The sequence below is a fragment of the Rhodococcus sp. I2R genome (assembly GCF_020889545.1).
Classification (GTDB): Bacteria; Actinomycetota; Actinomycetes; order Mycobacteriales; family Mycobacteriaceae; genus Rhodococcoides.
The window spans coordinates 115,344-226,074 of the sequence record NZ_JAHUTG010000007.1 but is presented as its reverse complement, the minus strand read 5'-3'; the positions used below and the strand labels follow the sequence as shown (position 1 = coordinate 226,074).

The following is a 110,731-nucleotide window of genomic DNA, read 5'->3' as shown; positions in this document are numbered from 1 at the left end:
ATTCTGCCCAACAGCGGGGCCTTCGCGTCCATCGAAGGCCCTCCTCGCCTGCTCACAGTTGTTCACGAACCGCTCGTCAAGCTCGCCCCCGTGCAGATTACTGTAGAACGTTCAGATTACTGTAGAACTGCTGCCGAACGCGTGTAGCGCCGCTGTTCGGCACCCGCGATATTGCCTGCGCTGTGGGGTGTCGCCGGGCGCGTAAAATCCGACACATGAGTGAAACGGACGACGTGCCAGGGCAGGTACGCGCCATGGTCGGACGCAGTTATCGCATCGACGATGTGTACGAGGTCGGCAAGGCGAAGGTGGAAGAGTTCGCCAAGGCCGTACACAATTTTCACCCGGCTCACTACGACACCGAGGCTGCGCGGGATCTCGGTTACGACTCGATCATCGCTCCGCCCACCTTCATGTCTCTCATCGCGTTCGTCGCCCAGCGTCGCCTGTTCGAGGAGACGTTGAGCTGCTATTCGATGCCGCAGATACTGCAGGTCGATCAGAAGTTCACCTTTCACCGGCCGCTGCATGCGGGCGATCGGCTCAGCTGTGAGGTGTCGGTGGTGTCGGCGCGCCGAGCGGTGGGCGCGGATCTGATCGTGGTGGAGAACGACATATTCGATCAGCGAGATCAGCCGATTCTTACCGCGATGACCACTCTCGCTGCGTCCGCCGAGGTGTCGACGCCCGAGAACTTCATGCACTACGTGGAGCAGATCATGATGGCCGGCACGGTGGGCTCGCCGACGCCCTGACCTCGATCGTCAACTCAGGGTTGACGCTAGTTCTTCGTCAACTTATGGTTGACGAGTGACCGAGCCAGCGAAAGCCGCCCTCCCCGTCCGTCTCGACGATCTGATCGACGCCATCAGGAAGGTGCACGACGACGAACTCGAGCAACTGTCCGACGCCGTCCTCGCGGCCGATTCGCTCGGTGATCTTGCCGATCACCTGATCGGCCACTTCGTGGACCAGGCCCGTCGCTCCGGCGCGTCGTGGACCGAGATCGGCCGAAGTATGGGCGTCAGCAAGCAGGCAGCGCAGAAGCGTTTCGTGCCGAAAGGGGCGGAGTCGGACCTCGATCCGAGCCAGGGATTCCGGCGATTCACCACGCGCGCGAAGAACGTGGTGGTGGCGTCGCAGGTCGAGGCCCAGGCGGCGGGCAACGACGCGATCGCTCCCGAGCACCTCGTCCTCGGATTGCTGAGCGAGAAGGATTCGCTGGGTACGAGATTCCTGCTCTCCGCGGGGCGAACCGAGAGCGTGGTCCGCGAGGCGATCGCGCCGAGATTGCCCGAGAAGGCCGCCGAAGTACCGGGGCTCGTACCCTACGACGCCGATGCCAAGAAGGTCTTGGAGCTCACTTTTCGGGAGGCTCTTCGGTTGGGCCACAACTACATCGGGACCGAACACCTGCTGCTTGCTCTGCTCGAACACGAGAACGGTGCCGGTGTGCTCGCCGAACTCGGGGTCGAGAAGGCAACCGTGGAGCGCGAGCTCATCGAGGCTCTCGCGCCCTTCCTCGAGCCCTGACCCTGAAGCCCTAGGCGCGTGCTCGCTCCTGCACTGCCAGCTTCACGTCCGCATCGATGAGGTCCGCGATGATGCCGCCGGCCACGCGCACACCTGCCGCTGCGGAGCCGATGAGGTTCTCCATGGGGGCGGCAACGTTCCCGGCGGCGTGGACACCGGCAACCGAAGTGGCCCCCTTTTCGTCCGTCGCGACGAATGTCGCGCCCATGGGTACCTCGCCCATCATCGCCTCGGTGACGTCGAGACCCAGGTCGGACAGAATGCTCGCATTGGCCCGAAATGTCGGCTTGGTGACCACGGCCTGCAGCGGAACTGTTGTGCCCGAGACCAATTGCACTCCGGTCAGCGCGTCCTCGTGGACAGCAAGTCCCGCGATCTTGTCTGTCACTACGCCGATATCTCGCGCCGCCAGTTTCTCGTACTCCTCCTCGGTGGGTTCGAAGTCTCCGGCGAAGAGCACGACGCTGTCGGTCCACTGCCGCCACATCAGCGCCTGATGCACGCCGAAGGGACTTCCGATGATGCCGACGGTGTCGTTGCGGACTTCCCATCCGTGACAGAAGGGGCAGTGCAGCACGTCGCGGCCCCACCGCTCGGCCAGGCCGGGGATGTCGGGTAGCTCGTCGGTCAATCCGGTGGTGATCAGAAGTCGACGCGCAGTTATCTCGGCGTCGTCAGCGAGCGTGACGGCGAAGCTGTCGATCGAACCCGATACCTTCGCCGCGAAACCTTCGCGGAGTTCGGCGCCGTACGACGCAGCTTCCTCGCGTCCTTTCTGCAGCAGTTCCAGCGGTGGCACACCCTCGAGTCCGAGGTAGTTGTGTGCGTGCTCGGCGGGTGCGTTGCGCGGCGCGCCTGCATCGACGACGAGGACGCGTCGGCGGGCCCGGGCGAGTGTCACAGCCGAGGCCAGGCCGGCAGCGCCGCCGCCGATGATGATCACGTCGTATTCGGGTGTCGTTGTCATGAGACAACTGTGGTGCCCGCAATGCCATATGGCAATGTTACTTGCCGAAATAGCAAACCCGAGCGAGGTGCGGTGCTATTCGGTGTCGGTAGCGGGACCCTCGGCGGTCGCGCCGCCCTCGTCGGTCCATTCGCTCGTATTTCCACCCGAGGCCGGGTCGGACTGGACATCGGCATCGGCGCCCTCGGGTGCGGTGCCGACATCGGTGGTTTTCGGGTCGGTGTGCTTGTCATCTGTCATGACCTCCCGATACCCCGGACGGGCGAGACTCAACCCGCGACGACCTCGCGCAGCCGCTCGGTGTCCTGCTCGGTCCAACCGTCGGGCTGCAGTATCGCGGCCCACAGCTCGACGGCATCCTCGCCGTAGTTGTGGCCGTAGCCCTGCGGTACATCTGTGGAGAACACCATGTCGAACGTGGTCTGCCAGAACGTGACGAACGGGAACCACCGCACTCCGGGATCGACATCGACGCCGCGCGGCTCACGCAGCCAGTCCGGTCGATGCAGGATCAGACTCGACGACCACCACGTGATCGGATCGGACGCGTGTTGCCAGTAGATCACCCTGGGCTGCTCCCACGGGGTGCCGAGATCGAGATCGCTCGGGCGGCCGGCGAAGCGCACATACACGCCGTCGTCGATGATCGGGAGAATCTCGCGCGAGCCCGCGTCACGATCAGCGGTGATCTCGGCCCACTGCCTCGTGAAGTTCGGATTGCCCACCCACAGAGCGCCGTCCGTTCGCGCGACCATGTCTCGCGCACCACCGAAGGCGTCCTGTCCGCCGTAGGCGCCGAGGCTCTCCCCGAAGGACACCAGCTTGGGGCGCGCCTCTTCCGGGCGGTCCTGCACGGCGTCGTAGACGCGGTCGAACAGTGCCCGACCAGCCCTGCGAGGTGACTCCCGGTCGGCGAGGAACGCTATCGGACTGGGCAGAAACGAGTACTGCATCGAGGCGATCGCGGTGTCACCGCCGTACATGTACTCGAGCGAACCGGCGACGGATTCGTTGACCCACCCGCGTCCGGTGGTGGTGGCGACGGCGAGAACTGCGCGGTCGAAAGCGCCTGTGCGCTCGAGCTCCTCGACCACCCGATCGGCGGTGGCCTCGATCGAGTCCTCACCCTCCGCTCCGGCATAGACGCGAATGGGTGTGGGAGCGGGTTCACCGGTGAACTGCTCGATCTGTTCGGCAGTGGGACCCGAGGAGACGAAGCGCCTGCCCTCCATACCCAGTGTGTCCCAGGCCTCGTTGGACTCCGGCGAACCTGAGTTCTCCGGAGACATGGGTTGTTCGACTCCGGGATGGTTGCCCTTGTCGGCGATTTCGGAGGAACTCGAGACAGCCGCGATGAGAACGTTGTTGACGGCGCCGTTGATCACGAACAGCGTCAACAGAGCAACGAGGCCGACTGCGACTGCCTTCGCAACGGGTAGTGGGACAATCCGGGTGAACTTGGTGGTGAGATACCGGGCGCACCAGCGCAAACCACGTGCCATGGCCAACAGCAATAGGGCGATGAGAATCGCAACGGCAAGAACGCCCATGTAGAGCACACGGCCGGGATCCTCCACGTCCACGAGTTGTCGAACGATGCCCTGCCACCACGAGCCGAGAATCAAGAACAGAGGAACGACGACAGCTGCGGTCGCCGCGACACCCCACCGGCCGTATCGCCTGGTCTGCGTCGAGAAGTTCGGGCGAATGCCGCACCAGTGCGCCACCCACACCAGCAGGCATCCGACGCCGTATCCGGTGGCCATGCTGATGCCGGTCGCGACGCCCTGCAGATACCAGGCGCGGGGCAGCAAGGATGGTGTCATCGAGAACGCGAAGAAGATGATGCCGACGAACAATCCGACTGGCTCGAGCCGTGAAACGAACTGCCGCAGCTTGTGCATCGTCACATAGTAGAGCGCTGATCTGCACCGATGTGATCGAGATACCGCTGTGCCGAGGCGATCACACGAGCGTGGGCGTCCTCGGTGATGACCCGGTCCCACCAACCTCCGTACAGCGCTTCGAAGCGGTAGGGCGCGATCAGTTCGAGGGCCTTGGTGATGGTGTCGGGGTGTTCGGGGATCAGGTTCGGGTAGCTGTACATGAACCCGACCCAGCGTCGGTTGGCGACGACGGTGAAGATGTCGCTCGCGCAGAGGGCGCCGCGACCGTCCAACCCCGAATCCCAGTGCATGACGGTGCCCCCGGCGAAATGAACGCCCGCGTTGATCAGGGTCCGTCCAGGAACGATCTCGTGTCGCGGACCCGACCACAGCACGACGTTCTCGTTCCTGGTGACCCACGATGCGTCACGCTCGTGAACGTAGATGGGTACGTCGCCGAAGGCGCGCGACCATTCGACCATCGAACTGAAGAAGTGGGGATGCGAGAGCGCGATGGCGGAGATACCGCCGAGTTCGGTGACCCGTGCGATTGCGTCGTCGTCGATGTAGGAGATCGAATCCCACATGACCGTGCCGCCCTCTCCGGGGACGAGGAGCGCACGTTGGCCGATACCGAGGGCAGGTGCCGTGGCAAGCCCCCACAGCCCGGGCACTTCCTCCCGAACGTCCACGCGGCGACCCTGCTCCCGGAGCAATGACAGTGATGTCCACTGTTGCCCGTCGTAACCGACGTACTGGCGCTCTTCCTCGCAGATCATGCAGTGGATCGGGCGCTCACCTGCGGCGTCGAGTGCGTACTGAACGCCGCAGGTGACGCAGATGGGTAGATCGTCGCCCATGAATTCAGCCGCCCTGAACTGGTCGATCTAGAGACCGAAGGGAAGTACTCCCGGTGCGAGTTCGAAGCCGCTGCTGCCAGCCGAGATGGATCCGATGCTGCCGAGAATGAGATTGACGAAATTGGTGATCATGAAACGTGCGCCCTTCGTATGTGTACGTGGTGAACCTGTTCGAGGGTACCGGCGAATCGGGTCGCAAGGGCAGCTCCGAAGACTCTTGTGCTCGCGTAGCGTGAGTTTCATGCGTCGATTCATAGGTGTGGGTGTACTGGCACTAGCGGCTTCGATGAGCTGCTCGGCGGCAACCGAGGCGCAGCCTCTGGAGCAACGTCTGGAGCAACCCACACCCATCGACTACGTCGCCCTGGGTGATTCCGCAGCAGCGGGTCCGCTGATCCCCGATTCGGCCGGAACACCCGGATGCCTGCGATCGAACTCGAACTATCCGCACGTGCTGTCCGGGTTGATCGAGACGGCGTCGTTCGTCGACGTTTCGTGCTCGAGTGCACGTTCGGAGCATGTCACCTCCGTCGAGCAGCCGACCGGCAGCGGACCGGTTCCACTACAGATCGACGCCCTCTCCCCCGAGACGGATCTGGTGACCATCACCATCGGCGGTAACGACGTCGAACTGGTTTCGACGGCGCGCAACTGCATCAACTTCTCAGCCGAACCAGTAGGTGTCTCCTGCGCGGACACGCTCACCGCCGGCGGCACCGACATCGTCGCCGAAGCGATCGACGCGGCAGCGCCGCGGTGGGGTGAGGTGTTCGCCGCGATCGGTGAGCGCGCACCGAACGCGGAGGTCCTCGTCGTCGGGTACGGCACCTACGTGCAGCCCGGCGGCTGCTACGGAACCCAGCCCGTCTGGGCCCGCGATGCCGACTACCTGCAGGCGAGCGTAGACAAGATGAACGATGCGCTCGCGCGGGAAGCGGAGGAACACGGCGCGAGGTTCGTCGATGTTCGCGAGATCAGCATCGGCCACGATGGCTGCGCCGAGCCCGCCGAGCGTTACCTCGAAGGGGTCATACCGGCGAACCCCGCAGCGCCTCTGCACCCGACAGCAGCCGGGATGGCCGCGTTCGCCCAGGAGATCGCGGCGTCGCTGAACTGACGCATGACCCGCCCCACGCGCGAACTTCGCACCGTTTTTGCCGACCTGCAAGCCCCGTTCACGTCCGAGCTCGGCACCTAGGTCTGCAAAAGGGGTGCGGGGTTCGGTCGCCTGGCCGCCGTATACGCACGCCACCCACCGAACTCGGTGATGTCCTCGCCGTTCTGCGCGGCGTCGAAAGCGCAGCAGAACCCGGTGACCCAGCGCCCGTCGGCGAGTTCGATCTTGGTCAGGCCCATCGGTACGGGCAGCCCGGCGAGAAACGTTCCCAGTGCGGCGGCAGACATCCGGTACAGCTCACCGGCAATGGGCGCACCGAGTCCATCGCCGTGTCGGACGAGGCCCGGTTTCGGCGGGGTGGTGCCCAGATCGACCATTCGATAGGCATCGGAGGTCTGTACGTACCCGGTGAAACGAGCACCGTCGAGTTGATGGTGTACCGGGAAGCCGGATAGATGCGCGCCGACGACCAGTACTTCGGTGCCCTCGTCCACCAGCACCGGTGCATCCGCATCGACGATACGTGCGCAGATATCGACGGCCACCTGATCGGCGAATGCCGGTACCACCACCATGACCCCGAATGGATCGCCCGCGGCTGTAGGCGCCCCCGGGACGGCGACGGCCGCCATGTCCAGCAGGTTGCAGAAGTTGGTGAACGTACCGAGGCACCGGTTGATGCCCAGCGGATCTGCCTGTACAGCAGCGATGGTCGGGTGTTCGGTGGTGGTAGGCAGAAGTAACCCGTCGAAACCTTCCAGAAGCTGTGCAGCGGACCGCTTTCCGGCCGCGATGGTGGCGAGGTCGTCGACATACCGATGCGCCGACGGCTCGGCCGCCCCGCCGACGATCCGCGCCACCGTCGGGTCGGCGGACGCGGGCTCGGTGGCGAGGAACTCCCCGACAGCCGAATACCGCCCCGCCACGATTGCTCCGTCGTAGAGCAGCGTCGCGGCGTCGAGAAGAACCGAAATGTCCACCTCGGCATGATCGATGCCCTTGGATACGAGTGCAGCGACGGTCCTGTCGAACGCATCGCGGTACTCCGGGCTCAGTGCGGTGAGGTCCTCTGGCCTGGGCACGGCGAGTCGCGGCGCTCGTGCCGGGGCGAGTGTGACATCGGCCGGCCATGTGCGGCTGCGAACGTCGAGTTCGTCGTACCCGATCATCACGCGAGTCGCCGCCGCTGCGGTATCGAGATCGCGGGCGAGCACGGTGACGCAATCGTAGTCGGCGCAGGCGGGCACCACTCCCGTCGTGGGAACCATACCGAGAGTCGTCTTGATCCCGGCGAGATTGTGAAACGCGGCAGGTACCCGTCCGGAGCCCGCTGTGTCGGTGCCGATTCCGATGTCCACTATGCCTAGTGAGACGGCAACAGCGGAACCGGAACTCGAACCACCGGAAACGAGCTCCGGGTCCCAGGCGCAGCGAACCGCGCCGTACGGACTGCGGGTTCCGACCAGACCGGTCGCAAACTGGTCCAGGTTGGTCTTGCCGAGTATCAGGGCGCCTTGCTCGACGAGGCGTGCAACCGCAGTCGCGGATGCGTCAGGCGTGTAGGCGAAGTCGGGGCATGCAGCCGTTGTCGGAAGACCGGCAACATCGACATTGTCCTTGACGGCGACAAGTAACCCCGCTAACGGAAGCGACGGATCCAGTGCCTCGGCCTCGGCGAGTACATCGGCCTCCTCGCGCAGCGTGATCCACACCTCGGGCCGATCGACCTCGACAATCTCTTTGTAAGCCTGCCGAACCCGCTCCATCAAATCATACTGCTCCATCGGTATCGCCCTTCGTGGTGAATTCGCCGGCCGCGGACCATGCTGTGCGTTCGGCGTCGAACGCTATTGCCTGCATCGCGCGGAACTCTTCGATCGAGTCGTGATTGTCGGCGAGGAAGTTGTCGTGCTCGGCGAGGGAGAACTCGCCGTCGGTGATCTCCACACCCCCACCGCGGCCGGCTGCGGTATCGGCGCGCAGGTCCATCAGTTCCTCCGGTTCCACCGGGTACCAGGAGATGCGGTCGAAGAACCGCAACAGCCAGGGACTTTCGGCCTCGAACGAACCGCTTCGCTCGGGGTAACGATGGTTCCACACCTGCGTGGTGCGGCCCACGAACTGATATCCGCCGGGGCCTTCCATGCCGTAGATGCACAGGTATGCGCCGCCGATCCCGACGGCGTTCTCCGGCGTCCAGGTGCGTGCCGGGTTGTATTTGGTGGTCACCAGCCGGTGGCGTGGGTCGAGTGGAGTCGCGACGGGTGCGCCGAGATAGACATCGCCCAACCCCAGAACCATGTAGTCGGCAGCGAACACGGTGTCGAATACGTCTGCGACAGTGTCGAGTCCGTTCATACGGCGGATGAACTCGATGTTCCACGGGCACCACGGGGCGTCCGCGCGCACGCCGTGCATGTATCGCTGGATCGCCTCGCGTGTGGACGGGTCGTCCCAGGACAGCGGCATCCGCACGGTTCGTGACGGCACCACCAGTTCCGAGGCCGCGGGTAGATCGTCCTCGACCTCGGCGAGCAGTCCCATCAGCGTCGAAATCGGCAGCACGTCCGGATCGACCTTGACCTGCAGTGACCTGATGCCCGGGGTCAGATCCAGCAGGCCGGTCGGCGCAATTGCCTCGATTCGTTCGTGCAGCGCGTGCGCTCGTGCGCGCAACGCCAGATCCAGCGTCATATCGCCGTACTCCACCAGGACGTTGTCGTCACCGGATCTGCGGTAGGTCACCGCTGTCTCGGCTTCGCGGCGCGCGATGACACCGTCGTCACCGTCGCCTCCGCTCGAGAACACAACAGGAAACGACGCCCGACGCTCGACGCCGAGTGCGCCCAGTGCAGCGGCGTTCGCCGCCCTGATGGGGACGAAGCGGATGGTGTCACCGGCTTTGAGTTGTCCGAGCTTCCAGCGCTCGGCGGCGACGACGGTGACAGGACAGACGAAGCCGCCGAGACTCGGGCCGTCCGGGCCCAGCAGAATCGGAGTGTCACCGGTGAAATCGAGTGCGCCGACGGAGTACGCGTTGTCGTGAATGTTCGACGGGTGCAGACCGGCTTCGCCGCCGTCCTGGCGCGCCCACTCGGGCTTGGGACCGATCAGTCGTACACCGGTGCGGTCGGAGTTGAAGTGAACCTCGTAGTCGGTGGCGAACAGGGTTTCCATATCGGCGCGGGTGAAGAAGTCCGGTGCGCCGTGCGGACCCTCGGTGACGGCGATCTCCCACTTCGACGTCAGCACGGGCCGGTGCTCCATCGGGATCGAGCGGAGATTCGACGGGTCGGCGGCACCGACGATCTCGATGATGTCTCCCTCTGTGAGGGTTCCGCCGCGGAGTCCGCCGAACTTACCGAGGGTGAATGTCGCTGCGCTACCCAGGTAGTCGTCGATCTCCATCGATCCCTGGATGGTGACGTAGACGCGCAACCCGGCTCCGTTGCTCGTGCCGACGTCGAGGGTGGCTCCGGCGGGGACGAGGAGTGGACGCCACTGCTCGGCGCTGTGCCCGTCGATCGTCACCGGTACGTCGGCCCCGGTGACGCACACGTAGGTGTCGGCGTCGAAGGTCAGGGCCGGACCGGACATCGCCGATTCGAGTCCCGCTGCGCCTTCGGGGTTTCCGAGTGCGACATTGCCCAGCCTGAAGGACAGGTCGTCCATCGGCCCGGATGGCGGCACACCCACTTTCCAGTAGCCGATACGTCCCGGCCAGTCTTGCACGGTGGTCAGTATCCCTGGCCGAACCACGGTCATCTTGGTGGTGCTCATGACCGCGTCACGACCATCCGCACTGCCGTGGGGTCGAAACCGTTGCAGGGGTTGTTGATCTGCGGGCAGCTCGAAACGAGCACGAGGGTGTCCGTTTCGGCTCGCAGCGACAGAGACTTGCCCGGTGCGGACAAACCGTCGACGATGCCGAGGGTGCCGTCGGGGTCCACGGGCACGTTCATGAAGAAGTTGATGTTGGAGACGAGATCGCGTTTGCCGAGCCCCCACTTCGCGCCCTCGATGAGGAAGTTCTCCACACAGGCGTGTTGATGTTTGGTGTGGTGGCCGTAGCGCAACGTGTTCGACTCCTGTGAGCAGGCCCCGCCGACGGTGTCGTGATTGCCCACCTCGTCGGCGACGATCGTCATCAGCGGTGTCGAGTCGTCGCTGCGCAGCACGGTCCCGGTGGTGAGAAACAGATTGCGCTGAGCGGTGACGGTGGCAGAGGCACTGTATCGGATGCTGTGATCGTGGGCGGCGTAGAGCAAGGTGTCGACTGCCTGATTGCCGTGCAGGTCGATCATCGTCAGCACGTCGCCGGCTCGCACGACGGCAGACCACGGGGCCCGGGCGTCGGCGAGTTCGTCTCGGATGATGGTGTGTTCGAGTGTGGTGCTCATCGGATGCCTTTCGGATCAGCAGCGTTCCAGGCGCTTTCGGTGTTCCGCACTGCGCGCTGATATTCGGGTTCGGTGTTGGGCAGCGTCCGTAGTTCCTCGGTTGCGTCCCAGGCGAGAATCTCTACTGCAGTGGTGGTGGCGAACTCCGGTGAGGGATCGAGTGGGTGCGCGGTGTTCGCGAGTAGCACGATGACAGGCAGATGGATCAGTAGATCGATCTCGGCACCTGCGCCGGCGGATCCGGTGCTGACCAGGGCCCCGTCGGATTCGACGTGTACTCCCTGGAATAAGGAGATCGGCGAGGGCAGGTCACGCTGCGACAGGCCGTGTTTCGCCGCGGCCACGGTGAACAGTTCACGTCCGGCCGGGGATCCGGAATGCAGAGCGCCGCTGCCGTACTTGTTCTCGTTGGCGGCCTGCGAGGTGGTTCCGCAGAAGGCGTCGTGGTGGCCGGAGCTGTCGGCGACGATGGTGGCGAGTACGCGGCCCTGGTCGGAGAGCAGGGGGTGGCCGGTAGCGAGGTACGCCTGCCACGGAACCTTCACGGTGTCGGCGGCGTTGAGTCGTTCCCACGGTGCATCGGCGCGGTAGAGCAGGATGTTGGCGCAAGCAGAGCCGTCGACGTCGCGAAGTCGTAGACGAGTTCCGCGGGCGAGCACATTGGAGGTGTAGCGGCCGCCGGGGACCGTTTCGGCCCAGGTGAGTTCATCGATTCCATCAGGGGCGACGGGCGCATCGACTGCTGCGGCCTGTGCGCGTGCGTGTTCCTTCGCGGCGAGAGTGGTTGCGGTACTCATGCTTTACGCTCCTAGGTTGACTGGACGCGGATGGGTCTTGCCGCGAGGAAAGCAGGCGATGCCGGCGATGACCACGGCGAGGACGGTGAGCGGCGCTGCCCACTGAAGCAGCGGGAATTCTCCGGTGGGGTTGAAGATCTCGGCGCGCGGCCAGGACAGGTTGATCACCATCAGCCCGCCGTAGAGGACTGCGACGAGGTTGACGGGAACTCCGACACGTCCGAGGGTGAAGAGTTTGTTTCCTTCGGCGTCGAACGCAATGCCGCCGTTCGGCCAGCCTTTGAGTCGCTGCACCAGCAGCGGCACGGTGACCATGAGGTACGCGAGATAGATCAGCACGATGCACACGCTGGTGAGTGTGGTGAACAGGGCGGCGTTGCCGACGTTGACGGCCAGAACTGCGATGCAGGCGAGTCCGATGAGGACGGCAGGCGCGATGGGCGTTCCGGTTCTGGGGTTGACCGTGCACAGCAGCTTCGACCCCGGCAGCCGTCCGTCGCGGGCCATCGAGAACATCAGTCGGGTTGCTGCCGTCTGAATTGCCAAGGTGCAGATGAAGACTGCGATTGCCACATCGACCAGCAGAACAGTGCCCCACGGTGAGGTCAGGATGGAGTCGATGACGTACGGCAGGCCCAGCGTCGCGAGATTACCGTCGGTCAGTGAGGGTGCCGCCATGAGTGCGCCGACGATCATCACCCCGCCGCCCAGCGCGGAAGCGGACAATGCGAGGCGGATGGTGCGCGGTGCTACGCGTCGCGGGTTGTGAGTTTCCTCGGCGAGCTCACCGGCCGAACCGAATCCGACCATGACGTAGGCAGCCATCAGGCCCGAGACGATCCAGGCCCAGATGTATCCGGATTCCGTACCGGGAGCGCCGGTGTCGAGTACCACCTGCGGACCGCGCTGGGCGTGGGTGAAGAACACGAGCACCAGTGCGATGACGCCGACGATTTCGCAGGTGACGCCGATGCTGTTGATGCGCGCCATCCAGTTGACGCCGATCGAGTTGATGGTGGTCGTCATGACCAGCAGCACCGATCCGAGGATGACGGCGTTGGTGGCTCCACTGGGTGAGGTGAGGGCGGGGTCGTCGCCGACGAGTTGGAAGCCGCTCCAGATGCTGGGCAGGACCACCTGCAATGCGATGGCGGCCGCTGATGCGGTCACGATCTGCGCGATGATCATGAACCACCCTGCGAACCAGCCGACGATCTCCCCGCCCATGCGACGCGACCACTGGTAGATCGCACCCGAAATAGGGTATCGCGCTGCCAGTTCCGCGAAGTTGAGGGCAACCATGAACTGGCCGAGGAACACCAGGGGCCAGGTGAAGAAGAAGGCGGGTCCGCCGAAGCTGAAACCGAGGGCGAAGAGCTGGAAGATGGTGGTCAGGATCGATACGAACGAGAATCCGGCGGCGAACGAGGCGAACTTGCCGAGTTTGCGGTGCAGCTGCTGTTCGTAGCCGAGCTCGGCAAGGTCGGAGTGATCGCGGCTTGAAATTGTTGGGCTGGTGGGGCCCTCGGGTGCGGGCAGGGTAGTCGAGCTCATGTCTGGCTCCTGATAAGAGGAAGAGTGACCGCCCGTCTGCGCTGCCGGTGCGGGGTTTCTGTCACTCGATAGTTTTCCCGTCCGTGATGCCTTTCGGGTGTCGTGCATGTATCGAACGACGGCACTCGTGAAACAACCGTGTTTCCTGTATTTCGATCAAGTGACAGAAATTTCACACGAGTCGATTCGATGCCAGGATGTACAGCATGACCACTGCAGGCCGACCGAGGTTGAGCACGAAGAAGCGGCCGGGTGAAACCGCCCGAGACGAGATACGGGACGCCGCCGCAGAACTGTTCACCACCCGCGGCTACACCAACACCTCCACCCGGATGATCGCCGACGCAGTCGGCATGCGGCAGGCATCGCTCTATCACCATTTCGCCAACAAGGACGAGCTCCTGGACTCGCTGCTGAGTGGAACCGTCGACGAACCCCTGGCGGTGGGCCGCGCCGTACGCGACTCCGATGCCCCGGCCGTAGAGAAGATGTACGCCCTCGCGTGGTGTGACGCCGACCAGCTCTGCCGCTCGAAATGGAACCTCGGTGCGCTGTACCTCCTGCCGGAACTGCGCGAGGACCGTTTCTCGACATTCCGAGCCCACCGGTACGCGTTGATGGACCTGTACAGGTCCATCGCCACAGAAGTCGTCGCCGAACCCGCATCAACCGTGCCGGGAGTCTTGGATCTCCCCTTCCGGCTCGTCGAGAGCGTGGTGAACACGCGAGCAGATACCGAGTACGGCCGTGATGCCGAAGGTGCCGACTACGCGAGTGTCATCGCCGAGGCCGCCGTGCGGGTTCTCGGGTTCACCGGACCGATCGCCGCCGTGCGCGCGGGAGCCGAAATCCTTCTCGAACGCGGAACCGCCATACTGGACCGGTGAGCGAGCTACCCGATGGCTAAGAAGAAGCAGCAGTCATCGGGGCCCGTCGCCGGGGTCTACGACACCGATACCGGCACATGTGAACTGGTTCGCGACACCCTGACCGCCGACGGCTGGACGATCCTCGTCAACGGCGTACCGAGCTCGCACATCGATATCGACGACCCCACCCAACTCGACTTCGAGTACATGCGGTGGATGGCCGGGCTCGTTCGTCATCACCCGTTCGCGAGCGACAAACTCCGCGCGCTGCACCTCGGCGGCGGCGCATGCACTCTCGCCCGCTGCTTCGCAGCCGAGTACCCCGACGCGCGGCAGGTGGTCGTCGAACTCGACGGCAGGCTGGCCGAACTCGTTCGCGAATGGTTCGATCTACCGCGCGCGCCGCTGCTGCGTATCCGCGTCGGTGAGGCCCGCGAGGTGACCGAATCGCTCACCCAGGACAGCCGTGACCTGATCGTTCGGGACGTCTTTGCCGGGGCCGTGACACCGCCGCCGCTGCTGACCGTCGAGTTCACCGAGCACGTCCGACGCGTCCTCGCCCCCGGCGGCATGTACGTCGTCAACTGCGGCGACACCCGCGATCTCGTCACGACCAAACGCGAGGCCGCCACGATCGGCAGCATCTTTCCGCACACGGCGATGATCGCCGACCCGGCGATGCTCAAGGGCCGCCGATACGGCAACGTGGTCATTGCAGGCAGTGATGTGCCCCTCGGCGGTGATCCGGCGCTGACACGCGAACTGCTCGGCGGCGCAGTGCCGGCACAGATGTGGACGGACGAACGGGTGCGTGAGTTCGCCCGCGATGCGAAGGTGCTGCGCGATTAGGGTGGGCCGGGTAACCCTCAACCGATCTGGAGATACACATGGCGATCATCGCAATGCTCGATCTGACCTTCGATCCCGCCAAGCTCGACGACGCCAAGGTCGTCCTCGCTCGGGTCCTCACCGAGACTCGTGCGTTCGACGGCTGCCAAGGTGTCGACGTGCTCGTCGACGCCGACAACGAGGCTCACTGGATCGCCTACGAGCGCTGGGATTCCGCCGAAGCCGACGCGAAGTACCGCGAGTTCCGGGCCGGCGAAGGCAAGATCACCGACCTCGGCCCACTCCTCGCAGGCGCACCCGCGCTGACCAAGTACACGATCTCCAGCGTCTGACGTTCCCTTACGTCAGTCGGTGCCGGACTCGATGGCCGCGTGATCGAGTGCCTCGGAATTGACTCCGGCGCCGTCGCTCGTGGAGGCCGAGATCGCTTCCGCGCCGCCCTGGGTGACGTCACCGATGAGGTCTGCCCACGCGGTGTGCTGCTCCTGAGCCGCGTACTGCTCGAGCTTGCTGCGCGAATCGGCGATGTCGAGGTTGCGCATCGTCAGCTGACCGATTCGGTCGCCGGGGAAGAAGGCCTGGCCCTGGCTGCGTTCCATCGACAGCTTCTCGGGGTGGTAGCTGAAATTGGTGCCCTGGGTGTCGACGATGGTGAAGTCCTGGCCACGGCGCAGACGCACCGTCACGCTGCCGCTCACCACGTTGCCGACCCACCGCTGCAGGCCCTCACGCAGCATCAGCGCCTGCGGATCGAACCAGCGTCCCTCGTACAGCAGGCGTCCGAGTCGACGGCCCTCGTTGTGGTACGAGGCGACGGTGTCCTCGTTGTGGATGGCGTTGACGAGGCGCTCGTACGTGATGTGCAGCAGCGCCATGCCTGGAGCCTCGTAGATGCCGCGACTCTTGGCCTCGATGATGCGGTTCTCGATCTGATCGCTCATGCCCAGGCCGTGGCGACCGCCGATGGCGTTGGCTTCCATCACCAGGTCGACGGGGCTCGCGAAGGTCTTGCCGTTGATTCGGACCGGATGGCCCTTGTCGAATTCGACGGTGACGTCCTCGGTCTCGATTTCGACCTCGGGGTCCCAGAAGCGGACACCCATGATGGGCGAGACGATCTCGAGCGAGGTGTCGAGGTATTCCAGGCTCTTGGCCTCGTGCGTGGCGCCCCAGATGTTGGCGTCGGTGGAGTACGCCTTTTCCGCGGAATCCCGGTAGGGCAGGTCGCGGTGGGTGAGCCACTCGGACATCTCGTGGCGGCCACCGAGCTCGGTGACGAACGCCTTGTCCAGCCAGGGCTTGTAGATCCGTAGATTGGGGTTGGCGAGCAGACCGTAACGGTAGAACCGCTCGATGTCGTTGCCCTTGTAGGTGGATCCGTCGCCCCAGATGGAGACGTCGTCCTCGCGCATGGCCGTCACCAACAGGGTGCCGGTGACCGCGCGGCCGAGTGGGGTGGTGTTGAAATACACCTGGTTGGCCGATCTGATGTGGAAGGCGCCGCACGTCAGCGCGGCGAGACCCTCCTCGACGAGTGCTTCGCGGCAGTCCACGAGGCGGGCCTGCTCGGCTCCGTACGCGAGACCGCGCTCGGGCACGTCGGACAGATCGGGTTCGTCGTACTGGCCGATGTCAGCGGTGTAGGCATAGGGGACAGCGCCGTGTTCGCGCATCCACGCCACCGCGACGGAGGTGTCCAAGCCGCCGGAGAATGCGATGCCGATGCGCTCACCGACGGGAAGTTCGTGCAGTACCTTGGTCACGCCAGCATGGTATCGGTCTACTCGGTCAGCTCGAAAACGGCACCGGCGAGGATCGACCCGTTGACCTGAATTTCGAGCACATGCTCGCCCGGGTAATAGCGACGCGTGGTGATGGGACGGAACGAGTGCGTCCGCGTGATCGTCGTCGTCGATCCGGGCGCGAGCGCGCGGGTGGTCAGCTTGAACACCTTCGGACTTCGCTTGCCGTTGGCACGGACATGATGGATGACGTAGTCGACGGCCACGGACTGCTCGGAGTCCGCAGTGTTGGCGAGATCGAAGCGGATCGTGACGGACCCACCCGTCGGTACCTCGTTCGGCGTCACCTCCAGATCTCGGGCCTCGACACCCTCGGTCGGTGCGAAACCGAGAAGCGACAGGGCGCCCGGATCGCCCTTCTTGATCAACGAGCGCAGTGCGCGTCGGACGAGTTGTGTGGTGTGTGCGTCCGGATCGGCCATCCACGCCGCAGCCCGATCCACGACCAGGGTGGGATCGGTCCGACTCAGATCGTTGAGGTGATTTGCAACCGAGCGGCGTACGAACTCGGAATCGTCGCGGTAGAGCGCGTCGAGAATCGCGGTCGTGGCGTCCGGTCGGGCAGTGAGCGCTTCGACCCGTCTGGCCCATGGCAGAAACGGGCGGGTTCCCTCGGATGCCAGTCGGCGAACGTGCGGATCCGGGTGGTGCGTCCACTCCAGGGCCGTATCGAGGGTTCGATCGAGATCGGCGTCCATGAACGTCCGGATCGCGAATTCACCCGTCAGGCGAGAGGTCAGCCAGGCGAGAAGGGCTAACCCGGAGTCGAATTCGGCTACACCCTCCGAAGTCGCACGTACCGCGAGTGCCTCGCTGATCGGCCAGATCATCCAACCAGTGAACTCGTCGTTCGTCAGTGCGGCTTCGATAGCGGCCTCGAACTGCGGGTAGTCCGCCGGTAGTTCGGCGAGTAAGGCGTCGCGGACGATGCGGGCGCGATCACTCAGGCTCAGGCCGTCGAACTCGCCTGCCGTAGCGGAGGTCGCCGGCAAGTCGCCGCCGAGGCAGTCGACCAGATTGTGGACGACATTCGCGCCGAGCAGCTCGTCTGCAGTCGGCATCAGACCATATCCTTCTTGGTCATCCATCTCAGAATCGGCCAGCCCAAGAACACCGGAAGCCAGCACGTCAGGACACGGTAGAGAAGCACCGACGGTACCGCGACACTCGCGGGAAGACCGAACGCGGCGAGTCCGCCGATCAAGGCCGCCTCGACGGCACCGACGCCTCCCGGGGTCGGGGCTGCCGCGGCGAGGGTGCCACCGATCATGGTCACGACGGTCACGGTGATGAACGTCGTCCCGCCGCCGAACGCTTGGACACTGGCCCACAGTGCTAGCGCGGCTCCGAGAGTTGTTGCCGCACAGCCGAGAATGATGATCGAGAAGCGCTTCGGGTCCATCGCGAGCTGAGCGAGTTCACCGAGCACCTCCTTGAGCTGCGGTCGTATCGCGTCGCGTAGCCACCGACGCAGGATCGGCAGGAACAGCGCCGCCCCGACGGCTCCCAGCGCAACGCCAGCGATCAGATACAGCACCGTCGGATCGGGCACGTAGCGCTCGAGCCCCGAGGATGTGCCCGCGACGATGGAGAACATGATCAGCAGGCTGACGTGGGTGATCACCTGCACCGACTGCTCCAGCGCCACCGCCGCAGTGGCCCGGACGGCTCCGAGGCCACTCTTCTGCAGGAAGCGCACACTCAGCGCCAGGCCACCCACGCCCGCCGGGGTCGTCGTCGCGGCAAAAGTGTTGGCCACCTGCATGATCACCAGATTGAAAAAGCTGACCTTGCCGAACGCGCAGGCCCACAGTGCTGCCGCGGCACCGATGTACGTCAGCGCAGACACTGCAAGGCCCAGCAGTGCCCACCACCAGTTGGCGGTGCGGAGCTCGGTCAAGAATGTCGGTACCGCACTGATGAACGGATACGCGACGTAGACGAGCGCAATCAGCAGGACGAGCTGGATGATCTGATAGCGGGAGAATCGCGTGACCTGTTCCAGCTCGATCTTCAGGGTGTCGGTCTGGTTCAGGACTTCCTCGCGCACGGCCTTCATGGTGGCGGTGCCGTCGGGAACGGATTTGAGGACCCGCGTCGGGATGGCGGCTTTGGTCAACCGTCCGGCGGCGGTGACGACGGTGTCCTCACCGAGGGTCTCGATAGCGATGCGCACGGCGCGTTCGACCCCGAACAGCGTCGAGGTGGAGATGAGTAGCTGCGCAACATCGGACTGCATCTGCGCGTCCGAGGCCCCGAGCTCGGCGAAAGCGAAACCCCCGAACAGTGCGGTGCCGTTGTCGTCCCAGATCTCGGCGCTCCGCAGATCGCCGTGCGAAATCTGTCTCTCGTGCAGCGTCTGCAAGCCGTGCCAGATGGTCACCGCCAGCGAATCCTCGGAGGACTCGTCGACGGCCTTTCCGCGCGGTGCACTGTGTGCGAACAGTGCCCAGCCGCGGTCCAGGACGGAGACCGCGAGGGGTGTACTGCTTGCGATACCCAGCTCACCGATCGCGATGCCCATCAGAGCCCTGTGCTCGACGGCTCGCCGCATCGAGGCGTGAATCGGCACGCTTTCGCTGCCACGAAATGTCAGCCATCGCCAACCCTGCTTGATCACCCCGCCGCTGCGTTGGTTCTGCCCGTACATTTCGACGACGATCTCCGGTTCCGGGCCCTCGGCGGTAGCGGAGAGCACCAGCGGTCCCGGTCCGGCCGGTTTGAGAACGGTGAAGGAGGTGACGGGATGACCACGCTTTGCCAGTAGCCGGACAGCGCCGTCCAATGGGACTTCCAGAGCCGGTGTGCCGACGACGAGCACGATCAACGCGCCGATGAACCAGCCGACCGCCAATCCCAGCAACGACCGTGCCGGAACGACGGTGCTGACGAAAAGGTGCATCGGCACGAATGCGAGAAGCAGGAACCACCAGGCACGACGCCAGCGAGCGGGAAGCCAGGGGCCCGACACCGTGAGAATCGCGGCGAGCATCGCGATCCAGCGCGAATCGTCGAGGAACTGCGCGAGGAAGGTATCCAGTCGCTCCGGCACGTCCAGATTCCACTCGGGGGTGGAGATACCGGTGCCGGTGATCGACAACGCGAGCACAGCGAGCAGGCCCGCCGCCGCGTAACCAGCGAGCAGCTTCCACTTACGGCCGGCGATCAATCCGATCAGAATGGCGAACGGAAGGGCCAGAATCGCCACGCCGTAGAGAAGGTAGACCAGGTCGGATTGATCCGGGCTGAGCACCCCGACGATGCCCGATACGGAGCTTTCCAGCGCAGCCCATTGATTGCGGGTGATGAGGGACCCTGCGATGACTGCCGCCACCAACAGGGCCGACAGGACTACTCGCAGAATGTCGCTCGTGCGGCGGATGGGCGGTTGCAGCAGCCGGCCCGTCACCGGGATTTCCCGCCCGTCGACTCGTATCGTTTGACGGATCTTTCGGTGCGGCCTCGAGATGCGTCGGCCAACGCTGGGAGTCAACCTAGCGCGCCAGACGCCGGCGAAGCTCGTTTCGTACCGCCGGCCACTCCGAGTTGACGATCGAGTACACGACCGTGTCACGCAGGGAGCCGTCGGGCATGCGCTGGTGATTGCGCAATACGCCGTCCTGCTTCGCGCCCAGGTTCGCGATGGCGGTTCGAGATTGCATGTTCATCCAGTGCGTTCGGAATTCCACTGCAATGCAGTTCAATTCCTCGAAGGCGTAGCCGAGAAGAAGCAACTTGCTGGCAGTGTTGGTGCCACTGCGGTGCGCCGACGCCGCATTCCAGGTGGAACCGATCTCCACGCGACGGTTGGCTGCATCGGCGTTCATGAACGTAGTCATGCCGATGATCTGTCCGGTGTCGTTGCGGCGCAGAGTGAACGGAAGCATCGATTGTGCCTCGAGCAACCCGAGGCGTCGGTCGATCTCGGCCGCCATCTCCTCGGGCCTCGGAACAGCGGTGTACCAAAGATTCCACAAGTCACCGTCGCGAGCGGCGTCGCACAGGCCCTCGAGATGCTCGTGGCTCAGCGGCTCGAGCGTCACGACGTCGTCGCTGAGCGTTACCGGGTGCAGAAAGGTCACATCAGGGACGATACGGGAATCATTGTTCAGGTCGAGACCCCTGCGATGCGCGTACGTCGAACGCTTCCCCGCCTCCTGGACCCAGCCGGCCTCGAGTACGACACGCTGCACGTCGTCCCAAAGCGGTGTGCCCGCTGATTCACTTCCGGCCACACGTACGGCCTCTGGAAGACGGGTATTGCGTTGTGCACCGCGCTGTCGAACAGCGCTTTGGGTGCGGGTCGCTGTCGCCGCACACCGCGAACAGATCGTTGTCGCCATCGAACACGGCCTGTCCAACGCACTCGTCGAATCCGTGAACACCAAGATCCGACTCCTCACTCGCATCGCTTTCGGCTTTGCCCGTCCGAAGTGCTCATCTCCTTGGCCATGCTCAATCTCGGAGGACACCGACCGTCACTACCCGGCCGCCGATACCCCCCCCACATCAGTAACAATGGCCGTATTTCTTGACGCAGTGGGGTTTCGTGTCAGTTGTCGATGGTTGCGCCGACGCAACTCGCTTTGATATCTTGTGCCCATCGCCGCTCCATCGAGGTGGGGCTGGAAGTGAGCCACAGGATTACTCGCCGGATGACGAGGCCTGTGGCTTGCGTAGTGTCCGGGGTCAGATGTGGTGGATCTCGACGGCTTCGCTGATCTTGTGCAAATAGCTGCTGTCTCCCACGCGGTCTTGTACCACCGCGCCGCACACGATGTCAGCCACCCAGAGCGCTGGTTCGACTCTCCCGACGCTGTGATGCACACGTAGACCCGAGGTAATCACCTTCTGTGCCCGGAACTTCTGGAGTAGATCGAGGTCGCTTTGGTCCTGATCGCCTCGGGATTCGAGCGTGATGCGGCTGCATGGCATCTTGAACTCGCTTCACTAGCCTTCGAGCGCGCTGACGCTGACGCCGTAGGGCAGGAAACGCAGCCGACGCGTGGGGTCGACGTTGTCCTTGTGGGCGCGCAGGGCATCGAGCTCGGAACTGTATACCTGGTCGATGTGGGCAGATCCGTCCTCGTCGACGGTGTAGATGGCCCACACGCCGTCACCCTTCTCGCCGGTGGTCTCCGGTTCGGGCGCCGGCTTGGCGCGCGGCGTGGCCGCTTCGCCGAAGAACGCGCCCCACGGGCCGACGGCTCCGGACCCACCGATGATCTTGCCTACCTGATCGACTACGTCCCGCAGTCCGTCGCTCGCTTCCTTGGCGAAGCGATCGAAGTCCTCGGGGTCGATATTGAACGGTCCATTGTTGGTCATCTCTCCAGTGTGCGCCTGTTCGCTCCCGGAAGCACTGGGGTCACTCCGCAGGCTCCGCTCCCGGCGTCACTGCTGCAACTGCGACCCGATGGTGTTGTGGAGCGCCCTGAGACTGTTCTGCCCGAGGGTGACGGTTTGCGACTCGATGTGCCGGAGCAGGTGACCGTCGTCGAGCACCTTCTCGCTCGACTGGATCAGGACGGTCCCGGCGCCGGTGAAGTCGAACTGGCGTTCCTCCCCGCTGTTGGCGCCGAGGAACCCGCGGGCCGCGCCGAGGAAATTTTGCATCCAGCCGGCATCGAAGTGGTGTGACGGGGACGGGCAGTCGGCCCAGCCTACGAGGGCCTCCGGGTCGATGCGCAGTGGTGGTTCGGCGAACATCACGGGCCCGTTGGATGAGGCCAAAAACTTGCCCGTGCCCAGCAGCGTCAGAAATCCGGGGACGATGGACTGCTTCAGATCCAGGGTCGGCTGGAATGCGAGCAGGTTCGATGCCCGGATGGTCAGGTTGCCGTCGTCCAGGTCGTACGAGTTGATGTTGAATCCGCGATCACCGAGGATCAGCTTGCCCTGGCCCTGCGCGAGGACCCAGTCGTTCGAGTACAGCGGCGACGAGAAGCGCGCGGCGACGATGGCCGGCATCGATGTCTGACCGAGTGGCTCGAACCGCACATTGCCGTAGTAGGCGATCATCGCGCCCTTGGATGTGAACCATGGCTGACCGTCGAGTTCGACGCAGAATGCGTAGTCGTTGCCGGGGACGTTGTCGTTGACTGGCAGGGTATACGGGGTGTGGATTTCGAGGCCCATGTGATGCTCCTGTCAGAACTTCTGCTCGGAGGCCTGGACCCACACGGTGCCCGTACCCGTCATCTTCAGCTGAATCGCTTCGCCGCTGCCACGCCCTACAGCGTCACGCCAACCGACGTTCGCCGAGATGTCGACGCTGATATTGCCGATATGGCAGACGTACGCCTGCGGATCGACGACGACCTGGGGGTGCTGCGGCCCGACCTGAAGTGGGATTGCGCCGCCGTGCGAGAGGACTGCGACGCTTCCCTGCCCGGTCAACTGCGTCGTGAACAATCCCTGCCCCGTCATAGCGCCGCGGACGGCACCGCGTACTCCGCCCTGGGAGGTGAGTGCGACGATCGAGCTCTGCAAGTAGCCGTCGTGCACCAGGAGTCGGTCGGCTTCGACGGTGAGCATGGACGAGCCGTCGAGATGAATCACCTCGACGTAGAGCCCAGCGTGACCGTAGAACACCTCACCCTGACCCTCGGCCGCCATCATCGCTACGTGTTCGCCGGACATCATCCGACCCGCCATCCCGGCGACGCCGCCCATGCTCGGCATGCCGCTGGCAGCTCCGCCCATCGAGTGTGGGATGAAGTGGACGTCGCCGGTGTAGTACAACATTGCGCCCTTGCGCGCCAACACGTTCTGTCCGGGTGCGAGCGTCGATTTGACGACTTTGCTGTTGACGAGTTCGAGTGGCACGTCAACGCTCCTCGGGTTGGATGTAGACGACGCCTTGGCCGTCGAACCGTAGCGAGAACGCCTCGCCGCTTCCGCCGCCGATAGCCGATCGCCAGGTGACGTCGGTGACGAAGCTCTGATTCAGTGATCCGCGATGCGCGACGAATGCATCGGGATCGACGACGAGGGGATATTGCGGGTCCACCGCCAGGGCGATGAGCGGACCACCCGCAGAGAGCAGTGCCACCGAACCCGTTCCGCTGACGATGGTGGTGAACAATCCCTGACCCGAGGATGCTCCGCGAAGCCCCGAGAACTTGACTTCGGTCTTGATCTGACCGGTGAGGGCGAGCAACTGCGAAGCCTCGACGTGCATCGAGTCGTTCGCCAATTCGACGATGGTGATGTCCTGCGCATCGACGGCAAAGTAAACGATGCCTTTCCCGGAAACCTCCATGAGAGACAGGGATTCGCCGGTGACCTTTTGTTTGAGCGCGGCACGCAGGCCCCCCCCGCCCATGCCGGCGTTCTTGAAGGCGACGTCGCCCTCGTACGCGACCATCGATCCGGAGATCGCGCGCAGCGAATCGCCAGTGAGATTCGCGACGAGCACGCGGTGCCCGTTGGTTGTCAGCTGAGCCACGGGAAGACTATGCCACGCACAGTCCCCCCGTGTCAGTGCAACTGGACCTTGCAGTGCAACTGGCCTTGCAGTGCAACTGGACCTCCGGGCCTACTGGATCAGTGGGCGCAGTGCCTTTCCGGCGAGTTCGACGATGCCGGGCTCGTGGCCGTTGGTGACCAGGTTGATGATGACTCCGTCGATGCCGTGGTCGAGCACACGCGTCTGCACCTGTTCGGCGACGTCGTCCGGCGTTCCGCAGAAAGCCCGGTCGGTAGCGGCGGTCTTCTCGTCCTCGGACAGATTCGACAAGTCGATACCGTTCGAGAGCAGGTAGTCGTTCTGGAGCGTGCGTGCTTTGTCGCCGTCCTCGTCGATGATGACGAACGCGAGGAAGCTGGTTTCGAGATCCTTCGGGTCGCGGTCGACTTCCTCGCAGCGCGCTTGCACGGCCTCGACCTTGCGAGGCAGTTCGCTTGCGTTGCAAATGATGTTGAGGTGATCGGCGAACTGCGCAGCGAGACCGAAGGTCTTCTTTTCACCACCGCCGCCGAGCATGATCGGGAGGTCGTCACGCAGGCGCGGCTCGTTGATGGCCTCCTCGACCTGGTACCACAGGCCGTCGAAGGTGGGACGCTGCCCGCGCAGCATCGGTTCGATGATCTGCAGCGCCTCGTCGAGGCGTTCGAAACGATCGGTGAACGTACCGAATTCGAGGCCGAAACTGGTGTGTTCGAGCTCGAACCATCCTGCGCCGATGCCGAGGATCGCGCGTCCGCCGCTGACGACGTCGAGGGTGGTGACTGTCTTGGCGAGGATCGCCGGGTTTCGGTAGGTGTTCCCGGTGACGAGTGCCGACAGCTGGATGGTGTCGGTGGCGGTGGCCAACGCGGACAGTGCCGAGTACGCCTCGAGCATCGGTTCGTCGGGCTTGCCGATCCCGGGTAGTTGGTAGAAGTGGTCCATGACGAATGCAGTGTCGAATCCGGCTGCTTCGGCCTCGCGCGCTTGCGCGATGACCTTGGGAAACAGCTCTGCGACAGGGCCTGAGTAGCTGAAATTGGGCATCTGGTAACCGAGACGAATAGTCACCGTTCAAACGCTACTCCCGTCCGCGAAGTCTGCCATCTCGAACATCCGGATTCCGTTGCAGCCGCCGATCGGCGGGTGAACAATCACAGTCATGCCGACACTCGAGCTCACTCGACCGCCGTTCTCGGGCTTCGGGGTCGATGACATCGACGCCGCCCGTGCCTTCTACGCGGACACCCTTGGACTCACCGTCGTCGACGGCGAGATGGGACTGCTGCATCTGCAACTCGGCGAAGGGTGTGAGGTGTTGATCTACCCGCGTGAGCACCACAAGCCGGCCCAGCACACTGTTCTCAATTTTCCCGTCGCGGACATCGACGCGGCGGTGGATGCATTGAATTCGAAAGGGGTGCATTGTCAGCAGTATCCGGAGATGGGTACCGACGAGCGGGGCATCTTCCGCAAGGGTGGTCCGCTGATCGCCTGGTTCACCGATCCGGCGGGCAACGTGCTGTCCGTGCTGCAAGCGTGAAGGTGCACCCTCAGGCGGTGGGCGAGCCTTGCTCGAGAGTGACCGTGCGCTGCTGAAGTACGCCCTGCTCACTGACCCATTCGAGATCGATGCGGTCGCCGGGGCGACGTCCGATCATCTCTCCGGTCAGCTCGTCCGAGTTGCGGACAGCGCGACCGTCGAACGAGACGATCACATCGCCCCTCAGGAGACCGGAGCGTTCTGCCGGTGAGTCGGATGCGACGGACGCGATCACTGCGCCCTGGGTCGGCCCGCTTGCGCGGAAGGCCGAAACGTCGCGCACTCCGATACCGAGATAGGGCGTCGGACCGACGTGGACGGTGCCTCCCGAGCGGCCCGTGCGTACCTGCTCGAAAACAGCCATGGCGTCGTCGATGGGGATGGCGTACGCCTAGGGCGCCTGGGTCTGGCGGGCCTCTTCGGACAGACCCGCAGCGTCGACGCCGATGACGCTCCCCCACGCATCGACGAGTGGGCCACCTGAATCACCGGACCGCACATCGGCATCGATCTGGATCATCCCGGTCAGTTCGTTGCGCGAGCCGTTCACCGAGCTCTGCGCCAGCACCGACCGATCGAGAGCAACGATCTTGCCCGGTGCAGGCACCAGGGCGCCCGCGCCATCGGCGTTCCCGACGGCGGTCACCGGATCGCCCACCGCCACGTTCGCCGAGGTGCCGATCGCCGCGACCTGGAGGTTCGAGGCGGTGGCCAACTGCAGCACGGCGAGATCGCGCGTTCTGTCGTAGCCCAGCACCGACGCGTCGTAGATGAGTCCGTTGCCCTGATGTACGGCCGTGATGTCGGTCGCCTCCTCGACAACGTGGAAGTTGGTGAGCACCAACCCGTCGGGGTCGACGACGAAGCCGGTGCCCGCGACGCCGTAGAGCCCGAACTCGGCGGAGAGGGTGACAATAGTCGGATCGATTTGGGCGGAGAGTTGTTCGAGGGTCAGTGGTGCCGGCGGTGGAGGTGGCGGCAGAGCGACGGGTGGGGCAGCTGCCGGCGGGGTTTGTTCGGGCGCGTCCAGGACTCCTGGACCCAGGGGTGCGGCCAGCGCGGACGCAGCGAAAGTCAGCGCAAGAACGAATGCGTACCGACCGACTGCCTGCATGTCAGTCGATTATGCCGTCACCGATTCACACCGGGTGCGTTCTGAATACCGTGATGGTCTCGACCTGCAGGGCGCGTTGGGTGAATTCGACGAACACGATGCCCGGGCCGGAGTCGAATTCGGCGGAAACACTCACTGTTCTGCCTGCTGCGATCCACTTCCGAAAGCGTGCGCGGCGCAGCTCCTCGGCGGAAACATCCGCTCCATCGGCGGGCCGGTGCAACGCGCGCAGCTCATGCTCGGCGACGGTCTTGCCCTTGCTCCCGACGCCACGGAATCCGCCCAGAAATCCCATCGCGCCGCTCAGACCCTGATTCCCGATCAGCTGCGGAGTGAGCTTCGCGGACGCGACGAGCCCAGGAATGCCTGCGCGCAGCAGCTGCCCGATCATCGTCGCGAGTTCCCAATGCGCAGCGAGTCGGGCAATTTTCAGCGTTCCGTTCTCCTCGACGAAGTCGTAGCGAAGATGCATCGGCACCTCGAGCCTCGCGCCGGTGGACATGACGGTTACGAGGCTGAGGTCCCGCACCACGGACATGCCGGAAACGGCCTCGCTCTCGAAGTGGAATTCGATGGTGTTCGGCGCGATGAAGGTGTCGTAGAAACGTTCGATGGCTTCGCGGCCGCGGTGTGGCCGTGATCCGACGGGATCATTGACCTCGCCGGCGTCCGCATACAGGTCTACCCACGCCTGACGATCGTGCACCGCGACAGCGGCGGGTGAGCCTTGGGCGGCTGCAAGCAACTCCTCAGGGGTGTGCACGACCTCGACGCTACCGCTACGCGGACCTCACGTCGGCCGGTCGCTCGCTCGGGAGTCGAAACTCGCGTCGGAGCAGGCGGGGCCGAGGGGCGGAGTGAAGGTGACGTCCTCGCACGTGCGGCACACGTGGGTGCGGTGATGTCCGCGGCCGCAGGAGCATGCCCTCGAACCGACCAGCACGGTTCGCGGGCCGAGGGCATGACCGCGGGCGCACCGCGAGGGCGCGCTCTCGATCCATCGATCGCCCGATCGATGGAGGGTCGACGAGAAGTCACCGGCGGCATCTGGCGTCGACATCCTCGGCACCCGTCATGGTCGCTACCGCCCTGAATCTTGTTTGGACCGTCCGCATCTTGTTTGGACCGTCCGCGAGTGGTCGCTCTCGGACGGCTTTGCGAGACTATCACGGTATCGAATGTATGTTCCCATTCCGGTCGTCCGCTCGTGCAGCGAGGAAGGCTTCCGGATCGATGAGGTCCGACTGTCCGACGATGGAGCCCAGATCGGCGATCCGCTCGATACCCGTCAACACCATCTCCTCCTCGACGGTGCCCTCGGCGTAGCCGTAGTAGCAGGTCGAAGTGGTGTGGTTGTGGTCGTTGTCGATCCTGTTCGCGCGGCCCTCGATCTGGCGGATGTCGATGGGAGTCCACCGCGGATCATGAATGAGCGTCACGCGCGGGGCCGCGGTCGACACGGACTGGAGCGGAGCCTGCGGAGTGACCTGATGATGCTTGTCCGGCAGTAGCAGCTCGTTGGTGTGGAGGTTGATCGCACTCGTCGTGGTGGAGACGATCACCGGGGCCGCACCGGTCTGGAACCGTCGAATTTCCAGTTCCTGATCACTACTGCTCATGCTGCCGTCGACGACAGCGACGACGAGACCCTCCTCGCGCAACGTCTCGGCCAGCGCAGCGACGGACTCGCGGTAGAACATCGAGACGAACACCTGATTGCCCTCGCGGACCCAGGCTCGAACCTGGTCGGCAGTCGCCGGGATCCGAAGATACGAGCACTTCTGCCGGAAACGAAGGGCAGCGGCGCGCGTACTGGGATTCTTCTGCAGTACGCGCCTACCACCGACGGATTTCCACAGCGGCAGGCCCAATTCTCGCCGATAGTCCACCCACGCCGAGTTGTACAGACGCTTCTGAGCCGCGGTCAGCTCCTGGCCGAGAGGCTCCCGGGGCGTCGGCGGTGATGGCCGGGAGATCGACCACGGCACGGACCCGCCCGCCAGCCAACCGTGGATGGCACCGATGTCGCGTTCGCGTCGGGCGGCGTCCTCGGGCTCCCACCTCCAGGTCTTCAGGCCGGCAGCCTTGCCTTCCTTCAGCGCGAACTCCTCCGCTTGCAGAAACGTCGCCCACTTGGTCGTGACGGCGTAACCGAGGGTGTCCTCGTCGCCGATGATCGTGGTGCCGCGGCTCTGTTCGATGGCCCGCGCCATGTAAGCGAAGTGCATCGGCTGGTACCCCGGCGTCGCCGACATCCACACCACCGCCCGCGCAGCCTCCTGATACCGCCATACGATCTGTGACTGCTGCGATTCGATGTTCATCAGCGCGTGCGACTCGTCGGCGATGACGACGTCGATGTCGAAGCGGAGTTCACCGAGCGCGATGGTCCGCTTGTTCTGGGTCTTCTTGCGCTTGCCCAGGTCGATGTCTTCCGGAACCGTCAGCAGCTTCTTCGTCGACTGATACGTCACCAGCAACCAGCGCCTGCGGTCGGCCGGATCGAGATCGGCCTCCGAGTCGGCGATGGTGCGCCTCCAACCAGGAAGTGCGCCCTTGGGAGCGACGACGAGGACTGTGTTCGTCGTATCGTCATCCATCTGGCGGACGGCCTCGCAGACGGCCAGTGTCTTCCCGAGCCCCGTCGAGTCCATCTGCGCGAAATACGGGAAGCCGCCGGACATGGCACCGAGCTGACGGCGCACCGATTCCAGCTGCGTCTCGCGAGGAGTCATCGACCGTTCATGAACTGTCTCGGGCCGCCAGCTTTCGTTGCAGTCGTCCTCGATCCAGCGCTGCAGGCTGTAAGGCATCGACTCGAACGAGACAAGACCGTCGGGCAGCTCGGTTCCGTAGTAGGCGAACACTCGCGGCCCGGGGTACCACCGCGCGCCCGACGCCGAGGCGAGACTGCGGTCCTCGAATGGGACGTCGAGTACCCAGACGCGCTCACCGGGATCCGGTGGCCGCAGATCGGGTGAGGCAGTCTTGCGGACAGGTTTCTTGCGTGCCGGTTTCCTAGTGGTGGGCTTGCGTCGACGAGGTGGCACGGACACACCGTAGTCTGCGGTTACCGTGCGCAGCAGAACCGGAGGGAGCGCCGTGTCCGAGACGAACAGCAGAGCCGTCGTACTGGTCCACGACCGAGATCCGGCCCTGGGCTACCGCAACATCGGCACGTTCATACCCGAACTTCAGCAACGCGGATTTCAGTTGCAGGTGCACTCCTTCGACTACGCATCCGCATCGACGCCACCACCACTCGGCGACGCCGCGATGGTCGTGGTCATGGGCTCCCCCGATGCGGCCTACGACCTCAATCCATGGGTCGGCCCCGAAACCGCCTACCTCGAACGCGCCATCGGCCTCGACGTACCCATTCTCGGCGTCTGCTTCGGCGGCCAACTGCTCGCGCAGATCCTCGGCGGAACCGTGACCAAGTCCGACTGGCCGGAATACGGGATGACAGACATCGAGTCCGACTGCCCCGAGTTGGTCGGCAGCGGTCCGTGGATGCAGTTCCACGGCGACACCTTCGTAGCCCCCGACAGCGCAACGGTGATCGCTCGCAACGATGCCGGCCAGCAGGCCTTCACGGCAGGTCCCCACCTGGGAGTGCAGTTCCACCCCGAGATCGACGTCGATACCTTCGACTCCTGGGCGCACGCGTGGGCACGCGACGGTGTCGAACACGATCGTCAGCTGGTCGCGGCGATTCGGGAAGACCTCGAGGCAGGCGAACGGGACGCGCGTGCCCGCTGCAGCGCCCTGCTCGACGCGTGGATCGGGCGTCAATCGCGCTGATCGGACCGGCTCTGCTATTACGGTGGAGGTCATGAACTTCAGTGACCACCAGATCGGCATCTACGCGCAGGGCATGTTCACCGATCAGCGGCCGCAGATCACGACGAATCTTGCGAAGCTCGAGGAGCAGGCGGCTGCCACGCTGACGCCGGAGGCGCTGGGGTACATCGTGGCGAGCGCGGGCAGCGGGTCCACCGCTCGCGCCAATCGGGATGCTTTCGACCGCTGGCGCATTGCTCCTCGGATGCTTCGCAGCGCCGCCGAACGTGATCACTCCACCACAGTTCTCGGCACCGAGATGCCCGCGCCGTTGCTGATCGCACCGGTGGGAGTTCAGACTTTGGCGCACCCGGAGGGCGAGCTCGCCTCCGCACGCGCAGCGGCGTCACTGGGGGTGCCGTACATTCACTCCACCCAGGCCTCGCACTCGTTCGAGCAGATCGCCGAGGCCGGTGGCGATGCCCCGCGATGGTACCAGTTGTATTGGCCCACCGATGAATCGGTGCTGCTCAGCTTTCTGGACCGCGCGAAGAAATCCGGCTTCACCACGCTGGTCCTGACCCTGGACACCACGATGCTCGGCTGGCGACCCGCCGATCTCGATCGCGGTTACCTGCCCTTCCTGGCGAATCTCGGTATCGAGAATTACCTCACCGACCCGGCGTTCCTGGCCGGGCTCGAGCAGTCGGTCGAGGCCAACCCCGTTGCTGCCGCGATGCATTGGGCGAAGATGTTCCCCAATCCCGGTTTGAACTGGTCGCAGCTCGGCTTTCTGCGCGAGCACTGGGACGGTCCGATCGTGCTGAAGGGAATCTGCACCGAGGTGGACGCACGTGCCGCGGCAGAGCATGGAGTCGACGGTATCGTGGTGTCCAATCATGGTGGCCGCCAGATCGATGGCGCACGAGCATCATTGGATGCCCTGCCCGGTATCGTCGATGCCGTCGGCGATCGGTTGACCGTGCTGTTCGACTCCGGCGTCAGAACAGGTGCGGACATGGCGAAAGCGCTTGCGCTCGGCGCCGATGCGGTGCTGCTGGGCCGACCTTTCCTCTACGGTCTCGCGCTCGGCGGCCAGTCGGGCGTGGAGCACGTCTTGCGCTGCATCCTTGCCGAATTCGATCTCGTCACCAGCCTGTCCGGTCACACCGGCGCTGCAGAACTGGGACGCGAGTCGGTGATCTCCGCATGAGTGCAACTCCATCCTGGGTCGCCCACTCGATCTGGTGGCATGTCTACCCGCTCGGTTTCGCCGGGGCACCTGTCCATGATTGGGACGGAACATCACTGGCGGAGGAGCATCGACTGCTCAAGGTCGTCGAATGGCTGGACTACGCAGTCGAACTCGGAGCCTCGGGGATCGCGCTGGGGCCGATTTTCGCCTCGGAGGGGCATGGATACGAAACCGTCGACTATCTTCATATCGATGCGCGGCTCGGTACCGACGCAGACTTCGACACCCTCGTCGAGGCCGCTCACGGCCGCGGACTGAAGATCATGCTCGACGGTGTCTTCAACCATGTGGCGCAAGGATTCTCGAAGTACCGACAGGCGCTGGAATCAGGCCCCGGTTCGGACGCGGCACAGTGGTTCCATCTGGACTTCTCGGGCGAGCGCCCCACGCATCGAAGCTTCGAGGGACACGAGCACCTCGTGACGCTGAACCACGGCAATGCCGATGTCCAGCAGTACGTCGCCGACGTCATGTCGCATTGGCTGGGCCGCGGTGCCGACGGGTGGCGTCTGGACGCGGCATACGCTGTGCCGACGGAGTTCTGGGCCTCGGTGATCCCCCGTGTGCGGCAGAAGCATCCCGAGGCATATTTTCTCGGTGAAGTCATCCATGGCGACTACGCGCAGTTCGTTCAGCACAGCACGGTGGACTCGGTGACGCAGTACGAGCTGTGGAAAGCGACATGGAGCGCTATCTCGGAGACGAACTTCTTCGAACTCTCCCACGCACTGGGTCGGCACAACGACTGGCTGGAGACGTTCGTGCCCGCCACATTCGTCGGCAATCACGACGTCAACCGCATCGCGAGCACCATCGCCGACGAACGGCACCACGCGCACGCACTGGTCGTTCTCTTCACCACCGGGGGCACCCCGATGATCTACTACGGCGACGAGCAGGGCTTCCGTGGTGTCAAGGAGGAGCGCGTCGGTGGCGACGACGATGTTCGTCCCGAGTTCCCCATGACCAAGGAGGAACTCGCACCGGAGGGGTGGCCGATGTATCGCCTGCATCAGGAGTTGATCGGTCTACGCAGGCGTAATCCCTGGCTGCACTACGCACGCACCGAGACTCTCGAGCTGACCAATACCGCGTTGGTGTACCGCGCCTACGCCGGTGACGATCATGTCCACGTCGTGCTCGATCTCGGTGACGACCCCATCGATTACTCGCTCGGCGGCGACGTACTGGCTGGTCAAGCGACCGTCGAGGGTGGCCGCGTCACCGTGCCGCCGCACGGCTGGGCTGTCTTCGGTAGGAAGTAGCTGCCCGGCAACCGGATCGAGGGTCAGCCTCTGGCTTGCTTCGCGCGGTCGAAGAACGCCAGCACGTGCGGGACCTTGTCCTGCGGCACGTCGAACACCGCTTGACCTCCGAGGTACGAGATCGAGCCGTCGGACAACCGTGCACCGATCTTGACGCGTAGTCCGCCGCCACGGGGCTTCGCGTCGACTCCGATGTGCGCGACGTGCCAGCGGGGTCGGCCCGAGACGGTCTGCTGTGTCGCGTCGAAGATTTCGACGATGCGGTTGTCGAGGACGAGCACGACGTTCTCGTCCAACCAGTATTCGACGTACTCTCGCTCGCGCATCGTAGGAGCCTATATCCATCTCTACTGCTAGCGCTAGATAGAGGTACAGAGCCCGATAGGTACACTCGTCGTTGACACGGGGTGCCGCTTTCATGAAGCGGCTGAGAACACACCCGTCGAACCTGATCTGGTCAACACCAGCGTAGGGATGTCTGCACCCATGGGGTGCATTGTCTTTCGCGTTGGACGGCCAACGAGCGAGAGGCATGTGTATGAAACTGAGCGAGCAGACTGTTCTGGTTACCGGCGCTGGGCGGGGACTCGGGTCCGCGATTGCACGGGCATTCGCCGCCCAGGGTGCCGATGTCGTGGTCAACTACCGTCGCAGTGTTCAGTCCGCCGAACGGCTCGCTGCAGAGATCGGCGGCCTCGCCGTGGCGGCGGACGTGACGCAGGCCGACCAGGTCGAGACGATGTTCACCGCAGCGCAGCAGCACTTCGGAAAGCCCGTCACCACGGTCGTCAACAACGCTCTCGCCGATTTCTCCTTCAACGGTGACGCTCGTAGCACCGCTGACACCATCACCTGGGAGGAGTTCGACGCCCAGTTCCAGGGAGCGGTCCGCGGCGCACTCACCACCACCCAGCGCGCCCTCGGCGGAATGCGTTCCATCGGATTCGGCCGCATCGTCAACGTCGGCACGAACCTCTTCCAGAACCCCGTCGTTCCCTACCACGACTACACGGCCTCGAAGGCAGCGCTGCTGTCGCTGACTCGTACGCTCGCTGCCGACCTCGGGGCCGACGGCATCACCGTCAACATGGTTTCCGGTGGCCTCCTGCGTACCACCGACGCCAGCTCCGCGACACCGGAAGCTGTATTCGACCTCATCGCAGCGTCGACCCCGCTGCAACGCGTGGTGACGCCGGAGGAGTTCGCCGATGCCCTGCTCTTCTTCGCCTCACCCTGGTCGCGATCGGTGACCGGACAGAACCTCGTCGTCGACGGCGGCTTGGTCAAGGACTAGATCATGCTGCATCTCAACGCTTTTCTGTTCGGCTGCGGACACCACAGTGCCGCCTGGCGTCACCCGCGCTCCCGCGTCGAGGACCTCGGCGACATCGGCTATTACTCCGAGCTCGCGCGTACCGCCGAGCGGGGCAAGTTCGATGCGGTGTTCTTCGCGGACGGGCACTCGGTGCGCGATCCGGCCGGTGCCGGAACCTGGTTCCTCGAACCGATCACGGCGCTGACGGCCATGGCACGAGCGACCTCCCACATCGGGTTGGTCACCACGGTGTCCACCACGTTCTACACGCCGTTTCACGCCGCCCGGTTGCTCGCCTCGCTCGATCACATCAGTGGCGGACGAGCCGGATGGAACGTAGTCACCTCGATGTTCGACGCCGAGGCCCGCAATCACGGATTCGACGAGATCCCCTCTCGCGAGGAGCGATACGCGCGGGCCGAGGAGTTCGTCGACGTCGCGCTCGCGCTGTGGGACAGCTGGGATGCGGGCGCGCTCGTGCTCGATCGAGAGGGCATGTACGCCGATCCCGATGCGGTTCACTCGATCGATCACGTGGGCAAGCACTTTCGGGTCGACGGCCCATTGACGGTGCCGCGGTCACCGCAGGGGCGGCCGGTGCTGTTTCAGGCAGGCGCGTCGGGACCGGGACGAGATCTGGCAGCGCGATACGCCGAGGCGATCTACGCGGTGGCCTACGACATCGAGTCCGGCGCGAGCTACTACAGGGATGTCAAAGCACGGATAGACAGAGCCGGACGGGAATCGGCGACGGTGGGCATCATGCCCGGTCTGGTGACTTACGTCGGGTCGACTATGGCCGAGGCCCGAGCCAAGAAGGCCGAGTTGGATGCGCTGCTCCCGGTGGCACAGTCGCTACGTCAGCTCGGGATGTTCGTCGAACAGGACTGCAGCGAGTGGGAACTCGACGCACCGGTGCCACCGTTGCCACCGCTGGAGGAGTTCACCGGTCCGCACGGTCGATACGAGACGATCCTGCGGATCATCGACAAGGACTCCCCGACCGTGCGCGAACTGCTGGGTACCCTCGCCGCCGGTGGCGGGCACGCGACGATGATCGGGACCCCGGAGTCGATCGCCGACGAGATCGAGGAATGGGTGCGCCGCGGCGCGGCCGACGGATTCAATCTGATGCCTCCGTTGTATCCGGAGAGCCTCACCGAGTTCGTCGACCACATCGTGCCGATCCTGCAGCAGCGCGGGGCGTTCCGACGCGAATACACCTCGACGACCCTGCGGGAGATGCTGCGCTGATCAGTAGCTGCCCACCAACGAAGCATCCGGGCGGCTAGGGTTGATCGGTATGAGCGTATGCCTGTCTTTCGCGGCGGCACCGCAGTGACCGCGGAGTCGCGGTTGCGCGAGGATCTGGCGTCGGCGATGGCGAGCGGCGGACAAGGACTATCCGCCGCCGACCGCTTGTGTGTGGCGTGCGTGGATCTGCTGCCCGTCGATGGTGCGGCGATCTCGGTGATTCACGATGGAGAAACCCGCGGGACGTTCGGATCGAGTGGTGAATTCAGCAGGCGCTTGGACGAGTTTCAGTTCACGTTCGGTGAAGGTCCATGCCTGGATGCGGTCGCCACCGGTGCGCCTGTTCTGGTGCCGGACCTGGCCGATCCCGGTGAGCGACGGTGGCCGGCATTCACTCCTGCCGTGCTCGACGAGGGAGTGCAGGCGGTTTTCGCGCTTCCGACCGCGATCGCGGCCGTGCACGTCGGGGTCCTCGATCTCTATCGCGCCAGCCCTGGGCCGCTGTCGGAGACTGTATTGAACGCGGGCATGTGGGCAGCCGAACTCGCTGCGCTGCCATTGCTGGACCTGATGACCTCGGATCTCGACTGGAATGCCGCGAGCGAAGGCGGAGACGGTTGGGAGCAGCTTGCCTCCCTCGAACGAGTCGAGGTGTATCAAGCGACGGGAATGATCATCGGACAGCTCGATATCGGTCCGGTCGAGGCACTCGCCCGTCTGCGCGCGCACGCATATCTTGCCGGGCAGACCGCCAGCGAGGTCGCATGGGACATCGTCGAACGTCGGCTCGTACTGACCCCCGACGACCACCCCGCCGCCGGGAACAATTTGGGAAGTATCGGATGAACAACAACCGCGAACACGGCGTTACCGAAGCCTTTGTGCGCTTGGCCAACAGTCTGGTCGGTGAGTTCGATGTCATCGAACTGCTGAGCGGGTTGACCAGCGAATGTGCACAGCTACTCGACATCGCCTCGGCAGGTCTACTGTTGGCCGACGAACGCGAGGTTCTGCATGTCGTCGCAGCCTCCTCGGAGACAACGCGATTGCTCGAGGTCTTTCAACTTCAGCGCGAGCAAGGCCCCTGCCTGGACTGCTTCCACACCGGGCAGCCGATCAGCGTCGCCGATCTCGAGGAGCATCGGACGAGGTGGCCGCAATTCGTCGAGGTCGCCACGTCAGCCGGGTTCGCCTCCGTGCATGCAGTACCCATGCGGTTGCGGAAGACGGCACTGGGCACTCTCGGATTGTTCGGATCGCAGTCCGGTGCACTCAATGACGAAGACCTCGAACTCGCGCAGGCCCTCGCCCACGTCGCCAGCATCGCACTCGTCAATGGACCGACGATGCCCGACGCGAGAGCGATCGGTAGTCAGCTCAGCTCGACATTGCGTAACCGCGCCAGCCTCGAACAGGCCAAGGGCCTCCTCGCTCAGGTCGGCAACCTGGACATGGATCAAGCGTTTGCGGTGTTGCGGCGATACGCCCGCGATCACGAGATGGCGCTGTCCAAAGTGACGGATGACCTCGTACAGCGGGAGTTGGATGCTCGAACCGTTCTCGCGAACGTCGCCGGAATTCTGGGTGAGAACCAGGTGTGAATGGATCTCTGTCGTCGGTGGCGTTGTTCCTCAGTGCTCGGTGCTCAGTGCTCAGTGCGACATGCACGAGCATCGACGCGAGACCGTCGTGGCCCATGGACAACTGCGAGAGCGCGGCCAGGCTTTCGCGGAGATCGACGTCCTGTTCGTCGGCCAGCCCACGAATCGCCACTTCGTCGAACTCATCCCCCACGGGGTCGACATTGCGGGTCATCGGTGGTCGGGTCATCGGTAATCGCTGCCTGCCGCGTGAACGGCAAGGCCGGGGGCCGAGGCCACGTGGGGCAGCACCCCGGTGCGCACGAGTTCGGTCGCGATGTCGCGGAGTTTGCGATTGGTGTCCTGGCTGGCCCTCGACAACACCTCGAAGGCCTGATCGCTGGTGAGGTTTGACGCATTCATAGTGATCCCGATGGCCATCCCGATGTCGCGGCTGCCCTGGAGGGCCTGACGCAATTGCGCGGACACTGCGTGCTCGGCGTCGAGAGCTGCTTGGATGCGTTCACGGCGTACCAACTCGACGGCGGAATCGACGAGGTGTTGCAGGAGGTACTCTCGCTCCTCCGTCGGAGTTCGATCCACCGGGCAGAAACTGCTCACCTGCGCGTAGTAGCCGGAGCCACCTGCGGCTGCGAGGGTCGAGGAAGGGATCGTCGCCGCGGCGCTCACCGTGCACCGGTCCGCCCAGCCGCGCTCACCGGGCAATCTACTCATCGATCCGCGCGGGCGCTCGATGCTGTACGCGACCCCGGAATCTTCGACGAGATCGACGATGCACCGCGGTCCGAGCAGCGGCACACATGCTTCGGCAAGAGAAGTGAACGTCACCGCAGGCGCGGCCGAGGCAACAAGCCGGTCGACGAGGTAGTCCAGACGGTGCATCTCCGACTCGGTGTCGTCCGAAACTGCGTGCACGGACCCCACCAGGCGCAGAACTTCGAATGACTCCGTCATTGGGCGAAACCGGTAGCGACGAGGTCAGTGTTGACAAGGTCAAAAGTGGTCACAACGGGTCTCCCACAACGGGCTGTCCCGGATTGTCGTGTGTCGAGTCGACGCACGGCGGGCTTCTTTCCAAACCTACGGGAAATCCTAGTCGACGAAGCTGAAATCTGCGCTTCCGTGCTCTGATCTCACCTGGTCATACTGTCGATGTATTTCTCGGTGAGCTCGGCGATCTCGGCTGCATGCGAGATCGGTGACCAGTGGCCGGCGGGGATGTCGTTGCGCGTCAGATTCTTCACCCACTTGCCGGTGTCCTCGTAGTGGAATGGGCGCACTGCGACGTCCTCGGTGTTGACGATCAGCTGAACCGGAATGTCGATGTAGCGCTCGCGTGGCTTCATCAGCCGCGGGATGATGTTGGCCCGGTACAGGTTGGTGCCGTTGGTGGCGTCGGACCACAGGGTGGGGTTCTGGGTGACGAGAGCGGGGTCTACGTCGGAGAATTCCTCAAGAAACGCCGGCCATCCCTTGGCGAACTGACGCTTGATTCGCAGCGTCGACAGCCCGGGGATGTGGAACGTCACGGTGTACCAGGACGCACGCGTCTGCGCGAGGACCTGCTTGATCGATGTCCACGTCGGCTTCTTCAGGCGCGACCTCGACCATTTGCCGAGGTGGTCGAGATTTGGTCCGGAGATGGAGGTGTACGAGCGAATGCGGTCCACTGCGCGGGGCTCGCCGGCTGCCTCCCACACCTCCACAGCGCCCCAATCGTGGGCGAGTACATGGACCGGTCGGTCGGGGCTGACGGCGTCGATCACGGCGTAGAAGTCCGAGGCCAGGCTGCTCAGGCGGTACGCGGCGCGTTCCTGTGGGACGGTACTGGCGCCGGCGCCGCGGGAGTCGTAGCTGATGACGCGGAACTTCTCGGCCAGCAGCGGAACAATGTGGCTCCACAGTTCGTGCGTGTCAGGCCAACCGTGAACGAGGACGATCGGTTCGCCCTCGGGGTTGCCGGTTTCGAACACGGCGAGCCGCATTCCCTCGTTGACCACGTTTGTTCGCTGCTCGGTGACGCTCATACTGGTCAACATTAGTATGAACGACGGTTACATGTATGCATTCTGTCAGTAGGAGCTGCGAGGATTGGCACGTGATGATCGATCCCGAATGGCCACCGACAGTGCGCGCGATAGCTACAGCGACCGACGATGCCGTGAACGCCGCACGATCGCAATCCGCCGCTGAGTTCGCCGAGGCCGTCACCGAGCTGCACGCGCAGGACTCGGCGCAGGTGGCTGCGATTCATGCGGAGATGGTCCGCTCGCTTCTCGAAGAACTGCATCCCGACGGGCTCACCGGCGAGGATGTGCAGGACGCACTCACCCGGGCAGTCCGTTCGGCAGCCGAATGGCATCCCGACCTGGACGTACCCGGATTCGTCGAGGTCCTCACCGGTGCGCTGGGAGTCGCCGATACCGAGGAGGTGCGGAGGCCGCCGCTGCCGCAACATGCGGTGTTGATCATCGCGGACCTGCTGGCCAGGAGGAGGGCCTCTGCCGAGGTGTATCTAAGGCGCGCTGTCGCCGAGATTCAGCGGGCGCAGACGATGGAGATGCCATAGCGGGAATGCCATAGCGCTTTCTACGGCACTCTATCTCTTACGCAAGAGTGCCGTAGAAGGTGCTAGTGGAGCATGTTGGCGGCGCCGATGAGTGCGCGGATGGACGACTGTGTGGCGTCACCGTCGATGGCCATTGCCCAGCGGCGGCGGCCGTCGAACTCGCACAGGACGAAGGTCGCGGTCTGCGTTCCCGTAGCAAGATGCTGCTGGTGGAACGAGATGATCTCGAGGTGGAAGCCGGCGTCGTAGAGCATCGAGGTCAACGCGTCGATCGGCCCGTGCGTCGTCGCCGATGCGGTGTGAATGGTGTCGCCGATACCGAAGGTGGCGTCGAAAGTGGTTCGGCCGCCGGGGGCGGCGCTGGTGGTCCACGTGCCCAGCCGGATCGGACTCGATCCGGCGCTGTACCGGTGCGTGAATGTTGTCCAGCTCATGGTGTCGGCGTCGGCGCGTAGTGCGCGCGGAAGCGGGGTGCCGAAACGTGCTGCGAAGCAGTCGGGAGAAGTTGAGGTGGTGAGAGCGTTCATGGTGGGGTCTTTCCGAATGTGAAGGAAGGACCGAGATAGCACAACGACCCGCAGCGAGGGGTCGGTCCGAGTTAGACCCCGCTACGGCGGTGTACTACGAGAAGGCGCTTCACGTACACCAATGTAGCCCCAGCGCGTCCGTCGAGGCAACTATTCTGGCGTCTACCGGTATCTAGCAAAACCGGTAGCAACCCCTAGAACTCGATAGCGAGTCGATTGGTGTCGATAAGGCTCTCTAGGACACGCGCTAGATGTACGCATAGTTTGCTATCGCAGTTGTTACTTTGGCCCCATGGACCCCGTGCGTAACCCTTACGCTCCCGGCGCAGGCCAGCGCCCACCAGAACTCGCCGGCCGAAAGAAGCAGCTCGACGCCTTCGACGTCGTCCTCGAACGGATCACCCGCGGCCGACCCGAACGCAGCGTCGTACTGACGGGGTTGCGGGGCGTCGGGAAGACGGTTCTGCTGAACCAGCTGCGTTCGGCCGCAGTCGCCCGAGGATGGGGTACCGGGAAGATCGAGGCGAGGCCCGATCAAGAGCTCCGCCGGCCACTGTCTTCGGCGTTGCACATGGCGGTCCGCGGTATCGCGACCGCGCACCGAGACCCGGAGCGAGTCGACGAGTTCCTGGGGGTGCTCAAGGCATTCGCGCTGCGCGCGACTGCCGACAAGGGCATGCGGGAGCGGTGGCAGCCAGGCATCGACGTACCGGCCAGAACGGGCCGCGCCGACTCCGGCGATATCGAGATCGACCTCGTCGAACTGCTGCTCGACGCCTCGTCCCTTGCCGCCGATGTCGGCGTCGGAATTGCCATCTTCATCGACGAGATGCAGGACCTCGGACCCGCCGACATCTCCGCTCTGTGCGCGGCATGCCACGAGCTCAGCCAGGATGCCGCGCCGCTCATCATCGTCGGAGCCGGGCTACCGCACCTACCTGCAGTGCTCTCGGCCTCCAAGAGCTACTCGGAGCGGCTCTTCAGCTATCACCGCATCGGTCGTCTCGAACGCACCGCGGCCGACCTCGCCCTCATCGCACCGGCGGACCGAGAGGACGTCGAGTTCACGATCGAGGCCCTCGACGCGCTCTACGAAGCCGCCGATGGCTACCCCTACTTCGTGCAGGCCTATGGCAAAGCGACGTGGGATCTCGCCGCCGAGTCACCGATCACGGTCGAGGACGTGCGCGTCGCGGCGCCGACGGCCGAGGAGGAACTGGCTGTCGGATTCTTCGGCTCACGCTACGAGCGCGCAACACCGTCGGAACGTGAGTACATGCGGGCGATGGCCGACTTGTCGACCGACGACGCCTCCGTACCGACATCCGCGGTGGCCACCGAGCTGGGGCGCAAGCCGGCCTCGCTGTCGCCGGCGCGAGACGGGCTGATCAAGAAAGGCCTCATCTATTCGGCTGAGCGTGGGACGATCGCGTTCACGGTTCCGCACTTCGGGCGGTACCTGCGGGCTCAGACGGACGATTAGGGGCCTCCGGCCCATGTGCGCGGAAATACATAGCCCGCTATGTATTTCCGCGCACATGGGGCGGAGCCGCATGTGAAGGAGCACAGCACGTGAAACACACCGAATCGGCGTTCACCGGCGTTCGCGGTACACGGATAGTCCACGACGTGTGGGAACCCGAAGCCGAGGCGAGAGGCATCGTGGTGCTCTGCCATGGGCTGGGTGAACATGCACGTCGCTACGACCATGTCGTCGAGCGGCTGGGTGAGCTCGGGCTGGCGGTGTTCGCCCCCGACCACCGCGGACACGGACGGTCCGGCGGGAAGCGGCTAGAGCTGAAGAACTGGTCCGACTACACCGACGACCTGCACACGCTGCTCGGCATCGCGAAGACCGCGCACCCGGGAGCAAAGGTCTTCCTGCTCGGCCACAGTATGGGCGGGGCGATCGCGTTGTCGTATGCACTCGACCATCAGGACGAACTCGACGCGCTCATGCTCTCCGGCCCGGCGGTGGTTCTCGGTGATTCGACACCGAAAATTCTCATCCCCATCGGCAAGATTCTGGGACGGATCGCTCCGGGAGCGCCGGTGCAGACGCTCGACTCCAATGCAGTTTCGCGCGATCCGGCGGTCGTCGCCGCCTACAACGCCGACCCTCTGGTTCATCACGGCAAGGTCCCGGCCGGGTTGGCTGCAGCCCTCGTCGGCGCGATGGAGAGCTTCCCGGCGCGGTTGCCGTTGCTGACTCTGCCGGTCCTGCTGCAACACGGCAGCCAGGACAAGCTCGCCGACGTCGCGGGCAGCCGGATGATCGCCGAGAAGGCCGGGTCCACAGATCTCACGCTCGAGGTGTACCCCGGGCTATATCACGAGATATTCAACGAACCGGAGCAGTCGAAGGTCCTCGACGACCTGATCGCGTGGCTGGCACCGCGCGTCGAGTCGGCCTGAACAGTCCACCGCCGTCCGGGCGGCCTTCCTAGTAGGTTCTCATTTCTGGGGCTTACCGGGAGGGGTGGGAGATGACGCGAACAGCGTTGGTTCTGGGCGGCGGCGGAGTCGCCGGTATCGCGTGGCAGACGGGTGTATTGCACGGGCTGGCGCAAGCGGGTGTCGACGTCGTTTCACCCGACTGCTCGCACATGCTCCTCGGCACATCGGCAGGATCGACCGTCGCCGCGCAGGTCAGCAGCGGTGTCAGGCTCGGCGAACTGTACGACCGTCAGGTGGACCCGCACCTACAGGTGGACGAGCCGCGGCCGGAGGTGTCCATCGAGGAACTGAACGAGATGCTCGATCGTGCCGCAGAGAACGCGGGCGGCGATCGATTGGAGCTGGCACGCCTGGTCGGCAAGGCCGCGCTGGCGGCATCGACGGTGACCGAGGCCGAGCGCCGGGCCGTCATCGCGAGACGGTTGCCCTCGCACGACTGGCCCTCCCGCGACCTCCGGGTGGTCGCGGTCGACGCCGAGTCCGGCCGCCACCGCGTCCTGGACCGAAACTCGGGCGTGCGACTGGTCGACGCCGTAGCCGCGAGTTGCGCGATCCCGGGAATGTGGCCTCCGGTGACCATCGGCGTTCACCGGTACATCGACGGTGGCGTGCGGTTGAGCGAGAATGCCGACCTCGCAGTGGGTTTCGCGCGCGTACTGGTGCTGCAGGTAGGTGCCGCGTCCCCGGAGGAAGACCCCTTCGAGGGTGAGCGTGACTATCTGGTTTCTCGCGGGTCGGCTGTGGAGGTCATTCGTCCCGACGACGATGCGCTGGCCGCGATCGGACCGGATCCGACCGACCCGGCGGTCCGGGCGCGCTGCGCAGAGGCCGGTTTTCGCCAGGGCGGCACCACCGCGGGCACCGTGCGCGATTTCATTCGCGACTGAACAGCGCCGCTCCGTTGTCGTGCACGACGGAGCGGACCCAGTCGTCGCCGAGACCGAGTCGAGCCACCCCCTCGAGAGCATGCAGGTACGGGTACGGAATGTTGGGGAAGTCGCTCCCGAACAGGATGCGCCCCTGCAGCTCTCGGAGCCTCGGTAGCTCTGCTGGAGGGAACGGAGCCGAGGCCTCGGAGAAGTCGGTGAACGCCATGGTGGTGTCGAGGCGCACCTCCGAATAGCGCTCGGCCAGGGCGAGAAAATCCAGGTACTCCGGCATGCCCATGTGCGCGATGATCAGGGGCAGCCGAGGAAATCTGCGCAGGAGTTCCGCGATGGGGTCCGGCCCGGTGTATGCACCGGGGGCAGGTCCGGAACCGCAGTGGATGACGACGGGTACTGCCGCGTCCTCGATGGCGCCCCACACCGGATCCAGAAGCGGGTCGTTCGGAGCATAGTTGCCGACCTGTATGTGCGACTTGAAGATTCGCGCCCCACTGGAAATGGCGTCCGAGACGTATCGGCCCGCCGATTCCTCCGGATAGAACGTGGCCGTCCGAACGCAGTCCGGTGTCCGCTCCGCGAACTCCGCACCCCAAGAATTCAGCCACGCCGCCATGTCCGGCTTGTGTGGATAGATCATCGAGGTGAACCCTCGTACACCGAACTCGCGCAACGTGTTCAGTCGCACGTCCTCATCGTGCCGGTAGGTGATCGGCCATCGCTTCCCGGTGGGCAGGAGCGGAGCCTGCGGAGTGACCGGATCGGACTGTTCGCCGGCCGAGTCGAAGTAGGCCCAGACTTTGTCCATGACGCTCTTGGGCATGAAGTGGGTGTGCACGTCGAAGATGCCGGGGAGCTCCAGGTTCTCCCAGAACGCCCGGATCTGCGACGCTTCAGTGCTCGACACGGCTGTTGCCCCTGATGCTCATCCGTCGATTCCAGCACAGCCGGGTACAACGACGGTTCGGCGGGTTTGTACCGTGGGTCACAACACGTTCAACGCCCCACCCCCGCGTGTCTGACGCACCGAGGGACGCCAGCGAGAGGACAGTACATGCGCGCGGTACACATCACGAGCCTCGACGGACCCGAGTCGGTGCAGATCGTCGACGTCGACGAACCGGCCAAGCGGGACGACGCCGTGGTCATCGACGTCCACGCCGCGGGTGTCGCCTTCCCTGATGCCCTGCTGACGCGGGGGCTGTACCAGTACAAGCCGGAGCTTCCTTTCGTCCCGGGCAGCGAGGTCGCCGGAATCGTGCGTTCGGCGCCCGAGGGCTCGGGCTTGACCGCCGGTGACCGGGTCGCTGCACTCACCGGGCTGTCCGACGGCATGGCGGAGGTGGTCGTGGTTTCCCCCGACACCGTCTTCGCGCTGCCCGACGCGGTGTCGTTGACGGCCGGCGCCGGGCTTCTGTTCAACGACCTGACGGTTCACTTCGCGCTGCGGGAACGTGGCCGACTCGCCGAGGGTGAGACGGTGCTGGTGCACGGCGCCGCCGGCGGCATCGGAACCTCCGCGCTGCGGATGGCACCGGTACTCGGAGCTTCTCGCGTCATCGCCGTCGTCAGCACAGAGGCGAAGGGTGAGATCGCGAAGGCTGCCGGGGCCACGGACGTAGTGCTGGTGGACGGGTGGAAGGACGCGGTCAAGGAGCTCACCGGCGGCAAGGGCGTCGATGTTGTGGTGGACCCGGTCGGCGGCGATCGTTTCACCGACAGCATCCGAAGCTTGGCGCCGTCGGGACGCATTCTCGTGCTCGGCTTCACGGGCGGTGAGATCCCCACGGTCAAGGTCAACCGGTTGCTGCTCAACAATGTCGACATCGTCGGAGTGGGCTGGGGTGCATGGTGGATGACGCGTCCCGGCTACCTCGCGACGCAATGGGCCGAGCTCGAACCGCTGCTGGCCACCGGCACGCTCACCGCCCCGGAACCGTCGGTTTTCCCGCTGGAGAAGGCCGGTGAGGCCATCGCATCGCTCGAGAACCGTACTGCCGCCGGCAAAGTGGTGCTACAACTGGGCAACTGAGTGCGGTCAGCGCCGCACCACCGCCCGTGCCGCACTCGGGATCTGCAGACACACCGTTTCGCCCACCCGCGTGCCGGCTCCGGCGGGAAGTTCGACTCGGACGGTGATACCGCAGATCGTCACGTCAGCGATGCTGCGAAATCCCGTCGGACGAAGTGACGACACCGTGCCTGCAACGCCGGTGTCGCTCACGCGGATCATCTCGTGCCGTAGTAGTAGCACGGCTGGCCCTGCGCCCAACGATTCGGCGCCGTCGACGGCGAGTGCTCCGATGGCGGAGTGATGAGTCCCGCGGGCGTCGAGGTGTCCGTCGACCTCGTTGAGCCCGCCCATGAGCCTGTTGACAGCCAGCGTGCTGGGCCGCGTGTATGCGGTGGCGATATCGGAGTGATGCTGGAGCTGTCCGTCGATCAGTACTGCCACTGAGTCGGCCAGTGCCGCCGCTTCGTGTTGATCGTGGGTGACGAGGACGAGAGTCTGGTCGAGCTCGGTGCGCAGTTCACGGACCAGGTCGTGCATTTCTGTTTGCAGAACGGGATCGAGTGCGCTGAAGGGTTCGTCAAGCAGCAATACGCGCGGTGAGCCTGCCAGCGATCTCGCCAACGCAACCCGTTGGGCTTGGCCACCGGAGATGTCGGTCACTGCGCGATCGCCTATGTCCCCCAGGTGTACGAGGTCGAGGTATCGGCGTGCTTGCTCGCGCGATCCGCGACGACTCTGGCCGGAAGCGCGGTGGGAGAAGCCGATATTGTCGAGTACGGACATGTGTGGGAACAACATCGGGCGCTGGAAGACCATGCCGATGCTGCGTGACTCGGCGGGTGAGCGGGTGAGGTCGACGCCGTCGACGCATACAGTGCCTGCCGAGGGTGCGTCCAGGCCGGCGATCAATCGCAGGGCGGTACTCTTGCCCGAACCGGACGGCCCGAGAATGGCAGTGCACGAGCCGGGTCGGACGGTCAAATTCAGCCCGCTCAGTGCTGGAGTCGCCTGTCCCGCATACATTTTGGTAAGTCCGCGAACGGACAGTTCGACGCTCATCTCGACCTCCAGCGGCGCAACCGCGAGAGCAGCAGGACTAGAACGAGCGGGGGCAGTACTGCTGTCAGCGACAGGGCGGCAACCACCGCGTCGTTTCCGGTTCCAGCGGCAAGCGACGCCACCAATATCGGTACCGTGATAAGACGTCCACCGCCGATGAGCAGGGTGATGACGTAATCGCTCCATCCGACGAGAAAGGCCAGGAGCGCGGCCCCCGACAGCGCCGGGGCCAACAGCGGAATTCGGATCTTCCACAGAATCGTTGCGGTAGATGCTCCCAAAGTTCGTGCTTCTTCCTCGTACCCGATGTCGTAGGCGCCGAACGCCGCCCGCATCAAGTAGGTGGTATAGGGGATGGCAGCAACGGTCAGCAGCATGATGACGGCCACGGTGCTCGGGATGCGAGCGCGCAGCACGAGCACGTCAAGCCCCAAGGCCACCGCGAAGGGCGGCAGCGCGAGGGGTGCGAAGAGAATCCCGGCCACGACGGCAGGAAAGTGGACGTCGGCTCGTACCAGGGCTTGGGCCGCGCACGCCCCCAAGAGTGTTGCGATCGCCGCGACAGCGAGAGCGAGCCCCATCGATCTGACAAACGCATCGACGGCGCCCGCGGCCAAGACGTTGCGGAACCCGTCGACGCCCCACACTTGGGGTAGTGCGGCAGGAAAGGACCAGCGATTGCTCGCGGCCCACAGCACGATCGGGACGAGGGGAACGAGAAACCACGCCAGCAGAAGCCCGCGCGAGGCCCTGGGGAGAATTCGGGTCCGAATAGTCATCTCCAGATCGCCGATCGACGTAGAAAGTGCACCGCGACGACGGCCACCACAACAGTCAGTGTGGTAGCGACCATCGCGGCAGCGGCCGCTTGTGGTCGTGCGGCCAGATCGATGGAGGTGAACAGCCGAACCGCCATGATGGACAGGGGCTCCGGATAGGGGCGCCCCAGAATGCGCGCCACCTCGTACGACCCGACGGTGTAGGCGAATGCGATGGCAGTCGAGGCGATCAGAGCGGGACGTACGAGCGGGAGGGTGACCAGGCGTAGTCGTGCCCATCGCCCCGCCCCGAGCGTCGCGGCGGTCTCGTCGAACGCAGCTACCCTGGTGGCGAGAGTGCCGGCCAAGACGATCGCGACGAAGGCCGATTCCTTCCAGGCGTATTCGACGACCACCGCTATCCACCAGCGTCCGCCGACGAGTTCCGGCCAACTGCCGTCGGTCGAGCCGAGGATGCGTGGGAGCAGCCCGGAATCGGCAAGCAGTAGCCCCATCGCCGCAGCACCGATGAGATGCGGCACCGTCACGGTCAACCCGGCCGCGACCAACGGGGCTCGGCTCCCGGACAGCGCGCTCAAAGCCGTAGCGAGGCCGATCATGGCTGCCAGCGCAGTGGAAACCGTCGCGAGGGAGAGAGTGAGGGCCAGGGACCGCCACAGGTCGTCGCCAAGGGCGGTATAGGCGTCGAAGGACAGAGCGGGCTCGCCCACCAACGGCATCAACCCGAGGCTCTGTAACGCAGCTGTGAAGACGCCGCCGCCGACGACCAGCACCACCAGCACGAGCGCGGGAAGCACCCAGACCGTGCCGCGCCCTGTCGCGACCGTAGCACTCTTCACGTCACTGCCCCGCGAGCACGTTTCTTCGCCACCCTTCGTCCAGTGGGGTGACCCACTCCGCCGACAGTTCGGGGTGGGCGCCGGCGGAGAGTTCCTGGTACGAGGGAACGACGGGCGAGGCCGGTATGCCCTCGAACTGTTGGCGGTAGTCCGGCGTGAGGCGTTCGAGATCGAGCACGGTGAACTGGCCCCATACGTCGGGCCGCGACTTGATCAGTTGCTGCTCGGGTGAGAGCGCGAGGTTCGCCACCATCTGCGCTGCCGCGGACTGTCCCGACGTCGACGGGATCGCCAAGAAGCTGGCGTTTCCGACGGTTCCCTCGTCCAGGGTCAGCACTCGAGTGTTGGGCGGGAAGGTGCCGCCGGATACCAGTTCCGGCAGAGTGGCAGGCCCGTAGGTCATGGTCATGTCCAACTGGCCACCGGCATAGAGGTCGTCGAGTTCCGCCGATGACTGCGGGTAGGTCGTGCCCTCCCGCCACAGTGACGGCGCGAGCTCGTTCAGGCGATCGAACAGGACTGGGGCCAGCCGGTCGTACGTCTCCCGGTCGAACTGTGCGGGTACCTTGTCGATGCCGCCGGAGGTACTCACCAAGGCTTCACGGATGAACACCGAACCGGTGAAGTCCGGCGGGGCCGGATAGGTGAACCGCCCCGGGTTGGCCTGCGCCCATTCGAGCACCTCCTCGAAGGTGCTGGGCGGGTCCTCGATCGCGTCGGCGTTGTAGACGAGGGTGAACTGGGCTTTGTGCCAGGGCGACTCGCATCGGTCCACGGGAGTGCCGAAATCGTTGTTCAGCAGAGAATCGTCCGGATCGGTGTACTGCATGTTGGGCAGATTCTGCGTCCAGTCGCACAGCCACGCACCGGCCTGCTTACCGGTGCCGAAGTTCGCGCCGTTGACCCACACGAGGTCCACCTCACCATCAGTCACGCCTGCCTGGCGCTCGGTAAGAATGCGGTTGACGGCATCGGTGGTGGATTCGACCGGAACTCGACGGAGCGTGATGCCCTCGTCTGCCGCGGCTGGGGCAAGCACATCGTCGACGTAGGCGTTGCCCTGTTCGTCTCCGCCGTACATCCACAGCGACACCGTCTGTCCACGCGCTTGCTCCTCGACCTCGCTCCAGGGCAGGCTCTCGGCGCTTCGGCTGTCGGAATCCGGCGCGGTGCAGGCGCCGAGTACGAGCCCGGCGGTGGCGGCGATCACGAGCGTTGGTATCGCACGTCGTCTGCTTCGACTTGCTCGGACTCGCCCTACTGGGTTTCGAGAGATCAACACGAGCCTCCTGGTGCGAAAGGAACGAAGATGCCGACGCTGCCGAATCCACCGTAATGGGTCGAATCCGGCGATACGGGAACACTGCGGGGTAGTCGAAGCCTTCCCGTATTGCGACCATGAACACTTCTTCGAAGAACGAAAGGTACGAATTGTGACGCACGATCACCCTTCCCCGCAGGATGACCCGGTCAAGGCTCGCATCAGCCGCGTGACCGTGCTCAAACTCGCCGGGGTTGCGGTTGCCGTTCTCGGTTTCGTCATCCTTGCCAGTACCCTCGACCTGCCAGACCCCGAGGCTATCCGTGACCGCGTCTCGATGGCCGGATGGTGGGGGATCGCGCTGTTCGTCGTTCTGTACGCGGGATTGTCGGCGACCCCGTTCCCTGCCAGCACGCTGACCGTCGCGGCGGGTCTGCTCTTCGGTCTTCTGGTCGGCGTGACGGTGGTGATCGTGGCGGCGACGGGCGGCGCCTACCTCGCGTACTGGGCTGCGCGGGCGCTCGGTCGTGGCCCGGTCTCGCGAACCGAGTGGGCAAAACTACGCAGGCTCGACGCCATGCTCGGACGACGCGGTCTGATGTCGGTGCTGATCGTGCGAGTGATTCCGTTCCCGTTCGCGCTGGTGAATTACGCGGCAGGCGTCAGTGCGGTGGGCCAGCGTGACTACCTTTTGGGTACCGCACTCGGTATCGTGCCCGCCACCGTCGGATTCACTGCGCTGGGCGCGTACGGAACGTCGCCGCTGTCCTGGCCGTTCGTTGCGGCGCTCGTTGCGGTACTCGCGATCATCGCCGGATCATGGCTGCTGGCAGGTCGATTCGGGCTGACGCGGGAGGCGCCCATAGTCGATCCAGACGGCGCTTCGCTCCGATGATCGACGGGTACCTGCGAGCGAAGCTTCACGGGCCACTCGATCGTGGCGCTCGAGTACTCGACGTGGAGCCGATCACCCCGGATAGGCTGACCGCGGCAGGTTTGGTGCTCGGTCTCGGCAGTGCATTCGCGGCCGGGTTGCAGTGGTGGCTGCTCGCGCTGGTGCTGTGGTTGATTTCCCGGCTCGCCGACGGGCTGGACGGAGCGCTGGCGCGAAGGCGTGCCGGAGCCTCCAGCCCCACTGCCGGGGCTGGCGGCTTCTTCGACATCACAGCGGATTTCACTGTCTACGGAGCCACAGTTGTCGGCGTCGCGATCGGCGCAGCAGCCGGCTACGGCGCCCCGTGGTGGCCGTTCCTGCTGGTGCTGCTGGCGTACTACATCAACGGCACGGCGTTCTTGGCGTTCTCGTCCATTGCCGAGCGAAAAGGGCGCCGCATCGACGACGGCCGTTCGTTGTCGTTTCTCGGCGGGTTGGCGGAGGGAGCGGAAACCGTTGCCGTGCACAGCCTGTGGTTGCTGCTGCCCGGCGTGTCGTGGCAGATCGCCGTGGTATGGGCGGCAGTGGTCGCGGTGAGCTCTGTTCACCGTATCGTCGCGGGCTACCGTGCTCTGTCCTGACGCGCATTCTGTCTTCGCACCCACCTGCGTCGGAGCTTCGCGACGGTTCCGATTGCACGCGCGGCGACGGGTGAGTGCAGTTGCGCGCGAACGTCAGCGATAGCGGCGTTCCATGGACCGTCGTTGTATGTCGGGTATGGATGAGTGGCACCGGCGAGGTCGCGCGTGCGGAGTCCGTGCTTGACCGCGAGCACGAGTTCTCCGATCGTCTCGCCCGCCCTCGGGCCCACGACGTTGGCGCCGACGATCCGATGCTTGCCGTCTAGCACCAGCGTGGTGAAGCCGTCGGTCCTGCCCTCGGTGACGGCGCGGTCGACCTCGTCGTGCCGCATTGTCTGAACCCGCAAACTGGGGATTCGACGCGCGGCCCGGACATCAATTCCAGCAGAGGCGATCTCGGGATCGGTGAAGGTGACTCGCGGCGTCCCGGTCTTGTCGATGCTGCGTCGCAGTCCGAGGACAGCGTTGCTGGAGGCGAGCGAGCCGTGCATCCCTGCGGTGTGGGTGAACTGCGGATGGCCGGTCAGGTCACCGGCGGCCCAAATGCGTGGATTGCTGGTGGCGAGACGGTCGTTGACCACGACGTACCCGCGTTCGTCGACGGCTACGCCCGCTGCATCCAAACCCAGCGAATCGGTGCGTGGGGTGCGACCGGTGGCGACGAGGACCTGATCGAACTGGATTCTCCGACCGGAATCGGTGAGCGCGGAACGGGCGTCGATCTCGACGACCGTCGTGGAGGTCGATACCTTCACTCCGTCTTCGCGGAGAGCGTTGGAGAGCACCGCCGACGCGGACGCGTCCTCCTTGGGCAGGATGGTCGAGGCTCGGCCGACGAGGGTGACTTCCGACCCCAGACGAGCGAACGCTTGGGCCATCTCGCAGCCGATGTTTCCGGCGCCGATGACGAGCAGGCGCTCGGGCAGCGACGCCAGATCCCACAGGGTGTCGCTGGTGAGGTAGTCGACGGATGCGAGTCCGGTGATGCTCGGGACGGTGGGTCGGGCCCCGGTGGTAATGACCGCCAGGGCGAAATGCAGGGGCCTCGAACAGACGGTCACGGTGTTCGGTGCAGTGAACACGGCGTCTCCGTACACGACTGTCACCCCTGCAGCGGTGAGAGCTTCGGGCGAGTCGATGGGCGCGATGCGGTCGATGGATCCATGCACGTGTGCCATGACTCGTGGGAAATCAACCCGCGTCGGACCGACGTCGACTCCGAAGCGGTGGGCGGATCGTGTGGCGGCGGCGGCCGATGCAGCGGCGATGAGCGCCTTCGACGGAACACAGCCCGTCCACAAACAGTCACCGCCGGTGCGTTCACGTTCGATTAGTACGACGCTGGTGCCGAGTCCGGCTGCGGTCTTCGCCGCGACGATGCCGGCTGTGCCGCCGCCGACGACCACGAGATCGACATTCGCGGGCCACTCCTGCTCGCGGAAGTTGCCTGTTGTCACGTGCCGTCGCCGCTCGTAAGTCGATCCAGGAAGTGCCGAACGTGTTCGACGCTTTTCTGGTCGGGGATCGTGTGGACGGCCCACCGGGAAAGCGCTGTGTTGATCTGCCGAAATTCGTTCTCGGCTGCCTTGCATCTTTCGCACATGGCTAGGTGCGCCTCGAGGCGTCGGATTTCGTCGACGTCGAGTGGTGCGGCCGGATCGGCGTCGAGGTATCGCTGTATGCGACGGCCCGACCAGTGGCAGGTCAACATCATGCGTGCAGCCCTGATCATGCGGTTCCCTTTCCAGTGGCAGCGACGAACGTGGGCCGGAGGTGGCGTCGGACACGCGCTCGTGCGCGGCTCAGCCGTGACATGACCGTGCCGACGGGGACACCGAGAACCTTGGCGGCTTCGCTGTAGGTAAGTTGGTCGACGTCGATCAATAGCAGAGCGGTTCGGAACTTCGGATCCAGAGACTGCACGGCCAGCTCGAGATCGTCGGAGAGGATCGATGTCATCACTTCGTCCTCCGTTCCTGGTGGATCGACCCCGAATGCGGGCCGGGTCGAGACGAAATCGGAGATATCGGCGACGGTGTCCGGCCGGCGACGACGATGCATGTTCATGTTTGTGTTGCGAAGAATGGTCAGCAGCCAAGCCCTTGGGTGTCTTCCGTCAAATCTGTCCACGCTGCGCCAGGCACGCACGAGTGTCTCCTGAACCAAGTCTTCGGCGTCAGACGGATTGGTCAGAGTCGACGCCACACGAAGGAGAACCTCGATCTCCGGCTCGACGTACAGGCGAAAGTTCTGCGCCTGTACGTCGGTCGCTTCTGAGGGTTCGGATTCGTGCATGGTCAGGGAACCCTTCGACTCGCTCGTAGTGTTCCCATAACGCCGATCGTTGTTTTCATGCAATCAAGTGTGCCCGATTCGACCGATTGTTCACCGACCTAGCGCATCAGTCGCCGAGCTTCGGCGAGCACCTGGGCGGCGGGTGGGTAGTCACCGAGAGTGCGTCCCCGGTGGAGCATGCGCACCGTGCGGTCGGTGTCGATGATCGCCAGACCGGGGGCCTGCAAGGGGTGATCGGTAATGCGACCCTGCCGGGCACGGCGTGCTGCGGTCAGGTATTTCCGCCAGGTACGTGGACTGAGCATCATCCACCAGTGGATGCGGTGAACATCCAACGCCCGATACAGGGTGTGGTCGGGGTCCAGGAGTAGCGGATACCCGATCCCGTTGTCCATCAGGTGGCGGGCCTGGTAATCGGCGGCACCGCCGAGGGCGACGAGACGGAACCCTGCGGATTCGAAGTCCTCTCGAAGATCTTCGAGTTCGTGGAGGTAGGCCTTGCAGGGCATGCAGCCGTAGTACCGGACGAGGGGTACCACGACCGGTCTGTCGAGTAGTGTGTCGAGTTCGATCTCTCGACCGTCGGAGTCGCGGAGATCGACGGGGCCGATGCGGTCGCCGATGCTGGTGAGCTGTTTCATGTCGATCCCGTCCCTGTCGGTGAGAAATGAAAGAAGGCGAAAAGTCAGCGGTATTCCGGGTTGGCGACACCGAAGGGTGAACCGGTATCCCACTTCGTTCGTTGATTGCCGTAGGCGGGGAAGCCCCCGGACCGGCGCAGCATCGCCGCGGCGTGGAGCATGTTGTAGGTCATGAACGTGGTGTTGCGGTTGGTGAAATCGTTCTCCGGTCCTCCGGAACCCTCGTCGAGATAGGAGGGGCCCGGTCCTGCCGGACCTACCCACCCGGCGTCGGCGCCCGGTGGGATCAGATAACCCAGGTGCTGCAGGCTGTAGAGAATGTTCATGGCGCAGTGTTTGACTCCGTCCTCGTTTCCGGTGATCAGGCAGCCGCCGACGCGCCCGTAGTAGGCGTATTGACCGGCCGCGTTGAGGATCGCCGAGCACCCGTAGAGCCGTTCGATGACCTTCTTCATCGCCGAACTGTTGTCGCCGAGCCAGATTGGGCCGACGAGGACGAGGATGTCGGCGGCCATGATCCGCTTGTAGAGGGCGGGCCACTCGTCGGTGGGCCAGCCGTGCTCGGTCATGTCCGGGTACACCCCGGTGGCGATGTCGTGATCGATCGCCCGGATGTGGTCCACACTCACCCCGAGGTCTTCCATGATCCGGCTGCTCAGATCGGCCAGTCCCTGGGTGTGGCTTCGCTCGGGTGAGCGTTTGAGTGTGCAGTTGACGAATACGGCGCGCAGTCCGCCGAATCCGAGGGTCGATGGGTCGTCGACAGTGGTCATTGGTGGTCTCCGTTCGAACCGCGCGTGGCGGGGATACAGAAGTCAGCGTTCTCCGGTCAACGCCGCGTCGTGGGCAGCAAGCCCAGCGCTGCCACTACACCGAACAACAGGTGCTCGGCGAAGAAGGTGCCATATCCGACCATCGAAGCCATGTCGGCGATCTGGTCACCGCTCGAGAGGATCGCGGCGGCGAGTGGAAGTCCTATCCAGGCGCTGATCACGAAAACAACTGCACCGTAAACCAATCCGCTGATGATCAAAACGACACCGTGAAGTCTCGCCACTCGCACGATGATCGCGAAAACGATGCCGTACATCACGCCGACCATCATGTGTATCAATGCGCCGACAATAGCTGGACCTAACGCGAAGTAGAACGACTCACCTGCTATTGCCTGCTGCATCGACGTCATCATCGTAGAGGGTTCGATGAAGACCGACCCGATATGGTACAGAGGAGTGAAGAATCCCGAATTCTGGTACGTCAGTGCAGCAATCATGGCAAACATCGCCATGGCGATAGCACCGACAAGTCCGGCCGCAGCCCCGATGGCTATCGTTCTGGGAAGCGCGGTTGTGGTGGTATCGATGTGTGTGGATTTCGAGGACATGGCGTGAACTCCCTGTTCGGTGGCGGGTGGCGAAGCGCACCCTCTGACACTGAAACCCGCCGACCGACCGCACTACTTCCGAATCGCTCATGGAAAGTTGTCCCTGAATCCGACACCGAAACCGACCTGAAACGGATACCGCCGATGAGAAAACCGAAGCCGTACACAGTTTCGGCGCGCCTGTACGATGTGATTTCCTTCGAGTGGCCGGTATATCGCGCGGGTCGCGCGGCGGCGATCGAGCTACTCGCACTCCCGGCGGGCAGCCACGTCCTCGATATCGGCTGCGGCACCGGGTTGAATTTCCCTTTGCTGCAACGGCAGATCGGTCCAGGCGGCACTATCACCGGCGTCGATGTCAGTCCGCAGATGCTCGCGCAGGCCAGCCAGCGGACCGCCTCCGCGGGATGGTCCAACGTCACGTTGATCGCGGCCGACGCCACTGCGGCGGACCTGGCTGAGCTGGGCGCGCACCTGCCCTTCGACGCAGCCATCAGTACCTACGCGCTGTCCTTGATGTCGGATTGGCGGTCTGCGCTCGAGACGATGTTCTCGGCGACGCGTGTTGGCGGCGCTGTGGCCGTGGTGGATATGCAAACTCCGACCGGCGCAGCTGCGGTGTGGACTCCGATGGCGCGCCTGGCCTGCAGGCTCGGCGGATCCGACATCGATGCCCACCCGTGGACCGCGATGACCGCCGGGCGGAAAGAGCTCGGCGTGGGCAACGTGCAGTCGGCCGAGGTGCGCGGTGGTCACATTCAAGTGTGCGTCGGTTCAGTTCTTCCGCGCTGAACCGAACAGCCTGCTCCACAGGCCTCCCTTCGACCCCAGTAGTTCACCGGCGCGATCCGGCAACTCCTGCTCGACAGTGGCGATCACCTGCTGCACGCTCGGGTTGACGAGTGCGCGGGAGCCGATGAACACCGTCGGGACAGTCTCGTTGCCGTCGGCGACATCGCGGACCCGCGCGGCGGCTTCTGGCGTGGACCAGATGTCGACCTCGGTGGTGGTTACTCCGCGAAGCTTGAGCGCACCGCGCAGCTTCATGCAGAATGGGCAGCCCGGTCTCCACATGACCTCGATTCCGTCGACATATGCGGGTGTTGTCATGGGTGCTCCTTCTTGTCGGTGTGCGGTCGAGCTAGTCCGGTAGTTCCGTCCCGCGGGCCTGGGACAGGGCTGCGACCTCTGCCGGGAAGACGTTCTTGAACACGAACGGGTCTGTTCCGAGTGCCCAGTTCGGGGCCAGCTCGATCGCGTAGCGCTCGAAGTAGCCGAGTTGCTTGCCGACGAGGATCAACTCCTCGGGACTCGACGTCCGGTACTGCTGGCCCATTCCGACGAGTGCCTTGATGAAATCGGTCAAGCTGAAGTGCGCCAGGGTATCGGAGAGCATCGGGGCAAATACCGTCTGCAGGATTGCGCCCACCTCGGCGTCGGTGCCTACCTCCTCGGAAATGATGCCCAGACGCTTGACACTGGTCGCGAGCCGGGTGAAGTCTCCGTCGATGACGGTGGCGTGGAACAAGTCCTGCAGAAGCGAACGCCATTGCTCGTCGAGCTCGCCCATGACGCCGAAGTCCAGGAACGACACTCGTCCGTCGTCGAGTACCCACACGTTGCCCGCGTGAACGTCGCCGTGGAACAGTCCGTGCAGAACGAGCGCCTCCATCCATACCTTGGCCGCACGCCGGACGACCAGCTCGGATGTGTCCCCGGGTGTGCACTGGTCGAGTGGTGAGCCGTGCATCCGTTCCATACAGATGACGCGGTTGCCGCAGTATTCGCCGATCACCTCGGGCGCGGTGACGTACTCGTTGTCGCCGAACGCCGAGATCGCCTCTCGGAACGCCGCTTGTCGACGCGCTTCGACGACACTGTCGAGTTCGGCGAATGTTGCCGCATGCAGGTCGACGATGATGGCGGACGCGTTGGCTGTCTGGAAGAAGCCGATGTACTTCTCCAGAGCGCGTGCGAACACGTAGGCGATACGCAGGTCGACCTTCATCCGGTGATAGATGCCTCGGCGCTGCACTTTCATGACGGCTTCACGTCCGTCGGCGAGGATGCAGAGGTGCACTTGCGCAACGGAAGCCGAGGAGAGCGGCTCGTCGTCGAACCGTTGAAACAACTCGTCCGTGCTGCGGCCCAGGTCGGCTTCGATGATCGCGCGGGCCTGCGCTCCCGGGAACGGGGGAACCTCGTCGAGGCAGCGCAGGCAGGTATCGGCGAGGACTTTCGGGAACATGCCCGGGGACGACCCCATCAGTTGCCCGACCTTGACGAACGTCGGGCCGAGCGAGAAGAACGCGTCGACCACACCTTCGGAGGCGTGTTGCGCCCATCCCCGTCCTGGACGGCGGATCCATTTACCGATGGCGACGATCTGGTAGACGACTAGAACAGTGCCGATCACCAGCATTCGCGTGAATTCGCGGAAGCCGAACTTGCGCAGCGGCGGTGCGGGGGTTGCGCTCATCGTGCCGCCTCCATCCCGGTTGTATCGAGTGCTGCGGCTTCGAGACGAGCCAGCAGGCGTTCGAAGCGGGTTCCGTCCTCGGATGCCCGTGCGAGTACCAGTGCGCCCTGGATTCCCGCGACGATCTCCTCGGCCAGTCCGCGCGCATCCTCGCCGTGGCCGAGTTGCCGCAGTACCGGGGTGAGTGCGTCGATCCAGTCGCTGAAGTACTTGGCGACGCGGCCCCCGAACAGGCCACGCTCCATGCCGAGCGCGAACGCGCCGAACAAGCACACGCGCCTACCCGACTGGAAGTACTTCAGTGTCTGCGCGAACATCTCGTGCGAGCGCGCCCTGGCGTCGGTGGCGCTCTGCAGCGGGGCGAACACGTTGACCTGGAACCACATGTCCACGTCGTCGAGCACCGCCTCCGCCATCTCCGTCTTTCCGCGGGGAAAGAAATGGTAGAGGCTGCCTTTGCCGAGGCCTGTCCTGCTGCTGATGAGAGACAGGGACGAGCCGTTCCAGCCGTGATCGCCGAAGACGCCGGCCAGCAGTGGGACCACGTCGCGCCGGTCGGCTGCCGTTCGAGTTCCTGTCGTTCGAGTTCCAGTTGTGCGGGCTCGAGCTTCGCGTGTCACAGTTGCTCCTCGGGGATGTTTCGCGCCACACTGCGCGGAACGATTCCGACTGTACCTATCGGTACAACGCCCGCATCTTCGCACCCGAGGAGTCGAGCTTGTCGAACGTTCGTGCACGCGCCGCAGCAGGGCTGTTCGGCTTCGCTGCCGTGCAATACCTCGTGGGCGAGGCTCTGACCGCGTCGAAGTACGACGGCTACAGCTACCTACGCCAGACGGTCAGCGAGCTCGGGGTTTCCGGCCAATCGCCGTGGCACGACGTCGTCAACACATCGTTCTGCCTGTCTGCGGTGTCCGTGGCCGCTGCCGGCGCGTTGTCAGCGAGCCTGCTGCGTGGACGCCGCAATCGGGTGTACCTGGGATCGGTGGCGGCCTACTCCACCGGCTGCGTGCTGATCGCGGTGGTACCTGCTGGTGACGGCGCTGTCCACGTGGTCGGCGCAGTGTTGTCGATCGCGGCAGGCAACGTCATCGCGGTGACGGTGGGAACGGGAGTGCACTCCTGCCCGCGGTGGTACCGGACGGCCAGTACCGCGCTGGGTGTGGCCGGACTCGCGGTGTCGGCGCTGCTCGTTGCCGGCATCGGGCCGATCGGAGCGGTCGAACGGGCGCCGATCTACACCTTCGTCGCGTGGGAGCTGATGACCGCAGTGGCACTGCTGCGGTCCGCTCGCAGCAAAGTTACGGGCTGACCAGGCGATTGGGGTTTGCGGGGCAACGCATGTACCTTTGAGGAACACCGACGCGGGGTGGAGCAGCTCGGTAGCTCGCTGGGCTCATAACCCAGAGGTCGCAGGTTCAAATCCTGTCCCCGCTACAAAAGAAGAAAACCCCGAAGGCTTCGGCCTTCGGGGTTTTCTTGTATCAGCTACTGCAACAGCCTGAACCGGACGATGTCTGCGACGTTCTCGATGGCCTCCGATATCGCCTGCATCCTGGCTGCCGCGCCTGGAGCTTCCAGAACGTCCTGGCGGTCCGACTGCCCCATCGGAATCTGCGCGGCCATCATGAACAGTCGTTCACCGGGGTCCGCGGGCAGGTCGGAGAACTCCGGATCGCTGGGCGGCTGACTGCCCTCCGCCTCGGCGAGTGAACCCACCAGTCGGTACAGGTCGGTGATCTTGGCTCGAAGCTCGTCGAACTCGGACTCCGTCAGTGTTCCGTCGTCCTCGTCGGGCCAGGCTCGGGCGTCCGCGCGCGGATACGGCTCGTCCTCTAGCCAGGCGTCGACGCGAATCCGCTCACCGGCAACACATTCGACGAGGTGCCGACCATCGCCGATTTCGCGATGCGCGACTACATGAGCTCGCACGGCGATATCGTGACGCACATCCCCGCCGCCGGCCTCGTGTCCTCTCGCGATGAGTACGACGCCGAAGTTCGGGTCCTCCATCGCCATGCATTCGGCCAGCATCTGCTGATAGCGCGGTTCGAAGATGTGCAGCGGTAGTTTTTCGCCCGGTAGGAGAACGCTGCCGAGCGGAAACATCGGGGTGATCGCCATGTCAGTGCGCGTCGGCCGGCCGATTCGATGACAGGAACTCGTCGAGGATGCGGAAGAAGAGGTCCGGCTCGTCGAGCTGCGGGAAATGGCCGGCGCTGGGAAAGATCTCGACCCTGGAGTTGGGCACTTCGCGGCGAATGTTGTCCGCGTGCGAAGCCGGGATCATCCGATCCTTGCTGCCCCAGATGAGGAGCGAAGGCATCGTTTCGAACTTCGCGAAATGCTGCTTTGCGCTGACGGTTTGACCACGCGGCCCGACCACGGCGCGAGTGGAAGCCAAGAAAGCCCCGCGAGAGCCCTTGTCCGCGACGGTTTGGAACGACCTCCACGTTTCGGCCATGCTCGCACCGGGCTTGACCGGCAGACCCCATCTATCGAGCTGACCGATGACGTTTTCGGCGTTCTTGCGCACCCAGTCCGAGGCGAGAATCGGAAGGACGAGTTCGCTGCCGGGAAGTGTTGCGGCCTTGAGGAGCAGGCTGACCTCCGGTCCGAGGCCGCCGCTGCTCACCAGAGCGAGACAATCGACTCGCTCGGGGAACAGATACACCGTCTGCATGACGATGCCCCCACCCAAGGAGTGCCCCACCATGGGTGCCGAATCGATTCCCAGGTGATCGAGCAGGTCGCGGATAGTCGCTGCATGCGAGCTCAGTGAATAGTCCCCGGAGGGCTTGTCCGAGCTGCCGTGACCGAACAGATCAGGTGCGATCACGCGGTAGCGTTCGGATAGCCGTTCGATCTGCCCCGCCCAGGACATATGGGAACCGAGCAGCCCGTGGACCAGGATGACGGGCGGGCCGTCGCCGATGTCCACGTAGCGGAGTGTGTCCTTGTGCAGCTCGACGGAGTCGAGCTCATAGGTTTTCATCGAAGTCGAGCCTCCTCGCTGCATGTTGCCGACAACAGCATCGATGCCCAACCTACGCGGTAGCCCCGATTGAGGACAGTCTGTCGACCTGTGAGCTGCGATGGAGGCCATCAGTGGCATGCCCAGTGCGTGCGCTGAGGTCACAGTTGCTTGTCCAATGCTTGCTTGTGGGTGTCTCGGGAATGCGTATCGAGCGCGCGGTCGATCACCTGGGCGACCGTTGCGACAACGGGCTCGCGAACCAACCCGAGGTGGGGGCCGGGAACGGCCGTGATGTCCTCGCTGCCGGGTGCTATGGCCTGCCAGGATGCGAGGTCGTGGGTGTTGTTGTCGCTGACGATCACGGTGGTCTGCCCGTCGTAGGGGGTGGGTTTGTGGCGTTGCAGGGCCATCGAGCCGATGATCGCGAATGCAAGCCACCGCTCGGTGGTGGTGAATCGAACCAAACCTGCAGCGGCCACCCGCCATGCCTGACGCAGCACCACCCGTGCATTCCTCTGATAGAGCGGATTGCCGACGTCGGGCGGCGCGGCTTCGAGCCGTTCTCCACCGGGCAGTTTGTCGAGCAGCCACCGGTACAACCGCGGGTCGAGCAGGACGACCTGCTCGACCACCTCGCCTCGTGACCGAAGAATCTCGGCCATGGCCAGCGCGATCCAGGCTCCCAGCGAGTGACCGGCCAGGTTGTAGGGGCCGTGCGGCTGTACACGTTGGATCTCGCGGACGTACGCCCGCGCGGCGCCCCTCAGGGTGCGATGCGGCAGCGCCCTGGTGTCGAGACCCCGCGCCTGTAGCGCGTACACGGGCCGATCCTCGAGACGTTTGGCCAGGGTGGCCAGTCCCACCGCCGGCACGCCTGCACCCGCGACGACGAACAGAGGTGCCTTGGAACCCTCGGTTCGCAGCGGCACCAGAATAGAGTTCTTGCTCCCGGACTTGGCGCGGTCGACCGACGCATGTCGCTCGTCGATCACGGCCGCCAGGGCATGCACGGTCATCGCGTCGACCACGTCGGCCGGTGAGAGTTGTACATGGAATGCCTGCTGAATCTCGACGAGAATTCGAGTGATCGCCAGTGAGGTGGCACCGAGTTCGGAGAAATCGGCATCGCGATGGAGGGCAGTGAGGCTGAGTTCGCGGGCCACGATGTTGGCGAGCCAGTTCTCCGTGGCCCCCACCAGCACCGATTCCGAAGCTTCCTCGGGCAGGCGCACGGCGTCGGGCAGCGCAGCTCGATCGACCTTGCCGCGGTCGGTCCGGGGAATCGCTGCCAACGCGCTGATGTGCTGAGGGATCATCCATTCGGGCAGCGCCTCGCGCAGTGCTCGCCGAACTCCGGCTTCGGCGTCCTTCGTGCCGGCGAAATAGGCCACGAGTTCGGTCCCCGAATCGTCGGAGCGGGAGGTCACGAATGCATCGGTGATGCCGGGAATCGAACGCAAGGCGCCTTCGACCTCGGCGGGTTCGACCTGGTAGCCGCGGATCTTCACGGCGTCGTCGACCCGGCCCACGAGGTGGAGCACCCCGTGGTCATCGATACGGCCGAGATCGCCCGTCCAATAGCGGCGCAATCCCGAGTCGGTGGTGAACCGGGCATCGGTCTGCTCGGTGAGATGCAGGTACCCGTCGGCGAAACAGTCTGCGGTGACGCGGATCTGCCCGACCTCACCGCTCCGAGCGAGCTGGCCGTCGGGGAGAACGATATCGAGTGTTTTGCCGAGTGGGGGTGTACCGGCGGCCAAGAATCCGGCCGGGAGCGCATCGCTTGCTCGGTACTCTTGGCGTGCAACCGCGCCCGCTTCGGTAGTGGCGTACCAGTTCACGATGATCGCGCCCGAGCCCGAGGCAGAGCGGATGGCGAGCACGTCCCTGGCGTGCAGCGGTTCGCCGTAGGTGACGACGTGTTTGAGGGACGGCACCGCATTGTCGGGGACCACGTGGACCGGCGAGCTCCGCGAGTTCGGCGCCATGCTGCGTACCAGCGAAGGCGAGCAGTGCAGGGTGGTCAGCTCGTGCTGCGAAATCCACTCAATGACATTGTCGGAGTAGGAGTTACGCGGCTCTCGGCAGTATACGGTTGCGCCGCTGAGGATTCCGGCGAAGACGGTGTTGATGCCAGCGCCGAAACTGATCGGCAGGGCGTTCCCGACCCGGCTCGACGGCGAAAGGCCGAGTGAGGAACTGACCTCGTACGCCTTGGTCAGACACATGCGGTGGCTCAGGAGAACGCCTTTGGCGGTGCCGGTGGAACCGGAGGTGAACGCAATCAAGGCGATCCGGCTGCCGGTGACCCTGGGCAGTGGCTCGGACGACTCCTGGGCGCGCTCGATATCGGCGACGTCTATGCGCCGCGCACCGGCTTGGCCGACGATGTTCTCCTGTCGACCCTCGGGCAGGTTCGGGTCCAGCGGGACCAGGGCCCGGCCCGAGGCCATCACTGCGAGCATCGCAGTGATGGCCCCGGTGGTGCAGGCAGTCTCGACGGCGACCGGACGGGTCTCGTCGGGCGTGATGGCGGCGATCGTGCGAGCTACGGCGTACACCCGGTGCAGAAACTCGTCGAAGGTGACGGCTCCGTCGTCGGCAACGACCGCCGTGGCGCTCGGCGTGGCGTGCGCGACCTCGCGCAGCCGAGCGAGCAGCGTGTCCCGGGTGTCCGGTCGACAGAGTGGGGCCAGTGCGGGGTAGGGGCGCGTATCGAGGCCGTGGATCGACATGACCCTCCCGTGCAGTTGCCTGCAGACCATTCAGATTTTCAGGTGAAAACCGTCATTGGGTCTGTTTTACACGCTACAAGGTAACTCCGTGACCCTTTTGTCCGCAACCGATGGGTTTCACGCCTCTGTGACAACCTCCAACGGAGGGGTGCGGGCGGCGCGAATCGCGGGCCACAGCGCGGCCAGTACCCCCACCACGGCCGAACCCACGAGCATCGCGAGCAACTGCCCCCACGGGATGGTCAACGTGTCCAGCCCCTCGTCGCGCAGCGTTCGCACGAACCCCCACCCGAACGCGACTCCCAGCGCGAGGCCGACGATGGCGCCGAAGAGGGCGATCAACATCGACTCCAGATAGATCGTCCGTCGCACCTGCGCCCGTTGCATCCCGACGGCTCGCAGCATCCCGATCTCGCGGCGTCGTTCGACGACGGAGAGTGCCAGCGTGTTGACGATTCCCAGGATCGCGATGACCACCGCGAGTGCGAGTAGGCCGTAGAGAACGGCGAGGAGGGTGTCGATCTGTTGGCTCTGCGCGCCTTTGAACTCTTCGCGGTCCTGCACCTGCACGACTACGAAGGTCGCCGTGGCAGCTTCGAGATCGGTGCGGAGGGTGTCGAGGTCGGTGCCGGGTTCGGCCCCGACGAGAACGACGATGTCCGAGCGCACGAAGCTCGGTGTGACCTGCTGGTAGACCTCCTCGGACACCATCCAGTCGCCGACCAGTGGGCTGTCCTCGTAGATGCTCGTCACCGTGACCGGCACCGTCCGGCCGTCGACGGATTCGAGCTCGACGACGGAGCCCAGAGTCCAGTCCTCGTTGCGCGACGCGGACTCCGAAACCGCCATGCTGTCCCCGGTCAGTTCTCGGCTTCCCTCCACCACGGAGTTGTCGAACAGTCCTTCCGGGCTGCCATCGAGCGCAACCCCGAACGCCTCTTCGCCGTCGATGTCCACCGAGACCGGATGCAGGATGGCGACGCTGTCGACGCCGGGGACGTCGCGCGCAGCCTGGCCTGCGCCGGTCGGAACGCCGATGGACTGCGGGCCGCTCAGTATGTAGTCGGCTTCGACTCCGGTGTCCACGAGCGCGTCGACGCTGGCTTTGGCGGTCGAGCCGAGTACGGCGATCACCGATACGAGCATCAAGCCCAGCATCAACGCGAAAGCCGTGGCCGCGGTGCGCCGCGGATTGCGAACGGAGTTGGTGCGGGCCAGCCGCCCGATCGCCCCGAACGGGCGGGTCAACACCGAACCCAGGGCCCCGACGATGGGGCGCGAGAGCGACGGCGCCGCCAGTGCCACAGCGATGATCACCGCGACGGCACCGACGCCGACGGTCGCTGCCGCTGAACCACCCGTCGATTGGGCGCCGACGACGACGGCTACCGCGCCGAGTGCGCCGAGGACGAGCCCGGCGAGTGTGCGCACACGCAGACTGTCACCGGCCGAGGCGAACTCCTCGCGCATCGCCGCGACCGGTGGGATCTTCGCGGCGCGTCTGGCCGGGGCGTAGGCGCTCAGCACGGTGACGAAGATGCCCACTGCGAAGGCAACGATGACGGTTCGTGGTTCGAGTGCCAACGACCCGGAGGGCAATCCGAGGTCGAACGCGTTGAGCAGAGCCCGCAGTCCGTATGCGAGACCGACACCGCCGGCGAAGCCGAGCACGCTGCCGATCACCCCGACTACCAGCGCTTCGAGCACGACGGATCTGCTGACCTGGCCGCGGCTCGCTCCGATGGCGCGCAGCAGAGCGAGTTCGCGGACACGCTGCGCGACGATCATCGAGAAGGTGTTGTAGATGATGAACGTCCCCACGAGCAGCGCGATGCCGCCGAACGCGAGGAGGAAGTAGTTGACGAAGGAGAGCGCGGACTCGATCTCGGACTGTGCCTCGTCGCGAACCTCGTCGGCGGTCTGAACCTTCAGATCCGGTAGCGCGAGAGCAATCTCCTCGCGCAGGTCGTCGGGAGTCAGGCCACGTGTGGCGAGGTCGTTGCCGGCGACGTCGTAGTACTCGACGTGTGCGCCGTCCGAGAACAGTTCGGCTGCTTGGCTTTCGACGAACTGTACGCCGATGAAGCCACCGGATTCGACGGCCGTCTCGTAGATTCCTGTCACGGTGACGTCCACCGTGCCCTTCGAGGGCACCAGCACCTGGGTCGAATCGCCGACACCGAGCCCGGCACGTTCGGCGCCGCCCTCGTTGATGGCGACTTCTCCGGGTGCGGTCGGTGCAGTGCCCTGTGCGAAGACCGTGGGAACGCCGAGACGCTGGTCCTCCGGGGTGTACACCTCACCGATCGTGGGGGCGCCGCCAGTCTGCACAGCCGAACCGGACTCGTCGATCACGACGATTTGCCCGCTGACGTATGGAACCACTCGATCGACGTTCGGGAGTGCCGCGATGATCTCGGCGTTCTCCACGGGGACTCCGCTCGAACGGACGTCCTCGGCGCTGACGCGGACGTCGGCGCCCTGCGCGGTGTCGGAGAAGATGGACGAGAAGGTGCGCTGCAGGGTGTCTGTGAACACGAAAGAGCCTGCGACGAAGGCAGTTCCGAGCACCACCGATAGGACAGTCAGCGCGAGTCGAACCTTGTGGGCCGCGAGATTGCGCAGCGACACGGTGCGCATGGGGTTCTGGTGGGTCGATTTCCGGCGGGCGGTGGTGGTTGCTGCGTGAGCCGGCATGATCAGACCGTCTCGAGTTGCTTCATCCGGTCGAGGACGCCCTCGGCGGTCGGGTTGGCGAGCTCGTCGATGGCAGCTCCGTCGGCGAGAAAGACCACCCGGTCGGCGTAGGCAGCGGCGCGCGGATCGTGCGTGACGATGACCACCGTCTGCCCGAACTCGTCGGCGGCCGCCCGGAGGATGCTCAGCACCTCGCCCGAGGACCGCGAGTCCAGGTTGCCGGTGGGCTCGTCGCCGAACACGATGTCCGGCCGCCCGGCCAGAGCCCGCGCGCATGCGACGCGTTGCTGCTGCCCGCCGGACAGTTCGCTCGGACGGTGATCGAGGCGGTCACGCAACCCCAGACGGTCGACGACGGTATCGAGCCACTCCTGATCGGCCGCTCGACCCGCGATGTCGAGCGGCAGGGTGATGTTCTCGAGCGCGGTCAGCGTCGGGACCAGGTTGAAAGACTGAAAGACGAAACCGATCCGATCTCGGCGCAGCGCGGTCATCTGCTTGTCGTCGAGGTCGGTCAGATCGGTGTCGCCGATCGTGACCGTGCCCGAGGTCGCGGTGTCCAGGCCGGCCAGGCAGTGCATCAGCGTGGACTTGCCGGACCCGGATGGACCCATGATGGCGGTGAACTCGCCGCGGTCGAACGTCACGCTTACCTCCCGCAATGCGTGAACCTGGGTGTCCCCGGAGCCATACGTCTTGGTGAGCGCCGTAGCGCGGGCGGCGGTATCAGTCATGCGCTTCAGTGTTCCAGTGTTTTCGCGGTGCCACTATCGGGGAAGACCCCGAGTGCGCCCCTACTATTGGATCATGCGCATCGGAGCACACGTTCGTGACAGTGCCGACCCCATCGGTTCGGCCGAGAGCCTCGGGGTCGATTTCGTGCAGATGTTTCTCACCGACCCGCAGAAATGGAACAAGCTGCAGCCGCACCCGCAGGGGGAAGAGCTGAAGGCCAGCGACATCGACGTCGTGGTGCACAGCTCGTACGTGCTGAACGTGGCGAGCCTGAACAACCGCATCCGTATCCCCTCGCGCAAGGCTGTCATCGAGCAGGCGGCCGCGGCCGCCGAGATCGGCGCTATCGGTTTGGTGGTGCACGGGGGCCACGTCCGTGATGGAGAGGACACCGCGAAGGGCTTCGAGAACTGGCGCAAGCTGTTCGAACGCCAGGTGGGCGAGGGTGGATTCGGGGTTCCGATTTTCATCGAGAACACCGCGGGCGGTGACTTCGCCATGGCGCGCCACTTCGACGACATCGCGCGCCTGTGGGACGCAGTCGGTGAGTTCGGTGCCGGGTTCTGCCTCGACACCTGCCATGCCTGGGCCGGTGGCGAGGAGTTGGTCGGTGTGGTCGATCACATCAAGGCCATCACCGGTCGAATCGACCTTGTGCACCTGAACAATTCACGTGACGAGTTCGATTCGGCTCGGGACCGTCATGCCAATCTCGAGGACGGGACTATCGATGCCGAGGTCTTGACGGCGGTGGCGCAGGCCTCGGGCGCCCCGGTGATCCTGGAAACGCCCGCCGAGGGGCTCGCCGAGGACGTCCGGTTCCTGAAAAGTCTGTAGATCGTTCTGCGGCAGATATTCTCGGGCGTCGCCTCAGACGAACTTCGAGATGGTCTTGTCCCAGAACCGCTCGAAATCGTCGACGTCGGCACGGGTGAAAACGCGGTAGTTCCAGCGGAACTCGGCTTCGACGAAGGTGAGCGAGTCGATTTCGGTCACCGTGCATGTCACGGTTAGGTTGTGGGGCAGCGGGGCGTCATCGGAGGCGGTCACGTCGTCGGAGACCGTGGCGCCGGCAGTGCTGCGATCGGAGCCGTCGTGGAATGCGATCTGGGCGCCCGCCTTGCGGGCGAGGGCGGGAACGCTCCTGGCAGCGAGATAGTCGACGCCCCCGTGGGGCGCCGCGGCGACGCGTCGCCGCACCTCCTCGGTGAGCAGGGCTGCATCACCGATGGACGGAAGCCGAACTGGGAAGTAGTCCCCGGCTGGTGTTTCGATGTCGATCAGGACACCGGAAGTGTTGTTGCGGCAACGGTCGGCCTGCCACGCTCCGACGGTCGCGGCCAATACCGCCAGCAATGTCGTCCTCGACGGATGCGCCGGACCGGTCCATTGGGTGCGCGCGGTGGTGACGACGGAGGAGTCGATGGTGTCGATCCGCGGATCGGTGCGGCGCATGCCGAACGGCCACTCTTCGGGGGTCAATACCGCGATCCAGTACGGGACCTGTGTGACCACGGCCGCAGGGTCGGTCTGTGCCGAAGCAATCACCGTCTACACACCACCTTGTGTCGCAAGCCTTACCTAACCTACGCAAGGGTAGCGGTGAACGGACGAATTGGCGAGTGTCGGTTTCAGACGAGCAAGCGCGGCACGGAGGGAGCCTGTGGTGTCTCGCCTGCGTCCAGACGGTCGAGCAGTCCCTCCGACCAGGCGAGTAAGCCCGCCACATCGAGGCCGTACGGCGGTTCGAGCTCGTAACCGCGGATACGATCGTGTCCTTGCCGCAGCAGCGATACGGCGCCGACGTGGTTTCCCCGCAGCAGGTGGGTGAGCCCGACTGCAAGTTGTGCGAGACCCTGCCACAGCATCCGTTCCGCCTCCGGCGCCTGCTTCCACGTGCCCTCGAGGATCTCGTGGGCGTGAAACGGCATGCCGGTGTCGAGGAGTTCCTGTGCTCTGGCGATCGATTCCACCGGCGGAAGCCGGAGGTCGTCGGGGATGCGGGCCACACCGTCGGCGCCTCGGGGCATCGGTCTGCCCAGGCCGTCGCGGGGCCGTGCGTTCAGCGGTTTGCCGGTGGCATCGCGTTCGCGTTCCGGCACGTGTGGATCACACCTCGTTCGTTGCTCGTCGAGTTCTCAGGGTCACTGCAGTCAAAGCGACCAAGGCGGTCGCGGAGACGCCCACCATCGTCACCGATACTGCCACGGCGTCGTTGCCGAGCACCCCGACGACGGGCGCGATGATCGCACCGAATCCGAACTGGGCGGCGCCGAGCAGCGCCGCGGCAGTGCCTGCCGCCTCGCCGTGACGCGTCAGCGCGAGTGCCGGGGCGTTGGGCATGACGAAACCGACCGCGCCGAGGACGAACCACAGCGGGATCAGGAACCCCAGAATTCCGCCCAGGCCGGCCAGTGAGAGAAACGCCATGACCACGGCAGCGGCGAGTGCTGCGGCCAGGGCGGCGATCACGATTCGGACGGGTGTGAAGTGTCCGAGCACGACCACGTTGAACTGCGAGGCGCCGATCAGCGCGATGGCCCCGAGTGAGAAGACGATGGCGAACTGTTGCTCGTTGAGCCCGAACTCCTCCTGCAGCGCGAACGAGGACCCGGCGATATAGGCGAACAGGGCCGACATCGCGAGAGCGGCGACGAAGACGAGGACGAGGAACTGGCCGTCGCGAAGCAGGCTGCCGTAGGTGCGAACGATCGGCATGATGCCCCGGCCCCGGCGGCGTTCCGGCGGCAGGCTCTCGCGCAGCGAGAAGATGGCCAGTACGAGCAGGCCGACGCCGAGCAGAGCCAGTGCCCCGAACACCCAGCGCCACGATCCGACCAGCAGGATGCCGCCGCCGATGGACGGTGCGAGCACGGGAGCGACGCCCATGACGAGCATCAGACGCGACAGGACGGTGGCGGCAGCCCGTCCGGTGAAGAGATCGCGCACCACGGCCATCGCGACGACGGCGGCGGCTGCGGCCCCGAGGCCCTGCAGGCCGCGGAAGACGCCGAGCATCGCCACGCTGGGTGCCACCACGCACAGCAGGGAGGCCACGATGTGAACGGCGGTACCAGCGATGAGTGGGAGGCGTCGGCCGACGATGTCGGAGAGGGGGCCGATGACGAGCTGGCCGATTGCCAGGCCGATGAGAGTTCCGGTGAGCGTGAGCTGCACTGCTGCCGAGGATGTGTTCAGATCGTCGACGATCGACGGCAGCGCCGGCAGATACATGTCGATGGTCAGCGGACCGAGAGCGATCAGCGCCCCGAGGACCAGGATGACCCTCAGACGTTCGGCCGAGGTGGGTTCAGTGCTGGGCTCGGGGGGCGGCTGGTCGAGCGCACGAGCGGTCGGTGTGACTGTCTGTTCGGCGGCATGAGACACCAACAGGACAGCAATCGGACGGATGGATATGTTCCCGGTGTGATGTATTCGAGTTAGAGTTCCGACCCATGCATGATTCGGTCTACAGTCCCCGTCAGGTAGTCGTACGTCAATACATCGATGCGCTGGCTTCACACGATGCGAGCGCTGTGCAATTCGCACCGGGTGCGCGCCGCGTCGAGAACGGCATCACCACCGGTCGCTCCGGCCCAGGGATGTCCAAGGCGCTCGAGAACGCCTTCTACTACCGCGCCATCCTGGCTATCCGAGACATCGAGTTGACCGAGATGGGCGATACCGTCATTGCGCGTTTTCTCATCGATGCGGGTGTGCGGGGCAGGCCGTTGCTGACCGTCCGAGTCGAGGAGCACTTCTTCGTTCCGGACGGAACCATCCACGACATCCGCGCCAAGCTGCGCTTGCAGTTGAAGCGGTAGTTCCGGTCAGGGGCTCACTGAGCTCGATACGCCGATGCCGCTGAGGGTGTCGGCGCCGTAGCGCTCGATCTCTGCTTCCAGGTCGAGCGGTGCGATGGTCTTGCTCGCTTCGATCGCTGCGTCGTCGAGAAGGTGCAGTGGGACGAGCCAGACGATCTCGAACTCCAGGCCGTCGGGGTCCTTTGCGTACAAGCTCTTGGTGGTGCCGTGATCGGATGCGCCGACGAGTGCCCCTGCGATCGATAGCTTTCGTCCGGCGTCGGCCAGGTCGGTCAGGCTCTGTACCTCCCACGCGAGGTGATAGAGGCCGACCGTCCTGCGTCCGGCTTCCGAGGCGCCGGCTCCGTCTCCGAGTTGCATCAGTCCGAGGTCGTGATCGTTGCTGCTGGCACTGGCTTGGAGGAACGCTGCCGAGTTGCCCATGCGCATCTTGGTTCGGAACCCGAGGACCTCGGTGTAGAAGGCGACGGATTTCTCGACGTTCCGTACATACAGGACAGCGTGGTTGAGACGTTGGATTGGCATGGGACCTCGAATCAAGGGGTTAAGTTGAACCTTCAACCTAGAGTACACCCATGTGCCATGCTCGGCCAGTGTCAGCCGCGTCAGTGCCAGGTGTGGTCGACGAGGGGTGTCCGGGGCCCGAACTTGGGTTTGATTGCTTTGCCGCTGACCTGCAGGAGCCGGACGGCTCGAAACCGGTGCGGCGCCAGAGGTCTCATGTAGTCGACCATTCCGTCGTCATCGAGAGGTCGACCCAGAAGCGACCAGCCCACGACGGCCGCCAGATGATAGTCACCGACCGACAGGGCGTCGGGATCGCCGAAGGCCCGTTGCGCGACCTCGGCGGCGGTCCAGATGCCCACACCGGGAACCGCCCGCAGCCGCGTGATCGCCTCGGCGGGCGGCATGGCTGCGGCCTCCTCGAGTCGGCCGGGCACCTGTGCGCATCGCACGATCGTCTTCGATCGAGCCGGGTCTACGTTGGCCCGGTGGTACTCCCACGACGGAATGCGACGCCACACCGCAGGCTCAGGTGTGATGTACATCGGCCGCGGCGTCGGGCCCGGTGCACGCTCGCCGAACTTGGTGACGAGCATGCGCCAGGACGCGAAAGCGGACACACCGTGCACCCGCTGCTCGAGAATTGCGGGGACCAATGCCTCCATGACGAGTCCGGTTCGTCCCAGACGTAGATGTGGGAACTGCCGGTGCGCTTCCTGCAGGGTCGGGTGCTCGGGCTCGAACCCGGAGGCGTCGTCCTCGCTGCCGAGGAGCGCCGGGAGTGTGTCGGCGAACTCGACGCCTCCGCTGCCCCACGCGATACATCGAACGGCCGTCCGCGAAATCTGAGTCAGCCGATAGGTGACCGGCCCCGAGTTCATGCGTGATGTTCGCCACACACTGCCTGCCGCGTCACGCTCGTACGTCGGATCGCCCTTGCCGCGCCGATGCTCCGACAGGGTCATCGCAACGTCCAGCGGCGAATCGGACTCGAACACAGTCGAGACCGATTCACCGGCAGATTCAGGAACTGACGTGAGCATTGCCATTGAGTTTATGTCGGTGAGTTTGTCTCGGTGGCCTGCCGCTCAGCGAAAACCACCGGCCACGGCGACGACGGTCCGGCCGGTGACCTTGCCGCCGGAAATTTCGTCGAGCTTGGCTTGAACATCGCCGACGGCGACTTCGGAGGTGAGAGTGTCCAGGCGCTGCGGGCGCCGCTCGGATTCGAGTTGGTGCCAAACAGCTCGTCGCCGGTCGATGGGCAGCTGCACCGAGTCGATTCCCAGTAGTGACACACCGCGCAGGATGAACGGGAGCACCGTGGTGTGCAACTGGGCTCCGCCCGTCAGACCGCTGGCCGCGACAGCGCCGCCGTATCGGATGGTGCTCAGTACGTGCGCCAGCGTCTTGCCACCGACACAGTCCACTGCCGCGGACCACTCGGCACGGCCGAGGGGGCGCGGCTTGGCGTCCGGGTCCTCGGGCAACCGGCCGATCACGCTGGACGCGCCCAAGCTGGTCAAAAGCTCTGCGGCTTCGGGCTTTCCGCTGGACGCGTGCACCTCGAAACCGGCGGCCGACAGGAGGTCGACGCTGACCGTCCCCACGCCGCCGCTGGCTCCGGTGACAAGGACCGGACCGTCGGCCGGTGTGACTCCTGCGCCGAGCAGTGCTTCGACGCTCATCGCGGCCGTGAATCCCGCAGTGCCGATTGCGGCCGCCTCGCGCGTGGTCAGTGTCGTCAGCGGCACGACCCAGTCGGCGGGCACGCGAGCGTATTCGGCATAGCCGCCGTGTTGCGCTGTGCCGATGTCATAGCCGTGCGCGAGGACCCGTTGCCCCACAGCGACGTTCTCGCTGGTCGATTCGACGACCGTGCCGGCGATGTCGATTCCGGGAACGATCGGGTACTCGCGCACCACCCCACCCTTCGGGGTGATGGCAAGGGCGTCCTTGAAATTGACGGACGAGTACTCGACGGCGATGGTCACTGCCGGACCGTCGATCGCCGGCAGAAACGAGTGGTCGACGGTCTCTTGCGAGAGCGTGATCTGCTCGCTTCCGCGGGCGACGAGAGCCGCGAACGACGATGGCGCAGGCTGGGGCACGAGGAGTGTCCTTTCGAACTCGAGGGGTTCGTCCGAACAGTACCCATGCTTGGCGTGGCGTCTGTTGTTTGTCGGTCCGTCGAAGTATGGTCTCGCTGTGATCATCGTGAGTACCGACGGCTCGTGTCTGCGCAACCCGGGCGGCGCAATCGGGTGGGCCTGGGTCAATCACACAGGCCCGAGCAAGTCCGGCGGTGAAGAGTCCGGCACCAACCAGATAGCGGAGCTTCGCGCACTCCTCGAGGCAGTGCTCGCGCATCCCGGGGACGAGCCGTTGCTCATCGAGTCCGATTCGCAGTACGCCATCAAATGCGCGTCCGAATGGCTGGCCGGATGGAAGCGCAAGGGGTGGAAGACGGCGGGCGGCACGCCTGTACGCAACCTCGATCTGGTTCAGGGCATCGATCGCGCGATCACCGAGCGCACCGGTCCCGTCCGATTCCGCTGGGTACGTGGGCACGTGGGAAACCACTTCAACGAAGCAGCCGACGCCCTCGCCGGTGAAGCTGCCCGTGCCGTCGCAGCGGGTGCCTCGACCTCTCCCGCGGCTGCTGCTGTGCCCACTGCCGCACCCATACCCACTGCCGATGCCACCGCCGACGACGGGGTGGCGACGCTCTTCTGACGGTTCGCCTGCTCGGTGTGGATACTGCCCAGTGTGGATACACTTGTCGCATTCACACCCGGAGGCGTCGAGAACCCAGTGCACACCAACGTCACTAATGAATCATCCGATAGTTTTGTCGAGCAGTCCGAGCGCGTTGTCCGCGGCCGTGCGGTGATCGTGTGATCGTCTCCGCGCTACTGCTGTTGCTGGCAGGTCTCTTGCTCACGGCCGTCATCATTGTTGCGAACGGATACTTCGTCGCGCAGGAATTCGCGTACATGTCGGTCGATCGTGCAACTTTGAGATCGCGGGCCGAGAAGGGCGACGCATCTGCCGAGCGCGCGTTGAAGGTCACCAAGCGCACCTCGTTCATGCTGTCGGGGGCGCAGCTCGGGATTACGGTGACCGGTCTGCTGGTCGGTTATGTTGCCGAGCCGTTCATCGGTGTGCCGTTGGGCGAGCTGATGGGTGGCGCCGGCGTACCCACTGCAACGGGCATCGCTGTCGGAACGGTGTTGGCACTGGTCCTCGCGACCGTCGTGCAGATGATTTTCGGTGAGCTGTATCCCAAGAATCTGGCGATCGCCAACCCGGGCCCGCTGGCGCAGGGACTCGCGCGTTCGACCCTGGTGTACATGGCGATTTTCGGGTGGCTGATCACGTTCTTCGACAAGTCCTCGAACGCGGTGCTTCGGCTGCTGCATGTGGAGCCTGTTCACGATGTCGACAGCAGCGCGAATGCCGAGGATCTCGAACGCATCATCGGTGATTCACGTGCCAGCGGCGATCTCACCGAGGAGCTGTCGTTGCTGTTGGATCGGATTCTGGATTTTCCGGATCGAGATGTCGAGCACGCGATGATCCCGCGTGTCCAGGTCGACGTCGTCTCCGAGCAGTCGACGATCGAAGATGTGCGCGTGCTCATGAGAAATGCACACACGCGTTACCCGGTGCTCGGTGCGCGAGGCGAACCTATCGGCGTCGTGCATCTCGCCGAGGTGCTGGCAGCCGAGCGGCACGATCAGCGGTCGGTTACCGAGATCATGCGTGAGCCACTCGTGCTGCCGGAGCTCATGCCGATGCAGGACGCGCTCGATCATCTCTCGCGCACGCGCAACGAAATGGCCTGTGTGATAGACGAATACGGCGGATTCACCGGTGTCTTGACGATCGAGGATCTGGCCGAGGAGCTCGTAGGCGAAATCACCGACGAGCACGATCCCGACGTACTCACCGGGATGGAGCACGAAGCCGACGGCGGATGGATCATGGACGGTGACATCCACGTCGATGAGGTGGAGCGCACGATCGGACGCAATCTGCTTCTTCCCCGCGGTGACTACGAGACGCTGGCAGGCCTGCTCATTGCCGAGGAACGCGAACTTCCCGATGTGGGTGACGTGTTGCGGATCGATCTCGCGGTGGACAGCGCGGAGCTGATCGAAGACACGCCTCCGCGCAGGTTCCTGGTGGTCGAAGTACTGCAGCTCGACCGGCACGTGCCCAGCGAACTGCGGGTGCACGTGCAGGAGGCAGACGGCGATGGTGAGGTTTCGGAGAGTGAGGTCTCTGAGGTCGGCTCGGAGCCGTCCACGAGCGAAGGCAGGAACGAACGATGAGCGCCCTGATCGTGGTGTTCGCGACGATAGCGCTCATCTTTCTGAGTGCATTCTTCGTGGTCATCGAGTTCGCGCTGCTCGGTGCGCGTCGTCACCGGTTGGAGACCGAGGCTACCGAGAGCCGATCCGCGCGGGCGGCGCTGCGCGGAATGAACGAACTGACAGTCATGCTCGCTGGAGCACAGTTGGGCATCACTGCCTGCACGTTTGCTCTCGGTGCCGTCACCAAGCCCGCGGTCGACAGTTGGCTCTCCCCGGTGTTCGCGTCCCTGGGCGCACCGACGTGGCTTGCCGGAGGCGCGGCGTTCGCATTGTCGTTGCTGGTGGTCACCTTCTTGCACCTGGTGATTGGGGAGATGGCGCCGAAGTCGTGGGCGATATCGCATCCGGAACTCGCCGCGAAGATCATCGGCCTGCCTTCACGTGCATTTGTCCTGCCGTTCCGCCCATTCTTATCCTGGGTCAATCACATCGCCAACGTTCTCGTCGCCAAGACAGGGGTGGAGCCGGTCGAGAGTGCGGCCGTCGGCGGGCGAGACGCCGACACCATTCGGCATTTGGTCGAGTACTCCACTCAGGTGGGTGTTCTAGAACCCGAGCTGCGCACGCAGATCACTGGCGTAATCGAGCTCCAGACTCTGACTGTCGATCAGATCACGGTGCGCGGGCGCAAACCTACGTCTGTCGCGGCGGCTGCGGCAGTGTCCGAAGTGCAGGCCGCGGCCCTGCGGTCGGGCCACTTGCGGGTCCTGCTGGTCGATCCTGATGGTCGGATGCACTCCGTGGTGCACGTCCGCGACACGCTGCTCGCCGATCTCGACGAACCGGTCATGAATTTTGCGAGACCGGCTTTCACCATCGAGGGAAGCACCCCGGTATACGAGGTGCTGCGTGAGATGCAGGCGAAGAGCGTTCAGCTGGCGATCGTGGAGTCGAAGGGATCGTTCCTCGGACTGGTTACCCTCACCGATGTGATCAAGCGAGTACTGCCGCCATCGGAGGCGAGCGAGGGTCGCGAAAAGACCGAGTAGGACTGGGGGCTTCAGCCGATATTCAGTTGCGCGAGGCGTAGCTTGCGGCACAGCGCGGTCAGTGTGGTCATCTCGTCCTCGGTCAGTGCATCGCCGACGTATCGCCGGATTCGCTCAGCATGCTTGCGTCCGATCGTTCGCTGAACGGCGAGGCCGGCATCGGTGAGCGCAACCAGGGTGCCGCGCTTGTCCGTCGGGTCCGGCTGCCGGACGAGAAAACCGAGTTCGACGAGCCTGTCGCACAGTCTGCTCAACGAGGATTGGCTGAGCAGGATCTCGTCGTTGAGGTCGTGCAGGCGCAGCTTGTTTTTCGGGCATCTGCTCAGGGTGAACAGCACATCGTATTCGCGGACGCTGATCGGGTCCCAGATGTCGTCCGAGGCGAAGCGTCGCATGAGCGTGACCTGGGAGCGGAACAAGGACTCCCAGGCGTCGACGGCGAGTTCGGTGCGCGAGCGCATCTGGTCGGATGCCACCTGCTCAGATAGCAAGGGCTGCGTTCTTCTCGGCGAGCAGGCTCGCGTGTGTGGGTGGGTTCTCCGGCACACCGTCCGGACGGCGAGCAGCGAACTCGGCGCGCAGCACCGGCACCACCTCTTCGCCGAGCAGGTCGAGCTGCTCGAGCACCGTCTTCAACGGCAGCCCGGCGTGGTCCATGAGAAACAGCTGACGCTGGTAGTCGCCGAAGAAGTCGGCGAAGGCGAGCGTCTTCTCGATGACCTGCTGTGGGGAACCGACTGTCAGCGGCGTTTGATCCGTGAACTCCTCCATCGTCGGTCCGTGACCATAGACAGGGGCGTTGTCGAAGTACGGGCGGAATTCAGCGACCGCGTCCTGGCTGTTCTTGCGCATGAACACCTGACCGCCGAGGCCGACGATCGCCTGGTCGGCGCGGCCGTGTCCGTAGTGTTCGTAACGTTCTCGGTACAGGTTGATCAGTGCCGCGTAGTGCTCCTTCGGCCAGAAGATGTTGTTCGCGAAGAATCCGTCGCCGTGGTACGCGGCGATTTCCGCGATCTGCGGGCTGCGGATCGAGCCGTGCCACACGAACGGCGGTATGTCGTCGAGTGGGCGGGGTGTAGAGGTGAAGTTGTCGAGTGGGGTGCGGAAGTCGCCCTTCCATGTCACCACGTCCTCGGTCCACAGGCGCCGGAGGAGTTGGTAGTTCTCCAGTGCCAGCGGGATGCCCTGACGAATGTCCTGGCCGAACCACGGGTAGACCGGTGCGGTGTTGCCGCGGCCCATGATGAGGTCGACGCGACCATTCGACAGGTGCTGAAGCATCGCGTAGTCCTCGGCGATCTTCACCGGGTCGTTGGTGGTGATGAGCGTCGTGGATGTCGAGAGGATCAGTTTCTCGGTCCGGGCAGCGATATATCCCAGCATCGTTGTCGGTGACGACGGGACGAACGGTGGGTTGTGGTGCTCTCCGGTGGCAAAGACGTCGAGGCCGACATCCTCGGCGTGCTGTGCGATGGTGACCATCGCTTTGATGCGCTCGTGTTCGCTGGGAGCACGACCTGTGGTCGGATCGACCGTTACATCTCCGACGGTGAATACTCCGAACTGCATGGTCCGCTCCTGAGCTCGTTCTCGACATGTTCATGCGTTTGCATCGACTTTTGGCTCAACAGGGGCCGTCTCGCCAATATTCCTCGGCGCTGTATTCACCGAATCCGGCGTCCAAGAAGATTCTCGAAGTTTCACCCATCCACCCCATCGCCTGTGGCGAATGCAAGATGAGACGCCCGCCGCTGCTGTCGCCCCCGACCGCCGTCAGCTGTGGGCGTCTCCCTATCTCCTGGCGGTCAGCCGGAGCTCAGCGTGCTCAGAGTGCTCAGTCGGCTGAGCATGCGGTCGATATCGATCCCGGTGCATCCCTCGCCGAAGCGGACGAGATCGACGCTCGCGCGAAAGTGCGTCGCCACGCCACCGTCGTACAAGATGTCGACCAGATTGCTGAACCGTTGCACCGACTCGGCATCGGTGTCATGCAGTTTCGGTATGCCGCGAATGGTGAGGCCCTCCGTGAGCGCCAGGTAGTCGCTGCTCGACCGAGGTGCCGTGCACAGTTCCGCGAACGAAATTGCTTCGGTGTCGGTGTTCTCGAGTTCGGTTTCCACTGTCCACGTGCCGGCAGCGAAACCACGCCGCACGGCATGCGCGCTTCTGTAGTCGATCGGGCCGTCGACGCGTATTTCGCGGAGGTGCGCCTTCAGTACCTCGATTGTCGGCTCGAACTTCTCGTGGAACAGCGGGTTGGGGAGAAGGCCGTCGGGTGGATAGTTCGACGTCACAACCAGCGCTGTCCCGCGGGCGAAGAGGGTGTCGAGCATGCGGGCGATGAGTGTGCCGTCGCCGATGTCGTGGACGTGAAACTCGTCGAAGCAGAGCAGTCGACACTCGCCGAGCACCTCGTCGATCGCGTGATCTATCGAGAATCTCTGCCGGAAGTAGGCAGAGTGCAGGTCCGCGAAGAAGTTGTGGAAGTGCACGCGCTTCTTCGCGTCGATGTCTACCCCAGTGAAATAGCGATCCAAGAGCCACGTCTTTCCGCGTCCCACTGGTCCCCACATGTAGACACCCAACGCGTCCGGCTGCGTGAGCAGGTCGACGGCGGCTGTTTGGGCGGCGTCCAGTTCGAAGGAAGCCTCGAAGGCGTGGGGAGTGGCAGCTGGCCTCATGCACTCAGACTCTACAGATGTAGAGTCTGTGGAATGGACCGTAGAGCTGTGATTGCCGACGCAGCCATAGCTGTCGTGGCCGACGAGGGATTGCGCGCACTGACGCACCGCGGCATCGATGCGGCGGCCGGCCTCCCTGCCGGTTCGACGTCGTACTACTTCAGGACTAGAAGCGAGCTCCTGACGGCGATCGTCGACCGCGTCACGGAGTCGTCGAGAGCAGCGTTCGAGCGCGTCACCAGCCGTTCCGATGAGTCAGTATTAGATGAGTCAGTTGTAGAGGTCTCCGTCCAGTACCTTGCACACCTACTGTCCGAGCGCCCGAAGCAACTTCGTGCTCGGCACTCGCTGCTGATCGACGCCGGCATCGGACCCGAAGAGCGTGTGAAGCTCGGACAGTGCCTGTTCTCCCTCGACCGCGCCACCGAACTCTTCGGTGACCGTCTGCTCGCTGCAGGGTTCGTGGCTCTGTGCGAGGGACTGGTGGTGACGGGTCTGGAAGCAGGGACAACGCCAGAGGCCTTGCGAGTTCCGATCGTCACCTATCTGAGGGGCGCCCGGAAGTCCTGAATTGCGATTCGGGCAATCAGCTCATGTCGTAGACGACGCCGGTGAGCTTCTCGCTGGCAACCCACAACTGTTCGGCCAGCGCGGGATCCTTGGCCTTGGCGGAGATCTTGGCTGGTCCCGGCGCACCACGTGACTCAAACAACGCCTTCGGTCCTGTGTAGGAACCGGGTCCGCCGTTCTCGAGCGCATACAGCGTGGGGAGCGCGCCCGCGCGGGCGGACTGCGAGATGAACTTGAGACCGATGGAGGCGCCGATGGATGCGACCTTGGAGCTGCCCAACCCGTCCGGGCTCGTGTACAGCGCGGTCTCGGAGATGCCGGGGTGCGCGGCATTGCTGGTGATCGGGATGCCCGCGCTGTCGAGTCGGCGCTGCAGTTCCAGGGCGAACAGCAGATTGGCAAGTTTGGAGTTGGCGTACATGCGCTGGGGTTGGTACCCCTTCGTCGCCTGTAGATCGTCGAAGTCGAGCTTGGGAGCTTGCTTGTGGGCGACGGAGGAGACCGTGACGACAGTGGCGTTGTCGGCTGCGCGCAGCTTGGGTAGAAGGTGACCGGTGAGCGCGAAGTGACCGAGATGGTTGGTGCCGAACTGTAGCTCGAAGCCGTCCTTGGTCTCAGTTCGCTTGGCGGGCATCATCACGCCGGCGTTGTTGATGAGCGCATCGACCTTCTCGGGCGCGGATTCGGCGAAGTCTCGAACGGATCCGAGGTCGGCCAGGTCGAGATGCGCGGTGTCGACGGTGCCCTGCCGGCCCGAGTCGGCACCACCGGAAGCTGCCGCATCGGCGATCGTGTCCCGGATCTTCTTCGCAGCAGAGTTGGCTTTGTCGAGGTTGCGACAAGCCAATGTCACGTGGTCACCCTGCTTCACCAACTCGAGCGCAGTGAAGTAACCGATTCCGGTGTTTCCGCCGGTGACAAGTACGCGGCGCTGCTTGTTGTCAGACACGGGTCCGAGGGTACCTGCGCGGTTAGAATCTGCCCATGCCTGACGAGGTGTCCGACAATCAGCGCCCCGGCGAGCCCGTGGACCACTTTCCCAAGGGCACAGGTCGACCGGCTTCTGGCGCGTTTGTCGCAGCCGGCTATCACTCGCTGGAGGACCTCGCCGGTGAGTCCGAGGCGAAGTTGGCCGGGCTGCACGGTGTGGGGCCGCGGGCGATCGGCATCGTGAAAGCTGCCCTCGCCGAGCGAGGGCTCGAACTGGCGCCTTGATCTTCGGACAAACTGACCTGTGTGCTCTCAGAATTGCGTGCACTCAGAACGGCGGGGGTCGGAACTTCTCACGCTGGGCCACGATCGCACGGTGTTCGAGAAATCTCTCGCGTAGGTAGGCGGCATCGGCAAGGGCGCGAGCGTCCTCCGGACCCACACGCCCTGCGATATCGCCGAGCGAGGGCGCCCCGCCGACAGTGTCGTTGCGCAGCAGTCGATGCCAGTCTGTGTCGCGGTCGCTCATGTGCGTTTCCCACCAGGTGGGTTCGTAGAGTTCGTCCGAGGGCTCAGCTGTCTTGGCGTCGGTATGGACGTGTTCGTGAACTGCACTGTCGAAGTGGGGTCCTCCGCCGGACTGGGATTTCGCTGGCGACACATGCATCGGCACAGCGGGGTTGTACCGGCCGTTATGGACGAACTCGTCGGGTAACGCAACCGTTCCAAACATCGGCGGGGTGATCCGGTGCAGACCCGAGCTCGAACGCCAGTAGATCGCACTACCTTCGAGTTTCGCGCACGCCCATAGACGAAGCGTCTTCGCGTGGTGGTGGTAACCGCACAACGGTTGGAGATTGTCGAGGACGGTCCACCCACCCGACTGCGGATCCTCGTGATCGAACGGAACGATGTGGTCGATGTCGCACCGAGCTGCGGGCACACTGCACCCCGGGAATGTGCAGGTGCAGTATGTGGCTCGGGTCAACGCCACGAGTTCGGCGCTCGGCCGATAAGTCAGCGCCCCGGGTGGAGGTTCGGCGAAGCCGCCGTGCCCGTCGGGATATCGGCCTCGGGTCAGTGTCGGATCCGACGCGGCCGCCGCCAGGAATTTCGCGATACTTCTCGAGAGCGCAGCTTCCGCACCGAGCGTCGATGCCCCTCTCTTGTGTTCGGGTCGACAAGAAGCCGCTGAACGCGTGGGTAGAGGTGCAGCGGAACGACGGCGACCACGACTGAGAAGGCGCCTCGCGCGGCCCCGCTTCGCGACCCACGGCCGAATAGCGCCATGTCCGGCGCTGGGCTCGTGCTCAGTGTCGTCGGATCCAGTGCTGTTCGGCACCTGAGCTCGGTACTCGTTCATCGCGTCCAGCATCTCGGTGAGCAGACCCTGCCATCGTGCGTCGGTAGCAAGTAGGCGGGCGGTCTCTGGATCCAGCACAGTCCCGTCTGCGAGAGTGGCTGGATTGCTACCGAGCCCGAGAAGGGTCTCGATGTCGATGTGCACTTCCAGCAGGGCTTTACGGCGCGGCGGGTTCAACGCGCCCGCTGCAGCCATCGGGCAAATATCCGATCCGCACGTGCACGTCAGGGACTCTTCTCGATGAAACAGAGCGAGCAGCGCATGACCGCGGAGTTGCTTCTTCGTTCGAGGATCACGCGAGCAGACAGTGCCGGCCATCTCTTCGAGAAGTGCATCGCATTCGGCTCCCTCGAGCATCGACATTTTTGCGACCAGGGTTGCGATGCCGTCGTCACCCCGTCGGATGTCTGCGCAGCGTTCCTCCGTCACTGCCGCCTTCTGCGCGGCAGTGGCTTCAGCTGGATCGTGGGCCATCCACTCTCGCCAAATGCTGCTGGTCAATGCGCGGACGTTGCATCGCAGGGCTGCAGCGAGGACATCCTGTTCGATGGCAGAAACGGTCGAATCGGAAGCGCGGGACAGCGTATTCGCGATGGCTCGAACGCGCGGGTAGTCGATATCGCCCACCGTGAATGCGGCATCTACGGCGGGGAGCCGCCAGGCCAGATGACCCGCCACCGTGATCATCTCGCGAGTAGCGGTACGTGAGAGGGAAAGTGCTACAGCTGCTTCGCATTCGGTGATGTGCCTCGCGCGGGCAGTATCCGGCTGCTCGTCGTCACGAGATGATCCGAGCAGATGGATGTCCATCTCCTCGCCCAGCCGTATTTCGGACAGGCGATGCAGTTCGTGGACCACGGCCGCAGCCGCAACGTTGTCGGCCCGTCGACCATCGGCGAGGCGCGCCAGCGACTCCGAAGCGGCGATGTCCGCCTCGCGTCTGATGTACGTAGAGCCCCCCGGCTGCGTCATGCCACCAACGATACTCGAACAGATGTTCGAATACAACAGTTCGTTGCTACAAAAATTGCTTGTGGCCGCACAAGTGTGACACCACTTCCGGCGACAGTCGGCGCGGACGACGCTGAGTGCATGACCGCAGGAACTGTCGGCGCAGCCTTCGAGCACAAGCGAACTCGCCTGCTGAGCGAGCTCGAACGTCCCGGGCAGCTGATCGAACACATCACGCCGAACTGGTTCGCGTCCGTGATGGGCACCGGCATCGTCGCCAACGCCGCGGCAACCTTGCCGGTGCACTCGGCCGAATTGCGTGCCTTCGCAACGGTCGTCTGGGTACTCGCGTCCTTCGCGCTCCTCGCGCTGACGGTGGCGTTCGCAGCGCATTGGATACTTCACCCTGCGAACGCCCGTCGATACGCCGAGCACCCTGTCGTGTCCCTCTTCTACGGCGCACCACCGATGGCCATGCTGACGGTGGGAGCCGGCACGTTGTTGCTCGGCAAGGACGTCATCGGCGACACTGCGGCCCTGCACATCGCGGCGACCCTGTGGGTGCTGGGCACGATCACCGGGGTGGCGACCTCGGTGTGGATGCCGTACAGAATGCTGCGGCAGGGACGCTCGAACGCATTGCCGGCGTGGCTGATGCCGGTGGTTCCGCCGATGGTGTCCGCCACGGGTGGTGCTCTGTTGCTGCCCTACATCGGAGACGACGGCCTTCGAGTCTGGCTGCTCGCGCTGTGTTACGCACTGTTCGCGCTCAGCCTCGCGCTGGGAGCTGCAGCGATGACGCTGATCTACCGCGATCTGCTGCGCGGGGGCGGACCGGCATTGCAAGCGGCACCGACGGTCTGGATCACGCTCGGGCTGGTAGGGCAATCCATCACCGCGGCCAACCTGCTCGGCGCCGACGCCGGCCTCGTGCTGGGCAGCGCCCATGCGAGCCTCGCACGTGATCTGCACGCGTTCGGAATCGGATATGGACTGTTCGTCGGGGTGCTCGCTATTGGCGCTGTCACGGTCGCCTGCACGGTGACAGCCAAGGCGATGCGCAACGGGCTGAGGTTTTCGCTCACCTGGTGGAGCTTCACCTTCCCGGTTGGCACGTGTGTCACGGGCGCGACCGCACTGGGCGCGGCACTCGGCCTCGGAGCAGTTTCTGCGCTAGCGGTGGTGTTGTATGCGGCGTTGCTTTCTGCTTGGGTCGTGGTTGCCGCACACACCGTGCGAGGATCGATCAGCGGCCGGATATTTCTGCCGTGAGTCGCAGTTGCCGGCGTCGCGAAAGGCAGAGATGCCAGAAGAGCCCAGCACCACCTCTCGCATCACCGAGAGGCTGCGCGCTGCAGGCTGCGTGTACGCCGAGATCGAAGCCGGTCTTCTTCTCGACGCCTTCGCCGGTGAAGAACTCGAGCAGGCCGTAGCGCAGCGCGTCGCCGGTACGCCACTCGAGCAACTTCTCGGGTGGGCCGAGTTCTGTGGCCTCCGCGTTCTCGTCGAACCTGGTGTGTTCGTCCCCCGTCGCCGGACGTCCCTGCTCGTTGCGAAGGCCGTCGAATGTGATCCGCACGTGGTGATCGATATCTGTTGCGGATCGGGTGCAGTCGGTCTCGCGCTCGCACACAGCGTCGCCGACATCGAGGTGCATGCCGCCGACATCGACGCTGCTGCAGCGCGATGTGCGCGTCGCAACCTGGCACCCATCGGTGGCCACGTGTACGAGGGTGATCTCTATTCTCCGCTGCCGCAATCGATTCGTGGCCACGCCGATGTGATCGTCGCCAACGCGCCGTACGTGCCGACCGCCGCGATCAGCTCGATGCCGCCGGAGGCGAGGGACCATGAGCCCAGGGTGGCTCTCGATGGTGGGCCGGATGGACTCGCCCTGCACCGCCGAATCGCCGCGGAGGCGGCCGAGTGGATTGCACCTGGTGGAACCCTGCTGATCGAGACGAGCGTCCGCCAGGCAGATGACACCGCAGCTATCGTCGCCGCACTCGGTTTCGAGCCGACCGTCGTGCACTCGGACGAGTTCGACGCCACGATCGTGTCGGCACGATCGGATCCGTAGAAGCATCAGCCGCCCCGGCCGATTGACCTCGACCTACCTCGAGGTTCTAGCGTTGCGGGCATGAGTATGGAAGTCACCGCCCGGTCCCAGCTGTATCGGACCATGAACGCGTCGACGCAGCAGACGCAGTTCTCCAAGGAGACCGCGCAGCGAATTCTGACATTCGCGCGACCCCATCGGCGCAAACTGGTCGGATTCCTGGTTCTCAGCGTCGTGCTGGCTGCGTTGGCGGTGGCGACGCCGGTGCTGGCGGGGCGGGTGGTCAATGCCATCGTCGACGGTGATCCGTTCGATGTGGTTCTGAGGCTGTCCGCCGCCATCGCAGCGATCGCAGTCGTCGATGCGGCGTTCGGACTGCTGAACCGGTGGCTGTCGTCGAACATCGGTGAGGCACTGATTCTCGACCTGCGCACCGCGGTGTTCGATCACGTGCAAAAGATGCCGATCGCGTTCTTCACCCGTACCCGCACCGGTGCGTTGGTCAGCAGACTCAACAACGACGTGCTCGGCGCCCAACGAGCATTCAGCGACACGCTCTCCGGAGTGGTGAGCAATCTGGTCATGCTCGGGTTGACGCTTGTCGTCATGCTCGGTATCTCGTGGCAGGTCACGCTGCTCGCGTTGTTGCTGCTTCCCATTTTCGTAATCCCGGCTCGCCGTATGGGTCACCGGCTGGCGCGTCTGCAACGCGAAGCGGCCGAACACAATTCGGCCATGAGTACGCAGATGACCGAACGGTTCTCGGCTCCGGGCGCGACCTTGGTCAAACTGTTCGGGCAACCGGATAACGAATCGAGGGAGTTCGCGGTCCGCGCCAGCCGTGTCCGCGACATCGGGGTGCGGGCGGCCATGGTGCAGACCGTATTCGTGACAGCGCTGACGCTGGTGTCGGCTCTGGCTCTCGCAGTGGTGTACGGGCTCGGCGGATTCTATGCTCTCCGAGGGCAACTCGACGCCGGTTCGGTTGTCTCCCTGTCCTTGTTGCTCGCCCGGTTGTACTCACCGCTGACCCAACTCGCCAGTGCACGCGTCGAAGTGATGAGCGCACTCGTCAGTTTCGAGCGGGTCTTCGAGGTCCTCGATCTGGTCCCGCTGATCCAGGACAAGCCAGGCGCCGTGGACGTACCCGACGGCCCGGTTTCGGTCGAGTTGAGAGACGTCCGCTTCGCTTACCCGTCGGCGGACAGGGTTTCGCTCGCATCGCTCGAAGAAGTCACGACTCTGGACACGCGCGGCGGTGAGGAAGTGCTGCACGGGGTGTCGTTCAAGGCCGAGCCCGGCCGCATGGTCGCGCTCGTCGGAACCTCGGGTGCAGGCAAATCGACGATCGCTCAGCTGATCGCGCGGTTGTACGACGTCGACAGCGGCGCTGTTCGGCTGGGTGGAACGGACGTTCGGGACCTCCGGGCCGAGTCCATACGCTCCGCCGTAGGGATGGTGACCCAGGACGGGCATCTGTTCCACGACACAGTGCGGGCCAACATTGTCCTACCCCGGCCCGACGCACGAGACGATGAAGTGTGGGATGCACTTCGACGCGCGCGGCTGCAGGATCTGGTGGAGTCGCTACCCGACGGTCTGGACACCGTCGTCGGAGAGCGCGGTTACCGGCTTTCCGGTGGCGAACGGCAGCGGCTCACCATCGCTAGGTTGCTGATAGCTCGACCCCGAGTGGTCATTCTCGACGAGGCCACTGCCTCGCTGGACTCTACGTCGGAGGCGGCGGTGCAGGCGGCTTTGGCCGAGGCGCTCGCTGGGAAGACGTCGGTGGTGATCGCGCACCGTCTGTCGACGATCCGGGCCGCTGACATCATCCTCGTCGTGGAAGGCGGAACCATCATCGAACGCGGAACGCACGAGGAGCTCCTCGCGGCGGGAGGCCGCTACGAGGAGCTCCATCGGACGCAGTTCGCGTCGGGGACTGTCGAGCCTGCGGAGTGAACTCAGCAGTTGCTCGGTGCGGGGACTCCCTTGAAGCGCGCGTCGATCCAGTCGAGCGCCTGTGGGAGTCCGAGCAGGGCGGCGGTGAGGTGGTCGTTGCTCGGCACGATCAGTCGGGTGACCGGGACGCCCGCCGCGCAGTACCGTGCGATCGTGTTGTCGATAGAGGACACGGGAATGAGCGCGTCCGTGGGGCTGTGCCACTCGAAGTACGGTGCCTTCGGCACGCCGGAATAGAGCTCGACGCTGTTCTCGTTGACGGCGGCGATCATCTCCGGGCTCTCGATCAGAGACAACGATCCGGCTACCTGCATCGCACTCTTCCCGGCGCCAACGGCGAGGATGTCGTTGGTGCAGGCGTCCTGAAGCTCTGTCGCCATCTGTTGGCCCAGCGGGTTGAGCTGCTGACTGATCGGGATGCGGGTCGGGTACTCACGCTCGAGGCCCATCGCGGCCGCGAAGGCGAGCCCGAACGCCGGATGTGGACTGAAACCGAGGTCACGAGCCATGCGCTCGAGGTTCATCGGGGCACCGCCGGTGGCGCTGCCTACGATGTTCAGTTCGGGTGCGTAGTCGTTGTGTAGTGCCGCGGCCCATGCCGTGGCCATACCGCCACCGGAGTAACCGGCGAGCGCGACCGGACTCTCCTGCAGCTGCAGCTGCTCGAAGCGCTGAGTCGCTCGAATGCTGTCCAGGACGATCTGGCCGCCCAGCTTGGCGGCACCGTACGCGCTGTTCGGTCCGAGATGATCGGCGATGGCGATGGTCCACCCACGCTGCAGTGCAACGTTGAGCGCCGGAGCCTCACGGATCACCAGATTTGGGTCCTGCGACCACAGTGCCTGCGACGGTGCGCACTCCAGACCCAGGGCGTTGATGATGTGCTGGTAGGACAGGAGCGGGCCGTTGGGGGCTTTGTCTCTCGGGACCAGCACCGTGTTGACGGCGGCGATGGGCTCGCCTGCGGAGTTGGTCGAGCGGAATCGAAGCTGCCACACATCGGAATCGAAGAAGCCCGGGGGCGGTGGCATCATGCGACTGGAGATGATGTCGCCCGGGTTCGTGGCCTCGAGGTCTGGAACAGGCGCGTAGAACGCGTCCGAGATAGGCGTCGGCTCCAGCGGAAACGCCGTCGCGGGTGCGGCGACCAGCGCCGAACATGCGACCGCTACCGCCGTCAGACATGCCGCCCCGGCCAACTTGGTTAAGCGCATTGCGTCGAACCCCTCCCGCACAAATCGTCGATTTCAGGAAAAAAACCGACACTTCGGATACCCCGCCATGTGACGATATCCGAGATCGAACCCCTCCCGTTACGTCCGTTTCGAAAATGTCCGAATCGCTACGCAAGCCCGACCCTATGGCAACACCGCCCTGCTGACCAGTGGCAGTTGATGCGCAACGCTAAGCTTTGGGATCAATCTCGAGCACCACATCGGCCGGTTGTTTGTCCTCACGTAGCCCGCGCCAACTCGGATGCCTCAGATGCATCGAATCCGTCCATTCGAAGAATCTCACCTCTCCGACGAGCGTCGGCGAGACCCACACGGCGTCGTTGCGGTCGGCAGCGGGGAGTTCTTCGACGAACGGAGAGTCCTCGGTCTCGAGCGGCTCGAGCATCTCTGCCAGGGCGTCCAAGCCGCGGTCGGAGAAGCCTGTGCCCACGCGCCCCAGATAGCGAAGGCCGCCCGGTCCGGGGACGCCGACGAGCAAGGATCCGAGCCCACCGGTACGGCGGCCCCGACCGCGTCGCCAGCCCCCGATGACGATCTCCTGAGTGCGCCAGTTCTTGGTCTTGATCCAGGTGCGTGCTCTTCGGCCGGGCTGATAAATGGAATCGACGCGCTTGGCCACCACGCCCTCCCAGCCACGTTCGACGCTGGCGGCGAGCGCCTCCTCCGCCGAGCCGGTGAGTGCGTCCGGGACGATGACCGAATCGAGTCCTGTGGTGAGGAGTTCGAGCAGTCGGCGCCTGTCGGAGTACTTCTTCTTCAGCAGTGACGTCCCGTCCAAGTGCAGCAGGTCGAACGCGATGAATCGCACGTCTTTGCCTGAACTGCCCTGTAAGAGTTCGAAACTCGTGTTTCCATCGGCGCCGTAGACGACGGCCTCGCCATCGATCACCGCCTCGTGTTCGGCGAGATCATCGGCGAGAGCGGAGAGACCGTGAAAGCGCTCGGTCAGGTCCTTGCCCGAACGTGACGCCAATGCGAACTCGCCATAGGACAATCGCGCGACCACCCGAAAGCCGTCCCACTTGCCCTCGAACGCCCAGTCTCCGTCGGGAAGGTCTCGTATGTCGCCGGCCGTGGCCAGCATCGGCGCAACGCTCTTCGGTAGCTCGCTCTTCGGTAGCTCGCTCTTCGGTAGCTCGCCGGATGCTCCCTGATCCTTCATTCGATGCATCAACCACTGATCACCCTTGGTCCGGACGAGTGCGAACCTGCCCTGGGCTTTCTCGCCGCTCAGCACCACGATCACCTCGTCCTCGCGCCACTTCTCGAGCTCGTAGCTACCCGAGTCCCAGATGCTGACCTCGCCGCCGCCGTATTCCCCCTTGGGGATGCTGCCCTCGAACGTGGCGTATTCCAACGGATGGTCCTCGGTGCGCACCGCGAGCCGGTTCTGGCCGGGGTCGTCCGGAATGTTCTTCGGGACTGCCCACGAGACCAACACTCCGTCGTGTTCGAGCCGGAAGTCGTAGTGCAAACGCCGCGCATGGTGTTCCTGGATGACGAACGTATCGTCCTCACCCCGGGGCCCGGTGGCCACCGGGATCGGCTCCGGAGTCCTGGAGGCGCTGCGCATACTGCGGTACGTCGAGAGCTTGTCGGGTCGATTTTCCATGGGCAGAGGCGGGTCCAGGTCGGCCAGAAGGTCGCCGTGTTCCTCGAAGCGCTCGAGCACATCCTCGAAGCGCAGCTGCGTCAGCCCCGGCGCCTCGAGCTCCTCCCACGATCTCGGTGCAGCGACGGTCGGCGTAGCGCGACCGCGCATCGAATACGGCGCAACCGTCGTCTTCTTTCCGTTGTTCTGCGACCAGTCCACGAAGACGCGGCCGGTGCGTTTGGCCTTGGCCATCGTCGCGGTCACCCGGCTCGGATCGCGTTCTTCGAGCAGCGTCGCAACACGCTTGGCGACGGTGGACGCCCCGGCCGGTGTCAACGGTTTCTCCAGCGGGGGCTTCTCCAGCGGGACATACAGGTGAATACCCTTGCTACCGCTGGTGACGGGAAAGGCCGTGAATCCGATCTCGGCGATCATGTCCCTGATCTCGCAGGCGACCTCCGCGCATCGCGCCAGATCGACATCGTCACCCGGGTCCAGGTCGAAAACCATTCTCGTCGCCGGGCCCGGTGAGTCGCCGTCGAACCGCCACTGCGGGACGTGTGCCTCGATGGATGCCTGTTGGGCCAGCCAGGCCAGGTCTGCCGCCGTCGAGAAGAGGGGATACGTCACCACGCGATCGGAGTGCTGCATTCGCCGTCGATCCAGCCAATCGGGTGCCGAAGCCGCGAGGTTCTTCTCGAAGAACGACGGTTGCTCGACGCCGTTCGGCCACCTCTTGCGTGTCACAGCCCGGCCGGCCAGGTGCGGAAGCATAGCGGGAGCAATGGCGACGTAGTACTCGATCACCTGGCGTTTGGTGGTGCCCGTTTCCGGAAACAACACCTTGTCCAGATTGGTCACCGAGACCTTTCGGCCTGCGATGTCGAGCGTCGCCATCAGCCCAGGTTAGTTGCCGCCGGGGCGCACCGTGCTCCGGTTGTGTCAAGCTCGAAGGTATGGCAACGATCAGCGTCACCGTGCAGATGCCCGAAAATCCACAAGGTGCGTGGGACAAAGCGTCGGCGCTCGATCGCTTTCACGAGTGGATGACCATTCACGGAGGGTGGTGCAGTCCGCCGCCGAAGACCCTCGAAAAGGGCACCGAGGTGCAGTCGCTGGTGAGGGTCAAGGGATTCAAGAACACCATCTCCTGGACGTTCACCGAGTACCAGGAGCCGCAGCTCATCGAGATGGCCGGGCGGGGCAAAGGCGGCGTCAAGATTTCGCTGACCATCAACGTCCGCGAGCACTCCGAGGGCTCCGAGCTCACCCTCGACGCGTACTTCGGCGGCGGCGTTCTCTTCGGACCCGTCGGCAGCGTCGTCGCGCGCACACTGGACAGCGACGTCAAGCAGTCGGTCGCGAATCTCGCGGCGCTGCCCGCGTAGGTCCGGACTGAATCAACCTTCCCCGGCTTCCCGGGTACGCCGCAGCCACCAGAGTCCGGCGATGGGCAGGATGACAGGGATGAACAGGTACCCCTGGCCGAAGTGCGACCACACGGTGGCGTCCGGGAAATCCTGGGGCGCGATGTAGCTGAGCGCCCCGATGGCGAGCACCCCGACGAGTTCGATGATGCAGGAGACCGTCACGACGCGTCGCGAGGCCTCGGTGGCACGGGCGAGCCCGATGGTGGCGATGATGTACACCACCGCTGCCACCGCGGACAGGATGTACGCGAGCGGCGCAACCTCGAATCGGGTTGTCAGCTGCACGATCGACCGCGACGTCGCGGCGACGGCGAACACTGCGTAGACAGCGATGAGAAAGCGACCGAAACCGGTGCGCGTCGCTTGTTGCAGAGTGTCAGGCATATCCGGCCCATATCTGGCTGAGGCGCAGCACCATGGCCGCGAGGGTGGCGATGGCGACGAGCAGGACGGCGGTGCCGCCGCGGGAGCGATCGCCCAGCGACCACCAGGTGCCGATGGGCAGCAGTAACAGCAACCCGATCAGATATGAACCGAATGTGATCCGGTGGATATCGCGATCGCTGGTGAACATCATGACGAACCCGATGATGGCCTGTGCGAGCACGACTGCCTCGGTCGCCGAGATCGTCCAGAACAGGGCTCGGTCCGATCTGTTCTTCAGCAGAACCGGACTGTTTCTGGCGAGCTTGAGCAGAACCCACAGGCCGACGACAAGCGAGAGCGCATACAACAAGCCGGTGACGGCGCCGATCATCGATCCCTCTTACTGAGCGTGCGGACGGTGGGACACCACCCAAGAGTATCGGGGTGACGGCCCCCACAGCCGTGAGGCCTTCGAAACAGGGCGTTATTCCGACCGTGACCAATCGGAAATCGACGAGGCCTGTACTTGTTCCATGGCCGAGGAGGCCTGATCACACTCTTTCGCCGGTGGCCAACGTCAGTCCGCCGACTCCTCCATCGTTTTCACATCACAGGAGCATCCACCAGTGTCAGACATCGACAAGACCATCGCCGAGAACATCGCGAAGTCCCTCGGAGAGATCCCGCACCCGTCGCTCCCCAAGGGCAGCAACATCTACGGTTCCACCAAGATCTTTCCCGACTACAAGGCCGAGAACGGCGAAAGCTACTTCACGTTGGTGCACGGCATCGCCCACGAGTCCTCGGTGAGCTTCGTCGCAGTGCTCCAGGCGACGCGCGCGCTACGCAAGGGTTTCGAGTCCGCGATGTACTTCTACGGCCCCGGCGCAATCAATTGTCTTGCCACTCGGGGCTTTCCGACCACGGGTGACTCGGGTTTCCCCGGCGAGCAGAACATCAACGACTCGCTTGCGACGTTCATCTCCGAAGGTGGCACCGTCTTCTGCTGCCGGTTCGGTCTCGCACTGCACGGCGGACGCGAAGAGGACCTGATCGAGGGTGTGATTCCGGCGCACCCGCTCGACGTGCAGGATGCGCTGATTCACTACGCCCGCAAGGGCGCCATCATCAACTCGACCTACATGGTCTAGGAGAAGAGCCATGTCGGTCAGTACGCGTGTAGACCTGGCGTTGCTCGGAGTCCGCGGAACGCCACCGGTCAACAGAACGGCCGGCGCAGGGCCCAGCGACGACGGGCATATGCGAATCGACGGTCTGGGCGCAGCCATCCCGCGCAATCCGTCGAGTCCGTACGTCCTCGAAGGCGGCCGAGTTCTCCTCGACGGCAACGACATCGGCCTCGATGTCGAGCCCGTGGAACGGCCGCGGTTCTACGACCTCGAAACCGCTGACGGTATCGCCTACGAGAAGATCGCCAAGCTGCACGGATCGAGCGTCCTGGCCACGACTGTGGTGCAGACGTGCATCAGATACGACGCCGATCAGCGGTGCCGGTTCTGCTCGATCGAGGCATCGCTGGAGGCAGGGGACACCATCGCGGTCAAGACGCCGGCGCAGCTGGCCGAGGTCGCCGAGGCCGCGGTCCGGCTCGACGGTGTCACCCAGATGGTGATGACGACGGGGACATCCGCGGCGAAGGACCGAGGCGCCCGGCACCTCGCCCGGTGCGTCCGCGCGATCAAAGCGGTGGTCCCGAATCTACCGATCCAGGTTCAGTGCGAACCTCCCGGTGACCTGGAGACGATCACCGAGCTGTTCGACGCGGGGGCCGAGTCGATCGGGATTCACGTCGAATCGCTCGACGACGATGTTCGGCGGGCCTGGATGCCGGGTAAGGCGTCCGTGCCGCTGACCGAGTACCGCGCAGCGTGGGCGGAAGCGGTGCGGGTGTTCGGACGCAACCAGGTTTCCACCTATCTGCTGGTCGGGCTCGGTGAGGATCCCGACGAATTGGTATCGGGTGCAGTGGAACTGATCGAAATGGGCGTCTATCCCTTCATCGTGCCCTTCCGCCCGCTCGGCGGAACTCTCGCCGTCGAGGTCGACCGGGCAATCGCACCGCCGTCGAGCGTGCTCGAGAATGTCACGCGCCGCGTCGCGAAGGAACTGCAGGCGGCGTCGATGCTCGGCTCCGACCAGAACGCGGGATGCGCGGCCTGCGGAGCCTGCAGTGTCCTGCAGAATGCAGGAGGTTGATTTCGTGTACGCCACGGACCTGGCAGGACTCTCGGGCACAGTCACGACGGTGCAGCCGCAGTTTCTCGTTCAACCCTGTTCGGATGCAGAGCAATTGAACCACTACCGGGCTCTGCGGCGCGATGTCTTCGTCGCCGAACAGGGTCTGTTCGCAGGCACCGACCACGATGATGTCGACGACGACCCGCGCTGCATCGTGCTGACAGCCAACGCTCCCGACGGTACCCTGCTCGGCGGCGTTCGACTCGCTCCCCGTACCGACATCGATCTCGGCTGGTGGGCGGGAAGCCGCCTCGTGGTCTCCGGTGCGGCGCGAACGTCCGGGGTCGGACCCGCCCTGGTCCGCGCGGCATGTGCGTATGCAGAAAGCCAGGGCGTCTTGCGTTTCGATGCCGTGGTGCAGAAGCGGCACGAATCGCTGTTCGCCGCATTGGGGTGGGTCCGGCGCGAGGACGTTCAGGTGGCAGGGGCACCACACGTGTCCATGTGGTGGCCGATCGACCGGATCGACCGGCTGGTCTCATCGACCAAAGCGATGCTGGCTAGCGTGCTGGCGCCGTTGAAGGCTGCACCACTCGGACTCGGTCCGAAAGGCTTTCGCGGCGACGACGGTGTTCCGGTCCCCGGCAGCGATGTCATCGCCGCGTGCGACGCCATCATCCCCTCGATGGTCGACCGCGACCCCGAATGGGCTGGATGGTGTGCCGCACTGGTGAATCTGAACGACCTCTCCGCCATGGGCGCCCACGCCGTCGGCATGCTCGACTCGGTGGGTGCGCCCACCCGATCCAGGCTGACTCGCATCATCAGGGGGCTGGCAGCAGCGTCCACCGCGTGGCAGGTACCGGTGCTGGGTGGTCACACCCAGGTGGGCGTGCCGTCCGCGCTGTCGGTCACGGCGCTGGGCCGCAGTGCCGCACCCATTCGGGCCGGTGGTGCATCCAGTGGTGACCGACTGACTCTCACCGTCGACATCGAAGGTCGTTGGCGCCGAGGCTATCACGGTCAGCAATGGGACTCGTCCTCGCGGCGCAACTCCGCAGAACTCACCACGATGGCATCGTTCGTTGCTCGCACTGCACCTCGGGCGGCGAAGGATGTCAGCATGGCAGGTTTGGCCGGGACGGTCGGAATGTTGGCCGAGGCCTGCGGAACCGGGGCCGTTCTCGACGTGGCATCCATACCGAAGCCCGACTGCGCATCCATGGGTGAATGGGTCACATGCTTTCCCGGGTTCGCGATGATCACCGCGGACCGTCCCGGCGCCCCACTCGCCGCGTCGGGACCAGCAGTATCCGCAGCATGCGGAGAACTCACCGACCATCCGGGCGTCGCACTGCGATGGCCCGACGGAATCACCACTCGCGCGGTCACGTCCACCGTGACCGGATTGGGAGAAGCATGAACGACGTGACCATCTCCGTGGCCGCAGCCGAGTTCGGCCGCGACATGGAACAGGGCTACCGCACCATAGCCGCACTGCTCGAGGAATCACGCAATCGAGGAAGCCAACTGCTCGTGCTCCCGGAGGCCTGCCTCGGCGGATACCTCCCCAGCCTCGGCGGCGGAGACGAATCCGAACCCGCGCGTCGGCGCCGGCTCGAAAGCCTGCCGCCTGCACTCGAACTCGACGGCCCCGAGCTGAAGCGCGTCGCCGACATGGCCGGTGACATGGTTGTGACGCTGGGGTTCTGTGAGAAGGCCGGTGATACGCGGTACAACGCTGCCGTAACGCTCCACGGCGACGGCATCCTCGGCTCGTACCGGAAGGTGCACCAGCCGCTCGGAGAAAACCTCTGCTACGACGCCGGTGACAGCTACGCAGCATTCGACACTCCGGTCGGACGAATGGGTATGCAGATCTGCTACGACAAGGGATTCCCCGAGGCTGCACGAGAACTCGCCCTCGACGGTGCAGAGATCATCACCTCCATCTCGGCGTGGCCGACCGCCCGCACGGCCACGGTGTCCAATATGGAGGACGACCGTTGGAAGCAACGGTTCGACATCTACGACCGAGCCCGCGCGCTGGAGAACCAGGTGATCTGGGTGGCCGCGAACCAGGCCGGCACCTTCGGCTCGTTGCGGTTCGTGTGCAGCGCGAAGATCGTCGGACCGGGTGGCGAGATTCTCGCGGGAACCGGAGTCGAACCCGGGCTCGCCACGGCGACCGTAGACGTGGCCGAACTCATCGGTGCCGCTCGCGGCGGCGGTATGTACAACCTGCGCGACCGTCGGCCATCGGTGTACCGCACCATCACGAAGGAGCCGGCCCATGCCTGAGATGAAGTTCGTCGTTCAGTGGCCCGATGGTCGCGAGCAGTCCTGCTACTCCCCGTCGCTGGTGATGCACGACTATCTCGAACCGGGAGCCGAGTACACCGTGGAAGACTTTCTCGCACGCGCCTCCACAGCGCTGACCGTGGCCAGTGACCGAGTGCTGGAGAAGTTCGGAATGCGTTGCACGTCAGCAGCGCAACAAATGGAAGAGATCGCCGCTACCGGCGCCGCCTTCCGCACCGGCGCAGTCCGGGTAGTGAGCATGTCGGGAGCTGAACTGTTATGACCGCCAATCACACCGTCATCGTGATCGGGGGCGGACAAGCGGGCCTGTCGATCAGTTGGCACCTCACTCAGCGCGGAGTCGAACACGTTGTGTTGGAACGTGACACGATTGCACACGAGTGGAAGGACTCTCGCTGGGACAACTTCACCCTGGTCACCCCGAACTGGCAGTGCTCGCTTCCGGGCTTTTCCTACGACGGCGACGACCCGGACGGGTTCATGAAACGCGACGAGGTCTACGAGTTCGTGTTGCGGTATGCGCAGAGCTTCGATGCGCCCGTGCGGGAGCATGTTTCGGTGCTCGCTGCTCGCCGCGGGCAACCCCGATTCGGCGATCCCGACGAGGCAGCTGGATTCGATCTCGACACGACCGCCGGGCCGATGCACGCCGAACACATCGTGGTGGCGATCGGGGGATATCACATTCCGACCATTCCTCGCTTCGCGGAGAAACTACCGCCGAGCATCACGCAGATCCACTCCTCGCAATACCGCGGTTCGCACCAGTTTCCGGATGGTGACGTGCTGGTGGTCGGCACCGGCCAATCCGGCGCACAGATCGCCGAGGACTTGCACGTGGATGGTCGAGGAGTGCACCTGGTTGCGGGAACTGCGCCGCGCGTGGCGCGGTTCTACCGTGGCCGTGACTGTGTCGCCTGGTTGCACGACATGGGGACCTATGATGTTCCCATCGAAAACCAACCCGGTGGCGTCGGCAAACGCGAGAACACCAACCACTACGTGACCGGTCGCGACGGTGGCCGAGACATCGACCTGCGCGCGTTCGCCACCGAGGGGATGCGCCTGTACGGGCGCCTGATGGGCGTCGACGACGGTACGTTGCGGTTCGCGCCGACTCTCGAAGCTTCCCTCGACTCGGCCGATGCCGTCGCGGAGTCGATCAAGGACAGCATCGACGCCTACATCGAACGCGAAGGTATCTCGGCACCTACCGAAGCGCGCTACGTTCCGGTGTGGCGGCCCGAGACGGAAACCACCGAACTCGATCTCGCCGACGCCGGAATCACCGCGGTGGTGTGGTCGGTCGGCTTCCGGACCGACTACTCGTGGCTCGAGGTCGGAGCCTTCGACGGCCAGGGACACCCGACGCACAATCGTGGTGTGACAGCGGTGCCCGGCCTGTACTTCCTGGGCTTGCCCTGGCAACACACCTGGGGTTCGGGGCGTTTCGCGTCCGTTGCCCGGGACGCGGAGTTCTTGGCCGATGCCATCGGGCTCGAGATCAGTGCGGCGCAGCCGGAAAGGTCTACGGTATAGGACTGTGGCTGTGGTTCGGATAGGTGCGCTCGCCGCGCATTTCGGTCGAGACGTCGACCGCGCGGTACTCAAGATCACGACGATCATCGAGGGTGCGAAGCGGGACGGTATCGACCTGCTCGTGCTGCCCGACGCGTCGCTGGGTGGGTACATCGACAGTTTGCGGAACCCCGATGTTTCGGAGCTGCCTCCGACTCTCGACGTGGATGGCCCGGAGATCACTGCGATCCGGCTCGCCGCAGGTGCGATGACCGTATGCATCGGATACACCGAACTGTCGAACGGGCTGCGCTACAACGCGGCTGCCTGCGTCACCGGTGACGGTGTGTTGGGTAGTCACCGGAAGGTCCACCAGCCGCTGGGGGAATCTCTGGCCTACGCCGCCGGTGACCGGTTCGATGCCTTCGACACTCCGGTGGGCCGCATGGGGATGTTGATCGACTACGACAAGACCTTCCCCGAATCCGCACGCACGTTGGCGCTGGACGGCGCGCGTGTCATCGCCGCGTTGTCGGCGTGGCCCGCGAGTATCACCGATCGCGCGTCCAGCCTGCCGAACGATCGTCAGTCGAGACTGTTCGACCTGTACGACGCAGCTCGTGCCGCGGAGAATCAGGTGGTCCTCGTCTCGTCCAACCAGACCGGCACCATGGGTTCACTTCGATTCCTGGGCCAGGCGAAGATCGTCGGTCCGGGTGGAGATGTGCTGGCGAAGACATGGTCCAAAGGCGGTCTGGCCGTGTGCGACATCGACATCGACGCCGAGGTCGACCGCGCCAGGCGGGTCCTGTACCACTTGCAGGAGCGTCGGGTGGACAGCTACCCGAACCTGCTGGAGAAGGAACTGCAATGACCGTGGAGTCGCTGCACGTTGCCCTGCTGACGTATTCGTCGAAGCCGCGTGGTGGGGTGGTGCATACCCTGCATCTGGCGGAGGCGCTGGCACGCGCTGGTGCCGAGGTCACGGTGTTCTCGCTCGGTCGGGGTGGGGACGATGCGTTCTTCCGTCCGGTGGATGACGCGGTGACGGTGGAGATGGTGCCGTTCGAGTCGCGGGTGGACGAGAGCGTGGGCGAGCGGATCGTTCGATCCATAGATGTTCTGGGCGAGGCGTTCTCGCGAGCTGGTCGTTTCGACATCGTCCACGCCCAGGATTGCATCTCGGCGAATGCGGTCGGCAGGTGCATCCGAACGATTCACCACCTCGACGAGTTCACGACGCCGGAGCTCGCGGTCTGCCACGAGCGCGCCGTCACCGAGCCCTATGCTCGGATCTGCGTCTCGGCAGCGGTGGCGGAGGAGGTTTGTCGAGGGTGGGGTCTGAATCCGACCGTCATCCCCAACGGCGTCGAGTCGGCGCGTTTCGAGGCTGCTTCCGTGGGCGGTGGTGACCGATGGCGCCGGAAGTTCGGACAGTACGTGCTGGCTGTCGGCGGTATCGAGCCACGCAAAGGTTCGATCGATCTGCTCGAGGCGTTCGCGTTGCTGAACACGCCGGAGCTGGCGTTGGTCTTCGCGGGTGGAGAGACTCTGTTCGACTACCGTGACTATCGGTGTCAGTTCGACAGGCGCGCAGCAGAACTCGGCATCGAACCGATCGTGCTCGGAACGGTCGACAATGACGATCTACCGTTCCTGCTGGCGCAGGCGTCGGTGCTGCCGTTCTTCTCGACCAAGGAAGGCTTCGGGCTCGCGGCGATGGAGGCGCTCGCTGCCGGGACGCCCGTGGTCGCGCGCGATCTGCCTGTGCTCCGTGAGGTCTTCGGCGAGACGGTCGCCTATGCAGCCGACCATGTAGGCATGTCGCGGAGCTTGGCGGCCGCCCTGGATCGGCGACACGACGGCGCCGCCGGCCGTGCGCTGGCGCGGAGTCTCACCTGGGACGCAGCCGCACAGCGCCACTTGGAGTTCTACCGTTCCGTGGGCTGATCCCGCTGGCGATGGTCCTTGTTGCGGCGCAGGGCATGCGGTCTGAGTTTGTGGAACCCTCTAACTCGCATCGAACGTAGCGCTTTGAGGTAGAACTCGGAGTCGTCCTCCAGCGCCTCGGCCATGGTGCTGTCCATCAGTATTGTTCCCGGATACGCCGAACTGGTCAGCCTCGCAGCCATATTGACCACCGATCCGTACAGGTCGCCGTATCGAGCGAGGACTGGACCCCAGGCGAGACCCACGCGGAGCTCGGGCATGTCCTCCTTGGCGGCGAACGCGTCCTGCAGGTCCAAGGCGATGTGGGCGGCATCCTCGGGGGTCTGGGCGCTGAACATCACCTCGTCGCCCACGTTCTTGATGATCGATCCACGGCCACGAGCGATGATGTCCGATGCCGCCGACTCGAATTCTTCGAGGAGGGCGGTGAGTTCCTCGATTGCCAATCTGCGAGTGAGGCTCGTATAACCGACCATGTCCGCGAAACCGACGGCCAGCGTGGGACTGGTGGTTTCCTCGTTCGGGTCGGCAATGGAACGGCCTGCCGTTGCGGCGAGGTGCCTGCGCCAAGTGTACGACTGCAGCGCTTCGAGCGTCGGGACGGTTTGTGCGGCAATGGCTCTGGCATCACGTCGAATGGATTCGAGGTCTGCGCCCTCGGCGCCCTCGCTCACTCGGTCGTGAATGTGAGTGTTGACGACCCCGACCTGCCACTCGGTCAGCCGCGACATCGTCTGCCCGAGAGTTCGGGCGATCGCGACCTCCATCTCCGGTCTGATCACGTTCTGCTCGGTGAGGCCGGTGATCATCCTCAGGGCATCGAGATCGGCGTCGGTGTAGGCGAGCGCATCGGGGTCGGTATTGATCGGGAAGCCCATGGCGATCCAAAGTTGCTGCACTCGTTCGCGTGCCAACCCTGATTTGGCCACGATCTCCGCACGGGTGTACTTGGGCCGTCCACCGAGGAGGTTGCTCTCGATCTCGGCTTGTACGACAGAGCTGATGTCGTGCTCAGGCATGTCCCAACGTTCTGTCGAAGAATGATCTGACGTCGTCGATGTAGTTGTCGATCTTCTCTGGCACCCAGTCTGCAGTGGAGATGGGTTCACCGACGGTGACCTTGACGGTACCGGAATGCGCGATGAAGTCTCTTTTCCACATTACGTCGCCGGCGTTGTGAATGACGATGGGCACGATCGGTACCCCCGCCTGCATCGCCAGGTGGAAGCCGCCCTTCTTGAACCGGCCGAGTCGCGAGGTCGGCATCCGCGTGCCCTCGGGGGCGATCGCGACCGAAATGCCCGAGTGCAGCTTCTCGATCGCGGGGCGCAGCGCTTCTCGAGCCTGCGCGGGATCGCCTCGGTCGATATAGGCGACGTCGAAGATCTTCCCGAGGAGGGCGAACCGAGGGTCGTGTTCGAGTTCGCGCTTGGCGACGGCGGTGATGTCACGTCGCAGAATCGAGGCGACGATGACGGAATCCGCGCTGCTCTGGTGGTTGAACATGAAGACGGCAGGCCGCGCGGACCACGCGTTCTCGGTCCCTGTCACGTCCAGATCGATGCCGGCGATCGTCAGGGCGATGTCCGGGGCGATGGAGGAGGTGATGTTGGCGCCCGTTCGGCGGCTGCGGGTCAGCAGCCCGAGCCCGAGGCCGAATCCGGCGCTGGCGAGGACGGAGCCGAGCGCAGCCGTGCTGCGCACCGCCGAGGTGATGTCGGTGCCGCGCTTGGGCCGCTCGAGCTGCAGTGTCTGCCAGCCCACCTTGGCGGCGTGGCGGGAGAGTGCATCGTCGGGATTGACTGCAAGGGGGTGCCCGACGGATTCGAGGAGGGGCACGTCCTCGCCGCCGTTGGAATAGCCGAAGCAGACGGCCAGGTCGAGACCTTCGCGGTCGGCGTAGTCGATGACGGCCTGGGCCTTGCGCGGGCCCCACAGTGAGCTGCCGACGAGTTCACCGGTGAGCACACCTTCGACGACCACCGGTGTGGTGCAAAGCAAGTCGTCGAACATCAGGTCTTCCTGCGCCGGGATCGCCTGGTACGGGGTGGCCGAGGTCGCAATCACGAGTCGGTGACCGGCGCGGCGGTGGGCTTCGACGAGGATGCGTGCCTGCGGGTAGATCATCGACGCGATCTCGTTGCGGAAGAGGGTGTAGGCCTGATCCATCAGATCGGATTCGAGGCGCCCCTCCAATCCCCTGACGGCTTTGCCCATCAAGTTGTCGACGGGTGAATTTCGCATGCGCATCTCGACCACGGCGCTGGAGATCTCCCACAGCTCTCGGACCGTCACATCGAGCGTCTTGAGCCGTTCGAGAAAGACGGCTTTGGCGGAGAACCCATCGATGAGTGTGCCGTCGAAGTCGAAGAATGCAGTGATGTCCGGTCCGGTGGGTGCGGCTGCGATCGCATCCAGTTGGTGTTGCAGGTCGATCATCAGGCGTCGTCCTCGTGATCGTCGTTGCTGGTTGCCTTGCTGGGCACGGTCAGCGGGTCCACCTCGTCGAGCATGCAGTGTGCCATGTCGCGAATCAGTCTTGCCTTCCTCGCCCACTCGTTGATCTCCTGGGCGAAGTCGCGGCGGCGCTGCGCGAGATTGTCACTACTCGGATCGACGAGGTTTCGATTCTCGGCCAATTGCAGTGCAGTGTCGAATAATTCGCCCGAGATGGACTCGCTGTGGTCCAGTTGCTGACGGAGGCGTCTGGCTTGCGCGGCGCCGAGGCACTGCGCGACGAACGCAGGTTTGTCGAAAGGTGAGTCCACCGGCTGCATCATCAGCTGGTCGGCCACCACCTGGTACGCCTCCAGAATCGGTTGCAGAACGCGGTGCGCGAGATGCAGGTCCTGTGACTGTAGCTGCCGGGTGGCGTATTCGGGGTCGGCGAGATTGGTGCGCCAATCGGGATCGATCAGGGAGAACTCGTCCTCGAGCCGGCTACCGAAGTCGTTCTTGTCACCGAAGAAGAACTCGAATTTGAGCAGGTCACGGAGCTGGAGTGCGGACTGCCACATGGACTCCGGGGTGGACTCCGCGCTCTGGTCGCGATGGGGCAGTACGACGAGTTCGCCGATCGCACGCATGACGAAGTAGTGGATGGCGCTGTTGCGGAAGAACGCCGCCACCAGATGCTTGTCCTGGGCGAGGTAGAAGACCGGTTCGGGTCCCTCGTCGAAACGCTTGACGACGCCTGCATTGACCTGGGCGATCACAGCGGAGCGCACGACGTCGACCTCGCTGATGTCGCAACCGCCCGCCGTAGGCAACCCACGCTTGTTGATGTAGCGCGCCAGTGGGGAGATGATCGCCCACATCTCGTGCACGTTCAGGGCGCGGTCCTCGATACCGAGCAGCGCCATCGTGACGAGGGCGGCGGGGGTGACCGGGGTGGTGTTGTTGATGGCGTGCGCGACGGTGATCGCGATCTTCTGCACTGCAACCCGCTTGTCGGGATTGTCCTCGACGACCGACTTGACGGAGATCGGTTCACCGAATGTGAGGAAGACATTTCCGCGAAGCTTGCCCTGCGCGCGAATGTAGCCGATGAGCATCCGAATGCCCTCGGCCTGTTTCTGCGCGCCGTGCGACTCCGCGGCCATGGCGCCGACCTCGTGCAGGCGGTCGTAGGTGATGGACGTCGGGACGAGATATACGTCCTCGGCGTCGCTGTTCTCCAACGCGTCGACGAGGTACGACAGCAGTCCGAAACGCGGGGGGCGCAGCTTGCCGGTGCGACTGCGGCCGCCCTCGATGTACCACTCCAGGTTGAAGCGCTTGCTGAGCAGGAAGCTCATGTACTGCCGCAGCGTCCACTTGTAGATCTCGTCCGAGAACTTGCGTTGGATCAGCACCACGCCGCTGCGTTTGGCGATGGGGCCGAGCGGCCAGAAGCCGACGTTGATTCCGCCCATCACATGGTTGAGAGGGAGGCCCTCGGTCAACAGCGCAGGCCGCAGCACCAGCGGGTCCAGATAGGAACGGTGATTGGGCAGGAACACCAGCGGATAGTTCTTGTTGAGTTCGCGAACCTTCTGCAGCTGGGTTCGATCGACGTCGACGTGGTAGGCGCGAGAGAAGTAGGCGCCGAGCGTGCCCCACATCTCGACGGCGCGGCGCGTCTCGGTGGCGACCATTTCGTGCAGGATCCCGTGCACGCGACGCTCGACCTCGGGTACGTCCTCGCCGACCTGCTCGGCGAGTTCCGCCATACCGTCGCGAAATTTCTTCTGATCCGTCATGTCCTCGACGACGAAGCGAGGAATCTTGTACTCGGACCCGATCACGTCGCGTTCTGCGCGATCGAGCGCCAAGCTCGCCTGCCGGTGAATGAACGAGGAAAGGGAGTTGGCCCCGGCGCGATCGAACCGACTCTCGAGGTCGCGGAGTGTGGCCGGTTCGCCGACGAGGACCGCCGAGTGCTCGGGATCGTCGTTCTGGACCCACCGTTGCCACGCTTTCGTCGGCATCGAGTTGCCGCGCGGCGCGAGCAAGCGCCGCACGATGCCGCCGCGCTTGCGCTGAGTGAGCGTCACCCGCAGCGGAATCAGCAGCGGATCCTCGGCGAGACCGCGGACATGATCGGCGAGTTGAAGCGAGGCTTCACCGGAGAGCACAACGGACGGTGGTCGTAGCTCACCGTCGGGTGTCGTCGCATCGATCCATTGGTTCAGTGCCTGCACTTCGAGGGTCGACGCAGCGTCGAGCAAATACACCTGCTGTCCGTTGTCCGTGGTCTGCGCATTCGAATCGACGTGATACATCGAGCCCTCCCGTTCACGTACCCGTCCGACAGGCACGGGAGTCAGGCTACTTGTGCAGCACGACCGATATACGAGTTTCACATCCGTTATCCCACACCGATCGGGTTGCGCGAGAGACCGATGTGGGACAGTATTCGCAAATACTTTCGACCAGAAGGCTGCCACGATGCCACCGCGTAGACGTTCGACGCCAACAGGCTCTCTCACGCCCGAGAATCTCGAGTCACTGGCCCACGCCCTTGCCGAGGGCAAACGCGCCACGGTCTATCTCATCGAGCCGACGCCGAGCCTCGCGCTGCCCGAGGGCACGTCGGCGAAGGTGGTCTCGATCGACGGAAACACCGTCACCATCAGGCCCAAGGGCGTCGACGACGAACTACCTTTCGAAGCCGACGAACTCCGGATCACCCGGAACCCGCCGGCCAGCCCGGCCAAGCCATCTGCAGCCAAGCCTGCCGCATCTAAGCCGGCCTCCAGGCCTGCCGCCAAGGTGGCCCCGAGGGTTGCATCACCTACGCCTACGCCTACGCCTTCGCCTACCGCACCTGCGCCTGCCGCCCCTGCCGTTGTCACGCCCTCGCCCGCCCCGAAGCCTGCGGCGAGGAAGGCGCGGAAAGGCCCAGACAGTGTCAGCGTCACCATTCACGCCGGAGTGGACAACGACTGGTCCGTGACGGTCACACACGGCGCTCGGCGCCCTGGAAAGGCCCAGCCCGTGTCTCCGGAGTCGGTCTCGCGTGCGGTGAAAGAACTCGGCGACGATTCCGCTGTTCAGGCGGTCGAGGCAGTCATCACGCACGCGCGGGAGGAAGCGTCGCAGCGCGTTGCGGAGTTGAGGCGTCAACTCGAAGAGGCGCAGTCCATGCTCGCTGCGCTCGACGGCGAGAATCCCTGAGTGAAGCACTTAGCCTAGGTACTCGTCCATTGGTGCAACTTGTTGCTAGGGTTCTGCGGACACCGCTGGAGAGGGATTAAATGTTGAAGAAGTTCATGACCGTCGTCGTCGCGGCAGCCGCTGTTGCTGCAAGCTTCGGCGTCGGCACCGCATCCGCTGCGGCTCCGGCGGTACTGGGGGGTGGCTCCGGCATCATCGTCGGCAACGCCTCGGAGTGCACGCTGACCACGATCGGCAACGATCGCGCGGGGCGCCTCATCGGGATTACCGCAGGCCACTGCGGTGGCGCGGGCGCGACGATCGTGCCCGAGTACGACCCCTCGGCCGGTGTCGTCGGACGCATCGCGTTCTCGAACCCGGAATACGACTATGCGGTTATCGAGTTCGACCGCGCCAAGGTCATCCCGGTCAACCGGATCGGCAACGTCTCGATCACCCAGCTCGGCCCCCCGGCCCTGTTCCCGAACATCGTCTGCAAGGAAGGCCGCACCACCGGAAACACGTGCGGCGTCGCGTACGGCGATGTTCTGCAGTCGCAGGAGACCTGGTCGCAACTGTGCGTCGTCGAGGGTGACTCGGGCAGCCCGGTCGTCGTCGGCACCACACTCGTCGGCATGGTCAACGCGTACCTCGGTGTCGCATGCTTCGGCCCCCAGGTGGGCACCAATATCGATGCCATCCTGCGCCATATCGATAACGGCAATGCCGTCGGAGCAGGTTTCACCCCGATAGCTTGATCGCCCCAGCTTGATCGCTCAGCAAGGGCGAGAAGAATGCCATCGTGTCGGATCACCGACACGGTGGCATTTTTCTCTGCATAGACGCCCCGACTCCCCTCGATCACAGTGTTATCGACAATCATTCGTGACGGGCCTCGAGCGCATCCGCCCCAGATGTAACTGCCGCCACATCGGTTTGCGCACCTTAGTTCAATGTTCCTAGGCTGCACAGCATTGTGCTCGGTGTGTCGTACTGCTCGCTTCGCGTGTCAGTTGCACTGCGCCATAGGGGGGAACACACATGACATTGCTCGCGATGACGCCTGTCCAAGAGATGGAGAGGCCGTACAAGAAACGTTGGGCCGCACTGGGGGTGCTGTGCCTGAGCCTGCTGGTCGTCGTCATGGCCAACACGTCACTACTCGTTGCTGCGCCGGCCATGACGATGGATCTGGCGCTCTCCAGCAGTGACTTGCAGTGGGTGATAGACGGATACACCGTTCCGTACGCGGCATTGATGCTGCTGTTCGGCGTGATCGGCGATCGGTACAGTCGCCGTGGAGCACTGATCATCGGCTTGCTGATCTTCACAGCCGGTTCGATCGCCGGCGCCCTCACCGACGTCACTCTCGGGGTGATTCTGGCGCGCATCGTGATGGGCGTCGCCGCCGCGATCGTCATGCCGGCGACACTGTCGCTCCTGGTCGCGACCTTCCCCAAGCGTGAGCGCGCCACCGCAGTCACCATCTGGGTTGCCACCTCGGGTCTGGCGATCGCGATGGGCCCGTTGCTCGCGGGATGGCTGCTCGAAAGCTACTGGTGGGGTTCGAGTTTCCTCATCAACGTGCCCATCACGCTCTTCGCTATCGGCGCCGCCATTGCGCTGGTACCGCCGTCGCGGGCCGTCGATCCCGGACCTATCGATTGGCTCGGTGGCCTGCTGTCGGTGCTGACCGTCTCGTCAGCCGTATACGCGATCATCGAGGGAATGCACTCCGGCTGGGGGATCGCGCCGACGTACTTCGCCGTCGTGGGACTGCTGAGCGGTGCAGCTTTCGTTGCCTGGGAACTCCGCCACCCCAACCCGCTGCTGGACGTTCGATCCTTCCGCTCCCGCGCGCTCAGTGGAGCCGTGTTGGCGGTGCTGCTGTTCTTCCTCGTCACCTTCGGCGCCATTTATTATGTCGCGCAATACCTTCAGTTCGTGCTGAGTTTCGGGCCCGTATCCACCGGCGTGCATCTGCTGCCCCTCGCGGTCGCGGTGTTCGTGGGATCCGGCATCACCCAGTGGCTGACGCCGAAACTGGGCATGAGGTATACCGTCACTGCCGGCATGGTGGTGGGCACCCTCGCGATGGTCTCTATGCTCGGAATCGAAACCGGTGCAGGCTATTCGGACTTCCTTCCGGTGTTGACCCTCCTCGGTCTGGGCATCGGTCTCAGCGTGTCCCCGTGCACCGACGCGATCATGGCCGAGTTTCCCGACAACAAACTCGGCGTCGCCGGCGGACTCAACGACACCGCACTCGAACTGGGTGGATCACTCGGAATCGCCATACTCGGCTCGGTTCTCGCAACCTCTTACCGCAACGGAATCGCCGAGTTCCTCACCGGCTTCCCCGGCAGAGGGCCAGGAGGCGAGCCGACCGAGCAAGCGGCACAGGCCATCGAAGCATCCGGGGATTCGGTGGCGGGAGCCGTCATCGTCGCGGACATCTTGCGCGAGAACCCCTTTCTCACCGGCTACGCGGACAACCTGCAGCTCAACGCGATCAGCTCCTTCGTCGGTGCCGTCGTTGAGACATCGCTGATTGCAGCCGTCGTATTCGGCGTGGGTGCGGTGATCGTCGCGCTCATGTTGCCGCCGGCGTTCGATCGTGCTGTGTTCGATTCAGCTGCAGCGCGTGAGGTCGAAGAGCTCGAACGTCTGATGGAACGACCGGCGGCAGCTCAATCGAGCACTTCGACCTCGTCGCAGGACAGGCTGAACATCTATCAGTTCGCCGATTCCGCCCATCCCATACACACTCGCCTACACACCGAACTCGAGGAGCGGTCGAGCCCGGCGTGGGCGATGCCCCTGTAGTGATGACCCTGTAGTGATGCCTCTGTAGTGATGAACCTGTGGCGATTCCCGCTAAGCGAGCACTGCACCGCTCGACGCCGAGCCGACGAGCTTGGCGTACTTCGCGAGAACGCCGCGGGTGTAGCGGGGCGGTAGGGGCGCCCAGCCTTCGCGGCGGGATTCGAGTTCGGATTCGTCGACCAGCAGGTCGAGGGTGCCCTTTCCGACGTCCAAGCGAATCTGGTCGCCGTCCCGAACGAAAGCGATGGGACCGCCGTCGACGGCCTCGGGGGCGACGTGACCGACACACAGGCCGGTGGTGCCGCCGGAGAAGCGCCCATCGGTGAGAAGCAGGACGTCCTTGCCGAGACCGGCGCCCTTGATCGCACCCGTGATGGCCAACATCTCGCGCATACCCGGACCGCCCTTGGGGCCCTCGTAGCGGATGACGACGACGTCGCCTTCGGTGATGGTGCCGTCCTCGAGCGCATCCATTGCGGCGCGCTCGCGCTCGAAAACCCTTGCCGTACCGACGAAGACGTCGGAATCGAAACCGGCGGACTTGACCACCGCACCGCCCGGGGCCAGCGAACCTTTCAGGATCGTGATGCCGCCGGTGGGGTGGATGGGCTCGTTCATCGCACGAAGCACCTTGCCGTCGGGATCGGGCGGTGCGATGTGCGCGAGATTCTCCGCGACTGTCTTGCCGGTGACGGTGAGGCAGTCGCCGTGCATGAGGCCGGCGTCGAGCAGCGCCTTCATCACGACGGGGACTCCGCCGATCGCGTCGACGTCGGTCATGACGTGCTTGCCGAACGGCTTGACGTCCGCGAGGTGTGGGACCTTGGAACCGACCCGGGTGAAGTCGTCGAGAGTCAGTTCCACCTCGGCCTCGTGGGCAATGGCCAGCAGGTGCAGCACCGCGTTGGTCGACCCGCCGAATGCCATGACGACCGCGATGGCGTTCTCGAACGCCTCCTTCGTCATGATGTCGCGGGCGGTGATGCCGCGGCGCAGCATCTCGACGACCGCTTCACCGCTGGCGTGAGCGAACTGATCACGCCGCCGGTCGGGAGCTGGTGGAGAAGCGCTGCCGGGCAACGACATTCCCAATGCCTCTGCAGCGCTGGCCATCGTATTGGCGGTGTACATCCCGCCGCAGGCGCCTTCGCCGGGGCAGATGGCGCGTTCGATGGTGTCGACGTCGGCACGCGACATCAACCCGCGCGAACACGCGCCGACGGCCTCGAAGGCGTCGATGATGGTGACCTGGTGTTCGGAACCGTCGGACAGGGTCGCGAATCCCGGCAGCGTGGAGCCCGCGTAGAGAAAGACGCTCGCGAGGTTCAGTCTTGCTGCGGCCATGAGCATTCCGGGCAGCGATTTGTCGCAGCCGGCAAGAAGCACAGATCCGTCGAGGCGCTCGGCACTGACCACGGTTTCGACGCTGTCGGCAATGACCTCACGGGAGACCAGCGAGAAGTGCATGCCCTCGTGACCCATCGAAATGCCGTCGGAGACGGAGATGGTGCCGAATTCGAGGGGGAAGCCACCTGCGGCGTGCACGCCCACTTTCACGGCTTTGGCAAGCCGCTCCAGGGAGAGGTTGCACGGGGTGATCTCGTTCCACGACGATGCGACACCGATCTGGGACTTGCCCCAATCGTCATCACCCATCCCGACCGCACGCAGCATGCCGCGGGCGGCGGTCTTCTCCAAGCCGTCGGTGACGTCGCGGCTCCTCGGCTTGACGTCCGGCGATTCGTTCTCGGTCGACATGACACTCCTGACCTGTGCACGGATATGGGCTGTATCCTTCGGTCAGCCTAATCGCCACCGTGCGGCGTCCGCGCCGGGGACGATGTATCGACGTGCGGACTACAGCTCCTCGAAGCAGACGATGAAGTTGCGCTCGGGGTAGCGGAACCCGCCGGTCGCTGGATCGGGGCATCGCTCGACGTCGATGGTATCGGCCAGGATGTCGGTTATCAGATACGAATCGGTCGAAGGCTCGGCGGCTGAGGCGTCGCGGCATTCGATGCGCTGTGGATCCTCCGATCCCAGATCGATACACCCTCCTACCACCCAGTCGACGTCGAGGCAGAGCGCGCCCTGCTCGATCCCACCGAACGTTTCGTAGTACGACTGGTCGATATCGGTGGGGCATTCTTCCTGTGAGGGTGCTTTCGCGATCACTACGAAGTTCGACTCCGCACTGCCGCATTCGGCATTGTCGATGGTCGCGTTCGCCTGGGTGCCGCCCAACCGAACACAGTCGCCGATCTCGACATCGATATCGACGTCGCCGCCGAGATCCTCACCTTCGCGGGCGGGGTCCTGGCTGGGGGTGCTCGGCTCGCTCGTACTCTGCTGCGACGAGGCGACGGGATCCTGCTCCG

113 protein-coding genes, 1 tRNA gene and 1 riboswitch (2 of these 115 only partly in view) are annotated in these 110,731 nt (G+C 64.5%); of the genes, 48 read left to right on the top strand and 66 right to left on the bottom strand.

Translation table 11 applies throughout. From position 1 onward, the window contains the following. On the bottom strand, window positions 1-32 hold the 5' end (the start) of the coding sequence (locus tag KVY23_RS09735) for a bifunctional diguanylate cyclase/phosphodiesterase (protein ID WP_230556237.1). The gene continues 2,188 nt to the left of window position 1, outside the view; the window shows 32 of its 2,220 coding nt (coding positions 1-32); its start codon is at window positions 30-32; its stop codon lies off the left edge, out of view. A gap of 183 nt (window positions 33-215) precedes the next feature. Between KVY23_RS09735 and hadA the strand changes: the two genes are divergently transcribed. Next, a complete protein-coding gene (hadA, locus tag KVY23_RS09730; RefSeq protein WP_075839288.1) occupies window positions 216-755 on the top strand; it encodes a (3R)-hydroxyacyl-ACP dehydratase subunit HadA in 540 nt (179 codons plus the stop codon). A gap of 55 nt (window positions 756-810) precedes the next feature. Further along, complete coding sequence (locus tag KVY23_RS09725; protein ID WP_230556236.1) at window positions 811-1,533, top strand: Clp protease N-terminal domain-containing protein; 723 nt, start codon at window positions 811-813, stop codon at window positions 1,531-1,533. 10 nt (window positions 1,534-1,543) lie between these two features. On the opposite strand, the gene KVY23_RS09720 is transcribed toward KVY23_RS09725, so the two are convergent. The 4 genes from KVY23_RS09720 to KVY23_RS09705 all read right to left on the bottom strand — a co-directional run bounded on the left by KVY23_RS09720 (window position 1,544) and on the right by KVY23_RS09705 (window position 5,246). Continuing rightward, a complete protein-coding gene (locus KVY23_RS09720) occupies window positions 1,544-2,500 on the bottom strand; it encodes an NAD(P)/FAD-dependent oxidoreductase (RefSeq protein ID WP_206508736.1) in 957 nt (318 codons plus the stop codon). Between the two features lie 75 nt (window positions 2,501-2,575). Beyond that, window positions 2,576-2,740 (bottom strand): hypothetical protein, encoded by a 165-nt coding sequence (locus KVY23_RS09715; protein WP_187346748.1) that lies wholly within the window; start codon window positions 2,738-2,740, stop codon window positions 2,576-2,578. Window positions 2,741-2,769: 29 nt separating this feature from the next. Next, window positions 2,770-4,404, bottom strand: coding sequence for an alpha/beta-hydrolase family protein (locus KVY23_RS09710; RefSeq protein ID WP_230556235.1), 1,635 nt, complete (start codon window positions 4,402-4,404; stop codon window positions 2,770-2,772). Between the two features lie 2 nt (window positions 4,405-4,406). After that, the gene (locus KVY23_RS09705; protein WP_230556234.1) at window positions 4,407-5,246 is read right to left on the bottom strand and encodes an MBL fold metallo-hydrolase; all 840 of its coding nucleotides are present in this window, start codon (window positions 5,244-5,246) and stop codon (window positions 4,407-4,409) included. A 241-nt stretch (window positions 5,247-5,487) separates the two neighbouring features. On the opposite strand from KVY23_RS09705, the gene KVY23_RS09700 reads away from it, so the two are divergent. Further along, window positions 5,488-6,363 (top strand): SGNH/GDSL hydrolase family protein, encoded by an 876-nt coding sequence (locus tag KVY23_RS09700; protein WP_230556233.1) that lies wholly within the window; start codon window positions 5,488-5,490, stop codon window positions 6,361-6,363. A 77-nt stretch (window positions 6,364-6,440) separates the two neighbouring features. Here KVY23_RS09700 and atzF read toward each other — a convergent pair whose 3' ends face one another. Genes atzF through KVY23_RS09675 form a run of 5 tightly spaced genes read right to left on the bottom strand, consistent with a single transcriptional unit; the run spans window position 6,441 to window position 13,114 of the window. After that, the gene (atzF, locus tag KVY23_RS09695; protein ID WP_230556232.1) at window positions 6,441-8,147 is read right to left on the bottom strand and encodes an allophanate hydrolase; all 1,707 of its coding nucleotides are present in this window, start codon (window positions 8,145-8,147) and stop codon (window positions 6,441-6,443) included. Then, window positions 8,134-10,143, bottom strand: coding sequence for a 5-oxoprolinase/urea amidolyase family protein (locus KVY23_RS09690; protein ID WP_230556231.1), 2,010 nt, complete (start codon window positions 10,141-10,143; stop codon window positions 8,134-8,136). The genes atzF and KVY23_RS09690 overlap by 14 nt, the downstream gene beginning before the upstream one ends. Beyond that, complete coding sequence (locus KVY23_RS09685; protein WP_230556230.1) at window positions 10,140-10,763, bottom strand: urea amidolyase associated protein UAAP2; 624 nt, start codon at window positions 10,761-10,763, stop codon at window positions 10,140-10,142. The genes KVY23_RS09690 and KVY23_RS09685 overlap by 4 nt, the downstream gene beginning before the upstream one ends. Beyond that, window positions 10,760-11,560 (bottom strand): urea amidolyase associated protein UAAP1, encoded by an 801-nt coding sequence (locus KVY23_RS09680; protein WP_230556229.1) that lies wholly within the window; start codon window positions 11,558-11,560, stop codon window positions 10,760-10,762. Before KVY23_RS09680 ends, KVY23_RS09685 begins: the two co-directional genes overlap by 4 nt. 3 nt (window positions 11,561-11,563) lie before the next feature. Then, window positions 11,564-13,114, bottom strand: coding sequence for an amino acid permease (locus tag KVY23_RS09675; RefSeq protein ID WP_230556228.1), 1,551 nt, complete (start codon window positions 13,112-13,114; stop codon window positions 11,564-11,566). A 206-nt stretch (window positions 13,115-13,320) separates the two neighbouring features. Here KVY23_RS09675 and KVY23_RS09670 point away from each other — a divergent pair, with 206 nt between their 5' ends. Genes KVY23_RS09670 through KVY23_RS09660 form a run of 3 tightly spaced genes read left to right on the top strand, consistent with a single transcriptional unit; the run spans window position 13,321 to window position 15,164 of the window. Continuing rightward, on the top strand, window positions 13,321-14,001 hold the full coding sequence (locus KVY23_RS09670; protein ID WP_206508728.1) for a TetR/AcrR family transcriptional regulator: 681 nt from the start codon (window positions 13,321-13,323) through the stop codon (window positions 13,999-14,001). A 12-nt stretch (window positions 14,002-14,013) separates the two neighbouring features. Further along, entirely contained in the window at window positions 14,014-14,832 is an 819-nt protein-coding gene (locus KVY23_RS09665) for a spermidine synthase (RefSeq protein ID WP_230556227.1), read from the top strand. 38 nt (window positions 14,833-14,870) lie between these two features. Beyond that, window positions 14,871-15,164, top strand: coding sequence for a putative quinol monooxygenase (locus tag KVY23_RS09660; protein ID WP_075839278.1), 294 nt, complete (start codon window positions 14,871-14,873; stop codon window positions 15,162-15,164). Between the two features lie 12 nt (window positions 15,165-15,176). On the opposite strand, the gene argG is transcribed toward KVY23_RS09660, so the two are convergent. From argG to KVY23_RS09640, 4 genes are read right to left on the bottom strand one after another with little or no spacing between them, the layout of a single operon-like run. Next, window positions 15,177-16,595, bottom strand: a complete 1,419-nt coding sequence (argG, locus tag KVY23_RS09655) for an argininosuccinate synthase (RefSeq protein ID WP_230556226.1) — start codon at window positions 16,593-16,595, stop codon at window positions 15,177-15,179. Window positions 16,596-16,612: 17 nt separating this feature from the next. Continuing rightward, window positions 16,613-17,695 carry a DNA alkylation repair protein gene (locus KVY23_RS09650; RefSeq protein ID WP_230556225.1) on the bottom strand — a complete coding sequence of 361 codons (1,083 nt, stop codon included), beginning with the start codon at window positions 17,693-17,695 and terminating at the stop codon, window positions 16,613-16,615. After that, window positions 17,695-20,070: a lysylphosphatidylglycerol synthase transmembrane domain-containing protein gene (locus KVY23_RS09645; protein ID WP_206509115.1), complete on the bottom strand. Its 2,376-nt coding sequence runs from the start codon at window positions 20,068-20,070 to the stop codon at window positions 17,695-17,697. Before KVY23_RS09645 ends, KVY23_RS09650 begins: the two co-directional genes overlap by 1 nt. A 58-nt stretch (window positions 20,071-20,128) precedes the next feature. Next, a complete protein-coding gene (locus KVY23_RS09640) occupies window positions 20,129-20,716 on the bottom strand; it encodes a GNAT family N-acetyltransferase (RefSeq protein WP_230556224.1) in 588 nt (195 codons plus the stop codon). A gap of 127 nt (window positions 20,717-20,843) precedes the next feature. On the opposite strand from KVY23_RS09640, the gene KVY23_RS09635 reads away from it, so the two are divergent. Further along, the gene (locus KVY23_RS09635) at window positions 20,844-21,224 is read left to right on the top strand and encodes a transposase (RefSeq protein WP_374108708.1); all 381 of its coding nucleotides are present in this window, start codon (window positions 20,844-20,846) and stop codon (window positions 21,222-21,224) included. Between the two features lie 360 nt (window positions 21,225-21,584). On the opposite strand, the gene KVY23_RS09630 is transcribed toward KVY23_RS09635, so the two are convergent. From KVY23_RS09630 to KVY23_RS09610, 5 genes are all read right to left on the bottom strand, one after another. Continuing rightward, window positions 21,585-21,962, bottom strand: coding sequence for a hypothetical protein (locus tag KVY23_RS09630; RefSeq protein ID WP_075837875.1), 378 nt, complete (start codon window positions 21,960-21,962; stop codon window positions 21,585-21,587). A gap of 66 nt (window positions 21,963-22,028) precedes the next feature. Continuing rightward, the gene (locus KVY23_RS09625; RefSeq protein WP_230556223.1) at window positions 22,029-22,772 is read right to left on the bottom strand and encodes an AIM24 family protein; all 744 of its coding nucleotides are present in this window, start codon (window positions 22,770-22,772) and stop codon (window positions 22,029-22,031) included. 12 nt (window positions 22,773-22,784) lie between these two features. Then, complete coding sequence (locus tag KVY23_RS09620) at window positions 22,785-23,462, bottom strand: AIM24 family protein (RefSeq protein ID WP_230556222.1); 678 nt, start codon at window positions 23,460-23,462, stop codon at window positions 22,785-22,787. 1 nt (window position 23,463) lies between these two features. Next, window positions 23,464-24,084, bottom strand: a complete 621-nt coding sequence (locus KVY23_RS09615; protein WP_374108707.1) for an AIM24 family protein — start codon at window positions 24,082-24,084, stop codon at window positions 23,464-23,466. Window positions 24,085-24,174: 90 nt separating this feature from the next. Beyond that, a complete protein-coding gene (locus KVY23_RS09610) occupies window positions 24,175-25,155 on the bottom strand; it encodes an LLM class F420-dependent oxidoreductase (protein WP_187346687.1) in 981 nt (326 codons plus the stop codon). A gap of 91 nt (window positions 25,156-25,246) precedes the next feature. On the opposite strand from KVY23_RS09610, the gene KVY23_RS09605 reads away from it, so the two are divergent. Then, window positions 25,247-25,627, top strand: coding sequence for a VOC family protein (locus KVY23_RS09605; RefSeq protein ID WP_230556221.1), 381 nt, complete (start codon window positions 25,247-25,249; stop codon window positions 25,625-25,627). Window positions 25,628-25,637: 10 nt separating this feature from the next. Here the strand turns inward: KVY23_RS09605 and KVY23_RS25090 are convergent, their stop codons facing one another. From KVY23_RS25090 to KVY23_RS09595, 3 genes are read right to left on the bottom strand one after another with little or no spacing between them, the layout of a single operon-like run. Further along, complete coding sequence (locus tag KVY23_RS25090; RefSeq protein ID WP_308070620.1) at window positions 25,638-25,991, bottom strand: PDZ domain-containing protein; 354 nt, start codon at window positions 25,989-25,991, stop codon at window positions 25,638-25,640. A gap of 27 nt (window positions 25,992-26,018) precedes the next feature. Beyond that, complete coding sequence (locus KVY23_RS09600) at window positions 26,019-26,741, bottom strand: trypsin-like peptidase domain-containing protein (RefSeq protein WP_308070619.1); 723 nt, start codon at window positions 26,739-26,741, stop codon at window positions 26,019-26,021. Between the two features lie 25 nt (window positions 26,742-26,766). Continuing rightward, complete coding sequence (locus tag KVY23_RS09595) at window positions 26,767-27,504, bottom strand: nuclear transport factor 2 family protein (RefSeq protein ID WP_230556220.1); 738 nt, start codon at window positions 27,502-27,504, stop codon at window positions 26,767-26,769. Between KVY23_RS09595 and KVY23_RS09590 the strand changes: the two genes are divergently transcribed. Further along, window positions 27,499-27,834 carry a hypothetical protein gene (locus tag KVY23_RS09590; protein ID WP_230556219.1) on the top strand — a complete coding sequence of 112 codons (336 nt, stop codon included), beginning with the start codon at window positions 27,499-27,501 and terminating at the stop codon, window positions 27,832-27,834. The two genes, KVY23_RS09595 and KVY23_RS09590, sit on opposite strands and share 6 nt — an antisense overlap. Window positions 27,835-27,907: 73 nt before the next feature. Here KVY23_RS09590 and KVY23_RS09585 read toward each other — a convergent pair whose 3' ends face one another. Next, window positions 27,908-29,791 carry a DEAD/DEAH box helicase gene (locus KVY23_RS09585; protein ID WP_230556218.1) on the bottom strand — a complete coding sequence of 628 codons (1,884 nt, stop codon included), beginning with the start codon at window positions 29,789-29,791 and terminating at the stop codon, window positions 27,908-27,910. Between the two features lie 52 nt (window positions 29,792-29,843). On the opposite strand from KVY23_RS09585, the gene KVY23_RS09580 reads away from it, so the two are divergent. The 3 genes from KVY23_RS09580 to KVY23_RS09570 are packed head-to-tail and all read left to right on the top strand — an operon-like array spanning window position 29,844 to window position 33,044. Next, window positions 29,844-30,545 carry a type 1 glutamine amidotransferase gene (locus KVY23_RS09580; protein WP_230556217.1) on the top strand — a complete coding sequence of 234 codons (702 nt, stop codon included), beginning with the start codon at window positions 29,844-29,846 and terminating at the stop codon, window positions 30,543-30,545. Between the two features lie 31 nt (window positions 30,546-30,576). Further along, complete coding sequence (locus KVY23_RS09575) at window positions 30,577-31,737, top strand: alpha-hydroxy-acid oxidizing protein (protein ID WP_075837901.1); 1,161 nt, start codon at window positions 30,577-30,579, stop codon at window positions 31,735-31,737. Beyond that, window positions 31,734-33,044, top strand: a complete 1,311-nt coding sequence (locus KVY23_RS09570) for an alpha-amylase family glycosyl hydrolase (RefSeq protein WP_230556216.1) — start codon at window positions 31,734-31,736, stop codon at window positions 33,042-33,044. The genes KVY23_RS09575 and KVY23_RS09570 overlap by 4 nt, the downstream gene beginning before the upstream one ends. Window positions 33,045-33,067: 23 nt before the next feature. On the opposite strand, the gene KVY23_RS09565 is transcribed toward KVY23_RS09570, so the two are convergent. Beyond that, on the bottom strand, window positions 33,068-33,370 hold the full coding sequence (locus KVY23_RS09565; protein WP_075837867.1) for a hypothetical protein: 303 nt from the start codon (window positions 33,368-33,370) through the stop codon (window positions 33,068-33,070). Between the two features lie 67 nt (window positions 33,371-33,437). Next, window positions 33,438-33,536, top strand: a riboswitch (TPP riboswitch). A gap of 46 nt (window positions 33,537-33,582) precedes the next feature. Between KVY23_RS09565 and KVY23_RS09560 the strand changes: the two genes are divergently transcribed. From KVY23_RS09560 to KVY23_RS09545, 4 genes are read left to right on the top strand one after another with little or no spacing between them, the layout of a single operon-like run. Beyond that, window positions 33,583-34,338 (top strand): 3-oxoacyl-ACP reductase, encoded by a 756-nt coding sequence (locus KVY23_RS09560; protein ID WP_230556215.1) that lies wholly within the window; start codon window positions 33,583-33,585, stop codon window positions 34,336-34,338. Window positions 34,339-34,341: 3 nt separating this feature from the next. After that, window positions 34,342-35,613, top strand: a complete 1,272-nt coding sequence (locus tag KVY23_RS09555) for an LLM class flavin-dependent oxidoreductase (RefSeq protein ID WP_230556214.1) — start codon at window positions 34,342-34,344, stop codon at window positions 35,611-35,613. Window positions 35,614-35,670: 57 nt separating this feature from the next. Continuing rightward, window positions 35,671-36,459, top strand: coding sequence for a GAF and ANTAR domain-containing protein (locus KVY23_RS09550; RefSeq protein WP_206508711.1), 789 nt, complete (start codon window positions 35,671-35,673; stop codon window positions 36,457-36,459). Continuing rightward, window positions 36,456-37,214, top strand: a complete 759-nt coding sequence (locus KVY23_RS09545) for a GAF and ANTAR domain-containing protein (protein ID WP_230556213.1) — start codon at window positions 36,456-36,458, stop codon at window positions 37,212-37,214. Before KVY23_RS09550 ends, KVY23_RS09545 begins: the two co-directional genes overlap by 4 nt. 225 nt (window positions 37,215-37,439) lie before the next feature. Here KVY23_RS09545 and KVY23_RS09540 read toward each other — a convergent pair whose 3' ends face one another. Next, on the bottom strand, window positions 37,440-38,168 hold the full coding sequence (locus KVY23_RS09540; RefSeq protein ID WP_230556212.1) for an ANTAR domain-containing protein: 729 nt from the start codon (window positions 38,166-38,168) through the stop codon (window positions 37,440-37,442). 179 nt (window positions 38,169-38,347) lie between these two features. Next, window positions 38,348-39,253, bottom strand: a complete 906-nt coding sequence (locus tag KVY23_RS09535; protein ID WP_230556211.1) for an alpha/beta fold hydrolase — start codon at window positions 39,251-39,253, stop codon at window positions 38,348-38,350. Window positions 39,254-39,315: 62 nt separating this feature from the next. Between KVY23_RS09535 and KVY23_RS09530 the strand changes: the two genes are divergently transcribed. Beyond that, window positions 39,316-39,783, top strand: a complete 468-nt coding sequence (locus KVY23_RS09530) for a hypothetical protein (RefSeq protein ID WP_230556278.1) — start codon at window positions 39,316-39,318, stop codon at window positions 39,781-39,783. A gap of 62 nt (window positions 39,784-39,845) precedes the next feature. Here the strand turns inward: KVY23_RS09530 and KVY23_RS09525 are convergent, their stop codons facing one another. Next, window positions 39,846-40,310: an alpha-isopropylmalate synthase regulatory domain-containing protein gene (locus KVY23_RS09525; RefSeq protein WP_230556210.1), complete on the bottom strand. Its 465-nt coding sequence runs from the start codon at window positions 40,308-40,310 to the stop codon at window positions 39,846-39,848. Window positions 40,311-40,602: 292 nt separating this feature from the next. On the opposite strand from KVY23_RS09525, the gene KVY23_RS09520 reads away from it, so the two are divergent. The 3 genes from KVY23_RS09520 (at window position 40,603) to KVY23_RS09510 (ending at window position 43,654) form a co-directional block, all read left to right on the top strand. Beyond that, window positions 40,603-41,793, top strand: coding sequence for an ATP-binding protein (locus KVY23_RS09520; RefSeq protein ID WP_206508707.1), 1,191 nt, complete (start codon window positions 40,603-40,605; stop codon window positions 41,791-41,793). A gap of 89 nt (window positions 41,794-41,882) precedes the next feature. Beyond that, window positions 41,883-42,725 (top strand): alpha/beta hydrolase, encoded by an 843-nt coding sequence (locus KVY23_RS09515; RefSeq protein WP_230556209.1) that lies wholly within the window; start codon window positions 41,883-41,885, stop codon window positions 42,723-42,725. A gap of 71 nt (window positions 42,726-42,796) precedes the next feature. Further along, window positions 42,797-43,654: a patatin-like phospholipase family protein gene (locus tag KVY23_RS09510; RefSeq protein WP_230556208.1), complete on the top strand. Its 858-nt coding sequence runs from the start codon at window positions 42,797-42,799 to the stop codon at window positions 43,652-43,654. Here the strand turns inward: KVY23_RS09510 and KVY23_RS09505 are convergent. Further along, a complete protein-coding gene (locus KVY23_RS09505; protein WP_230556207.1) occupies window positions 43,641-44,558 on the bottom strand; it encodes an amidohydrolase family protein in 918 nt (305 codons plus the stop codon). The two genes, KVY23_RS09510 and KVY23_RS09505, sit on opposite strands and share 14 nt — an antisense overlap. A gap of 147 nt (window positions 44,559-44,705) precedes the next feature. On the opposite strand from KVY23_RS09505, the gene KVY23_RS09500 reads away from it, so the two are divergent. Next, on the top strand, window positions 44,706-45,683 hold the full coding sequence (locus KVY23_RS09500) for an NADPH:quinone oxidoreductase family protein (RefSeq protein WP_230556206.1): 978 nt from the start codon (window positions 44,706-44,708) through the stop codon (window positions 45,681-45,683). A gap of 6 nt (window positions 45,684-45,689) precedes the next feature. Here KVY23_RS09500 and KVY23_RS09495 read toward each other — a convergent pair whose 3' ends face one another. Genes KVY23_RS09495 through KVY23_RS09480 form a run of 4 tightly spaced genes read right to left on the bottom strand, consistent with a single transcriptional unit; the run spans window position 45,690 to window position 49,552 of the window. Continuing rightward, window positions 45,690-46,724, bottom strand: a complete 1,035-nt coding sequence (locus KVY23_RS09495; RefSeq protein ID WP_230556205.1) for an ABC transporter ATP-binding protein — start codon at window positions 46,722-46,724, stop codon at window positions 45,690-45,692. Further along, window positions 46,721-47,503 (bottom strand): ABC transporter permease, encoded by a 783-nt coding sequence (locus KVY23_RS09490; protein ID WP_230556204.1) that lies wholly within the window; start codon window positions 47,501-47,503, stop codon window positions 46,721-46,723. Before KVY23_RS09490 ends, KVY23_RS09495 begins: the two co-directional genes overlap by 4 nt. Continuing rightward, window positions 47,500-48,342 (bottom strand): ABC transporter permease subunit, encoded by an 843-nt coding sequence (locus KVY23_RS09485; RefSeq protein WP_230556203.1) that lies wholly within the window; start codon window positions 48,340-48,342, stop codon window positions 47,500-47,502. The genes KVY23_RS09490 and KVY23_RS09485 overlap by 4 nt, the downstream gene beginning before the upstream one ends. 1 nt (window position 48,343) lies before the next feature. Next, entirely contained in the window at window positions 48,344-49,552 is a 1,209-nt protein-coding gene (locus tag KVY23_RS09480) for an ABC transporter substrate-binding protein (protein ID WP_230556202.1), read from the bottom strand. Window positions 49,553-49,775: 223 nt separating this feature from the next. Between KVY23_RS09480 and KVY23_RS09475 the strand changes: the two genes are divergently transcribed. Beyond that, window positions 49,776-50,498, top strand: coding sequence for a TVP38/TMEM64 family protein (locus KVY23_RS09475; RefSeq protein ID WP_230556201.1), 723 nt, complete (start codon window positions 49,776-49,778; stop codon window positions 50,496-50,498). Further along, window positions 50,495-51,118, top strand: a complete 624-nt coding sequence (locus KVY23_RS09470; protein WP_230556200.1) for a CDP-alcohol phosphatidyltransferase family protein — start codon at window positions 50,495-50,497, stop codon at window positions 51,116-51,118. The genes KVY23_RS09475 and KVY23_RS09470 overlap by 4 nt, the downstream gene beginning before the upstream one ends. On the opposite strand, the gene KVY23_RS25085 is transcribed toward KVY23_RS09470, so the two are convergent. The 6 genes from KVY23_RS25085 to KVY23_RS09440 form a co-directional block, all read right to left on the bottom strand. After that, the gene (locus KVY23_RS25085) at window positions 51,100-52,575 is read right to left on the bottom strand and encodes an NAD(P)/FAD-dependent oxidoreductase (protein WP_230556199.1); all 1,476 of its coding nucleotides are present in this window, start codon (window positions 52,573-52,575) and stop codon (window positions 51,100-51,102) included. The two genes, KVY23_RS09470 and KVY23_RS25085, sit on opposite strands and share 19 nt — an antisense overlap. Beyond that, entirely contained in the window at window positions 52,572-52,850 is a 279-nt protein-coding gene (locus KVY23_RS09460) for a zf-HC2 domain-containing protein (RefSeq protein ID WP_230556198.1), read from the bottom strand. The genes KVY23_RS25085 and KVY23_RS09460 overlap by 4 nt, the downstream gene beginning before the upstream one ends. After that, the gene (locus KVY23_RS09455; protein WP_230556197.1) at window positions 52,847-53,413 is read right to left on the bottom strand and encodes an RNA polymerase sigma factor; all 567 of its coding nucleotides are present in this window, start codon (window positions 53,411-53,413) and stop codon (window positions 52,847-52,849) included. The genes KVY23_RS09460 and KVY23_RS09455 overlap by 4 nt, the downstream gene beginning before the upstream one ends. A 98-nt stretch (window positions 53,414-53,511) precedes the next feature. After that, window positions 53,512-54,054, bottom strand: a complete 543-nt coding sequence (locus KVY23_RS09450) for a redoxin domain-containing protein (protein WP_230556196.1) — start codon at window positions 54,052-54,054, stop codon at window positions 53,512-53,514. Window positions 54,055-54,098: 44 nt separating this feature from the next. Next, window positions 54,099-54,827 (bottom strand): flavodoxin family protein, encoded by a 729-nt coding sequence (locus KVY23_RS09445; RefSeq protein WP_230556195.1) that lies wholly within the window; start codon window positions 54,825-54,827, stop codon window positions 54,099-54,101. Window positions 54,828-54,883: 56 nt separating this feature from the next. Beyond that, entirely contained in the window at window positions 54,884-55,438 is a 555-nt protein-coding gene (locus KVY23_RS09440) for a hypothetical protein (protein WP_230556194.1), read from the bottom strand. 144 nt (window positions 55,439-55,582) lie between these two features. Between KVY23_RS09440 and KVY23_RS09435 the strand changes: the two genes are divergently transcribed. Then, window positions 55,583-56,230 (top strand): class I SAM-dependent methyltransferase, encoded by a 648-nt coding sequence (locus KVY23_RS09435; RefSeq protein WP_230556193.1) that lies wholly within the window; start codon window positions 55,583-55,585, stop codon window positions 56,228-56,230. Here KVY23_RS09435 and KVY23_RS09430 read toward each other — a convergent pair. The 3 genes from KVY23_RS09430 to KVY23_RS09420 are packed head-to-tail and all read right to left on the bottom strand — an operon-like array spanning window position 56,213 to window position 58,462. Further along, window positions 56,213-56,548 carry a glutaredoxin domain-containing protein gene (locus tag KVY23_RS09430; protein ID WP_230556192.1) on the bottom strand — a complete coding sequence of 112 codons (336 nt, stop codon included), beginning with the start codon at window positions 56,546-56,548 and terminating at the stop codon, window positions 56,213-56,215. The genes KVY23_RS09435 and KVY23_RS09430 overlap by 18 nt on opposite strands. A 31-nt stretch (window positions 56,549-56,579) precedes the next feature. Then, window positions 56,580-57,917 (bottom strand): AarF/ABC1/UbiB kinase family protein, encoded by a 1,338-nt coding sequence (locus tag KVY23_RS09425; RefSeq protein ID WP_230556191.1) that lies wholly within the window; start codon window positions 57,915-57,917, stop codon window positions 56,580-56,582. Then, window positions 57,914-58,462, bottom strand: a complete 549-nt coding sequence (locus KVY23_RS09420; protein WP_230556277.1) for a TetR/AcrR family transcriptional regulator — start codon at window positions 58,460-58,462, stop codon at window positions 57,914-57,916. Before KVY23_RS09420 ends, KVY23_RS09425 begins: the two co-directional genes overlap by 4 nt. Before the next feature lie 173 nt (window positions 58,463-58,635). On the opposite strand from KVY23_RS09420, the gene KVY23_RS09415 reads away from it, so the two are divergent. Further along, window positions 58,636-59,229: a DUF998 domain-containing protein gene (locus tag KVY23_RS09415; protein ID WP_230556190.1), complete on the top strand. Its 594-nt coding sequence runs from the start codon at window positions 58,636-58,638 to the stop codon at window positions 59,227-59,229. 51 nt (window positions 59,230-59,280) lie between these two features. Further along, window positions 59,281-59,354 (top strand) — tRNA-Met (locus KVY23_RS09410). A 51-nt stretch (window positions 59,355-59,405) separates the two neighbouring features. Here the strand turns inward: KVY23_RS09410 and KVY23_RS09405 are convergent. From KVY23_RS09405 to KVY23_RS09385, 5 genes are all read right to left on the bottom strand, one after another. Next, window positions 59,406-60,041 (bottom strand): LON peptidase substrate-binding domain-containing protein, encoded by a 636-nt coding sequence (locus KVY23_RS09405; protein ID WP_075837900.1) that lies wholly within the window; start codon window positions 60,039-60,041, stop codon window positions 59,406-59,408. 1 nt (window position 60,042) lies between these two features. After that, on the bottom strand, window positions 60,043-60,912 hold the full coding sequence (locus tag KVY23_RS09400; RefSeq protein WP_230556189.1) for an alpha/beta fold hydrolase: 870 nt from the start codon (window positions 60,910-60,912) through the stop codon (window positions 60,043-60,045). 140 nt (window positions 60,913-61,052) lie between these two features. Next, entirely contained in the window at window positions 61,053-63,629 is a 2,577-nt protein-coding gene (locus KVY23_RS09395) for a non-ribosomal peptide synthetase (RefSeq protein ID WP_230556188.1), read from the bottom strand. Window positions 63,630-63,746: 117 nt separating this feature from the next. Further along, the gene (locus KVY23_RS09390) at window positions 63,747-66,269 is read right to left on the bottom strand and encodes an ABC transporter permease (RefSeq protein WP_230556276.1); all 2,523 of its coding nucleotides are present in this window, start codon (window positions 66,267-66,269) and stop codon (window positions 63,747-63,749) included. Between the two features lie 59 nt (window positions 66,270-66,328). Beyond that, complete coding sequence (locus KVY23_RS09385; protein WP_075837856.1) at window positions 66,329-67,060, bottom strand: ABC transporter ATP-binding protein; 732 nt, start codon at window positions 67,058-67,060, stop codon at window positions 66,329-66,331. Window positions 67,061-67,133: 73 nt separating this feature from the next. Between KVY23_RS09385 and KVY23_RS09380 the strand changes: the two genes are divergently transcribed. Then, window positions 67,134-67,898: a deoxyribonuclease IV gene (locus tag KVY23_RS09380; RefSeq protein ID WP_230556187.1), complete on the top strand. Its 765-nt coding sequence runs from the start codon at window positions 67,134-67,136 to the stop codon at window positions 67,896-67,898. Window positions 67,899-67,931: 33 nt separating this feature from the next. On the opposite strand, the gene KVY23_RS09375 is transcribed toward KVY23_RS09380, so the two are convergent. The 3 genes from KVY23_RS09375 to KVY23_RS09365 form a co-directional block, all read right to left on the bottom strand. Continuing rightward, window positions 67,932-68,609, bottom strand: a complete 678-nt coding sequence (locus tag KVY23_RS09375; RefSeq protein ID WP_230556186.1) for a hypothetical protein — start codon at window positions 68,607-68,609, stop codon at window positions 67,932-67,934. Window positions 68,610-68,692: 83 nt separating this feature from the next. Then, window positions 68,693-69,163 carry a DUF309 domain-containing protein gene (locus tag KVY23_RS09370; RefSeq protein ID WP_075837854.1) on the bottom strand — a complete coding sequence of 157 codons (471 nt, stop codon included), beginning with the start codon at window positions 69,161-69,163 and terminating at the stop codon, window positions 68,693-68,695. 7 nt (window positions 69,164-69,170) lie between these two features. Then, the gene (locus tag KVY23_RS09365) at window positions 69,171-70,448 is read right to left on the bottom strand and encodes a multidrug effflux MFS transporter (protein ID WP_374108706.1); all 1,278 of its coding nucleotides are present in this window, start codon (window positions 70,446-70,448) and stop codon (window positions 69,171-69,173) included. Window positions 70,449-70,516: 68 nt separating this feature from the next. Here KVY23_RS09365 and KVY23_RS09360 point away from each other — a divergent pair, with 68 nt between their 5' ends. Then, the gene (locus KVY23_RS09360; protein WP_075837853.1) at window positions 70,517-70,885 is read left to right on the top strand and encodes a hypothetical protein; all 369 of its coding nucleotides are present in this window, start codon (window positions 70,517-70,519) and stop codon (window positions 70,883-70,885) included. A 6-nt stretch (window positions 70,886-70,891) separates the two neighbouring features. Here the strand turns inward: KVY23_RS09360 and KVY23_RS09355 are convergent, their stop codons facing one another. From KVY23_RS09355 to KVY23_RS09345, 3 genes are all read right to left on the bottom strand, one after another. Next, window positions 70,892-71,410, bottom strand: a complete 519-nt coding sequence (locus KVY23_RS09355) for a VOC family protein (RefSeq protein ID WP_075837852.1) — start codon at window positions 71,408-71,410, stop codon at window positions 70,892-70,894. 80 nt (window positions 71,411-71,490) lie between these two features. Beyond that, the gene (locus KVY23_RS09350; protein WP_230556185.1) at window positions 71,491-72,432 is read right to left on the bottom strand and encodes a DNA-3-methyladenine glycosylase; all 942 of its coding nucleotides are present in this window, start codon (window positions 72,430-72,432) and stop codon (window positions 71,491-71,493) included. Between the two features lie 45 nt (window positions 72,433-72,477). Then, window positions 72,478-73,500, bottom strand: a complete 1,023-nt coding sequence (locus KVY23_RS09345) for an acryloyl-CoA reductase (RefSeq protein WP_230556184.1) — start codon at window positions 73,498-73,500, stop codon at window positions 72,478-72,480. 97 nt (window positions 73,501-73,597) lie between these two features. Between KVY23_RS09345 and KVY23_RS09340 the strand changes: the two genes are divergently transcribed. From KVY23_RS09340 to KVY23_RS09330, 3 genes are all read left to right on the top strand, one after another. Beyond that, complete coding sequence (locus KVY23_RS09340; RefSeq protein ID WP_230556183.1) at window positions 73,598-74,125, top strand: ribonuclease H; 528 nt, start codon at window positions 73,598-73,600, stop codon at window positions 74,123-74,125. Between the two features lie 164 nt (window positions 74,126-74,289). Continuing rightward, complete coding sequence (locus tag KVY23_RS09335) at window positions 74,290-75,726, top strand: hemolysin family protein (protein WP_206509109.1); 1,437 nt, start codon at window positions 74,290-74,292, stop codon at window positions 75,724-75,726. Next, window positions 75,723-76,757, top strand: a complete 1,035-nt coding sequence (locus KVY23_RS09330) for a CNNM domain-containing protein (RefSeq protein ID WP_230556182.1) — start codon at window positions 75,723-75,725, stop codon at window positions 76,755-76,757. The genes KVY23_RS09335 and KVY23_RS09330 overlap by 4 nt, the downstream gene beginning before the upstream one ends. A gap of 11 nt (window positions 76,758-76,768) precedes the next feature. Here the strand turns inward: KVY23_RS09330 and KVY23_RS09325 are convergent, their stop codons facing one another. The 3 genes from KVY23_RS09325 to zapE form a co-directional block, all read right to left on the bottom strand. Continuing rightward, complete coding sequence (locus KVY23_RS09325; RefSeq protein ID WP_230556181.1) at window positions 76,769-77,233, bottom strand: MarR family winged helix-turn-helix transcriptional regulator; 465 nt, start codon at window positions 77,231-77,233, stop codon at window positions 76,769-76,771. 4 nt (window positions 77,234-77,237) lie between these two features. Further along, entirely contained in the window at window positions 77,238-78,329 is a 1,092-nt protein-coding gene (locus KVY23_RS09320) for an LLM class flavin-dependent oxidoreductase (protein ID WP_075837849.1), read from the bottom strand. Between the two features lie 236 nt (window positions 78,330-78,565). Then, window positions 78,566-79,441 (bottom strand): cell division protein ZapE, encoded by an 876-nt coding sequence (gene zapE, locus KVY23_RS09315; RefSeq protein WP_230556180.1) that lies wholly within the window; start codon window positions 79,439-79,441, stop codon window positions 78,566-78,568. Between the two features lie 33 nt (window positions 79,442-79,474). Between zapE and KVY23_RS09310 the strand changes: the two genes are divergently transcribed. After that, window positions 79,475-80,011, top strand: a complete 537-nt coding sequence (locus tag KVY23_RS09310) for a TetR/AcrR family transcriptional regulator (protein ID WP_230556179.1) — start codon at window positions 79,475-79,477, stop codon at window positions 80,009-80,011. Window positions 80,012-80,027: 16 nt separating this feature from the next. Here the strand turns inward: KVY23_RS09310 and KVY23_RS09305 are convergent, their stop codons facing one another. After that, window positions 80,028-80,960: an oxidoreductase gene (locus tag KVY23_RS09305; RefSeq protein ID WP_230556178.1), complete on the bottom strand. Its 933-nt coding sequence runs from the start codon at window positions 80,958-80,960 to the stop codon at window positions 80,028-80,030. Window positions 80,961-80,995: 35 nt separating this feature from the next. Between KVY23_RS09305 and KVY23_RS09300 the strand changes: the two genes are divergently transcribed. Then, a complete protein-coding gene (locus KVY23_RS09300) occupies window positions 80,996-81,226 on the top strand; it encodes a DNA-binding protein (RefSeq protein WP_230556177.1) in 231 nt (76 codons plus the stop codon). Window positions 81,227-81,269: 43 nt separating this feature from the next. On the opposite strand, the gene KVY23_RS09295 is transcribed toward KVY23_RS09300, so the two are convergent. Further along, window positions 81,270-83,276 carry an HNH endonuclease signature motif containing protein gene (locus KVY23_RS09295; protein WP_230556176.1) on the bottom strand — a complete coding sequence of 669 codons (2,007 nt, stop codon included), beginning with the start codon at window positions 83,274-83,276 and terminating at the stop codon, window positions 81,270-81,272. Between the two features lie 120 nt (window positions 83,277-83,396). Here KVY23_RS09295 and KVY23_RS09290 point away from each other — a divergent pair, with 120 nt between their 5' ends. Genes KVY23_RS09290 through KVY23_RS09280 form a run of 3 tightly spaced genes read left to right on the top strand, consistent with a single transcriptional unit; the run spans window position 83,397 to window position 87,276 of the window. Further along, a complete protein-coding gene (locus tag KVY23_RS09290; RefSeq protein ID WP_230556175.1) occupies window positions 83,397-84,527 on the top strand; it encodes a TDT family transporter in 1,131 nt (376 codons plus the stop codon). A 31-nt stretch (window positions 84,528-84,558) separates the two neighbouring features. Further along, on the top strand, window positions 84,559-85,335 hold the full coding sequence (locus tag KVY23_RS09285) for a putative protein N(5)-glutamine methyltransferase (protein WP_230556174.1): 777 nt from the start codon (window positions 84,559-84,561) through the stop codon (window positions 85,333-85,335). A gap of 60 nt (window positions 85,336-85,395) precedes the next feature. Further along, on the top strand, window positions 85,396-87,276 hold the full coding sequence (locus tag KVY23_RS09280; RefSeq protein WP_230556173.1) for an ABC transporter ATP-binding protein: 1,881 nt from the start codon (window positions 85,396-85,398) through the stop codon (window positions 87,274-87,276). Between the two features lie 2 nt (window positions 87,277-87,278). Here KVY23_RS09280 and KVY23_RS09275 read toward each other — a convergent pair whose 3' ends face one another. Further along, window positions 87,279-88,490 (bottom strand): lipase family protein, encoded by a 1,212-nt coding sequence (locus KVY23_RS09275; protein WP_206508687.1) that lies wholly within the window; start codon window positions 88,488-88,490, stop codon window positions 87,279-87,281. 190 nt (window positions 88,491-88,680) lie between these two features. Then, the gene (locus tag KVY23_RS09270; protein ID WP_230556172.1) at window positions 88,681-91,002 is read right to left on the bottom strand and encodes an ATP-dependent DNA ligase; all 2,322 of its coding nucleotides are present in this window, start codon (window positions 91,000-91,002) and stop codon (window positions 88,681-88,683) included. A gap of 59 nt (window positions 91,003-91,061) precedes the next feature. Between KVY23_RS09270 and KVY23_RS09265 the strand changes: the two genes are divergently transcribed. Next, window positions 91,062-91,493 carry an SRPBCC family protein gene (locus KVY23_RS09265; RefSeq protein WP_075837843.1) on the top strand — a complete coding sequence of 144 codons (432 nt, stop codon included), beginning with the start codon at window positions 91,062-91,064 and terminating at the stop codon, window positions 91,491-91,493. A 12-nt stretch (window positions 91,494-91,505) separates the two neighbouring features. Here the strand turns inward: KVY23_RS09265 and KVY23_RS09260 are convergent, their stop codons facing one another. Continuing rightward, the gene (locus KVY23_RS09260) at window positions 91,506-91,919 is read right to left on the bottom strand and encodes a hypothetical protein (protein ID WP_075837842.1); all 414 of its coding nucleotides are present in this window, start codon (window positions 91,917-91,919) and stop codon (window positions 91,506-91,508) included. Next, window positions 91,912-92,292 carry a hypothetical protein gene (locus KVY23_RS09255; RefSeq protein WP_075837841.1) on the bottom strand — a complete coding sequence of 127 codons (381 nt, stop codon included), beginning with the start codon at window positions 92,290-92,292 and terminating at the stop codon, window positions 91,912-91,914. Before KVY23_RS09255 ends, KVY23_RS09260 begins: the two co-directional genes overlap by 8 nt. A gap of 235 nt (window positions 92,293-92,527) precedes the next feature. On the opposite strand from KVY23_RS09255, the gene KVY23_RS09250 reads away from it, so the two are divergent. Genes KVY23_RS09250 through KVY23_RS09215 form a run of 8 tightly spaced genes read left to right on the top strand, consistent with a single transcriptional unit; the run spans window position 92,528 to window position 99,890 of the window. Continuing rightward, the gene (locus tag KVY23_RS09250; protein WP_075837840.1) at window positions 92,528-93,052 is read left to right on the top strand and encodes an MSMEG_0572/Sll0783 family nitrogen starvation response protein; all 525 of its coding nucleotides are present in this window, start codon (window positions 92,528-92,530) and stop codon (window positions 93,050-93,052) included. 10 nt (window positions 93,053-93,062) lie between these two features. Next, window positions 93,063-94,118 (top strand): MSMEG_0568 family radical SAM protein, encoded by a 1,056-nt coding sequence (locus KVY23_RS09245; protein ID WP_230556171.1) that lies wholly within the window; start codon window positions 93,063-93,065, stop codon window positions 94,116-94,118. After that, window positions 94,105-95,523 (top strand): MSMEG_0567/sll0787 family protein, encoded by a 1,419-nt coding sequence (locus KVY23_RS09240; protein WP_230556170.1) that lies wholly within the window; start codon window positions 94,105-94,107, stop codon window positions 95,521-95,523. Before KVY23_RS09245 ends, KVY23_RS09240 begins: the two co-directional genes overlap by 14 nt. Beyond that, window positions 95,520-96,401 carry a carbon-nitrogen hydrolase family protein gene (locus KVY23_RS09235; RefSeq protein WP_230556169.1) on the top strand — a complete coding sequence of 294 codons (882 nt, stop codon included), beginning with the start codon at window positions 95,520-95,522 and terminating at the stop codon, window positions 96,399-96,401. The genes KVY23_RS09240 and KVY23_RS09235 overlap by 4 nt, the downstream gene beginning before the upstream one ends. Next, entirely contained in the window at window positions 96,394-96,684 is a 291-nt protein-coding gene (locus KVY23_RS09230) for an MSMEG_0570 family nitrogen starvation response protein (protein WP_230556168.1), read from the top strand. Before KVY23_RS09235 ends, KVY23_RS09230 begins: the two co-directional genes overlap by 8 nt. Continuing rightward, window positions 96,681-97,961 (top strand): MSMEG_0569 family flavin-dependent oxidoreductase, encoded by a 1,281-nt coding sequence (locus KVY23_RS09225; RefSeq protein ID WP_230556167.1) that lies wholly within the window; start codon window positions 96,681-96,683, stop codon window positions 97,959-97,961. Before KVY23_RS09230 ends, KVY23_RS09225 begins: the two co-directional genes overlap by 4 nt. Before the next feature lie 4 nt (window positions 97,962-97,965). After that, window positions 97,966-98,814, top strand: a complete 849-nt coding sequence (locus KVY23_RS09220) for a carbon-nitrogen hydrolase family protein (RefSeq protein WP_230556166.1) — start codon at window positions 97,966-97,968, stop codon at window positions 98,812-98,814. An 11-nt stretch (window positions 98,815-98,825) separates the two neighbouring features. Further along, on the top strand, window positions 98,826-99,890 hold the full coding sequence (locus KVY23_RS09215; protein WP_230556274.1) for an MSMEG_0565 family glycosyltransferase: 1,065 nt from the start codon (window positions 98,826-98,828) through the stop codon (window positions 99,888-99,890). Here KVY23_RS09215 and KVY23_RS09210 read toward each other — a convergent pair. Genes KVY23_RS09210 through KVY23_RS09200 form a run of 3 tightly spaced genes read right to left on the bottom strand, consistent with a single transcriptional unit; the run spans window position 99,872 to window position 104,653 of the window. Next, window positions 99,872-100,909, bottom strand: a complete 1,038-nt coding sequence (locus tag KVY23_RS09210; protein ID WP_230556165.1) for an adenylate/guanylate cyclase domain-containing protein — start codon at window positions 100,907-100,909, stop codon at window positions 99,872-99,874. The two genes, KVY23_RS09215 and KVY23_RS09210, sit on opposite strands and share 19 nt — an antisense overlap. After that, window positions 100,902-102,329 (bottom strand): HAD-IB family hydrolase, encoded by a 1,428-nt coding sequence (locus KVY23_RS09205; protein WP_230556164.1) that lies wholly within the window; start codon window positions 102,327-102,329, stop codon window positions 100,902-100,904. The genes KVY23_RS09210 and KVY23_RS09205 overlap by 8 nt, the downstream gene beginning before the upstream one ends. Continuing rightward, on the bottom strand, window positions 102,329-104,653 hold the full coding sequence (locus KVY23_RS09200) for a glycerol-3-phosphate 1-O-acyltransferase (RefSeq protein WP_268994929.1): 2,325 nt from the start codon (window positions 104,651-104,653) through the stop codon (window positions 102,329-102,331). The genes KVY23_RS09205 and KVY23_RS09200 overlap by 1 nt, the downstream gene beginning before the upstream one ends. 166 nt (window positions 104,654-104,819) lie before the next feature. On the opposite strand from KVY23_RS09200, the gene KVY23_RS09195 reads away from it, so the two are divergent. The 3 genes from KVY23_RS09195 to KVY23_RS09185 all read left to right on the top strand — a co-directional run bounded on the left by KVY23_RS09195 (window position 104,820) and on the right by KVY23_RS09185 (window position 108,353). Beyond that, complete coding sequence (locus KVY23_RS09195) at window positions 104,820-105,548, top strand: DUF6319 family protein (protein ID WP_230556162.1); 729 nt, start codon at window positions 104,820-104,822, stop codon at window positions 105,546-105,548. 80 nt (window positions 105,549-105,628) lie between these two features. Continuing rightward, the gene (locus KVY23_RS09190) at window positions 105,629-106,285 is read left to right on the top strand and encodes a peptidase S1 family protein (RefSeq protein ID WP_075837833.1); all 657 of its coding nucleotides are present in this window, start codon (window positions 105,629-105,631) and stop codon (window positions 106,283-106,285) included. A 283-nt stretch (window positions 106,286-106,568) separates the two neighbouring features. Then, entirely contained in the window at window positions 106,569-108,353 is a 1,785-nt protein-coding gene (locus tag KVY23_RS09185; RefSeq protein WP_230556161.1) for an MFS transporter, read from the top strand. Window positions 108,354-108,404: 51 nt separating this feature from the next. Here the strand turns inward: KVY23_RS09185 and ilvD are convergent, their stop codons facing one another. Both ilvD and KVY23_RS09175 read right to left on the bottom strand, forming a co-directional pair. Beyond that, window positions 108,405-110,111 carry a dihydroxy-acid dehydratase gene (gene ilvD, locus KVY23_RS09180; protein ID WP_206511026.1) on the bottom strand — a complete coding sequence of 569 codons (1,707 nt, stop codon included), beginning with the start codon at window positions 110,109-110,111 and terminating at the stop codon, window positions 108,405-108,407. A gap of 99 nt (window positions 110,112-110,210) precedes the next feature. After that, on the bottom strand, window positions 110,211-110,731 hold the 3' portion of the coding sequence (locus tag KVY23_RS09175; protein WP_206511025.1) for a hypothetical protein. Its footprint extends 106 nt past the window's final position; the window shows 521 of its 627 coding nt (coding positions 107-627); the start codon falls outside the window, past its right edge — the gene reads right to left on this strand; the stop codon is at window positions 110,211-110,213.

What these genes read in the sequence shown, in the direction of transcription:
- KVY23_RS09235 (WP_230556169.1), top strand. Translation starts at nt 95,520, where the DNA reads ATGAACGACGTGACCATCTCCGTGGCCGCAGCCGAGTTCGGCCGCGAC.
- KVY23_RS09450 (WP_230556196.1), bottom strand. Translation starts at nt 54,054, where the DNA reads ATGAAACAGCTCACCAGCATCGGCGACCGCATCGGCCCCGTCGATCTC.
- KVY23_RS09350 (WP_230556185.1), bottom strand. Translation starts at nt 72,432, where the DNA reads ATGCTCACGTCAGTTCCTGAATCTGCCGGTGAATCGGTCTCGACTGTG.
- KVY23_RS09575 (WP_075837901.1), top strand. Translation starts at nt 30,577, where the DNA reads ATGAACTTCAGTGACCACCAGATCGGCATCTACGCGCAGGGCATGTTC.
- KVY23_RS09330 (WP_230556182.1), top strand. Translation starts at nt 75,723, where the DNA reads ATGAGCGCCCTGATCGTGGTGTTCGCGACGATAGCGCTCATCTTTCTG.
- KVY23_RS09660 (WP_075839278.1), top strand. Translation starts at nt 14,871, where the DNA reads ATGGCGATCATCGCAATGCTCGATCTGACCTTCGATCCCGCCAAGCTC.
- KVY23_RS09355 (WP_075837852.1), bottom strand. Translation starts at nt 71,410, where the DNA reads ATGCCAATCCAACGTCTCAACCACGCTGTCCTGTATGTACGGAACGTC.
- hadA (WP_075839288.1), top strand. Translation starts at nt 216, where the DNA reads ATGAGTGAAACGGACGACGTGCCAGGGCAGGTACGCGCCATGGTCGGA.
- KVY23_RS09310 (WP_230556179.1), top strand. Translation starts at nt 79,475, where the DNA reads ATGGACCGTAGAGCTGTGATTGCCGACGCAGCCATAGCTGTCGTGGCC.
- KVY23_RS09280 (WP_230556173.1), top strand. Translation starts at nt 85,396, where the DNA reads ATGAGTATGGAAGTCACCGCCCGGTCCCAGCTGTATCGGACCATGAAC.
- KVY23_RS09400 (WP_230556189.1), bottom strand. Translation starts at nt 60,912, where the DNA reads ATGAAAACCTATGAGCTCGACTCCGTCGAGCTGCACAAGGACACACTC.
- KVY23_RS09470 (WP_230556200.1), top strand. Translation starts at nt 50,495, where the DNA reads ATGATCGACGGGTACCTGCGAGCGAAGCTTCACGGGCCACTCGATCGT.
- KVY23_RS09650 (WP_230556225.1), bottom strand. Translation starts at nt 17,695, where the DNA reads ATGCCGACTGCAGACGAGCTGCTCGGCGCGAATGTCGTCCACAATCTG.
- KVY23_RS09520 (WP_206508707.1), top strand. Translation starts at nt 40,603, where the DNA reads ATGGACCCCGTGCGTAACCCTTACGCTCCCGGCGCAGGCCAGCGCCCA.
- KVY23_RS09290 (WP_230556175.1), top strand. Translation starts at nt 83,397, where the DNA reads ATGACCGCAGGAACTGTCGGCGCAGCCTTCGAGCACAAGCGAACTCGC.
- KVY23_RS09540 (WP_230556212.1), bottom strand. Translation starts at nt 38,168, where the DNA reads ATGACGGAGTCATTCGAAGTTCTGCGCCTGGTGGGGTCCGTGCACGCA.
- KVY23_RS09210 (WP_230556165.1), bottom strand. Translation starts at nt 100,909, where the DNA reads ATGCCTGAGCACGACATCAGCTCTGTCGTACAAGCCGAGATCGAGAGC.
- KVY23_RS09200 (WP_268994929.1), bottom strand. Translation starts at nt 104,653, where the DNA reads ATGTATCACGTCGATTCGAATGCGCAGACCACGGACAACGGACAGCAG.
- ilvD (WP_206511026.1), bottom strand. Translation starts at nt 110,111, where the DNA reads ATGTCGACCGAGAACGAATCGCCGGACGTCAAGCCGAGGAGCCGCGAC.
- KVY23_RS09525 (WP_230556210.1), bottom strand. Translation starts at nt 40,310, where the DNA reads ATGAACGCTCTCACCACCTCAACTTCTCCCGACTGCTTCGCAGCACGT.
- KVY23_RS09295 (WP_230556176.1), bottom strand. Translation starts at nt 83,276, where the DNA reads ATGACGCAGCCGGGGGGCTCTACGTACATCAGACGCGAGGCGGACATC.
- KVY23_RS09360 (WP_075837853.1), top strand. Translation starts at nt 70,517, where the DNA reads ATGCATGATTCGGTCTACAGTCCCCGTCAGGTAGTCGTACGTCAATAC.
- KVY23_RS09625 (WP_230556223.1), bottom strand. Translation starts at nt 22,772, where the DNA reads ATGGGCCTCGAAATCCACACCCCGTATACCCTGCCAGTCAACGACAAC.
- KVY23_RS09270 (WP_230556172.1), bottom strand. Translation starts at nt 91,002, where the DNA reads ATGGCGACGCTCGACATCGCAGGCCGAAAGGTCTCGGTGACCAATCTG.
- KVY23_RS09425 (WP_230556191.1), bottom strand. Translation starts at nt 57,917, where the DNA reads ATGAGCGCAACCCCCGCACCGCCGCTGCGCAAGTTCGGCTTCCGCGAA.
- KVY23_RS09675 (WP_230556228.1), bottom strand. Translation starts at nt 13,114, where the DNA reads ATGAGCTCGACTACCCTGCCCGCACCCGAGGGCCCCACCAGCCCAACA.
- KVY23_RS09385 (WP_075837856.1), bottom strand. Translation starts at nt 67,060, where the DNA reads ATGACTGATACCGCCGCCCGCGCTACGGCGCTCACCAAGACGTATGGC.
- KVY23_RS09285 (WP_230556174.1), top strand. Translation starts at nt 84,559, where the DNA reads ATGCCAGAAGAGCCCAGCACCACCTCTCGCATCACCGAGAGGCTGCGC.
- KVY23_RS09245 (WP_230556171.1), top strand. Translation starts at nt 93,063, where the DNA reads ATGTCGGTCAGTACGCGTGTAGACCTGGCGTTGCTCGGAGTCCGCGGA.
- KVY23_RS09555 (WP_230556214.1), top strand. Translation starts at nt 34,342, where the DNA reads ATGCTGCATCTCAACGCTTTTCTGTTCGGCTGCGGACACCACAGTGCC.
- KVY23_RS09700 (WP_230556233.1), top strand. Translation starts at nt 5,488, where the DNA reads ATGCGTCGATTCATAGGTGTGGGTGTACTGGCACTAGCGGCTTCGATG.
- KVY23_RS09690 (WP_230556231.1), bottom strand. Translation starts at nt 10,143, where the DNA reads ATGAGCACCACCAAGATGACCGTGGTTCGGCCAGGGATACTGACCACC.
- KVY23_RS09670 (WP_206508728.1), top strand. Translation starts at nt 13,321, where the DNA reads ATGACCACTGCAGGCCGACCGAGGTTGAGCACGAAGAAGCGGCCGGGT.
- KVY23_RS25090 (WP_308070620.1), bottom strand. Translation starts at nt 25,991, where the DNA reads ATGGCTGTTTTCGAGCAGGTACGCACGGGCCGCTCGGGAGGCACCGTC.
- KVY23_RS09605 (WP_230556221.1), top strand. Translation starts at nt 25,247, where the DNA reads ATGCCGACACTCGAGCTCACTCGACCGCCGTTCTCGGGCTTCGGGGTC.
- KVY23_RS09405 (WP_075837900.1), bottom strand. Translation starts at nt 60,041, where the DNA reads ATGGCGATCACCCCGATGTTTCCGCTCGGCAGCGTTCTCCTACCGGGC.
- KVY23_RS09225 (WP_230556167.1), top strand. Translation starts at nt 96,681, where the DNA reads ATGACCGCCAATCACACCGTCATCGTGATCGGGGGCGGACAAGCGGGC.
- KVY23_RS09265 (WP_075837843.1), top strand. Translation starts at nt 91,062, where the DNA reads ATGGCAACGATCAGCGTCACCGTGCAGATGCCCGAAAATCCACAAGGT.
- KVY23_RS09545 (WP_230556213.1), top strand. Translation starts at nt 36,456, where the DNA reads ATGAACAACAACCGCGAACACGGCGTTACCGAAGCCTTTGTGCGCTTG.
- KVY23_RS09570 (WP_230556216.1), top strand. Translation starts at nt 31,734, where the DNA reads ATGAGTGCAACTCCATCCTGGGTCGCCCACTCGATCTGGTGGCATGTC.
- KVY23_RS09255 (WP_075837841.1), bottom strand. Translation starts at nt 92,292, where the DNA reads ATGATCGGCGCCGTCACCGGCTTGTTGTATGCGCTCTCGCTTGTCGTC.
- KVY23_RS09430 (WP_230556192.1), bottom strand. Translation starts at nt 56,548, where the DNA reads ATGACAACACCCGCATATGTCGACGGAATCGAGGTCATGTGGAGACCG.
- KVY23_RS09445 (WP_230556195.1), bottom strand. Translation starts at nt 54,827, where the DNA reads ATGACCACTGTCGACGACCCATCGACCCTCGGATTCGGCGGACTGCGC.
- KVY23_RS09705 (WP_230556234.1), bottom strand. Translation starts at nt 5,246, where the DNA reads ATGGGCGACGATCTACCCATCTGCGTCACCTGCGGCGTTCAGTACGCA.
- KVY23_RS09240 (WP_230556170.1), top strand. Translation starts at nt 94,105, where the DNA reads ATGCAGGAGGTTGATTTCGTGTACGCCACGGACCTGGCAGGACTCTCG.
- KVY23_RS09685 (WP_230556230.1), bottom strand. Translation starts at nt 10,763, where the DNA reads ATGAGCACCACACTCGAACACACCATCATCCGAGACGAACTCGCCGAC.
- KVY23_RS09600 (WP_308070619.1), bottom strand. Translation starts at nt 26,741, where the DNA reads ATGCAGGCAGTCGGTCGGTACGCATTCGTTCTTGCGCTGACTTTCGCT.
- KVY23_RS09230 (WP_230556168.1), top strand. Translation starts at nt 96,394, where the DNA reads ATGCCTGAGATGAAGTTCGTCGTTCAGTGGCCCGATGGTCGCGAGCAG.
- KVY23_RS09510 (WP_230556208.1), top strand. Translation starts at nt 42,797, where the DNA reads ATGACGCGAACAGCGTTGGTTCTGGGCGGCGGCGGAGTCGCCGGTATC.
- KVY23_RS09560 (WP_230556215.1), top strand. Translation starts at nt 33,583, where the DNA reads ATGAAACTGAGCGAGCAGACTGTTCTGGTTACCGGCGCTGGGCGGGGA.
- KVY23_RS09460 (WP_230556198.1), bottom strand. Translation starts at nt 52,850, where the DNA reads ATGATCAGGGCTGCACGCATGATGTTGACCTGCCACTGGTCGGGCCGT.
- KVY23_RS09550 (WP_206508711.1), top strand. Translation starts at nt 35,671, where the DNA reads ATGCCTGTCTTTCGCGGCGGCACCGCAGTGACCGCGGAGTCGCGGTTG.
- KVY23_RS09320 (WP_075837849.1), bottom strand. Translation starts at nt 78,329, where the DNA reads ATGCAGTTCGGAGTATTCACCGTCGGAGATGTAACGGTCGATCCGACC.
- KVY23_RS09440 (WP_230556194.1), bottom strand. Translation starts at nt 55,438, where the DNA reads ATGTCCTCGAAATCCACACACATCGATACCACCACAACCGCGCTTCCC.
- KVY23_RS09300 (WP_230556177.1), top strand. Translation starts at nt 80,996, where the DNA reads ATGCCTGACGAGGTGTCCGACAATCAGCGCCCCGGCGAGCCCGTGGAC.
- KVY23_RS09710 (WP_230556235.1), bottom strand. Translation starts at nt 4,404, where the DNA reads ATGCACAAGCTGCGGCAGTTCGTTTCACGGCTCGAGCCAGTCGGATTG.
- KVY23_RS09665 (WP_230556227.1), top strand. Translation starts at nt 14,014, where the DNA reads ATGGCTAAGAAGAAGCAGCAGTCATCGGGGCCCGTCGCCGGGGTCTAC.
- KVY23_RS09630 (WP_075837875.1), bottom strand. Translation starts at nt 21,962, where the DNA reads ATGACCAACAATGGACCGTTCAATATCGACCCCGAGGACTTCGATCGC.
- KVY23_RS09190 (WP_075837833.1), top strand. Translation starts at nt 105,629, where the DNA reads ATGTTGAAGAAGTTCATGACCGTCGTCGTCGCGGCAGCCGCTGTTGCT.
- KVY23_RS09490 (WP_230556204.1), bottom strand. Translation starts at nt 47,503, where the DNA reads ATGACTATTCGGACCCGAATTCTCCCCAGGGCCTCGCGCGGGCTTCTG.
- KVY23_RS09260 (WP_075837842.1), bottom strand. Translation starts at nt 91,919, where the DNA reads ATGCCTGACACTCTGCAACAAGCGACGCGCACCGGTTTCGGTCGCTTT.
- KVY23_RS09435 (WP_230556193.1), top strand. Translation starts at nt 55,583, where the DNA reads ATGAGAAAACCGAAGCCGTACACAGTTTCGGCGCGCCTGTACGATGTG.
- KVY23_RS09500 (WP_230556206.1), top strand. Translation starts at nt 44,706, where the DNA reads ATGCGCGCGGTACACATCACGAGCCTCGACGGACCCGAGTCGGTGCAG.
- KVY23_RS09565 (WP_075837867.1), bottom strand. Translation starts at nt 33,370, where the DNA reads ATGCGCGAGCGAGAGTACGTCGAATACTGGTTGGACGAGAACGTCGTG.
- KVY23_RS09455 (WP_230556197.1), bottom strand. Translation starts at nt 53,413, where the DNA reads ATGCACGAATCCGAACCCTCAGAAGCGACCGACGTACAGGCGCAGAAC.
- KVY23_RS09495 (WP_230556205.1), bottom strand. Translation starts at nt 46,724, where the DNA reads ATGAGCGTCGAACTGTCCGTTCGCGGACTTACCAAAATGTATGCGGGA.
- KVY23_RS09395 (WP_230556188.1), bottom strand. Translation starts at nt 63,629, where the DNA reads ATGTCGATCCACGGCCTCGATACGCGCCCCTACCCCGCACTGGCCCCA.
- KVY23_RS09535 (WP_230556211.1), bottom strand. Translation starts at nt 39,253, where the DNA reads ATGTTGACCAGTATGAGCGTCACCGAGCAGCGAACAAACGTGGTCAAC.
- KVY23_RS09390 (WP_230556276.1), bottom strand. Translation starts at nt 66,269, where the DNA reads ATGCGCACCGTGTCGCTGCGCAATCTCGCGGCCCACAAGGTTCGACTC.
- KVY23_RS09195 (WP_230556162.1), top strand. Translation starts at nt 104,820, where the DNA reads ATGCCACCGCGTAGACGTTCGACGCCAACAGGCTCTCTCACGCCCGAG.
- KVY23_RS09715 (WP_187346748.1), bottom strand. Translation starts at nt 2,740, where the DNA reads ATGACAGATGACAAGCACACCGACCCGAAAACCACCGATGTCGGCACC.
- zapE (WP_230556180.1), bottom strand. Translation starts at nt 79,441, where the DNA reads ATGAGGCCAGCTGCCACTCCCCACGCCTTCGAGGCTTCCTTCGAACTG.
- KVY23_RS09185 (WP_230556161.1), top strand. Translation starts at nt 106,569, where the DNA reads ATGACATTGCTCGCGATGACGCCTGTCCAAGAGATGGAGAGGCCGTAC.
- KVY23_RS09380 (WP_230556187.1), top strand. Translation starts at nt 67,134, where the DNA reads ATGCGCATCGGAGCACACGTTCGTGACAGTGCCGACCCCATCGGTTCG.
- atzF (WP_230556232.1), bottom strand. Translation starts at nt 8,147, where the DNA reads ATGGAGCAGTATGATTTGATGGAGCGGGTTCGGCAGGCTTACAAAGAG.
- KVY23_RS09720 (WP_206508736.1), bottom strand. Translation starts at nt 2,500, where the DNA reads ATGACAACGACACCCGAATACGACGTGATCATCATCGGCGGCGGCGCT.
- KVY23_RS09530 (WP_230556278.1), top strand. Translation starts at nt 39,316, where the DNA reads ATGATCGATCCCGAATGGCCACCGACAGTGCGCGCGATAGCTACAGCG.
- KVY23_RS09680 (WP_230556229.1), bottom strand. Translation starts at nt 11,560, where the DNA reads ATGAGTACCGCAACCACTCTCGCCGCGAAGGAACACGCACGCGCACAG.
- KVY23_RS09275 (WP_206508687.1), bottom strand. Translation starts at nt 88,490, where the DNA reads ATGCGCTTAACCAAGTTGGCCGGGGCGGCATGTCTGACGGCGGTAGCG.
- KVY23_RS09205 (WP_230556164.1), bottom strand. Translation starts at nt 102,329, where the DNA reads ATGATCGACCTGCAACACCAACTGGATGCGATCGCAGCCGCACCCACC.